The sequence below is a fragment of the Actinomyces massiliensis 4401292 genome (genome assembly GCF_000269805.1).
Classification (GTDB): Bacteria; Actinomycetota; Actinomycetes; order Actinomycetales; family Actinomycetaceae; genus Actinomyces; species Actinomyces massiliensis.
Map to the genome: position 1 here is coordinate 79,531 of NZ_JH711483.1, position 85,031 is coordinate 164,561.

87 protein-coding genes and 1 riboswitch are annotated in these 85,031 nt (G+C 68.1%); of the genes, 51 read left to right on the forward strand and 36 right to left on the reverse strand.

Going from position 1 to position 85,031, the window contains the following annotated elements; all coding sequences use genetic code 11:
• Positions 1-970 precede the first annotated feature (970 nt).
• Entirely contained in the window at positions 971-1,711 is a 741-nt protein-coding gene (locus W5W_RS14970; RefSeq protein ID WP_017195561.1) for a hypothetical protein, read from the reverse strand.
• A 219-nt stretch (positions 1,712-1,930) separates the two neighbouring features.
• Between W5W_RS14970 and W5W_RS0112045 the strand changes: the two genes are divergently transcribed.
• From W5W_RS0112045 to W5W_RS0112055, 3 genes are read left to right on the forward strand one after another with little or no spacing between them, the layout of a single operon-like run.
• Positions 1,931-3,286, forward strand: coding sequence for a sensor histidine kinase (locus W5W_RS0112045; RefSeq protein ID WP_017195562.1), 1,356 nt, complete (start codon positions 1,931-1,933; stop codon positions 3,284-3,286).
• Positions 3,277-3,936: a LuxR C-terminal-related transcriptional regulator gene (locus W5W_RS0112050; protein ID WP_017195563.1), complete on the forward strand. Its 660-nt coding sequence runs from the start codon at positions 3,277-3,279 to the stop codon at positions 3,934-3,936. The genes W5W_RS0112045 and W5W_RS0112050 overlap by 10 nt, the downstream gene beginning before the upstream one ends.
• Positions 3,933-4,754 (forward strand): DUF4097 family beta strand repeat-containing protein, encoded by an 822-nt coding sequence (locus tag W5W_RS0112055; protein ID WP_017195564.1) that lies wholly within the window; start codon positions 3,933-3,935, stop codon positions 4,752-4,754. Before W5W_RS0112050 ends, W5W_RS0112055 begins: the two co-directional genes overlap by 4 nt.
• Positions 4,755-4,818: 64 nt before the next feature.
• Here W5W_RS0112055 and W5W_RS16970 read toward each other — a convergent pair whose 3' ends face one another.
• Positions 4,819-5,040, reverse strand: coding sequence for a sunset domain-containing protein (locus W5W_RS16970; protein WP_029574299.1), 222 nt, complete (start codon positions 5,038-5,040; stop codon positions 4,819-4,821).
• Positions 5,041-5,381: 341 nt separating this feature from the next.
• Here W5W_RS16970 and W5W_RS14975 point away from each other — a divergent pair, with 341 nt between their 5' ends.
• Both W5W_RS14975 and W5W_RS15305 read left to right on the forward strand, forming a co-directional pair.
• Positions 5,382-6,140 carry a DUF6318 family protein gene (locus W5W_RS14975; protein ID WP_238533340.1) on the forward strand — a complete coding sequence of 253 codons (759 nt, stop codon included), beginning with the start codon at positions 5,382-5,384 and terminating at the stop codon, positions 6,138-6,140.
• A 383-nt stretch (positions 6,141-6,523) separates the two neighbouring features.
• The gene (locus tag W5W_RS15305; RefSeq protein ID WP_154650346.1) at positions 6,524-7,009 is read left to right on the forward strand and encodes a hypothetical protein; all 486 of its coding nucleotides are present in this window, start codon (positions 6,524-6,526) and stop codon (positions 7,007-7,009) included.
• A gap of 134 nt (positions 7,010-7,143) precedes the next feature.
• On the opposite strand, the gene W5W_RS0112075 is transcribed toward W5W_RS15305, so the two are convergent.
• A complete protein-coding gene (locus W5W_RS0112075; RefSeq protein ID WP_238533341.1) occupies positions 7,144-8,304 on the reverse strand; it encodes a sunset domain-containing protein in 1,161 nt (386 codons plus the stop codon).
• Between the two features lie 514 nt (positions 8,305-8,818).
• Here W5W_RS0112075 and W5W_RS0112080 point away from each other — a divergent pair.
• On the forward strand, positions 8,819-9,790 hold the full coding sequence (locus tag W5W_RS0112080; RefSeq protein WP_017195568.1) for a diaminopimelate dehydrogenase: 972 nt from the start codon (positions 8,819-8,821) through the stop codon (positions 9,788-9,790).
• A gap of 220 nt (positions 9,791-10,010) precedes the next feature.
• Here the strand turns inward: W5W_RS0112080 and W5W_RS0112085 are convergent, their stop codons facing one another.
• Together W5W_RS0112085 and W5W_RS15820 are read right to left on the reverse strand one after the other, a co-directional pair.
• Positions 10,011-10,382 carry a lipoprotein LpqH gene (locus W5W_RS0112085; protein WP_017195569.1) on the reverse strand — a complete coding sequence of 124 codons (372 nt, stop codon included), beginning with the start codon at positions 10,380-10,382 and terminating at the stop codon, positions 10,011-10,013.
• Between the two features lie 717 nt (positions 10,383-11,099).
• Positions 11,100-11,546, reverse strand: a complete 447-nt coding sequence (locus W5W_RS15820; protein WP_161603445.1) for a lipoprotein LpqH — start codon at positions 11,544-11,546, stop codon at positions 11,100-11,102.
• 618 nt (positions 11,547-12,164) lie between these two features.
• Between W5W_RS15820 and W5W_RS0112090 the strand changes: the two genes are divergently transcribed.
• The 6 genes from W5W_RS0112090 to W5W_RS0112115 all read left to right on the forward strand — a co-directional run bounded on the left by W5W_RS0112090 (position 12,165) and on the right by W5W_RS0112115 (position 14,199).
• Positions 12,165-12,614, forward strand: a complete 450-nt coding sequence (locus tag W5W_RS0112090) for an RpiB/LacA/LacB family sugar-phosphate isomerase (RefSeq protein WP_017195570.1) — start codon at positions 12,165-12,167, stop codon at positions 12,612-12,614.
• A gap of 147 nt (positions 12,615-12,761) precedes the next feature.
• Complete coding sequence (locus W5W_RS0112095) at positions 12,762-12,992, forward strand: type II toxin-antitoxin system Phd/YefM family antitoxin (RefSeq protein ID WP_017195571.1); 231 nt, start codon at positions 12,762-12,764, stop codon at positions 12,990-12,992.
• A gap of 6 nt (positions 12,993-12,998) precedes the next feature.
• Complete coding sequence (locus tag W5W_RS0112100) at positions 12,999-13,394, forward strand: type II toxin-antitoxin system VapC family toxin (protein WP_017195572.1); 396 nt, start codon at positions 12,999-13,001, stop codon at positions 13,392-13,394.
• Positions 13,395-13,401: 7 nt separating this feature from the next.
• Positions 13,402-13,530: a hypothetical protein gene (locus tag W5W_RS16835; protein WP_017195573.1), complete on the forward strand. Its 129-nt coding sequence runs from the start codon at positions 13,402-13,404 to the stop codon at positions 13,528-13,530.
• Positions 13,531-13,594: 64 nt separating this feature from the next.
• Positions 13,595-13,819 (forward strand): FitA-like ribbon-helix-helix domain-containing protein, encoded by a 225-nt coding sequence (locus W5W_RS14985; RefSeq protein ID WP_029574300.1) that lies wholly within the window; start codon positions 13,595-13,597, stop codon positions 13,817-13,819.
• Positions 13,816-14,199, forward strand: coding sequence for a type II toxin-antitoxin system VapC family toxin (locus tag W5W_RS0112115; RefSeq protein ID WP_017195574.1), 384 nt, complete (start codon positions 13,816-13,818; stop codon positions 14,197-14,199). Before W5W_RS14985 ends, W5W_RS0112115 begins: the two co-directional genes overlap by 4 nt.
• A 44-nt stretch (positions 14,200-14,243) precedes the next feature.
• On the opposite strand, the gene W5W_RS16950 is transcribed toward W5W_RS0112115, so the two are convergent.
• The 3 genes from W5W_RS16950 to W5W_RS0112130 are packed head-to-tail and all read right to left on the reverse strand — an operon-like array spanning position 14,244 to position 18,208.
• Positions 14,244-14,369 (reverse strand): serine aminopeptidase domain-containing protein, encoded by a 126-nt coding sequence (locus W5W_RS16950; RefSeq protein ID WP_008732882.1) that lies wholly within the window; start codon positions 14,367-14,369, stop codon positions 14,244-14,246.
• A 39-nt stretch (positions 14,370-14,408) separates the two neighbouring features.
• The gene (locus W5W_RS0112125; RefSeq protein WP_017195575.1) at positions 14,409-17,519 is read right to left on the reverse strand and encodes a hypothetical protein; all 3,111 of its coding nucleotides are present in this window, start codon (positions 17,517-17,519) and stop codon (positions 14,409-14,411) included.
• On the reverse strand, positions 17,516-18,208 hold the full coding sequence (locus W5W_RS0112130) for an SWIM zinc finger domain-containing protein (protein WP_017195576.1): 693 nt from the start codon (positions 18,206-18,208) through the stop codon (positions 17,516-17,518). The genes W5W_RS0112125 and W5W_RS0112130 overlap by 4 nt, the downstream gene beginning before the upstream one ends.
• A gap of 37 nt (positions 18,209-18,245) precedes the next feature.
• Here W5W_RS0112130 and W5W_RS16325 point away from each other — a divergent pair, with 37 nt between their 5' ends.
• From W5W_RS16325 to W5W_RS0112145, 3 genes are all read left to right on the forward strand, one after another.
• Positions 18,246-18,878 carry a hypothetical protein gene (locus W5W_RS16325; protein ID WP_017195577.1) on the forward strand — a complete coding sequence of 211 codons (633 nt, stop codon included), beginning with the start codon at positions 18,246-18,248 and terminating at the stop codon, positions 18,876-18,878.
• Positions 18,879-19,025: 147 nt separating this feature from the next.
• Entirely contained in the window at positions 19,026-19,253 is a 228-nt protein-coding gene (locus W5W_RS0112140; protein WP_008731861.1) for a toxin-antitoxin system antitoxin subunit, read from the forward strand.
• Between the two features lie 324 nt (positions 19,254-19,577).
• Positions 19,578-20,084 carry a hypothetical protein gene (locus W5W_RS0112145; protein WP_154650348.1) on the forward strand — a complete coding sequence of 169 codons (507 nt, stop codon included), beginning with the start codon at positions 19,578-19,580 and terminating at the stop codon, positions 20,082-20,084.
• A 943-nt stretch (positions 20,085-21,027) separates the two neighbouring features.
• Here the strand turns inward: W5W_RS0112145 and W5W_RS0112150 are convergent.
• From W5W_RS0112150 to W5W_RS0112175, 6 genes are all read right to left on the reverse strand, one after another.
• Complete coding sequence (locus W5W_RS0112150) at positions 21,028-21,450, reverse strand: type II toxin-antitoxin system VapC family toxin (protein ID WP_017195579.1); 423 nt, start codon at positions 21,448-21,450, stop codon at positions 21,028-21,030.
• Positions 21,451-21,453: 3 nt separating this feature from the next.
• Positions 21,454-21,729, reverse strand: coding sequence for a type II toxin-antitoxin system Phd/YefM family antitoxin (locus tag W5W_RS0112155; protein WP_008731856.1), 276 nt, complete (start codon positions 21,727-21,729; stop codon positions 21,454-21,456).
• Between the two features lie 106 nt (positions 21,730-21,835).
• Positions 21,836-22,087 (reverse strand): PEP/pyruvate-binding domain-containing protein, encoded by a 252-nt coding sequence (locus tag W5W_RS0112160; RefSeq protein ID WP_017195581.1) that lies wholly within the window; start codon positions 22,085-22,087, stop codon positions 21,836-21,838.
• A complete protein-coding gene (locus W5W_RS0112165) occupies positions 22,084-23,247 on the reverse strand; it encodes an MFS transporter (RefSeq protein WP_238533342.1) in 1,164 nt (387 codons plus the stop codon). Before W5W_RS0112165 ends, W5W_RS0112160 begins: the two co-directional genes overlap by 4 nt.
• Entirely contained in the window at positions 23,244-23,813 is a 570-nt protein-coding gene (locus W5W_RS0112170) for a TetR/AcrR family transcriptional regulator (RefSeq protein ID WP_029574302.1), read from the reverse strand. Before W5W_RS0112170 ends, W5W_RS0112165 begins: the two co-directional genes overlap by 4 nt.
• A 137-nt stretch (positions 23,814-23,950) precedes the next feature.
• Positions 23,951-24,577 carry an NAD(P)-dependent oxidoreductase gene (locus W5W_RS0112175; protein ID WP_017195584.1) on the reverse strand — a complete coding sequence of 209 codons (627 nt, stop codon included), beginning with the start codon at positions 24,575-24,577 and terminating at the stop codon, positions 23,951-23,953.
• Between the two features lie 251 nt (positions 24,578-24,828).
• Between W5W_RS0112175 and W5W_RS0112180 the strand changes: the two genes are divergently transcribed.
• From W5W_RS0112180 to W5W_RS0112190, 3 genes are all read left to right on the forward strand, one after another.
• A complete protein-coding gene (locus W5W_RS0112180; RefSeq protein WP_017195585.1) occupies positions 24,829-25,659 on the forward strand; it encodes a class I SAM-dependent methyltransferase in 831 nt (276 codons plus the stop codon).
• A gap of 123 nt (positions 25,660-25,782) precedes the next feature.
• The gene (locus W5W_RS0112185) at positions 25,783-26,010 is read left to right on the forward strand and encodes a FitA-like ribbon-helix-helix domain-containing protein (protein ID WP_008731857.1); all 228 of its coding nucleotides are present in this window, start codon (positions 25,783-25,785) and stop codon (positions 26,008-26,010) included.
• Complete coding sequence (locus tag W5W_RS0112190; RefSeq protein WP_029574303.1) at positions 26,007-26,390, forward strand: type II toxin-antitoxin system VapC family toxin; 384 nt, start codon at positions 26,007-26,009, stop codon at positions 26,388-26,390. Before W5W_RS0112185 ends, W5W_RS0112190 begins: the two co-directional genes overlap by 4 nt.
• On the opposite strand, the gene W5W_RS15835 is transcribed toward W5W_RS0112190, so the two are convergent.
• Positions 26,329-26,901 carry a Fic family protein gene (locus W5W_RS15835; protein WP_238533343.1) on the reverse strand — a complete coding sequence of 191 codons (573 nt, stop codon included), beginning with the start codon at positions 26,899-26,901 and terminating at the stop codon, positions 26,329-26,331. The genes W5W_RS0112190 and W5W_RS15835 overlap by 62 nt on opposite strands.
• A 156-nt stretch (positions 26,902-27,057) precedes the next feature.
• Between W5W_RS15835 and W5W_RS0112200 the strand changes: the two genes are divergently transcribed.
• The 3 genes from W5W_RS0112200 to W5W_RS0112210 all read left to right on the forward strand — a co-directional run bounded on the left by W5W_RS0112200 (position 27,058) and on the right by W5W_RS0112210 (position 30,705).
• A complete protein-coding gene (locus W5W_RS0112200; RefSeq protein ID WP_238533344.1) occupies positions 27,058-27,840 on the forward strand; it encodes a siderophore-interacting protein in 783 nt (260 codons plus the stop codon).
• A gap of 274 nt (positions 27,841-28,114) precedes the next feature.
• Complete coding sequence (locus tag W5W_RS0112205; RefSeq protein ID WP_017195589.1) at positions 28,115-28,852, forward strand: TetR/AcrR family transcriptional regulator; 738 nt, start codon at positions 28,115-28,117, stop codon at positions 28,850-28,852.
• A gap of 197 nt (positions 28,853-29,049) precedes the next feature.
• Positions 29,050-30,705, forward strand: a complete 1,656-nt coding sequence (locus W5W_RS0112210; RefSeq protein WP_274517145.1) for an MDR family MFS transporter — start codon at positions 29,050-29,052, stop codon at positions 30,703-30,705.
• Between the two features lie 30 nt (positions 30,706-30,735).
• Here W5W_RS0112210 and W5W_RS0112215 read toward each other — a convergent pair whose 3' ends face one another.
• Positions 30,736-32,139 (reverse strand): hypothetical protein, encoded by a 1,404-nt coding sequence (locus W5W_RS0112215; protein WP_029574304.1) that lies wholly within the window; start codon positions 32,137-32,139, stop codon positions 30,736-30,738.
• Between the two features lie 452 nt (positions 32,140-32,591).
• Here W5W_RS0112215 and W5W_RS0112220 point away from each other — a divergent pair, with 452 nt between their 5' ends.
• Both W5W_RS0112220 and W5W_RS16220 read left to right on the forward strand, forming a co-directional pair.
• The gene (locus tag W5W_RS0112220; protein WP_238533345.1) at positions 32,592-34,100 is read left to right on the forward strand and encodes a hypothetical protein; all 1,509 of its coding nucleotides are present in this window, start codon (positions 32,592-32,594) and stop codon (positions 34,098-34,100) included.
• A gap of 82 nt (positions 34,101-34,182) precedes the next feature.
• Positions 34,183-34,356: a hypothetical protein gene (locus W5W_RS16220; protein ID WP_017195592.1), complete on the forward strand. Its 174-nt coding sequence runs from the start codon at positions 34,183-34,185 to the stop codon at positions 34,354-34,356.
• 108 nt (positions 34,357-34,464) lie between these two features.
• On the opposite strand, the gene W5W_RS14995 is transcribed toward W5W_RS16220, so the two are convergent.
• The 4 genes from W5W_RS14995 to W5W_RS15000 form a co-directional block, all read right to left on the reverse strand.
• Positions 34,465-35,205, reverse strand: a complete 741-nt coding sequence (locus W5W_RS14995; RefSeq protein ID WP_017195593.1) for a transposase family protein — start codon at positions 35,203-35,205, stop codon at positions 34,465-34,467.
• Between the two features lie 562 nt (positions 35,206-35,767).
• Positions 35,768-36,610, reverse strand: a complete 843-nt coding sequence (locus W5W_RS0112235; RefSeq protein ID WP_017195594.1) for an RCC1 domain-containing protein — start codon at positions 36,608-36,610, stop codon at positions 35,768-35,770.
• A gap of 100 nt (positions 36,611-36,710) precedes the next feature.
• Complete coding sequence (locus tag W5W_RS0112240; protein WP_017195595.1) at positions 36,711-37,202, reverse strand: hypothetical protein; 492 nt, start codon at positions 37,200-37,202, stop codon at positions 36,711-36,713.
• A gap of 328 nt (positions 37,203-37,530) precedes the next feature.
• Positions 37,531-38,268, reverse strand: a complete 738-nt coding sequence (locus tag W5W_RS15000; protein ID WP_017195596.1) for a transposase family protein — start codon at positions 38,266-38,268, stop codon at positions 37,531-37,533.
• A gap of 524 nt (positions 38,269-38,792) precedes the next feature.
• Here W5W_RS15000 and W5W_RS0112250 point away from each other — a divergent pair.
• A complete protein-coding gene (locus W5W_RS0112250) occupies positions 38,793-40,025 on the forward strand; it encodes a hypothetical protein (protein ID WP_154650349.1) in 1,233 nt (410 codons plus the stop codon).
• Positions 40,026-40,095: 70 nt separating this feature from the next.
• Here the strand turns inward: W5W_RS0112250 and W5W_RS0112255 are convergent, their stop codons facing one another.
• The 3 genes from W5W_RS0112255 to W5W_RS0112265 all read right to left on the reverse strand — a co-directional run bounded on the left by W5W_RS0112255 (position 40,096) and on the right by W5W_RS0112265 (position 43,604).
• Positions 40,096-40,851 carry a uridine kinase family protein gene (locus W5W_RS0112255; RefSeq protein WP_017195598.1) on the reverse strand — a complete coding sequence of 252 codons (756 nt, stop codon included), beginning with the start codon at positions 40,849-40,851 and terminating at the stop codon, positions 40,096-40,098.
• Positions 40,852-40,901: 50 nt separating this feature from the next.
• Complete coding sequence (locus tag W5W_RS0112260; protein WP_154650350.1) at positions 40,902-42,275, reverse strand: hypothetical protein; 1,374 nt, start codon at positions 42,273-42,275, stop codon at positions 40,902-40,904.
• A 114-nt stretch (positions 42,276-42,389) separates the two neighbouring features.
• Positions 42,390-43,604 (reverse strand): hypothetical protein, encoded by a 1,215-nt coding sequence (locus tag W5W_RS0112265; protein WP_008731398.1) that lies wholly within the window; start codon positions 43,602-43,604, stop codon positions 42,390-42,392.
• Positions 43,605-43,761: 157 nt separating this feature from the next.
• Here W5W_RS0112265 and W5W_RS0112270 point away from each other — a divergent pair, with 157 nt between their 5' ends.
• Positions 43,762-45,030 carry a glycosyltransferase gene (locus W5W_RS0112270; protein ID WP_017195600.1) on the forward strand — a complete coding sequence of 423 codons (1,269 nt, stop codon included), beginning with the start codon at positions 43,762-43,764 and terminating at the stop codon, positions 45,028-45,030.
• Between the two features lie 196 nt (positions 45,031-45,226).
• Here W5W_RS0112270 and W5W_RS16225 read toward each other — a convergent pair whose 3' ends face one another.
• The gene (locus tag W5W_RS16225) at positions 45,227-45,373 is read right to left on the reverse strand and encodes a hypothetical protein (RefSeq protein ID WP_154650351.1); all 147 of its coding nucleotides are present in this window, start codon (positions 45,371-45,373) and stop codon (positions 45,227-45,229) included.
• Between the two features lie 14 nt (positions 45,374-45,387).
• Here W5W_RS16225 and W5W_RS0112275 point away from each other — a divergent pair, with 14 nt between their 5' ends.
• The 11 genes from W5W_RS0112275 to W5W_RS0112325 all read left to right on the forward strand — a co-directional run bounded on the left by W5W_RS0112275 (position 45,388) and on the right by W5W_RS0112325 (position 54,860).
• Entirely contained in the window at positions 45,388-46,824 is a 1,437-nt protein-coding gene (locus W5W_RS0112275; RefSeq protein WP_009744093.1) for a recombinase family protein, read from the forward strand.
• Between the two features lie 181 nt (positions 46,825-47,005).
• Positions 47,006-47,218, forward strand: a complete 213-nt coding sequence (locus W5W_RS0112280) for a hypothetical protein (protein ID WP_017195601.1) — start codon at positions 47,006-47,008, stop codon at positions 47,216-47,218.
• A complete protein-coding gene (locus tag W5W_RS0112285) occupies positions 47,218-47,466 on the forward strand; it encodes a hypothetical protein (protein ID WP_003780556.1) in 249 nt (82 codons plus the stop codon). Before W5W_RS0112280 ends, W5W_RS0112285 begins: the two co-directional genes overlap by 1 nt.
• Positions 47,467-47,817: 351 nt before the next feature.
• Positions 47,818-49,230, forward strand: a complete 1,413-nt coding sequence (locus tag W5W_RS0112290; protein ID WP_225792350.1) for a Rep family protein — start codon at positions 47,818-47,820, stop codon at positions 49,228-49,230.
• The gene (locus tag W5W_RS0112295; protein ID WP_009212769.1) at positions 49,227-49,817 is read left to right on the forward strand and encodes a hypothetical protein; all 591 of its coding nucleotides are present in this window, start codon (positions 49,227-49,229) and stop codon (positions 49,815-49,817) included. The genes W5W_RS0112290 and W5W_RS0112295 overlap by 4 nt, the downstream gene beginning before the upstream one ends.
• A complete protein-coding gene (locus tag W5W_RS15850) occupies positions 49,814-51,100 on the forward strand; it encodes a relaxase/mobilization nuclease domain-containing protein (protein WP_017195602.1) in 1,287 nt (428 codons plus the stop codon). The genes W5W_RS0112295 and W5W_RS15850 overlap by 4 nt, the downstream gene beginning before the upstream one ends.
• 37 nt (positions 51,101-51,137) lie before the next feature.
• Positions 51,138-51,593, forward strand: a complete 456-nt coding sequence (locus W5W_RS15855) for a hypothetical protein (protein ID WP_017195603.1) — start codon at positions 51,138-51,140, stop codon at positions 51,591-51,593.
• An 88-nt stretch (positions 51,594-51,681) separates the two neighbouring features.
• Positions 51,682-52,050, forward strand: a complete 369-nt coding sequence (gene cmtR, locus W5W_RS0112310) for a Cd(II)/Pb(II)-sensing metalloregulatory transcriptional regulator CmtR (protein ID WP_003780589.1) — start codon at positions 51,682-51,684, stop codon at positions 52,048-52,050.
• Positions 52,047-53,951: a heavy metal translocating P-type ATPase gene (locus W5W_RS0112315; protein WP_029574305.1), complete on the forward strand. Its 1,905-nt coding sequence runs from the start codon at positions 52,047-52,049 to the stop codon at positions 53,949-53,951. The genes cmtR and W5W_RS0112315 overlap by 4 nt, the downstream gene beginning before the upstream one ends.
• 249 nt (positions 53,952-54,200) lie before the next feature.
• Positions 54,201-54,434, forward strand: a complete 234-nt coding sequence (locus W5W_RS16400; RefSeq protein ID WP_017195605.1) for a hypothetical protein — start codon at positions 54,201-54,203, stop codon at positions 54,432-54,434.
• Positions 54,435-54,674: 240 nt separating this feature from the next.
• Complete coding sequence (locus tag W5W_RS0112325) at positions 54,675-54,860, forward strand: hypothetical protein (RefSeq protein ID WP_008731402.1); 186 nt, start codon at positions 54,675-54,677, stop codon at positions 54,858-54,860.
• Positions 54,861-54,886: 26 nt separating this feature from the next.
• On the opposite strand, the gene W5W_RS0112330 is transcribed toward W5W_RS0112325, so the two are convergent.
• Both W5W_RS0112330 and W5W_RS16740 read right to left on the reverse strand, forming a co-directional pair.
• The gene (locus W5W_RS0112330; RefSeq protein ID WP_017195606.1) at positions 54,887-55,918 is read right to left on the reverse strand and encodes a hypothetical protein; all 1,032 of its coding nucleotides are present in this window, start codon (positions 55,916-55,918) and stop codon (positions 54,887-54,889) included.
• 270 nt (positions 55,919-56,188) lie between these two features.
• On the reverse strand, positions 56,189-57,127 hold the full coding sequence (locus tag W5W_RS16740) for a MinD/ParA family ATP-binding protein (RefSeq protein ID WP_017195607.1): 939 nt from the start codon (positions 57,125-57,127) through the stop codon (positions 56,189-56,191).
• Between W5W_RS16740 and W5W_RS16745 the strand changes: the two genes are divergently transcribed.
• From W5W_RS16745 to W5W_RS0112370, 8 genes are all read left to right on the forward strand, one after another.
• On the forward strand, positions 57,081-57,764 hold the full coding sequence (locus W5W_RS16745; protein ID WP_238533347.1) for a hypothetical protein: 684 nt from the start codon (positions 57,081-57,083) through the stop codon (positions 57,762-57,764). The two genes, W5W_RS16740 and W5W_RS16745, sit on opposite strands and share 47 nt — an antisense overlap.
• A gap of 837 nt (positions 57,765-58,601) precedes the next feature.
• Entirely contained in the window at positions 58,602-59,630 is a 1,029-nt protein-coding gene (gene fepB, locus W5W_RS0112340) for a Fe2+-enterobactin ABC transporter substrate-binding protein (protein ID WP_017195610.1), read from the forward strand.
• Between the two features lie 55 nt (positions 59,631-59,685).
• The gene (locus W5W_RS0112345; protein ID WP_017195611.1) at positions 59,686-60,693 is read left to right on the forward strand and encodes a FecCD family ABC transporter permease; all 1,008 of its coding nucleotides are present in this window, start codon (positions 59,686-59,688) and stop codon (positions 60,691-60,693) included.
• On the forward strand, positions 60,690-61,793 hold the full coding sequence (locus tag W5W_RS0112350) for a FecCD family ABC transporter permease (RefSeq protein WP_017195612.1): 1,104 nt from the start codon (positions 60,690-60,692) through the stop codon (positions 61,791-61,793). Before W5W_RS0112345 ends, W5W_RS0112350 begins: the two co-directional genes overlap by 4 nt.
• The gene (locus W5W_RS0112355; protein WP_008731422.1) at positions 61,790-62,674 is read left to right on the forward strand and encodes an ABC transporter ATP-binding protein; all 885 of its coding nucleotides are present in this window, start codon (positions 61,790-61,792) and stop codon (positions 62,672-62,674) included. The genes W5W_RS0112350 and W5W_RS0112355 overlap by 4 nt, the downstream gene beginning before the upstream one ends.
• Positions 62,671-64,248: an alpha/beta hydrolase-fold protein gene (locus W5W_RS15315; protein WP_017195613.1), complete on the forward strand. Its 1,578-nt coding sequence runs from the start codon at positions 62,671-62,673 to the stop codon at positions 64,246-64,248. The genes W5W_RS0112355 and W5W_RS15315 overlap by 4 nt, the downstream gene beginning before the upstream one ends.
• Positions 64,249-64,390: 142 nt before the next feature.
• Positions 64,391-65,449 carry a CAP domain-containing protein gene (locus tag W5W_RS0112365; protein ID WP_017195614.1) on the forward strand — a complete coding sequence of 353 codons (1,059 nt, stop codon included), beginning with the start codon at positions 64,391-64,393 and terminating at the stop codon, positions 65,447-65,449.
• Between the two features lie 185 nt (positions 65,450-65,634).
• Entirely contained in the window at positions 65,635-66,387 is a 753-nt protein-coding gene (locus W5W_RS0112370) for a GNAT family N-acetyltransferase (RefSeq protein WP_017195615.1), read from the forward strand.
• On the opposite strand, the gene W5W_RS0112375 is transcribed toward W5W_RS0112370, so the two are convergent.
• Positions 66,341-67,516, reverse strand: a complete 1,176-nt coding sequence (locus tag W5W_RS0112375) for a M48 family metallopeptidase (protein WP_017195616.1) — start codon at positions 67,514-67,516, stop codon at positions 66,341-66,343. The genes W5W_RS0112370 and W5W_RS0112375 overlap by 47 nt on opposite strands.
• Before the next feature lie 163 nt (positions 67,517-67,679).
• On the opposite strand from W5W_RS0112375, the gene W5W_RS0112380 reads away from it, so the two are divergent.
• Complete coding sequence (locus W5W_RS0112380; RefSeq protein ID WP_008730893.1) at positions 67,680-68,426, forward strand: hypothetical protein; 747 nt, start codon at positions 67,680-67,682, stop codon at positions 68,424-68,426.
• A gap of 172 nt (positions 68,427-68,598) precedes the next feature.
• Here the strand turns inward: W5W_RS0112380 and W5W_RS0112385 are convergent, their stop codons facing one another.
• From W5W_RS0112385 to W5W_RS0112410, 6 genes are all read right to left on the reverse strand, one after another.
• Positions 68,599-69,249: a GtrA family protein gene (locus W5W_RS0112385; RefSeq protein ID WP_008730882.1), complete on the reverse strand. Its 651-nt coding sequence runs from the start codon at positions 69,247-69,249 to the stop codon at positions 68,599-68,601.
• Between the two features lie 258 nt (positions 69,250-69,507).
• Positions 69,508-70,161, reverse strand: a complete 654-nt coding sequence (locus W5W_RS0112390; protein WP_034499092.1) for an HAD family hydrolase — start codon at positions 70,159-70,161, stop codon at positions 69,508-69,510.
• A gap of 109 nt (positions 70,162-70,270) precedes the next feature.
• Positions 70,271-70,951: a thiamine phosphate synthase gene (locus W5W_RS0112395; RefSeq protein ID WP_017195618.1), complete on the reverse strand. Its 681-nt coding sequence runs from the start codon at positions 70,949-70,951 to the stop codon at positions 70,271-70,273.
• Positions 70,948-71,727 (reverse strand): hydroxyethylthiazole kinase, encoded by a 780-nt coding sequence (gene thiM / locus W5W_RS0112400; protein ID WP_017195619.1) that lies wholly within the window; start codon positions 71,725-71,727, stop codon positions 70,948-70,950. The genes W5W_RS0112395 and thiM overlap by 4 nt, the downstream gene beginning before the upstream one ends.
• A complete protein-coding gene (locus W5W_RS0112405) occupies positions 71,724-73,136 on the reverse strand; it encodes an MFS transporter (protein WP_202947014.1) in 1,413 nt (470 codons plus the stop codon). The genes thiM and W5W_RS0112405 overlap by 4 nt, the downstream gene beginning before the upstream one ends.
• Positions 73,133-74,725, reverse strand: coding sequence for a bifunctional hydroxymethylpyrimidine kinase/phosphomethylpyrimidine kinase (locus tag W5W_RS0112410; RefSeq protein ID WP_034499095.1), 1,593 nt, complete (start codon positions 74,723-74,725; stop codon positions 73,133-73,135). Before W5W_RS0112410 ends, W5W_RS0112405 begins: the two co-directional genes overlap by 4 nt.
• A riboswitch (TPP riboswitch) is annotated at positions 74,716-74,809 on the reverse strand. (Overlaps the previous gene by 10 nt.)
• Before the next feature lie 131 nt (positions 74,810-74,940).
• Here W5W_RS0112410 and W5W_RS0112415 point away from each other — a divergent pair.
• Positions 74,941-76,281, forward strand: coding sequence for a M18 family aminopeptidase (locus W5W_RS0112415; RefSeq protein ID WP_017195622.1), 1,341 nt, complete (start codon positions 74,941-74,943; stop codon positions 76,279-76,281).
• A 153-nt stretch (positions 76,282-76,434) separates the two neighbouring features.
• Here W5W_RS0112415 and W5W_RS0112420 read toward each other — a convergent pair whose 3' ends face one another.
• Entirely contained in the window at positions 76,435-77,553 is a 1,119-nt protein-coding gene (locus W5W_RS0112420; protein WP_029574313.1) for an NADH:flavin oxidoreductase/NADH oxidase, read from the reverse strand.
• Between the two features lie 111 nt (positions 77,554-77,664).
• On the opposite strand from W5W_RS0112420, the gene W5W_RS0112425 reads away from it, so the two are divergent.
• A complete protein-coding gene (locus W5W_RS0112425; protein WP_017195624.1) occupies positions 77,665-78,618 on the forward strand; it encodes a patatin-like phospholipase family protein in 954 nt (317 codons plus the stop codon).
• A 185-nt stretch (positions 78,619-78,803) separates the two neighbouring features.
• Here W5W_RS0112425 and W5W_RS0112430 read toward each other — a convergent pair whose 3' ends face one another.
• The gene (locus tag W5W_RS0112430) at positions 78,804-79,355 is read right to left on the reverse strand and encodes an NUDIX hydrolase (protein WP_029574314.1); all 552 of its coding nucleotides are present in this window, start codon (positions 79,353-79,355) and stop codon (positions 78,804-78,806) included.
• A gap of 117 nt (positions 79,356-79,472) precedes the next feature.
• Positions 79,473-80,642, reverse strand: a complete 1,170-nt coding sequence (locus W5W_RS0112435) for a DegT/DnrJ/EryC1/StrS family aminotransferase (RefSeq protein ID WP_017195626.1) — start codon at positions 80,640-80,642, stop codon at positions 79,473-79,475.
• A 76-nt stretch (positions 80,643-80,718) separates the two neighbouring features.
• On the opposite strand from W5W_RS0112435, the gene W5W_RS0112440 reads away from it, so the two are divergent.
• The 4 genes from W5W_RS0112440 to W5W_RS0112455 all read left to right on the forward strand — a co-directional run bounded on the left by W5W_RS0112440 (position 80,719) and on the right by W5W_RS0112455 (position 84,919).
• Entirely contained in the window at positions 80,719-81,741 is a 1,023-nt protein-coding gene (locus W5W_RS0112440) for an alpha/beta fold hydrolase (protein ID WP_017195627.1), read from the forward strand.
• Between the two features lie 79 nt (positions 81,742-81,820).
• Positions 81,821-82,444 carry a biotin transporter BioY gene (locus W5W_RS0112445; RefSeq protein WP_390882609.1) on the forward strand — a complete coding sequence of 208 codons (624 nt, stop codon included), beginning with the start codon at positions 81,821-81,823 and terminating at the stop codon, positions 82,442-82,444.
• A gap of 154 nt (positions 82,445-82,598) precedes the next feature.
• Positions 82,599-83,711: a bile acid:sodium symporter family protein gene (locus W5W_RS0112450; protein WP_017195628.1), complete on the forward strand. Its 1,113-nt coding sequence runs from the start codon at positions 82,599-82,601 to the stop codon at positions 83,709-83,711.
• Between the two features lie 47 nt (positions 83,712-83,758).
• Entirely contained in the window at positions 83,759-84,919 is a 1,161-nt protein-coding gene (locus W5W_RS0112455; protein ID WP_029574316.1) for an LLM class flavin-dependent oxidoreductase, read from the forward strand.
• Positions 84,920-85,031 lie beyond the last annotated feature (112 nt).

Genomic DNA, 85,031 nt, shown 5'->3' on the forward strand with positions numbered 1-85,031 from the left:
GCGCAGGAGTCTTCGCGCCGAATGCAGGGCTCCTACCGCCCACCCGTGTCACGGAACCCCTGCTCTCGTCCGTCCCCCGCCTTGGGCATTGCACTCCACGACCTTGTCCTGTGTTTCTCGACCGTCCATGGGCCGGGAAACGCGAGCGAAGGTCGTGCATGCATTCCTCAGCGCGATCATCCCACCTGCACTCATCGCCTGGTACCCCTTGGGTGGAGAGGCGTTGGTCCTTGATGATGCTCTCCCGGTCCTCGTCATCGGCCCCGAACCCGAGTCGGTGGCGCTCCTCCCCCCCCTACGACGAGGCCAGAGTGCCCCCGAATGTCCCAGTCCGGCCCGATGCAGAAATGATGTGGCCCGCTGACCGCTCCAGGTGTCCAAAACGGAGGGTATTGGCCCGAACCTCGCACAGCGTGAAATCGAAAGCACCAGGTCATCGCATGGTTTCTTGGAGATACTTGGGTCGCCGAGGCTTTAATCCCCTCCGTTTTGGACACATTCGGCCTGGCAACCCCATCAATCGGCCTCGCGTGCGCACTGGCCCGCCCCGACGAAGACGGCCGATGGCGTGCGGGGCCTAGGAACAAGCCTCCACGTGGCGTCGTTTTGTGAGGCTGGGCGGAAGGTGACAGGCTCGACGGAGGTGTAGTGGAGCCTGCCGTGGCGCGAACTGCGCAACGATTCCGATCCTCGACGGCGTTGGCGTCGCTGCTCTTGATCGGGCTGTCTACCGCAGCGTAGGACTTCTTCCCATGCAGTATTGCGGACCCTTGATGCACTGCACCTCAAGGCGGTTATGCGTCTTGATGCCGTTACGGCCCTCACCTATGACCGCTGGCTCGGCGAAGCGGCCAGATCGGTGGGACTCCAGGTGATAGCTCCCGGAGCGTGATCCAGGTAATTCGGGCAGGCCCTCACAGCGGAAGAACATTCCCAGCCATCGGGCCCCACCAACCCCTGAACTGGCAACTCACCCCAGTCGCGGCCAGTCGCTCGTCAAATATGCCTCCACTGCGCGGTGACGGAACGTGTACGGCTTCCCGCGTCTGATGATGCCGCGCGTGACATCGAGTCTCTGCGCGGCAGGCCCGGCGTCAGTCGCCCGGGCGAAGCCCGCCTCCTGCGCGATCCGCGTCAGAGTCCGGTCCTGCGGGTCGAGTCCCGCCATCGCCTCCAGCACCTCCCGTTCCCGCTGCGGCAACCGCTCAAGAATCCGCTGCACATGCGCCTCCGCCTCGCCTGCTGCACCCTGCCAGCCCCGTGCCACCTCCCGGGCTGTGATGACATCGCCGTCGCCCGCGTACCAGGCCCGCTCGCCGGCCAGCTGGAACAGGAAGGGCTCCCCGCAGGCCCTCTCCACAATCGCTCGCTGCGCCGCCGGCTCCATGAACACGCGGCCAGGCCCATCGCCAGACGTCTCATTCCCGGCAACCTCCCACCCCTCGGAGACGAATGGCTGCAGCGCCGTGAGCATTGATGCGTCGTCGATCGCCCCGAGCGTGACCGTCTGGAATCGACGTGCAAAGGTCGCACCCGTCCGTGCTCCCGCCATATCCGTGAACTCCGGCAACCCTGTGAGGAACACGGCGATCGGCAGCGCCCGCTCGAAGCGCACCGCCCCCGGCGCCTCCACCTGTTGCTCATACGTCAATGCGTCCCCCAACGCGATGAGCACCTGGGAGAGCGCATGGCGGTCATCCAGGTGCTGCACCTCGTGGCGAATCGAGAGGCGTGCGCACCTGATAAGTTTATCAATGCCGTCTGATCGGCGGCCGGCTTGGGCGGGACGGCGTCGCCGATGGCCGGTCAAGCGGCTCGGGCGCGCCACACTCCTCATCCGCACTCCCATCCACGCATTACGGAAAACACGACTCGCTTCTCCGGTCATCCCGGTGGCCGCCTGTGCCACCCCGCCACTAGCGTCCTTCTCATGACCGTGGAGCACGTCCCCCTGGCCCCAGAGCCCGCCGCCCCAGCCCTGGGCACCTCTCCTGCGAACGCCTCGGCGTCGCCGCCCAGCACCGTCGCCCCGACCCGGCCGTCCGCGGCGCCGTCGGCCCGCTCCCTGATCCTGACCGCCGCGCACCTCGCCGTCCTGGGCCTGGCCGGAACCGCTCCGGTCGTCCTGCTCATCGTTCTGTCCTCGCTCGCGGCGGCGACCATCGCCCTGTTCGGGATCGGCCTGCTGTTCTTCATCCTGCTCGTCCACCTCATGATCGGCCTCGCACGCTTCGAGACCGCCCGGGTCCAGGACCTCTACGGCCTGCCCCGCACTCCCGTGTCTCTCGCCTCGCGGCCGACCGGGTCCCACCCCGGCCCCTATCTGCGCTGGCTCTGGCGTCAGGGCACGTCCTTGGCCGTGTGCCGACCGCTCGCCTCCTTCGTGGTCGGCTGGCTGATGGGGCTCGTGCTCCTGTGGTGCGCCCTGGCTGGAGCCGGGCTCCTGGGGTCCGCGCTGCGTCACCTCGTGGACGGCCAGATAGGCCTCGCCCCTATCCAGCTGGTCCTCGGCGTCCTTATGGCACTGGGCGCTCTCGGCGTCACCAGAGCCCACGCGGCCCTCGCCCCCGCGCTTGTCAGTCTCCCCAGCCGCCGCGAGCTCGCCCGGGCTGTCCACGCCACCCGCGAGCAGCGTGCCAGTGCCGTCCGCTCCGCCGACCTGGAGCGCACTCGCATCGAACGCGACCTGCATGACGGCGTTCAGCCGCGTCTCGTCTCCGTAGGCATGACCCTCGGCCTGGCCCGGCACAAGATCGACTCCGACCCCGACGGCGCCCGCGCTCTCATCGCAGAGGCCCATTCCTCCACCAAGACCGCCCTCACCGAGCTGCGACAGGTATCCCGCGGCATTCACGCTTCCGTCCTGGCCGATCGCGGCCTCGACGCCGCCCTGTCCTCTCTGGCTGCTCGCAACCCTCTGCCCGTTGAGTTGGACATGCGGCTCGACGACGCCGTCGGGCCGGGCGGAGAAAATGCCGCGCCCGGCCCTCGATACCGCGAAGCGGAGACCGCCGCCTATTACCTCATCGCCGAGGCCCTGACCAACGCCGCCAAGCATGCTCGGGCCACCGGGTGCCGCGTCCAGGGACGCATCCGCGAGGCCGGCACCCCGCAGGCGGGCCTGTGGATCCGCGTCGAGGACGACGGCGTCGGCGGCGCCCGGATCGTGCCCGGCGGCGGGCTGGACGGCATCGCCCAGCGTGTCCACGGCGCCGGCGGCACCTACACCCTGGCCAGCCCCGACGGCGGCCCGACCAGTCTGGAGGTGAGTCTGCCGTGCGCCTGACGATCTGCGAGGACTCCGTTCTCCTGCGCGAGGGGCTCATCCGGCTGCTCACTGAGGTCGGCCACGAGGTCGTGGTGGCCCTGCCCGACGCCGTCGGCCTCATGGACTCCCTGGCCTGTGACCCGCCCGACTTCTGCATCCTGGACGTCCGCCTGCCCCCGACCTTCACCGACGAGGGCGTGCGTGCGGCTCTGCAGGTGCGCGAGCGCTACCCGGAGCTGCCGGTCCTCGTCTTATCCCAGTACGTGGAGGAGCACTACGCCGGGGAACTCATCGCCTCCAGCACCAGGGCGCTGGGCTACCTGCTCAAGGACCGGGTGGCCGACGTCGTCGACTTCCTCGACGCTCTGGACCGTATCGCCGACGGGGCTGTGGTCCTGGATCCCGAGGTCGTGGCCCAGCTGCTCAACCGCCGCTCTCACGACTCCCGCCTGTCGAGCCTGAGCGGCCGCGAGCGCCAGGTCCTGGCACTCATCGCCGAAGGGCGCTCCAACCAGGCGATCGCGCAGTCCCTGCACCTGTCGGCAGCCAGCATCGAGAAGCACGTCTCCGCCATCTTCCTCAAGCTCGGCCTCGCCGCCGATGAGCACTCGAACCGCCGCGTCCTGGCTGCCCTGGTCCACGTCGCCGAAGAAAGGACACTCCCATGACTGCTACCGCTCCCCAGACCGGGTCGGCTGCCCCGCGCCGTCGCTGGTCCTCATTCACCTGGCTTGGTATCGTCCTGTTGGTAACCGTCATGATCCTGGGTTTTCTCGGGGCCTTCATCACCACCATGCGCGTCCGCAGCTACGGCCCCGTGTCCGTCGCCGCCGACGGCATGGCGAATCTGGACATCGATGTGGGCAGCAGTGGCCTGACGATCGCCTGTGGAGCCTCGGAGAGCTTTGTGCTGACCCAGAAGAACGTGACGGACCGGTGGTACATGAATGTTGAGGGCGGCACGGTCCGTGTCTGGCAGGAAACCGACAACAACTGGCTGCCCCTCTGGCTCTTCGGGAAGCCTGCCGAGAAGGCGGCCCTGGAGATCCCGCAGTCCCTGTGCGAGCAGAGCCTGACGGCTGATCTGAGTGTCGACGCCGGCAGCCTGGACGTCAAGGCCGACTTGAGCAGCGCGACTGCGGACGTCAGTGCCGGGAGCCTTAGCCTGTCGGGGGCGGCGAATGTCGTGACCGTGAACGTGGCTGCGGGCAGCGCCGACTTGAACATTGATGACGCCGAGCAGGTCGATGTGGAGGTGAGATCCGGCTCGGTCGAGGGCGCGTTCACGCAGGTGCCCGAGCAGCTGACGGCGGACATAGGCGCGGGGTCGGCCTCGCTCGCCCTGCCCGCCGGCAACTACACGGTGAGCTCCAAAGCCGAAGACGGATCCGTCAGCAACAACCTGACCATTGACCCTTCCGCCCCCGCAGGTGTCATTGAGGTGAGCGTCGACGCCGGCTCGGTGTCCCTCGAGGATAAGAAGTAAGGAGAACGTCGGGCGGCCGGCGATGATCCGGTGATCTCGGGAGCTCTCCCTGTCGCTGTTAAGTTCAGCCAATGCCCGCACTGAGATCGATCCGAAGTCCAGAAATGTGGGTCGGGAAAGTCGGTTCGCTTTCCCGGCCCACACGGATGAGAGGCGATTGTCTCTTCGCGGCCCGGTAGTCTGAGGCTTCCGCATCAGAGCCGTAGGCGAAGCACTCCTCGGCTCTGGTCTTGTTGTGGGACTGCTGGCCAGGCCGGTGGTAGATCATGCTCTCCTTGATCGGCATCCAGGTGGGGCAGGAGTAAACGCCAGGGGCAAGGTCCAGTTGGGATACGCCCAGGATGTCAGCGATGTCAGCCTGGGTGTGGCTGCGGAGCAGGTAGATCAGGGCCGCGCTTAGGGCTCCGGGCAGGCCAAGGACCGGGGGCCAGGGCCGCTATGGTTTCGTGGCCGGACGGGTCTTCGATGGCCTGTGTTGTTGGGGTTAGGCAAGCGGCGGGTGCCTGGGTTTTCCACAGAAGGGTTTGTGAGGGTGGCGGGCCTCACAAGGGGGTCACTACAGTGTTGCTGTGATGCCTGTTCGGTCCTGAGTGGTGCTGAGGCGCTGGGTGGGGCCGGAGGTCATGGATGCCTGTTTTCCCTGAATCGTCGTTGTTGATAGTGGTGATGATGATGGCTGTCCCGGTCTGGTTCCGTCTCTGTGTGCACGTCTGCCGTGCCGGAAGAAGCCGTGTTCGCCGTGCCGGAGACAGTTGTCTGCGGGCGGTGTTGGTTGTGGTGCTGAGTGCGTCGGGGGCCTTGGGGGCTATGGGAGCGCTGGCGGCATGCGGCAGGGGCGGTGATGATGCCCGTGGTGGTGGCGGTCCGTCGGCTTCTGCTGTGTCTGCCTCTGCGACGGCATCTCCGACGGTGGACCTTCCTGCCGATCAGGCGGCTGCGCGTGAGGCGGCCCTGGCGATGCCGGCTCCGCAGAAGCCGGAGAATATGGATGAGAATTCCTCTGAGGGTGCTATTGCGACGGCGATTTACTTCGTTCAGTTGTATCCCTATGTGTATGCCACGGGGGACCTGGAGCAGTGGAAGTCGATGAGTCGGCAGGACTGCCTGTTCTGCAACTCGGTGATCACCAATGTGAAAGAACTCCACGAATCCGGCGGGTGGCGTGACCCATGGGCTCAAACTGTTGTTCAGTCGGGTTACTCCGATCCCGGCCCCGGCAGCGAGTACTCCCGAGTGGACATCGCCTTCGATAGAGATACCACGTATACATATGACGGAACTGGAGGAGAGCCCGAGGTCGCGGAACCTCATTCGTACACGGTAATTATTTTTGCCATGAAATACACGGACGGGCACTGGATCATTCGGGCAGGACAGGTCGAATGAAAAAACTTCACAAGTTGACTGTTGTGCTCACCGTCATTTTAGTGATTCATATGTCGATCTCGTCGACCGCTGTAGGAGATAGTGACGATGAAGTTTTTTCTTCTGAAGGAAAGGACAATTCTGTTGGGGTAACAAGAGTTCATACGCGTGTGATCGACCCTGATCCGGTTCCTGAGGCGGCGCCTGCTCCGGTGGTGCAGGGCGGGGAGGCTTCTGTGGGGGAGGGGGCCGGTGATCCGCTTGCGGAGGAATTCTCGAAGACTGTGGATGACTGCCTGCCGGAAACAGGGCTAGCTCGCGTATTTTGCACGTCAAAAGCGGTCGATCTAATGTTAATGCTCCTCAATAGACCCCAGTCCGCGCCCGAAGAACCCGCCGCCGCCGTGGAAGCTGCAGGGGCAGCCGGCGTGCCCGTCGTGGTCACGTCCTCGGATGTTTCTAAAGTCATGGCCAACGGATCAGGCATTACACGCCAGCCCCCGGGCGCCAAGGCACTGGTATCCAAGATCGTGATCGTCTACACCTCCGGGGACTCCCAAACCATGGAGACCCAGGTCGGGGGCACTCCGGTGACCATCGTGGCCACCCCGGCGTCATACACCTGGGACTGGGGTGACGGCACCACAACCACAACCAAGGACCCGGGAGCCGCCTACCCCGATCACACGGTCTTTCACAAGTACTCCCACACCGCCGACAACGTCGTCATCAGCCTGACCACCACCTGGAGCGCCACCTACTCAGTAGAAGGCGGGCCCGCCCAACCCATCTCCGGCACCCTGACCACCACCGACACCTCCGACCCCTTCGACCTCGTCAGACGCATCTCCTACCTCACCGACGACGCCGAAGAAGCCCAAGGCCACTAACCCACCGGAACGCGTTACCTGGATATTACGATCCTCCGCCCATAAATTAGCGCATTCATAATGTGTTCAGAAGTCCAGGAGTGTGGGCCGGGAAAACCAATTGGTTTTCCCGGCCCACATCTGATGAAAGGCGATTACCTCTTCGCGGCCCGGTATCCCGCGGCTTCCGCATCTGACGGATAGGCGAAGCACTCCTCTGCCTTGGTCCGACCGTAGGCCTGGTTCCATGGCTGATGGTAGATCATGCTCTCCTTGTTCCCCTTGATCGGCGCCCAACTGGGGCAGGTGTACGTCCCTGAGTAGACGCTGGCCCATCGACCACTTCCGCTGAAGCGGTACCAAGTACCTCCAGCCTTCGCCCAACCGGTGGCCATGGAGCCGTCCCCTTGCAGATAGTAATCACCGACCCACTTGTTTGTGGTCATGATTCCGTTGGTGTCGAAGTAGTACCAGGAGCCTCCGAGCTGTGCCCAGCCGGTGGCCATCGAGCCGTCCGCATAGAGGTAATACCAGGAGCCTCCTTGTGAAAGCCATGTGCTTGTCGTCATGGCGCCCGAGTCGTCCAGATGGAACCACTGCCCGCCAGAGGAGATCCACGTGCCGTGCTGCATAACGCCGTTAGCGCCGAAGTAGTACCAGGTGCCTCCGACTCGGGTCCAGCCGGTGGTCATGGCGCCGTCGCCGCCCAAGTAGTACCAGGCGCCTTCAACCTGGGCCCATCCAGTTGCCATCGAGCCGTCAGCGCCCAGGTAGTACCAGGAGCCTCCTTGGGGCAGCCACGCGCTGGTGAGCATGGCGCCCGAGTCGCCCAGGTAGAACCACCGCCCGCCGGAGTCGATCCAGGTATTGGACTGCATGACGCCGTCGGCATTAAGGAAGTACCAGGCGTTTCCGACTTCAGTCCATCCAGTGGACATCGTGCCATCAGCGCTGAGGTGGAACCACTGCCCGCCCGAGGAGACCCACTTGTCGGATTGCATGGCGCCGTCAGTGCCGAGGTAGTACCAGGAGCCGTCGATCTGAGCCCATCCGGTCTTCCTCTTGCCCTGCTCATAGTAGTACCGGCGACCGCCATCCTCGTTCCAGCCATTGAGCATGGGGGCGGCGGACGGCGCCGGGGGATCAATGGGCGCATCGGCCGTTGGTTCGATGCTGGGCTCGGGCGTGACTGATGGTTCGCTATTGGGGTCGGGGAATTCCGGAGCTGCAATCCCGACAATCCCGTCGCCGTCCGTCGGCTTCCCGCTGTGTTGATCGGCCGTGGCTGCGGGAACGAGTGTCCATATGAGCGACATCGCTGCGAGCGTTCCGAGTGCGGATCGATGAAGATGTTTCATGAGATTCCTTCCTGAGGATCTAGAATTCACCATGCTTCCACGTCTCCTCGTCATCCTTGACGAAGGGGAATTGTTGAGCTCTTGTATGGAATGGCGAATTCGCACTTATTGTATGAGCCTGATGGATTCTGTTCCAGACCCGATTCGCTGTTCGCGGTTTCATTTAGGTAAAAACCGGGCAACTGTTTCGCATCCCTCGCTCACGCGGATAATTTCACGTGGTGAAGCCGGCTCCGATATGTCGATCCGACTGGTTCCGCCTACATGGCCTGAGTCTGCTTCTAGGCGTGTTCTAGGCGTGGATGCCTCGCCGTCAAGCGTGGCGCGAGCGAGCGCGTGAGCACCTGTGAGCCGGGTGAGTCGGCCCCTGCGAGGTGTTCCTCATCCCTCATCGCGCCTGGCCCGCCGGGCCTCGCGCCCGTCCGGCCCCGATGGGAGACTAAGCGGCAAAGCAACAACGGCAGGAGAACTCATGATCAGGGTCGCAATCAACGGATACGGCAACCTCGGGCGGGGCGCGGAGCAGGCGATCTCCAAGAACGACGACATGGAGCTCGTCGTCGTCTTCACCCGGCGTGATCCGGGTTCGATCGCGACGCAGGGCGCGCCGGTGGCGCACGTGGACGACATGTCGAACTGGGCGGACAAAGTCGATGTCTGCCTGAACTGCGGCGGCTCCGCGACGGACCTGGCCGAGCAGGGCCCGGCGACGGTCGCCTTCTTCAACACGGTCGACTCCTACGACACCCATGCCAAGATCCCTGACTACTTCGCCTCCGTCGATGCCGCTGCGAAGGAGGCCGGCCACCTCGCCCTCATCTCCACCGGCTGGGACCCCGGCCTGTTCTCCATGCTCCGGGTCCTCGGTGAGGCTGTCCTGCCCGACGGCGCCACCACGACCTTCTGGGGCCCCGGCGTCTCCCAGGGGCACTCGGACGCGATCCGCCGCATCCCCGGTGTCGCGGACGCGAGGCAGTACACACTGCCGGTGCGGGAGACCGTCGACGCCGTCAAGGCCGGCGACGACGTCGAGCTGACGACTCGCTCGATGCATCGGCGCGACTGCTATGTCGTAGCGGAAGACGGCGCCGATCTCGCCTTCATTGAGAAGGAGATCGTGGAGATGCCGAATTACTTCGCGGACTACGACACCACCGTCACCTTCATCTCCGCCGAGGAGATGGCTGCGAAGCACGCGGGCATTCCGCACGGAGGAACAGTGATTCGTCGGGGCGAGACCTCCCCGAGCGTCGCCGCGAACATCGCCTTCGAGCTCAGCCTCGGATCGAACCCCGAGTTCACCGGCTCCGTCGTGGCGGCGACGGGTCGGGCGGTGGCAAAGATGGCCGCGCGCGGTGAGACCGGGGCTCGCACGGTCTTCGACGTGACGCTGGCCGACCTGTCGGCGAAGGACCCGGCCGACCTGCGCGCCTCCTATCTCTGATCGGTAGCCGGGATCCGTAGGCGGGACCGATACGACCTGCGCTCTCGACTGCGGATCCTGGCTTCGGGAGGCCGGGCTATTCCGGCACGCGGTGAGGGCTGCCAGGCATGCGGGCATGCAATCGTCATCGGTGCCGGATGGAACGTGTGCCGGGAGAGTCGCCTCTATGCGACTCTCCCGGCACACGTTCCTATCGGCCATGCCGTGGCTGCGGTAGTGCTCAGGGGCAGGTCACGGTCATTTCAAAGGGTTTGAGAGGAGCGGATTCATCCGCCGGGTTCGCGGCGGGAACCTCGCCTTTCACGGTATGGGTCGACCCGTTGGTCGTGACCTCGGCGTGGCCGATTCCTGTGGCATCCATGAAGTTGAGCATCATCTCGTCTCCCTGAGAAGCCATGATCAAGGTTACCTGGCCACTGTCGCCGAAGACCGTCGTGAAGTAGTCGGTTTCGCTGTTTGTTGCGGTCACGTTAACGGACGTCGCGCTGTCTTCTGTCGCGCAGGCGACGATCGGCTGGTCGATGGTGAAGGGCTGACCGTCGATCGTGGCTGAGAAGGAGTCCTGGACAGCCGCCGCAGCCGTGCTGGTCATGCTGTTAGTTGGACTGTCGTTCGCGGCGCTCTCGGATGAATGCTCAGTGGCGCTCGGTGCGCTATTGCTATTTCCATTGCCGCTGCAAGCGCTCAATCCCGTGGACAGGGTCGCAGTCAGGGCTAGAGCCGTGATGGTCTGGATGCTTCGGATTCTCATGGTTGATGCCGTCCTTAATATGTCGTGGTCAGGAGGTGCGGCTCAAACGACTTGAACCTGTTGCTGACGCCGGCGGCGCCCGCACTCAGCAGCATAAGGGATAGATGGATGGCGGCTGGAGAAATGAGGGGGTGTAGTGATGCCTATGCGCGCATCAGGGCCGTCTTCTCTGGGTGAACAGCGGTGGGCGGCTGCGGAATTCTGCTTCTTGCGCATTCATCTGCATTCGCAATCTGGGACTAACGGCTCTTCCGTTCCGTGGCCCGTTGCATAAGTTCGGGATCCTCGGTATGTGTCTCGATATGTCTCGCCAGATTTTCTCGGAGATCTTCTCCGAGATTCCTCGCATGTCCGCGCTCATCATGATCACTTCTCGCGCGTGTCATTGCATCACTGCTCATTGCGACCCGTGCCCACGACGCGGGGATGACCATGATCATGGTGGAAACCGGGGATGATCCCGGGCATGCACCCGCAAGAGCCGCCTATGAGGCATACGGGTATCAGCGCTGACCCGTCGCTCGCTATTTCGAGAATCTGGATGACGGCGACGGGGACTCATAATGGAGATGGAGTGGCCATTCGGGAACAGGTGACGGTCATATCGAAGGCCTTGAGAGGGGCTGAATCAGCTGTTGTGTCCGAGGCGGGGGCCTCACCCGTCACGGTATAGGTCGATCCCTCCACTGTGGCTTCGGCATGGGCGGTCCTAGAGGCTTCCGTGAAACGGAGCATGTACTCGAATCTGTAGACGTTTCCCTGGTCGTGTCCTCGAGAAGTCGTGATCGTGTCTACGTGATCCTTTCTGTCGAGGATCATCATGAAGTAAATGGGTTTTTCTTCAGCGTCCGCCGATTCGGCGCTAATGGACTTCGATCCGCCCTCGAGGGCGCAGCTCACGGTCGACTGGTCGATGGTGAAGGGGTGGCCGTCGATTGTGGCTGAGAAGGAATTCTCGGCTGCTGGACTCGTGTGGGCCGTGCTTGTTGGGGCGGATTTGTCCAAAACGGAGGGGATTAAAGCCTCGCTGGCGTGGGTGTCTTCAAGAAACCGTGCGATGAACTGGTGTTTTTGGCGTGTTTTCGCTGTGTTTCCGGTGTGCTTTCGGCGTCGCGCTGCATGGTGACCGGGCTGATCTCCTCCGTTTTGGACACCTGGCACCCTCAATGCGCCGTACCGGTACCAGAGCAGGGCCGTCCGGCGGGCCGGGCCAGGGCGCTCGAGGTCGCGTGAGCATTGTCGTGGACGAGGGCTTGCACCGGCAACGCGGGTTCGGGGCCGATCACGAAGGCCGGGGCCTCGTCATCGGGGATGAAGTCCCGTTGAGGGCGGCAGTCCCGGTTGACCCCGGTTGACGGAACCCTCGCCGCTTCCGGCCTTCACTGCGAGGGGCCCCGGGCTCGACCAAGCGCGCATCCTGCCCTCAACCCTTGAAGACCGTCCAACACCTTCCTGCGCAACACACACAACCTGCGGAAACATGAGAGAGCTCATGAATAAGCTTCCCGGTGCCCGGAAACCGCGGCGGAGAGATTCAGAGCGTCGCGGCAACCGGACGGGTGCTCGGTCATGTCTGTCGGGCCTTGGCTCGCCTCCCGAGTCGCGGCCTGAGAGGCTACGAGTATGCGAATCGTCATCGGCGCCCCCGGCAACGGTCTAGCTCTCAAGGATGCTCTGAAAGAGCATCTGCACAGGGATGAGCGCGTCAGCGCCGTCACTGATCTGTCCGAGCCCGATATCACCTACCCGCAGGTCTCCTTCCGGGCCGCGCAGGCCATTGTCGACGGGCGGGCTGATCGCGGCATCCTCGTGTGCGGCACCGGCGTCGGCACCGCCATCGCCGCCAGCAAGGTCAGGGGTGTGAGGGCTGCGACGGCCCACGACCTCGTCACCGTGCGTGGCTCGGTGGAGAACTACGACGCCCAGATTCTGTGCATGGGGCAGAACGTCATCGCGGCGCCCGCCGCCTGGGCCTTGGTGGACCTCTGGCTCGATCTACGGCACGACCCCTCCAGCAGCTACGGCGAGAAGCTCGCCGAGATCGAGGCGTATGAGGCCGGCAATCATTGCTGATGCGTTTTACTGGTGGAGATCGGTCCGCTCGTCCAACACCCGAGCGTCACTGTCGGCTGCTCCGCGCTGGAGGATCCGGGCGTGCCCGCCCGATAGTTGGTCATACTAATGTTGACCAACAATGGCTGAGGGGGCATCATCGGCGCTATGAGCACCCAGTTCAATGTAGCCGAGGCCAAGGCCCGTCTTTCCGACCTTCTTGTCCGGGCTGAGAAGGGCGAGGATGTCACGATTGCCCGGGCGGGGCAGCCTGTTGCCAGGATCGTTGCTATCAAGGCGCCAGAGCGGCGGGTGTTCCCCAGCTATGCCGAGTACGACATCCCGGATGAAATCCTCCTCGCCCCGATGTCGGAGGATGAACTCGCGCGGTGGGAGTAGTGGGCTATGGACATCATCCTGGACACCAACGTTGTTGCGTGGCTCCTGGGTACCGGGGGTCGCAGGATCAACGCGCCGGCTCTGCATACCCTGTCCGATCCTCGCAACCGGCTATGGGTCTCTAGCGCCAGCGCTTACGAACTCATCAACAAAGTTCGTTTGGGCAAGTGGCCCCAGGCTGAACTCATCGCTCTGGAATGGAGTGACAAGCTCGTAGAGCTGGATGCTCGGCCGCTGTCCTTAGAGGCCCAGGACATGATCGCTGCGGCGTCGCTCATATGGGAGCACCGGGATCCCTTCGACCGCATGATCTCGGCTCAGGCCATGCGTCGGGGGTGGGCGTTGGCGAGTGCGGATCATGTTTTCAAGGATCTTCACGGAATCGCGCTTATCGAGTGCTGATGACTGTGTGACCGCTCGCATCGCGGCGCCTGCCGCCTGGGCCCTGGTGGACCTCTGGCTCGATCTACGTCACGACCCCTCCAGCAGCTACGGCGAGAAGCTCGCCGAGATCGAGGACTGCGAAGCGAGCCGCTGAGCGGACATGCGCCACCCGATCACCATCTCTTGCATGCGCGCTGCATGCGCGGCATATTAAATGCATGTCGACGGTTCAGATTCGCAACGTGCCTGAGGCGACCAGTCGCGCTCTTAAGGCGAAAGCTGCAATGGAGGGGCGCTCGCTCAGCGATTATCTGCTGGTGGAGCTGCAGCGGATCGCTGATCGCCCTAGCCGCGCCGAGTTGCTGGCCCGAATCGCCGAACGCGGGGTCTGCGACCTGCCTTCGGCAGAAGATGTGCTAGCCGAGCAGCGAGACGGGCGATGACGTTAGTGGTCGATGCCGCTGTCGTTGTTGAGGTGCTTTTAGGGACGCGGCGTGGCGGCAAGGCGGCGGCGCTGCTGGGCGGCCATGATCTACTCGCTCCTCAGCACCTGACCGCGGAAGTCGCCTCGGTTTTCCGGGGCCTGTCTTTGGGCGGACATATCACTGAGGAGCAAGCTCTACGAGGGTTCGAGGAGTTCAGGCAATTGGGAGTGGAGCAGCTTCCCATGGATGATCTTCTCTCAGAGGTGTGGGCGCAGCGCCACAATATGACCGCATACGATGCCACGTACGTGGTTCTCGCTCGTGTGCTCGGGTGCCAGTTGCTCACTCTCGACGTCCGGCTGGCCAAAGCTGCTTCAGATTGCGCTATCACTCCATAGCGGGACGCTTGCGCATCGCGTCGGCAGCCCGGCTCGGTGGAGAACTACAACGCCCAGATTCTGTGCATGGCGGGGGAGCAGAGGATGAGCCCCTTGGTGTGCCCGGGGTGGGCAAGGGCGAAGCGGATCACCGCCGTACCGCCTGCCGAGGCGCCCAGGACGAAATACACGCTCGACTTCCAGGTGGTCGAGCAGCTCGATCAGCGCCTTCACCTGGTCGGCCGGTCTTCTTCGGCCTCGGATATCGTTGCCACCAGCTCACGAAGCTTTCGGGCGCGCTCGCCGGTCTTTCCCCTCGCGGAGACGAGGGAGTCCAAGCCCTCCCAGCCCACTGGGGCGATCTTGCCTCGGCGGGCCGCCTCCTGCAGTACCGGTGCGATCTGCAATGCCAGGGTCAGCGCTCGTGGGGACCATCGGGGCGGGGTCTTCTGCGCGCCGGCGTAGGCGATGGCCTCCGTGACGATCGGCCACAGCACATGGCAGTACTTCTGATTCTTCTCAACTCCCCGCAGCAGCGGTGTCGCCAATGCGGGCAGAAGAGAGGGCATTGCGGCGGCAAGGGTGGCCGGAGCCAGCGTGTTGGTTCGCAGGAGCTCTCCCAGCCAGTAGTAGCCGCTGCTGCTGCACGAGGCCACGGCCACGGCCGCCAGCCCATTGCTCAGAGGTTCCCTGCTCTCCATGCTGCGATGCTTGTCGCTGACTCGCAGTTTCTTTCTCTTCGAGTCCCACCACAGCCAGACCCCGGCTCCCGTCTCCACATGGACGCACCAACGCTGTCGACGGAACGCAAGGTCGTGGGTCCAGCCGATGGGCGTTGTATAACGGGTTCCGTCTCCGGTCGTCAGCAACAGCGTAGTCCGCTCTTTGACCTCGACCACTTTGACCGAGATCCCATCGTTGATCGGCTTCCAAACGGGGTCCCCATTCCAGACGTCCTCGTAGCGCCACGGGCGGATCGTCGTCCCGGCAGGCTTGGGACCATTCACCCGCGGTAGCCGGCCGACAATTTCTCGGGCCAGCTTCACCGCCTCGGAGCTGCCGCTGCGTCCGGCGACCCCGCGGAGCCCGGACTGGTCCAGCACCGAGGCGGGGGCGCTCCCGGCCTCGACGGCGGCCAGCACCGACTCGGTCAGGTGCGCGGTTGCCGTCACCAATTCCTTAGTACCTGCGGGCAGCCGGGACTCGATGGCGGCCCGAGCCAGCAGCTCATCGAGCACCCGCCAGGACAGTGCGAGCGCCCCCGCCTCGGCCAGGTCCCTCAATACGACCGCCCAGGCCGCCAACCGGTCGGGGAGGCTGCGGGGCCGGAATCGCTCGGGCAGCAGCAGGCCGCGCTTCCAAGCGTCGATGGCAGCCTCGAAGGCCCTGGCGCGGTCTTCGCCGTTGACCACGAGGGCGAGCAGGTTGACTGTGGTGCGGCGCGTGAGCGGATGGCCGTGCCTGGCGGTCTGCCGCGCGCTCCCCATGCCCTCATCGAAGTGGACACTCCGGATCAGGAGGTTCGACATGCGGGGAAGCAGGTAGTGAAATCCCCAGTATTCCCGCACATGTATCGGCCATCCGGCCAACCCGGGCTGCTCGGCCAGGCTGACGGCGGTCAGGTGCTCCTCGTCATCGTCCCAGGGCTCGATCAGGGGGTGCTCCAGCAGCTGGGCCAGCGCCTGGCCGGCAGTCAAGTCGCGTGTGGGGCCGACTGGGAGTCGATTTCCGCCTCTTAGAGCAGAGCCGTCGGCGAACCGCACGTTGGCGCGGATCATCCGGGCGCGTGAGATCAGGTCCTCTGTGATGGCAGTGGTATCGAGGCGCAGCAGCGCCCAATAGAGATCCCCGGCGGGCACTGCGACGCCGGCCTCGTCGAACTGCTGCAGCCGATCGAGAAGATCCTCCGGATCGATGGTGAGATCGTCGCGACTCGGCAGCGACACGACCACAGGCACCTCCGCCAGTCTGGGGCCGAGATCCCGTTCGCGCGCTTCGTCCGCGTGATCGGCATTCTTCAAGAGGGGCTGCTGCCACTCGGCGTAGACGTCGAGCCCCAGACGGTGGCGCGCGTTGACGCCGTTGAGCCCGCCCAGAGCCAGCTCCGCCTCCTGCGGATCGCGGCGGACGATGGCGTGCAGCGTGGCGACGAACCGCTCCGCCAGCAGCGGGTCCGGGGAGCGCTCGAGTGCGGCGGCCAGCTCGGTGAGGTGTTCGGCGGTGGCGGGCCCGGGGTCGAAGGCCGGGACCTGCCAGGTGGGCGGGACCGGGAGCCAGGGCAGCAGTTCGGTTTCGGCCTCCGGGGCTTCCGAGTCGATGCCCCAGGCCTCGTGCAGCCTCCGCGCCGCCTTAGCGATGCCGCCGTCGCGTAACAGCAGGTCGGCCAGCAGCGGTTCTATGCCGGCGACCTGCTCGGGCCGAGGCCGGCCGGCCAGGGCCGACAGGAGCGCCTTGGCCGCCTTCTGGGTGCGGGCAGCCCCCGTGATGACCAGCAGGTCGGGCAAGTATTCGTCGCCCAGCGCCGTCGCGCAGCGAGTTCCCAGGCTCTCTAGGAGCGGCCCCTCTCCAACGGCCAGGGCGCCCAGGAGAAGATCGGCGTGCTCGCGGACCTCGTCGTCGGTGATCTCCAGGTCCGCCAGGAGACGCCCCCAGTCGGCACGGTCACTGGGACGCGACGCGGACTCCAGCCCTGCCAGGCAGACGTCCAGGCGGCGCTCGCGGGGCAGTAGATCCCGGAGCAGCAGATCGCCGAGGGCTCCGTGCGGGGGCAGCCGCACCTCGACGGCGAGGCTGAGATGCTCCTCAGCCTCGGCCTTGAAGGGCTGCGGGTCGCTCTCTCCGTTGAGAGCTTTCAGGGCCAGCGTCGTCCAGGCGACCGCGTAGCCCAGCCGGCGGGGCGGTTCCAGGTCCAGATCGCGTACGAGCTGAAGCCATGCGGGGCCGTGCCTCGGGGTCTCCTGCACGTCGGCGATGTCATGGCCGCTGGATTCCCGGTTGATGTAGTCGGCGGCGAACCTTGGGCCGCGCTCGCTGAGGAGCGCGACGTGCACGTCGTTGCTGAAGAGCCTGGACCAGCGCAGTGAGACCGCCCGGCGAGCCGTGATGCCGCACCGGATGGCGAAGGCCAGGAGCGCGATGCAGTCGATATCGTCGGGGAATGTCGAGCGGAGCCGGAACGCTTCGGGGTCGCGCTCATCCCAGTCTCCCGACTTCAGGCCGTCGCGGGCTATGCGCCGCTGCTGGGATGTGCCGATCGGCAGTGTCGGCCATTGCTCTGAGGTTGTGCCGACCCAGCCGAGCTCTCGGAAGACGTCGATGGCGGCCGCCTGCTCGGTGTTCATGCGTGTGCCTTTTCTGTTGTCCCTGTCGCCTTTTCTGCCCTGGTGATCAGCCGGGTCGCCAGGACGTGCTTGCACGGGCCGCGAGATCCGGCGTATCGCACGTACCAGGTGCAGGTGCAGCTCTCGCCCTGGACACGGTATCCGGCCTCATCGCCGGCCACGAGCCAGTGGTCGCCGTTGTGAGTGACGGCCCCGGCATCGACGAGCCGCTGCGCCGTCACCAGGCGGGGGTTGTCGCGTTCGACGCGGTCCGGGTCGTGGGGCAGCTCGCGGTGGAACCAGGACTGTTCATGGCTGTCCCAGCCGACCCGCCCCGATGCGCCGAGCACTGCCAGGGCCGCCCGTACCCGGGGCTCGGGAAGGTTCGCCTCCCGGGCCAGACGGGATTCATCGATGCGCGGATCGAAGGCCAGCAGCGCCGAGATCAGGTCGGCGTCCTCGGCGGTATTCGGCGCTGCCAGGGCTGTGAGTAGGGAGCCTTCACCGGAGAATCCGCGGGAGGGCTCGACGGTGAGCATGAGCGTGAGGCGGGCGCCGGGCAGGGCGAACTCCAGCGCGGTGGCGCCGTCGCCGTCTGCGGGGGCGTAGACGGTCAGGCCCTCCAGGTTGGCCAGCAGCCGGGCGACGGCGGCGAGGCGATGGGTGCCCAGCAGCCGGACTCCTCCGGGCGTGCGGTGGGTCCTTGTCATCAGCTGCCCCCGTACGGCGCTCAGCCACACCTGATCCGTGCGCGTCGCGCCGGAGCGGGGGAGTGCCTGCACGAAGCGGCGTGCAGCGGCGGCACCGACGCTGAAGCGCTCGACCAGGGGGCTGCGTCAGCTCGGCGGCGTTGCCCAGGGCCCGCACCCAGCTGTCGGGCATCTGCACGCGGCGCTCCTCGACCGACTCGGCCGGGGTGGAGGCGCGCAGCCGGTCGGTGCCGACGTCGAGGTGCAGCAGCTCGCCGCGCGGCACCCGGGCGAGGGCCCGCCGCATGGCCGGACCGATGTCGACATTGGTGGTGCCGTGGTCGATCTGACCGCCGTCGAGCCCGGAGGCCAGGAGGTCGAGGCGGGCCAGCACCCCGTTGCAGGCGGAGAAGCACTCGGCTCGCAGACGATCTCCGTTGGCAGTCAGGATGGGGTCGCGCATGCCCGCGGGAGTGGGGCGGAAGTAACGGGTGGCGGCGATATCGGCCAGGACCAGCAGCGAGCGGGTGACCACGACCGGATGCGTGGCGAAACCGTGGAAGAACCCGGGATGATCGACCAGGCCGGCGGGGGTGAGCGCGGGGGCCAGGTCCAGGGCCAGGCCGCCATCGGTGAGAGTCGAACCATGCGAGAAGGTGCGCATGTCGGGGAGTGTATCGAGCGCCACTGACATGATTCGGCGCCTATCAACCGACTTTACCGAGGCTGCAGGCCCGTCCCGAGTCGGGGCGGTTGATTCGTAGAGCGGGCTAGGCGACTCCTCCCGCTGCGGAGGCTGCTCGCACTATCCGGGGCGCTCTTCGAGCATGATCCTGGTATGACTCGGAAGATAGCGGTGAGTCTCCCGGACGCACAGGTTGACTCGATTCGTCATGCTGTTGAGCGGGGCAGGGCGGCATCGGTCTCGGGCTTCATCGGTACGGCGGTTGCTCGTGCTGAGCGCGAGGATAGTCTTGAGCGACTTCTGGACGACCTCGATCGAGAGCTCGGTCCTGTGAGCGCGGACGATCTTGCGTGGGCTGACAAGGCACTGGGTCTGGAATGACAAAGGGCGACGATGTCGCTGGTCTGACTCTGGACGCGGGGGCGTTGCTCGCACTCGAGCGGGGCGATGCCAGGGTTCGTGCCCTGCTTCGCCGGGCGTCGGAGGTCGGAACCGCTTTGGATGTTCCCGCTGGGGTGGTGGCCCGGGCCGTGAGCAGGCGGGTTGGGGCCCGGCCGCCGTCGCCCGGTTCAAGCCGGGTGACGAAGAGATGTTGACCACTGCCCCGCCCGCATCCCGAGGAACCGCGCCGACAAGCCGGCATTGTCGCCGTCCAGCGTCAGCTCGGAGAGGGGTACGGCGGCTCCGGATCGGTAGACTCTGCTCGTGAGCGTTGACATGACTAAACAGCTGGTGCCGATGGAGGCCGCATGGATCGCGGTCGTGCGTGCTGCTCTTCCGGCCGACCTCAAAGGGCTCTGCCTGGCGCCCGACGACTGGTACGACGGCATGGACGAGTCTTCTGCAGAAGGACGGTGCCTTGCCTGGTTCGACCTGGTCGCGGACGAGTGCGTGGTACTGACCGTCGGCGCCTACTTCGACGGGGTGCGCACCACCGTCGGCAGTCTTCACAACCAGCTCTTCAGTCTTGAATCCAACCGCCCGACATTCCCGCCGCAGACGTTCACCGGGTCGATCACGGACCAGGCCGTCAAGGCCTGCGACTTGCTGGCGGCGATTCGACGGCGACCGGTCGAACGGCACGACTGGTCGCGCACCGTCCACGAGTACCGGTTCGCCGACGACGGCACCGGACTGGTGGCCTCGGGGAGCACCGCTCAGCGCCGGGGAGCACCTCGCCAGGTCACGAGGATCGCCACGACGCTGGGCTGACGGGGCGCGTCTGCGCACCCAACTCCCCGTGCGGCGACTGCTTGACGAGCCCGATCGCATCGGACTGGGGTGCCAGTTGCCCTCCAGCTGAACGATCGCTTTCAAGGGGTGGACCGAGTCCGCGGCTCCCTCGTCGAGATCGGTCGTACTCCGGCTCGAGATCGGTTCACTTCCGCACCGAGATCGGTCCGACGCACCCACCGGGCACGGGCGCTCCCGGGACAGTGAGGCTTTTTCCCATGGTCCTGCCCCCGCCGGGTCGCGTCTTTCTCGGTCGTAGGCTAGGCGTACGCGGTCGTACGACTAAGGTGCGACCGCGCGAACCTGGAGAGACAGGACGCTCCCGGAATCGGGATCACTCGCCCAGATGAGTGATCCCGGGCCGGTGCTGGCCGGCGGCGCGAGCCGCACTCCGGGCGTCAATGACGGCTGACGACGTGGACGGAGCTTCGTCGCGTGAACGTACCTTTCTCCCGTCCTTCTGAGCTCTGCCCCCAGAAGGACGGGAGAAAGGTACGTTGATGTTAGGAAGGTACTTTCACGTTCCGAGCAGCTTCCCGGATGCTGTGCCTGCTTGCGCCTCTCTTCCCCACGACCTCCGCACGACCTCCTCGCCGGGGTCGGTCGTGCCCCGGCCCGAGGTTCCGCACCGAGATCGGTCCGCGAGACCTGCGGGCGCCCGCCGGTCGTCCCTGCTGCCCCGGAGCTGGTCATCTCGACGGCTGCCCTGAGGCTGGCGCGCCGCCGGTGGCGGCGAAACGGCACCTGACGGGCGTCAGGCCGGCGCTTAGAACCGATTTCGAGCCGGAAGTGAACCGATCTCGACGCGGAATACGACCGATCTCGACGAGGGGGGAGCCGCTGGAGCCGCCGGAGCCGTGGAGGCGGGGGGCGGGAGTAGCGGAGGGCGCGGAGGCCGCCGAGCTCGGGCGAGGATCAGTCTTCAGGCCTGGGGCGGATCGCCGTGCGTGACAGGATCAACCGTTCTGAGGCCCAGCTGATGGGCGACCGCTGTCATCGTCTTGTCGTGGGTGGCGATGGTGAGGGGCGTATCCAGAGTCCTTTCCAGAGTCACTGCGGTCGCCAGGTGTAGGGCGTCGAGCGTCTTGACGTGAGGCCTGATGTCTTCGGCGGCGCGGTGAACCTCTCGTGTGATGTCCAGCAGGCCTACTCGGTCGAGCAGAGGGGTGGCCTGGGATATTGGAATGCCTTCGCGGCGCAGGACTCGGACGACTTCGGTGCGCAGCAGACGTGATGACACGTGGAGCGCTCCCGACGTCGCCATCCAGCGGTGCAGGGCCGATCGCTGGGGAACGTTGAGAACCGCATACAGAGCGGCGGAGGAGTCCAGGTAGATGACCTCCACTGTTCAGCGGTCCCCTCGCGAGTCCTCGAGTAGGGCTGCTACTTGCTCGGCGGTGTAGGCCGGTTCGGCCGGTGCAGTCGGCCAGGGCGCCGGTTCCGTTGCCGGGGGTGTGTACAGGCCAGCTCGCTTCAGGCGGGATAGCGGACCGTCGTCGGTGACGATGCTGAGCCGCCACCGAGGCGCTCCCCGCTCGGTGACGATGACATCCTCGGCGGCTGTGACTTCCCGGAGGACGGCGGCCGTGTTCTGGTTGAGCTCCCGTTTGGTCACCATACGCATGGCCTGAGTGTACTACCTGTGTCTGACATCGTGGCCGGTGCGGCGGGGCGAGCAGCGCATTCCCGTCAGGAAAGATGCGCCACCCGCCCCGCCGTCCCGTCCACGCTCAGGTGCGCGCCGTCGGCGATGCGCGTGGTTGTTCCGGGGACGCCCAGTACTGGCGGATCGCCTCCAGGACGGCATCCGCTCCCACCAGGCCCAGGATGGTCTGCTGCTGGCCGGCGAAGGAGGCGTCGGCCGTCACGCAGAAGCCGCCCGGAACGGGCAGGCCGGCGGCGATCAGCTCCCCAAGGTTCGCCCCCTTGCCGCCCACGCGCGGAATATCGGTCGCCCGAACCGCTTCCAGGTCGATGATCATGCTGACTCCTTGCTCCGATGGCGGAGGGCTGCTGCTAGGCCGATGACTGCGGCTAGGCTCATGGTGAGGAAGACGGTTGCCAGGGCCCGGCTCGTCGGCATCCCGGCGAGCAGCCACAGGCTGAGTGCGGGCACCCCGAGGCCCGCCCCTGCATTACGGCCGAGCTGGGCCATGGCTCCGGCCTGGGCGAGGCGATCGTGCGGAGCAGCGGTCTGGATGTCGAGCAGCAGGAGTGGGAACGTGATGCCGATGCCGACACCCGCCCCCATGAGGGCTATTGCGACGACTCCCAGGTGGGGGAGCAGGACCAGCGGCAGACAACAGGTCGCCAGTGCCCAGCTGACGGGCCGCGTCCAGCGGTGGTCGGTGAGGCGACCGGACGTGGCCGTCCCCAGCCCGATGCCGACCAGTGCCGGCGCCAGCAACCAGCCGGCCGTCGTCGCCTTGAGGCCGTGAAGCGATTGCAGGACCAGCGGCGCATAGGTGAGCAGACCCAACGAGACCATCCCGACCAGTGCTGCGACTCCTGCGAGGCGCCGCAGTGATCGGATGCGCCACAGGTCGAACTGCTCTCGCAGGCTAACCCGCCACCACTGCGGTGGTGCCTCGGCCGTGGGAAGACTGGTCGCCAGCAGAAGAGAGGTCAGCGACAGCGGAAGCACCGTGAGCAGGCCTGGGCGCCAGCCCGGGCCGTCGGTGAACCAGCCTCCGATCGGCCCGCCGACGACGTTCGCCACTACTTGAGCAACGGCCAGCTGGGAGAAGGCCCGGGCCCTGGCCTGCTCGTCCAGGAGCAGACCGAGCGACGCGAGGGCCGCGGGGGCGATGGCTCCCGCCCCGACGCCCTGCATGATCCGGGCCGCGATGAAGGCGGGCATGCTCGGAGCCGGCACCATGGCGATGGTGCCGATGACGAAGCAGAGATGACCGATGACGAAGATCCGCTGCGGACCGAGCCGGTCGGCGTACTGGGCGAAGAGGGGGAGGGTGACGGTGGAGGCGATCAGGTAGCTGCCGGCGACCAGGCCGTAGAGCTCGGGGACGGCCAGCTCGTCGACGATACGGGGCGTGGCGTTGGCCAGGAGGGTCTGCATGATGCCCGACGCCGCCATGCCGGAGGCTGTTGCCGTCAGAGTGCGATGGGTATTCCTGGTACTCATGTCAGGCCGTTGAGGGTGATGTCCAGGGAGGCGCGCAGGCGGTCGGTCAGGGGGCGTCCACCCGGGTCGGCGGCCCATAGCAGGACGCATGCGAAGTAGTTGCACTGCAGGGCCATGACCGCGTCGGCGATGGGTACCTCGCGCAGTTCGCCGCGTTTCTGCCCTTCGGTGAGGATCTCGGCCAGGGCTCGCTGGAGGCGCTGCTGGTTGGCGGATCCCAGGTCGGACAGGGTGAAGGCCCGGGCCTTGGCCATCTGCCGGGCCGGTTCGGGGTGGGCCTCGAGCCATTGCCCAGCGGCTCGCATGACTCGGTGGAGCCGTTCCTCAGCGGTGCCCTCCTTCGCGGCGGCGTCAGCTATGACCTCGCTGACCTGCTCGCCCAGGTAGCGGAAGACGTCCCGCTTGGAGGGGAAGTGGGTGAAGAAGGTGCCCTTGCCGACGTCGGCGGCCTCGGTGATGTCGGCGACCGTGACCCGGTCGAAGCCGCGCTCGGCGAACAATCGCATCGCCTCGATGAAAATGCGTTCCCGGGTTTGCGCTCGCCGTCGGGCGACACGATCGCTCATGGCAGCAGTGTGCTCGCAGAATCTGACCATGGTCAAGATCTGACTCTGGTCAAATTTTGAGATGGTTGTTTGCTGCTCTGGAGGTGCTGTGCTTCCGTCTTCTGGTCAAGCGCTCGCGCGTCCGTGTGCGCTTCGGTTCAGTCGGTGATGACCGCGTCCCGGCGGATCCACTCGGAGTCGTGGGCCGCCTTGTGCAGGAAGCTGCCGACGTCGGCCCGGCTGATGCTCGGCATCCCCTTCATGCGGATGGTCTCGGCGGCGCGATAGGCGCCCCGTGCCGGTTTGTTCGTCAGGGTGGTGGGGTAGACGATGGTCCACTCCAGGTCGCTGGCGCGCAGGGTTCGCTCGGACGCGGCCTTGTCGGTGTAGGTGCTGCGCAGGACGGTGCGGTACATCAGGCGCTGCAACGGCGAGGCGGTCCTGATCGTCTCGCCCACACCGTAGGAGGACAGCCAGACCAGTCGCTTCACCCCCGCTCGTGTCATCGCCTCGACGACGGCCCTGGCGGAGCCGGTGAAAAGCCCCTCCGGGCGCAGAGAGCTCCCGCGTCCAAGAGCGGCGATCACCGCATCCTGCCCCTCCGCGGCGCGGGCGACATCGTCAACCGAGGTGGCGTCCCCCTGGAAGATGGTGATCCGGTCCTTGAGGGCGGCCAGCGCCTCAGGGCGGCGTGCGAGGGCGGAGACGGTGTCTCCCGCCTCAAGTGCGTGCGCCAGAACGTGGCCTCCGGTCGGGCCGGTGGCGCCGAGAAGCAGTACCTTCATGCTCGTAACTCCATCGTCTCGTGCGAGCTGCGGTGGTCAGCCTAGCGGGCGATTGTCGTCCGCGCGCAGTGGCGGCGTGCGGACGGGAGGGTGGCGGATGTGCAACTGCAGAGTGGATGGGAATGGGTGCCGGCGCCGGGTTGGTTCGTCGGGGTTCGCGGTTCTTCAATGTCCGGTGGCCGTTGTCGGGCTCGTCAAGCCTGTCGGGCCTGTCGGGCTGCGCGTCCATCGCACTCTCTATAATGAGAACTATGTGCAATAATGACGTTCAGGAGACGCTTTTCTTTCCCCTGCTGGGGCGCGCCCGGGCCGCGCGCACCTGGCCGACCTGCTTCAAGGATCCGTGGTCCGAGCGCGTAGTCGCACTGGCCGAAGCGGACCGCCCCGACATCCAGAACAAGGACATGGGGGAGATGCCCGCGGCGATCTACGCCCTGCGCCACCTGGCTGCCGTCACCGAGATCCGCCACTATCTGGGCGATCATCCGGGCGCCGCCGTCGTCGACCTCGGCTGCGGGCTCGACCGCCTGATCGATGAGGTCGGCAGTGCTGATGGCGGCGCCATCGTCTACAACCTCGACTTCCCGGAGGTCCTGGGGGCCCGCGGCGCCTGGATGGAGCCCCACGAGCGCGAGCGCGATCTTCCCTTCTCCCTGACCGACTACCGCTGGATGGATGAGGTCGATGCGAGTCATGGTCTGATCGCCGTCGCCTCCGGCGTCTTCTACTTCCTGGAGAATGCTGAGGTCAGCGGGCTCGTTGATGCCATGGCCCGGCGCTTCCCGGGTGGCCGTCTCGTCTATGACGCCGAGTCCCCCGAGATGGTCGCGGCCAGTGAGCGGGCGGTGCGGGAGTGCGGGATCGACGCCGCCCCCATGCCCTTCCGCGTCGCCGATCCATATGCGCCGAGCACCTGGAGTGAGGTCGTCAGCGATGTGCGGGTCGCCTTCGACCTGTCCTCCTATGCCCTTGATCCGACAATGCTCCCGCAAGCGGTGCGCGACGGCTTCGCCGCCATGAGACAGGGCGAGGCCCTGTACGAGGTCGTTGTCGATTTCGCTCAGCCGGATCCGGCGGGCTGATGGCTGAGCCACCCCTTTCCTTCCTATGGTCCGCCTGACGGTAGATAGAGGTGCGCCTGTCGGAGCTTTGGGGATTGCGCGCGGAACAGGGGTGAGGTGCAAGCATTGTGCTAGCATCTGGGTGTGGCGACACTGTACATCCGCGATGTTCCAGATGATGTGGCCGACGAGCTCAAGGCGCGGGCGGCTGCTGAAGGGGTCTCGCTGTCGGCGTATGTCGCTGCGCAGCTCTCCCGCGTCGCCTCCCGGCCCACGAACGAGCAGATTGTGCGGGGTCTGCGCAACCAGGACCGCTCTGGCGGCCCCACTGCGGTGCAGGTCGTCCAAGCCGTCCGCGCGGGACGCGGATGATCGTCATCGACGCTTCAGCGATAATCCAAGTACTGGTGGGCCGGGATCCCGGCCCGGCCCTCCTTGATGCGGTTGCGGGGGATCTCGCGGCTCCCCATATCCTTGATGTTGAGGTCCTCTCCGCCCTGCGCGGCATGGTTCTCGGAGGAGTCCTGCCCCTTGAGGCTGCCGAGAGTGCTCGCCGCAGCTATGCCGATCTCGTTATCACCCGGTACGAGGCCGTGCTCCTCGCCGATCGCGTATGGGCGCTGCGCACTCAGTACACCAGCTACGACGCCATGTACCTGGCGCTGGCAGAAGGGCTGGGAGCCCCGCTCGTCACCTGTGATCGGAAACTGGATGCCGGCGGGCATCATGTCGAGGTCGTGGTCTATGCCTGAGTGTGCGGGTGTCGAAGCGCGTGCCGGCCAAGCGGCGCTCCGCCCATGTGATCGTGTCCAGCACGCTGCGTGCCGTGTAGGCCCGTCTATTCGCTCCGATGGATTCGGTCGTCAGAATACCGGCGGACCTCAAGGTCTCCAGACCTCGGGACGCCGCGGTCCGCGATACCCCGTAGATTCTCGACGCCGTCTGGATCGTCAACACCGGTGTGCCCGGCAGGCCCGACAGAATACGCGAAGCCGCAGAGTCCGCCCGCAAGGGGTGGATCGTCTCGAACTGGGCGTGCACGAGCGCGGCCTGGATGAGCGGGGCGTGGGCGGCGCTGTTGAGGTATGCCATGAGGTCGTCCAGCAGTGCTGGCACCAGTTCGGGAGGTGGCGGGATGAAGTCTGCCTCTAAAGGGTGGTAAGAGGATCCTCCGAGCCAATTCTGCGCCTCCCGGATACCGTGATGCTCCGGCGAATCGGGGAGCAGGCTGCGGTGGAGCGCCAATAGTCCATTGATGGTCACCGCCGGGGCGGCGGCCAGATGCTCTGTCGCGTCCTTGACGGCGGTGACGTTGTGGGCGACGGCCCGCGCGGCTCGCGATGCGTGCGACCTCGCGTTCTTTGATGTCGGCGCCCTGAAGTATGCTGAGACTTACCTTAACGATCTGAAGGGGATGCTGTGGGCAAGGGGTTTCAGGGAGCTGTGCTGCGCGTGCTCGGCGCCAAGGAGCACGTCGTCACCGTCAGCGGCAGGGATCAGCTGGCCGAGCACTTCGTGCGCATCCATTTCCGCTCCGGCACTCTGCTGCGCGACGGCGCTCTCCATCCCGACTCCTGGATCCGCCTGTGGTTCCCCAACCCCGATAACCCCTCCACTCTCAATCAGCGCGGCTACACCCTGGTGGATCCCGACCCGCAGGCCGGCACCTTCGCCATCGACTTCGTCCTCCACCACCCCATGGGGCCGGCCTCCTACTGGGCCTCCAGGTGCGAGGTCGGCGAGGAGCTCGTCGCCCAGCGCTTCGGAGCCCAGCCCTTCACCCTCCTCGACCCGCCCCCGGCCGGCTACCTCCTCCTGGGCGACCTCACCTCCTACCCGGCCATCACCTCGATCGCCGCCGCCGTGCCCGACGACACCCCGCTCGTGGTCTACCTGGAGCGCCACTCACCGCTCGACGAAGGCCTCCCGCTGCCCAGCGGCTCCCGCGTCACGGCCGCCTGGGTCGATGAGCTCCCCGATGGCCAGGGCCTGGCCCAGGCCATCGACGGACGCGACTGGTCCGGCTGGTTCGCCTGGATCGGCGCCGAATCCCTCGCCACCCGGCGCGCTAAGGGCATTCTCAAGCGTGAGCATGGTCTGGGTAAGGCCGCCCTCCACGCCCAGGCCTACTGGATGCGGGGGCGGGCTCTGGGTAAGTCGCGCCTTCTGGATGAACTCAACGCCGCTCATGAGGCGGAATAGCGCAGTCAGACCCAGCTGGTTGGCCCGCGCTGCTGGCGGTGTGAGTAGTGGGATGTCCAAAGTGGAGGAGATCAGGTAGGGGGATCGGGGTGTGGGGGTGCTTTTGTGCGATTCGGCCTGGTGTGTCCGGCAGATGGAGAAGGTTGGATCGCCTTGATCTCCTCCGTTTTGGACATGGTTCGGCTATCCGCCCGATTCGAGGTGCCCTGGTCCGTGACCGACTTCTCGGCCCCTGCACTTTGTGCAACACTGCACCGAGTGCATGATTGGGGTCGTGACTCGAACCGACCTGCGCGCCGCCCACACGCGGCGGACTCGTGCCGCCATTCGGGCGGCCGCCCTGGCGCTGACCCGTGAGCGCGGCTACGCCGCCATGACGATCGACGACGTCGCCACTCTCGCCGGAGTCTCGCGGCGCACCGTCTTCAACCACTTCTCCTCCAAGGCCGAGCTCCTCGTCATCGGCCCCGAGACCCCTGAGCCCGAGGCGATCGAGGCCTTCGTCGCCGGCGGCGGCCCCCTCCTGGAGGACCTCGGCGCGCTGCTGATCTCCGGCGCGCAGGCCCTGGAGCCCGAGCGCGCCTGGCTCATGGCCTTCCCCCAGATCGTGCGCGACAACCCCGAGGTGGAGCGCGCCGTGCACGAGCGCTTCCAGGCTGTCGAGCGTGTTCTGGAGGACGCCGCCTCCAGGCGCTTGGGGCTGCCCTCCTCCGCCCCCCAGGTGCGGGCCGTGCTGGCGCTGTCCAGCGCGGTGCAGAAGGCCGCGATCCGCATGTGGGCCGCCTCCTGCGACGCCGACGATGGCGCCAACGGCCCGGCGGATGGCATAGCGGACGGCCGGCAGGCCGGCATCCCGGACGGGCCCGGCACTAGAAGCGGCCGGAGCGGGGGGTGCCATGAGCAGGCCGCCGCATCGGTTGGCGAGCAGTCCGACCCGATCCTCAGTCTGGCCGACGCCGTTCGCGCCGTGACTGCCGCCATCGGCGAGATCATCGCCCCGACCTCCCAGTAGCCGCTCATTGGGCAGCCGCCGGGCAGCCGGCGGCCAGTCACCAGCCACTGACTCGCCGCTCCATTCGGCACCATCCGGTCCCGGCCGGTCCCGTCTAGTCCCGGCCGCTCAGCCGCCCCGCCCCGGTCAGCGGGCCACCGGGACAGCTCCAGATTTCTCAAACCATTCCGCCCCTTCAACACGCAAAGGCACGACTTGTGACTCAACCTGTAACCGCGTCGGAGAGCACTGACGCACAACCGGCCGAGGTGGGAGGCGACTTCCACCCCGACCGCCGCTTCTGGGCGGTCTACGCCTCCCTGCTGGTGGTTATGTTCCTGTCCGCCATGGACCAGACGATCGTCGGCACCGCCTTGCCCACCATCGTGGGCGACCTCGGCGGCGCCGCGCACATGGCCTGGATCCTGACCTCCTACACGCTGGCCATCACCGTGGGGATGCCCGTCTACGGCAAGCTCGGCGACCTGGTGGGCCGCAAGAATCTCTTCCTGGTGGCCATCGGCCTGTTCCTTGTGGGTTCGGCATTGTGCGGCACCGCTACCTCGATGATGCAGCTCATCATCTACCGGGCCATCCAGGGCCTGGGCGGCGGTGGCCTCATGATCTCCTCCCAGGCGATCACCGGTGACCTCATCCCACCGCGCGTGCGCGGCACCTACATGGCCCCCATGGGCGCCATGTTCGGCATCGCCTCCATCCTGGGGCCGATCGTGGGCGGTTGGCTGACCGACTCGGTCTCCTGGCGCTGGACCTTCTGGATCAACCTGCCGCTGGGCATCCTGGCCTTCATCGCAGTCGCCATCGTGCTGCGCCTGCCCACCCGCCCGCTGACCGAGAAGATCGACTGGTGGGGCCTGATTCTCTTGAATGCCGGTGCTGTGGCCATTGTCCTCATGGCGACCTGGGGAGGCAACGAGTACGCCTGGACCAGCCCTGTCATCATCATCCTGGGGGTTGCGGGTCTGATCTGCTGGGGGCTCTTCGCCTTCGTGGAATCGCGCGCCGCCGACCCGATTCTGCCGTGGCCGATCCTGATCAACCGCACCTTCGTCATCTCAACCATTGTGGGCATGCTCGCCATGGGCGGGATGATCGGCGTGTTGAGCTATCTGCCCACCTACCTGCAGATGGTTTACGGGTACTCGGCCACCGCCTCCGGACTGCTTCTGGTGCCCATCACTCTCGGCATGCTCGCCTCCTCGATCCTCTCCGGCATCCTGGTCTCCCGCAACGGCCGTTACCGCATCTACCCGGTGGTGGGCAGCCTGATGGCGGCGGGCGCCTCCTTCTGGCTCTTCCGGCTGACGACCTCCACCGCCGTGTGGCAGGTCTCCGCGGCCACCTTCGTCATGGGCGCGGGAATCGGGCTGTTCTTCCAGCTGCTGATCACCGTGGTCCAGAACGCCGTCCCCGCCCGGCACCTGGGCACGGCCACCAGCGGCAACAACTTCTTCCGCGAGGTGGCGGTCTCGCTCGGCGCCTCCCTGATCGGGGCGGCCTTCTCCTCCGGCCTGACCTCCCACCTCACCGAACGGATCGGGGATCTGGCCCGCAGCTCGGACCCGGCCGTGCTCGCCGCCCTGGCCAAGTTCCAGGACGCCGACACCTCCTCACTCACACCCGCCCTGGTGAATCAGCTGCCCACCGCGCTGCACGACGCCGTGGCGAGCTCCTATGCCGATGCCCTGCTGCCGATCTTCGGCTGGATGATCCCGTTGTTCGTGGTCACCGCGGTCATCGGCCTCTTCCTGCCGGAGGTGCCGTTGTCCCGCAAGACCGGCATGGAGCAGGTGGCCGAGGCTGAGTCAGCCGGGTCAGCCGAGGCCGAAGCCGAGTCAGTGTCCAGTCAGTGAGCGGCCGGGGGTCGTCGGGGTAGTCGGGGGTCAACCGGTTGCCGGGCGGGTTTCCTGCGGGAGATGCGCCCGGGGCCGCTGGCAGGCCATCATGAGTCCGCCAACAAGGGGAATGACCGCTACTGCGGGGAACATGGGCATCGCCACTACCGCGATGGTCGGTCCCGCGATGATTCCCAGGGCGATGCGCGGCGCTAGGGGCAGATTCATTCTGCGGATGATCACCCAGGCGATCGCGGCCGCGCTGCAGAGGACCGAGGCGGCGATCCCCGGTGTGATCTGGCCGGAGAAGGGAACCTCCCGACATGCGGTTGCTGCTCCCGCGACGGATAGGACTATCAGGACGACCGGTCCCCAGGTGTGCACGGGCGAATATGGAGAATTCTCGGAGAAGTACAATCCACTCGCCGCGAGCAGGGGCAGAATTCCCAGGAATCCGATCTGCATGCCTATCGCGAGAAGCTGCGATCCTTCTCCTCCCGTTGCGATTATGTCCTTGACGACGCAGCTGGTCGCTGCCAGTCCGAGAACGGCGGCGCAGACGCCCAGCACACGCATGCTTCGACTTCTTATCGCAGACCTGGGTGTGTGAGGCATGGGAGGCGCGGGAGACACGGGAGACGTGGTGGCGCTCACCGGTGTGCGTGGCGCTGCGGGCGGAGGCGAGGGGAGGGCCGGAGCCGGCTCCATGGGCTGTCCCGAGAGCGGCCCCGAGAACGGCGCGGAGTGCATGATCGGCGGTGTGATTGATGACGGTGGGGACGCGGGCGCGCTGGCCGAGTGCCCCGGGGGCGGGAATGGGGGCCCGCCGGCGGCAGGCCCTGAACGGGGATGCGTGCTCGGTGGGAAGGGAGGCGTCGAGAAGAAGGCGCGCGTCGGGAATGGGCGCGACTTGTAGACAATGGCGATGACGACAAGCGCTGTAGAAACGGCGGTGACCGTGAACGGGGTGATGGTGATCGTGAGTCCGACCGGAGCCAGGATCAGGCCCGCCCCGGCCCCCAGCGCTGTGCGCGCCGCAGGATGCAGCCGCTTGCCGACGACGCCGTCGAAGGCGATCGCGATCGCCACCGCTCCCACGCCCCAGGACGTCAGGCAAAGTGGTAGGAAGAGGTTGCCGAAGGTCGGAGTGGGGTCTCCGGCGTCGGCCGCCTCGAAGCCGACCGTCCATGAGGCCTGTGCGGCGGCGCCGAGGAGGAACGAGGCGATCGCGGTCGCTGCCGTCGCAAGCGTGTGCACTCGCGGCAGCAGCTCATGCGCGCGCACGAATGCGAGAACGCCGATCACCAGAACGACGGGGGCCAGGTTCGTCAGCGCGCCCGGCACCCAACTGAGGGGATTGTCCTCGGATATCACGTCTCCGATGATGACAACCAAGACGATGCTGATGCTCAGCGGGATTGCGAGGATTCCGCACCACAGGGCCAGATTCATCAGAGGCTGTTTCCTCGGGTGCTCCGGATGACGGGTGCCGGGGCTGGTACTGGGACTGCTGTGAGGCGGAGGCGCTGCCGGGGACGGCTCTCCTGCGCTTGTCGTAGTCTTGTCGGTGTCGTCGGCGCTGCTGGTATTGCGGTGTTCGGCGGAAGGCGTTGAAGGCATGGAAGGCATGGAACTTCCCTTGTTGGGAACTCATAGCTGCAGATCCTGGGGATTCGAGCATAGTGAAGATATGTGCCGGTGCCTAGGGGTTCCCCGGGATTGTCCGACATTACATTTGCTTCCGGGGCGCTCGCGGTGCCCCGGGCCTTAGGTCTTCTTGGCCCTCTTCATGCATGTCCATGGGGAGCGCTGTCCTTGACCCCTCGTTTTTTCGGTAGGTAGCATCGCCATGTTTTATGGGGCTACCTCTATCGCAATGGCGTGCGAGGGGTGAGGCGGTAAAAATGACTGAGAGTCGCGATGGAGTGTGGCGTCCGGTAATTTTTTGGGTGGCTATTATATGTGTTGTCTGCTTTATTCCGGTGATCGGGGCTTACTTCTTCTTAACCTCCTTCACGCCCAGGCCGAGCCCTTTCGCCAATGAGCCGAGCCTCCTGTTCGACATCAATGCCTCGGATTATGGGGAGGGGATGCAGGTCATTTCCCTGTCTGACCAAGACGGGAGGAGAATGCTTCGCGATTCTCGTTCATCGGTGATCTATGTCGGTTTGAGCGACGGGGCGTCGTCCGTGATCGTCGCTTTGGATGCTGGAACGGCGCAGGTGCGATGGAAGGCCGAGCTGAGCGGCTCTCAGCCGTATTGCATGCCTTATGAATGGGGGATCCGGTGCGTGGCGGGAGGTGAGCTCGTTGATGTTGCTGAGCGTGAGGGGACTGTGACTGAGCTGGCGACGCTTCCGTCTGATAGCTATCGGATTCGAAAGGGCGGGAATGACAAGAGCGGGGATGATCATGTCGTTTACCTCCTGCCGGTGGATGGTCGGCCCCAGGATTATCAGGTGGTCCCGTTGCGCGGTGAGGATCATGCCGTCATTCTGCCGTGGTCGCCGCCGCCGACCCCGTGCGCAGAGGCCTCGGTGACCAGCTTCGAGGCTGCCGACACTAAGGCCAGTTCAAAGGGTGAAGGAGTGGTGGCCGCCGTCGTCATCGACGGGTGGATGGTCCTGACGAGAGTCGATACCGGAGAGATTATCGATCAGCGTTTCGGGGAGCTTTATCGAGATGTCAACTCTGTGCTGGTGGCGGGCAATGAGGCGTGCGGGGCGGCATGGGGGCAGGTGGACGTGTCATACGTCCACTATGGCAATGTTCCTGTCTTGAGCGTAGTTCCGCTTCCGGAGGAGGAGGTGCCGACGCCTCCGCCGGCGGACAAGGTGAGGCCGGCATCCAAGAAGGGCGACGCTGGCGGGCAGTTGTATGACGGTTTAAGTTCCCGGAAATACGTGGATGCGGAAGGGCGCTTTGGGGAATTGTTCAACGGGGAGATAAGTGAGTACGACTTCGTCGATCTGCGCGGATCTGGATTGGATAATGCTTTCGCGGACGGAATTGAGATGGCCGAGGGGGCTGTGCGTGGAACAACGGGCGGGGGCCTATCGGAACAAGGTAGAGAATATCTAGTCCTGGCCTCCGGTGGACATATGATCTCAGTTCGAAGTGGGGCTGCGGGCTCTGGTCGCAACAAGATCATGTGGAAGGCTGATATTGGTGACAGTGAATGGGAGCTGAAGGATGATGATAGCGTCGTCATGACACGTGACTCTCGTGGGAGAGTTACTGCCAAGAGCATCGATGAGGGGAAAGACCTGTGGAGTCTGGATATCCCGGAGGAGATGCGTTGGGAGAGCGGGGTCGAGGGAACATACGAGCTGGTGGAGGGAACCGCCGGTACTAGGAATAGAGGCATCTCCCTCGTCTTCTCCTCTGACTCCCGGGTTCTCATCTATGGGTAGTAACAGGCGTTGCAGAATTGAACAGAACCGAGCGGTGCCGAGCATAGTGAACGGACTTGGCTTGTAGAGGCATTCGTCTGCGATGCTGCTGCTGGTAGCGGCCGGTCTGGCGCAGTCGGTTGTGTCGTCTACCGGCCCTTATCGGCGCATGGGCGGCCGAGTTTATCGCCACGGAAATGAGGCGTTGCGCGAGGAGATCGCCGACGGCTGCGTTCAGGTCGAGGACCTGGTGGCCCGGTACTTCCACGTGGGCTGATTGGGCCGGCTTTTCCGCTGTGAACGTGCTTTTCTCTCATCCTTCTGGAGGTAGAGCTCAGAAGGATGAGAGAAAAGTACGTTCGTGTGGCAAGACTCAGAGGCTTATTCATAGGGTGTAGGTGAATATGAGTCCGAGGACTGCGGTGATGGTTTCCGGGAAGGTTTCCGGTGGTCTTCTGTAGCCGGTGTGCAGGACTCTCCAGGTCTTGATGTTGGCGATGACTCGTTCGATCTTGTAGCGGATCTGGTTGACGGCCCGGTTGTAGGCCTTGTCGTCTGGGTGGAGGGGAAGTTTTGCGGGTTTTCTTTTCGGGGTGATCATGCCCAGTCCGATGTACCCCTTGTCGCCAATATGCCTGGGTGGTGACGCCCCGTCGGGCAGGTCGGTGGCGGGGACGTCGAGCAGGCCGCTGCGGCGCAGGGCCTGAGCGTCGTGCGTGCATCCGTCCTGGGGGTCGGAGATCCAGGCCAGGGTCCCTGAGAGGGTGCAGGCCACCTGGACGTTCAGCCCCGTGGTCTTGTGCTTACCGGAGTACAGCTCGGGGTGGTCCTTCCAGGACCAGCACTGAAGCAGGGTGCCGTCGATGATCAGCTGGGCCGTGGGGTCCAGGTCCTCCACCGTTGGAACACTGCCGTTCAGGCATGCGGTGATCAGGGGCGTGTAGGTGCTGATGACGCGGGAGACGGTGGCCTGCCAGACGCCGTAGAGCTCGGCGAGCAGCTCCTGGGGCAGGTTGTGCCGCAGGTAGGTCAGGGTCAGGCGCACGCACAGGAACAGCCCCAGCACCCTCGCCCCGAAGACCGGCAGATCGGGGTTCTCGGCGAAAATGGCCTCGCACAGGCCCATAACCTCACACCGAGGGATTCTCGTGCTATTATTCGTCATGGCGGTTTGCTTCTTGGTTGGATTGGCTTAAGCACCAAAGATTCTCTCAAGAGCAAGCCGCCACCCTGCTTAGCGACACGCTATTACCAACAAAACACCCTAAACACCCCTATGAATAAGCCTCTCAGTTCATGTCGGCAACCCCGGCAACCGCTGTCAACGAGACACGGCGAATCCGCGGATGAGGATGACGCAGCGGCAGCCCCGGAAACCGCTCTCAACAACCATTGGCGACCGGCGCACAGCGCGCCGTCACCGGTATCATCTCGGAACCAGCTATTTGGGCCGGCCAATGTAGGTCGATTCAGGTCGCTGAGGCTGGTGTAACGCTGCCGAGCGGCTTCTCCCGTGGTGCCGACGAAGCCGCCGATGGCATTCCAGGGCATTCCGGACTGTCGGGCCGATCTGATGGCCTCGACGACACGGCGTTCGGCACTCGAGCGCTCCGCAATCGCATGCCGCATCAGCTGGTGTGATGCGCCGGGCACTGGGGTATTCCTGCCGGTCCTTATTCCTGCCGGTCCTATCGGGGTGTGCGAACGTCCCGCCACTCCTCGACGTCGCACTGGCCGTGCGTATTGCTCCCGACCGCGACCACGGTGCCGTCCTCTCGCAAGCCCAACGTATGGAGTGAACCCGCGGCAATTGCGATGATGTTGCGCCAGTCCTGTACCTCGCACTGACCGTGCGAGTCGGCCCCGACTGCGCGAACGGTTCCATCCGGCAGGAGAGCGACGGTGTGGCGGCTGCCCGCGGCTATGGCCGTCACCTTTGGCCACGGTGCCGTGTAGCACTCGCCGGCGCCGCTTCCCCCGGCGGTGAGCACGGCGCCATCGGCGCGCAGGCCCACTGTGTGCAGATACCCCGCCGAAACGGCGACAATCTCCCGCCAATCGCCGACATCGCACTGGCGGCGGCGATTGTTCCCCGTGGCCAGGACAGTGCCATCGACGCAGACTGCCACCGAATGCCAGTCGCCGCAGGAAACGGCGGCGACTCTGCGCCAGCCGTGCACGTCGCACTGGCCCTCGGCGTTCCGGCCGGTTGCTATCACGGCGCCGTTGGCGAGAACTCCCAGCGTGCGCCGCCAGCCGGCGGCGATAGCGGTGATGCCGCTCCAAGCCTGCACCTCGCACTGGCCATCGCCGTTCCATCCGGTGGCGACGACCGTGCCGTCGGCCTTGAGCCCCACAGTGTGGGACTTTCCCGTATTGGCTGCCGTATGCACATTCCCGGCCGCGACCGCGCCGATCGTGCTCCAGGCGGAGACGTCCGGCTCGGCCTGACCCCGCGCGCCGGTGGCGAGGGCCTTCCCATCGCCCCTGCATGCTGCTGAGTGCCGTGGACCGGCGGCGATGGCGGCCATGTTCCCCATGTTCCTCTTACTTCTGTCTTGTCTTCTGTCTTCTGCGCGCTGGGTGCGAGCCTCATTCTCGTTCCGGGGCGTGCAGCCCGCATGGTGAGTTTCACCGTCCCGTCTGAAGGTGAATGCGAGCAGGTAGGGAGAAGCCGCCGTTCATGTGGTGAACCGCGGTTGATGGAGTGGGACTGGGCTCCTCCGACGGAAGTGTGCATTCCCGGTCGGATCGACGTGCGATCAGAGGGGTGTCGTGGTTCTGCTCGCGGTCCAGCTGTGTGGGCGATGGCGTCGGTGGCTTCAGGGCCTGCAGTGCCGCCTCGAAGCCGACCGTCCATGAGGCCTGTGCGGCGGCGCCGAGGAGGAACGAGGCGATCGCGGTCGCTGCCGTCGCAAGCGTGTGCACTCGCGGCAGCAGCTCATGCGCGCGCACGAATGCGAGAACGCCGATCACCAGAACGACGGGGGCCAGGTTCGTCAGCGCGCCCGGCACCCAACTGAGGGGATTGTCCTCGGATATCACGTCTCCGATGATGACAACCAAGACGATGCTGATGCTCAGCGGGATTGCGAGGATTCCGCACCACAAGGCCAGATTCATCAGAGACTGTTTCCTCGGGTGCTCCGGATGACGGGTGCCGGGGCTGGTACTGGGACTGCTGTGAGGCGGAGGCGCTGCCGGGGACGGCTCTCCTGCGCTTGTCGTAGTCTTGTCGGTGTCGTCGGCGCTGCTGGTATTGCGGTGTTCAGCGGAAGGCATTGAAGGCATGGAAGGCATGGAACTTCCCTTGTTGGGAACTCATAACTGCAGATCCTGGGGATTCGAGCATAGTGAAGATATGTGCCGGTGCCCAGGGGCTTCCCGAGATTGTCCGACATTACATTTGCCTCCGAGGCGCTCGCGGCGCCCCGGGCCTTAGGAGGCTTATTCATAGGGTGTAGGTGAATATGAGTCCGAGGACTGCGGTGATGGTTTCCGGGAAGGTTTCCGGTGGTCTTCTGTAGCCGGTGTGCAGGACTCTCCAGGTCTTGATGTTGGCGATGACTCGTTCGATCTTGTAGCGGATCTGGTTGACGGCCCGGTTGTAGGCCTTGTCGTCTGGGTGGTGGGGAAGTTTTGCGGGTTTTCTTTTCGGGGTGATCATGCCCAGTCCGATGTACCCCTTGTCGCCAATGTGCCTGGGTGGTGACGCCCCTTCCGGGAGGTCGGTGGCGGGGACGTCGAGCAGGCCGCTGCGGCGCAGGGCCTGGGTGTCGTGCGTGCATCCGTCCTGGGGGTCGGAGATCCAGGCCAGGGTTCCTGACAGGGTGCAGGCCACCTGGACGTTCAGCCCCGTGGTCTTGTGCTTACCGGAGTACAGCTCGGGGTGGTCCTTCCAGGACCAGCGCTGAAGCAGGGTGCCGTCGATGATCAGCTGGGCCGTGGGGTCCAGGTCCTCCACCGTTGGAACACTGCCGTTCAGGCATGCGGCGATCAGGGGCGTGTAGGTGCTGATGACGCGGGAGACGGTGGCCTGCCAGACGCCGTAGAGCTCGGCGAGCAGCTCCTGGGGCAGGTTGTGCCGCAGGTAGGTCAGGGTCAGGCGCACGCACAGGAACAGCCCCAGCACCCTCGCCCCGAACACAGGCAGGGGACCGGAGGCGTGAATGGTCTCGCACAGGCCCATAACCTCACACCGAGGGATTCTCGTGATACTATTCGTCATGGCGGTTTGCTTCTTGGTTGGATTGGCTTAAGCACCAAAGATTCTCTCAAGAGCAAGCCGCCACCCTGCTTAGCGACACGCTATTACCAACAAAACACCCTAAACACCCCTATGAATAAGCCTCTAGGTCTTCTTGGCCCTCTTCATGCATGTCCATGGGGAGCGCTGTCCTTGACCCCTCGTTTTTTCGGTAGGTAGCATCGCCATGTTTTATGGGGCTACCTCTATCGCAATGGCGTGCGAGGGGTGAGGCGGTAAAAATGACTGAGAGTCGCGATGGAGTGTGGCGTCCGGTAATTTTTTGGGTGGCTATTATATGTGTTGTCTGCTTTATTCCGGTGATCGGGGCTTACTTTTTCTTCACCTCCTTCACGCCCAGGCCGAGCCCTTTCGCCAATGAGCCGAGCCTCCTGTTCGACATCAACGCCTCGGATTATGGGGAGGGGATGCAGGTCATTTCCCTATCTGACCAAGACGGGAGGAGAATGCTTCGTAATCCCCGGTCATCGGTGATCTACGTCGGTTTAAGCGACGGGGCGTCATCCGTGATCGTCGCCCTGGATGCTGCGACGGCCGAGGTGCGGTGGGACGCGCGGTTGACCGACTCCCGACCGCGTTGTGTGCCGTACGGTCCGGAGCTCCGGTGCTCGACGGGTGGAGAGCTCGTGGGCATCTCGGAGAGCGATGGGACTACGACCGTGCTGACGGCGCTTCCGTCCGATGACTACCGGGTGAGCAAGAATCAGGAGGAGCGCATCACGTATCTCCTGCCACCGGTGGACGGCCGGTCCCAGGACTACCAGGTGATGTGGATCGATGAGAGGGATCGCGTCGTGATCCTGCCGTGGTCGCCGCCCCCGACTCCGTGCGCCGAGGCCTCCGGGACGAGCTTCAAGGATGTGGACCCCCACACCGGTGTGGGCGACCACGATCTGCTGGCCGCGGTGGTTGTTGACGGGTGGATGGTCCTGTCGGCGGTGGACACCGGGGAGATCGTCGACCAGCGCTTCGGCGATCTTCGGGAGAGGACTGGCGAGAGCGGCCCGCTGCTGTCGGGCGACGAGGCGTGCGGGTCGGAGTGGAGTCAGGTGGACGTGTCCTACCCTCCTCCTCATCGAACAGTCTTCAGCGTGGTCCCGCTTCCGGCGGAGAAGGTGCCGACGTCTCCGCCCGCGGACGAAGCGAGGCCGGTCCTCTGGAGAAATGGGGGGCGCACTCGATGGTGCGTCACTCCGGACGGCGAGTTCGGGGAATGGCGTGAGGGGTCGATGTGGACCTATGACGTCGTCGATCTGCGCGGTTCTCGTGTGGAGAACGCCTTCACGGACGGAATCGAAGTGGGCGAGGGCGCCGTGGCGGGGACGACGATGGGAGGGCTCTCGGAGAAGAGTGATGAATACTGGGTCATGGTCTCCGGGGGCGGCATGGTCTCCGTTCGGAAGAATGGTGAGGGCGAGGATCGTCATAAGATCGTGTGGAGTGCGGATATTGGGGACGACGAGTGGGAGGCGAGAGGCGGTGCCGTCATGACCCGCGACTCCGATGGGCGGGTGACCGCTAGGAGCATTGATAGCGGAAGAAGGCTGTGGGACCTGGATACTCCGGGAGAGATGCACTGGGAGGAGAACTCGGGGGAGCCCCGAGGATCAGTCGATAGCAATCCCGTCCTCATCCTGACCGCGGATTCCCGCATTCTCATGTACGGGCACCGGGGCTGACGGGTCCGACGGGGACTGGCGCGGAGGGGATCGGGAGCGGATCGGCGGAGCCTCGCGGGGCGCCATCGGCTCAGGACCGGGCCAACGGCCCCTCCGCCCAGGCGATCTCATCATCCGCCAGCCCGGGCAGGGCCTGACCGGAGACGATGAAGCGGGCGCGCTCCCACGGTCGATCGGCGGCGAAGAACGGGCGCTCGCTGCGCGCCCACCAGTGCCAGAACTCCACGGACTCCTGCTCGTCGCCGTTCGTGCCCTCGTCGATGTCCCGCGCGATGCCGCGCCGCTCGGCGACCTCGTCGTCGGTCTGCATCCAGATGTGGATATCGACGAGGTCGGCCACCGCGCGCATCCCCGAGCCCGTGCCCTCCACGATCACGAGCGGTGCGCCCGCGGTGATGGTGATGGAACCCTCGCGTCCGTGGCGCTGCCATGCCGGGGGCCTGAGATCGAGGGATCCGTTCCGGCGCAGCTCGGTGAGTGCGGCGACGAGCAGGTGATCCCACTGGAACAGGGGCTCGTTCCAGTCGAGGTCGTCGATGTGCAGCACCTGCGCGTCGGGGACGACGGAGGTCAGTCGTGAGGTGACGGTGGTCTTGCCGGAGCCGCTGCGCCCGTCCACCGCGATGATTCCCGGACGACCGGCGGGTTGGATCACTCGGTTGAGGACGGCCAGGACATGGTCGGCGAATGCGCGCTCATCGCTGGCGTACCAGTCGGGGACCGGCGGCTCCTCCGGCTGGAGGGCCGCCCGATCCTGAACCGGCAGAGCGCGCCGTGTGATGGCCGGGACGCCCGAGCGGGGCTGCGTCGCGTCGTTGGAGCACATGGGTCGATGCTACTAACTCAACCGCGGATGCGGGTCGGTCCGGCGGGCGCTCACGCCGCCGGTCGGGGCCTCTCGGGGGAGAGGAGCCCGGGCGACATGGAGATGATGACGAGACCGAGGACCGGGGGGACGGAGATGGCGTCCCGGAACATCGTCGCGGCCAGGACCATGCAGATCAGCCCCAGGCCGATGCCTCCGACGATCCGTGACGCCAGGTTGAGGGAGAACCAGGCGAGTACCACCCAGATGAGAGCCGCCCCGCAGCACGACGCCACCGCCGCATGGGCCGGGAACGTCGAGACGGCACCCGTGCCCGATGCCTCCAGACGGTACAGAACCGCGAGTCCGATAGCGGAGGCGCTCCCCAGCGCGACCGGTCCCCAGACGTGCACCGCGGGGCGGGAGAAGCGCCCGGACACCCACAGGCCGAGCGCCATCAGCAGGGGGATGAAGGCGATGAGGCCGACCGGAACTCCGAGCGTCAGGAGCACCTCCCGTGGGGCGACGGCGGAAATCCCAATGATCCTCATGATGACGCACGCGGCCGCCACTGCTCCGAGCGCCGTGGCGCAGGCGCCGAGGAGCCGTATCGACCGGACTCTCCATCGGGGCAGGTCCATCTGCGGCAGGTCCCTCATGATCCTCCTGGTCGTCACGGCCCGCGGCGCTGCCGCGACCCGCGGTGCTGCGGCCCACGGCGCTGCCGCGGCCGGTGGCCGTGCCGGCTTCTTATCAGCGGTCGAGACGACCAGGAGCACCACCGGAGCGGCCATGGCGTACATCCAGAGGAATGAGAAGGCGATCCAGACTGCCGGTGCCAGCAGCGCGCCCACTGCGATCCCGGCGACGGCGCGCAGTCCCGGGTCCAGCCGCCTGCTGACGGTCAGACCGCTGACGGCGATCGCCACGGCGGCGGCGAGCACGACCCAGGAGGCACGATTGAGTGTCATGTCGAGGTGACCGAGCAGCGGCTCGGGGGCGCCGAGGTTCTTGGCGTCGTAGCTGAACGTCATGGCGATATTCGCGACGGCCCCGATGACGCCGGATATGACGGAGGTGATTGCGGCGGCAAGAGCGTGCCGTGGGGCCAGCCAGCCGCGCTCGCGGGCGAGGCTGAGAAGCCCGATGGCCAGGAAGGCGGCGCTGAGGGAGGCGGATGCGCCTGTCACCCAGCGGAGGAGGTGATCATCGGCGTCGGCTTGCACGAGTGACGTGCCGGCCAGGAAGACGGCGAGGGACACGGGGGTCAGGGCGAGCAGGAGAAGCGAGGTGATGCTGCATCCCATTGCCGTCTTCCTGCCGAGCCTCATCCCCATGCGATAGGCGGGGGAGGCGCTCGTCGCGTCCCCGTTGCTGCTGCTATCGGTGGCGGGGCTGCCGGCGCTGTCGTCGCTGGGGCCGGGGCGAGGATACTGAGGAGACATGAAGTAGCTCATTCCGGGCTCACTGTGCTGGAAGTACGCGATGATGGTCCTGGAGTTCAAGCGTAACGAGGATTCCCGCCTGTGCCGAGGGCGGGACGCGGAGCCCGGTGCAGGTCATGCCCTCTGCGCGGATGTCGTGCGGGGGCGCTGGCACGCGAGGATGAGCCCGCCGACGAGGGGGATGGCGGGCGCGGCATGGGTTGTCAGGGAGGGAATTCCCAGTGCCAGCAGCTGCGTGTAGAGCAGTCCCGCGGCGACTGCCAGAATGGCGCGTCGCACTGCGGACATGCGCGCTCTGCGGATGATGGTCCAGCCGATCGCGGTGCCGCCGCAAGCGGCCGAGACGACCATGGCCAGGGCGATCCAGTCGAGATCGGGTGAGTCCAGGAGTTCCGCGATCGCCATCGCCACCACCGACAGACTCGCCAGCGCGATCGGACCCCAGGTGTGGATCGGGGCATACGGCGAATGGTCCGAGAACCGCAGACCGATCGCGGCGAGCAGGGGGAGGATGGCGAATAGTCCGACCTGGACGCCTGCGACCATGAGATCGGGCGCCATCGACGACGGAAGCACCGCGCGCACGGCCGCGCAGCCGATTCCCACCAGCCCCACCAGTCCGAGAAGGGCGGCGCAGGCGCCGAGCGGCCGCACCCATCGGGTTCTCGTGAGAGTCCTCGCGGGAGACGGGGCGGCGGTCGCCCGTGACTGAACCGGCGTCTGCGGCGGATCGGTCGATTCGGATGGTTCGGTCACGGGCTGGACTCCCCGCCCGCGGGAAAATGCGAGGACCATGAGCACGATGGAGGCTCCGGCGATCGTGAACAAGGACATCGTCAGGGCCAGTCCGCCCACGGGCGCTAGGAACGCGCCCGTCCCGATTCCGATGATCATGCGCGGCCTCGGGCGCAGCCGTTCCGCGATGACGCCGTCGAGAACGATCGCGATCGCCGCGGCTCCCAGTCCCCAGGCCGCAAGGCCCAGCGGTACGTAGAGACGCCCGGAGACCGGGATGGGATCGCCGACGTCGGCGGCGGTGAACGCCGCCGTCCACGAGACCTGCGCAATGGCACCGAGAATCAGCGATAGCGTTGAGATGGCGGCGGCCCATGACGTATGGCTCGGTGGCAGCAGGTCGCGCTGGCATGCCAGTCCGAGGGCGCCGATCACCAGGGGCAGCGGTGCGAGGGCCATCGACGCGGTCGGTGCCCACATGGGGAGGCCGTTATCGAAGACCTCCAGGGGGATGACGATCAAGGCGATGCTCATCGCGCTCAGGAGAAGCGCGGTGATCCCGCACCACAGGACTTGCTTCGTGCTGAGCCGCATCGTCTCATCCTCCGTCGACGGGGGCGCTGATACCGGAAACCGTAGCAGTGGGGCGGGCAGTCGTGCAGGGGCGCCGGTGCTTTCGCGTCGGCCCGCCGGCCGAGGACGGGCGGGCCGGTCGAGCCGCTAGGCTTCAACGGTGAGAGAGAGCGGGCCAATGGGTACGACCGACTCGTCCTCGCCGATCGTCGGCAGCAGACCACTGTTCATCACCACTGGGAGCCGCGGTGACGTTCAGCCGTTCCTGGCGCTGGCCCGCGCCCTCGCCGAGTCCGGGGCCGGCCCCGTCGTCGCCGCGCCGAGGCGCTTCGGCGACCTGGCCACGCGCTTCGGCGTCGAGTTCGTCGGCCTGGACGACAGCATCCTCGATCTCCAGGACGACCTCGTGGGGGCGGGGCCGGTCCGGGCCGCGCTCTCGCTGGGTCGCATACGGCCGCTGATGCGGCGGTGGCTGGACGATCTCGCTGAGCTCGCGAACAAGGAGGCCGGTCGGGCCGACGTCGTCGTCTTCACCCAGAAGGCCCTGGGCGGAGCGAGCATCGCGGAGAGACTCGGAACCCCCGGGCTGCCCGCTCAACTCATCCCCACCGGGCCGCCGACGAGCGACTTCCAGGTTCCGTTCGCCCCGGCCGGGACGCCGCGGTCCCTGCGCCGCGCCTCCTGGTCGCTGGTCGGGGCGTCCGAGGCGCCATGGCGAAGGATGGTGGCTCAGTGGCGGTCGACGCGTCTCGGTCTCACGACGCGCCCGATCCCCTTCTCCAGGATCATCGCCTCGCGGGGGATTCTCAGCGCCTGGAGCCCCCGTCTGCTGGCGGCGCCGCCCGAGTGGCGCCCCTCCCAGGGCCCCCTCGGGTTCTGGCGGTCGCGTGCGACCGGGACTCTTCCGGCGGACGTCGAGCGCTTCCTGGCCGCCGGGCCGCCACCCGTGGTCGTCGGCTTCGGAAGCATGATGCACGGCGACCCGGCGCGGCTCGCCCGAGAGGTGGTGGACGGCCTGCGCCGTGCGGGGCGCAGGGGGATCCTCCTGGCCGGATGGGCGGGGTTGAACGCGTCGGGGGGTGATGACGTCCTCGCCATCGAGGAGGCTCCTTTGGATGGGCTCCTGCCGAGGGCCGCGGCCGTCGTTCACCACGGCGGAGTGGGAACCGTGGGCGCCGCGCTCCATGCGGGGACTCCGCAGATCATCCGCCCCTTCTTCGGCGATCAGCCCTTCTGGGCCGGCCGTCTCCGCGAGCTGGGGGTGGCGCCGCGTCCGCTCAAGCGCGTGACCGGGGAGGCCCTTGCTGAGCGCCTGCGCGTCATCGACGACCTGGCCGACGCCGCTGGAGCGCTGGGAGAGGCGATGGCGGACGAGGATGGCTGCACCGCCGCCATCGATCGCATCAACCGGGTGCTGGGCCGAGGGGGAGCGGCGGGATTCGGGTGACGCTCATCGTGTGGAGGTCCGGAACGAGCCCGTGAGTCGGATAGTTGACGACTGCATGAAGGATTCGGATTCCTCGGCTTCGGTCACTACGGACACGGTCGCGGCCCCGGCGATCCCGACGCCGGCCGGGCGCTCAAGGAGGCCGTCGAGATCGCGGTCGCGCGGTCGGGGCGGACGAGATCGGCATCAACGGCGCCTACTGACGCGTCCACCACGTCGCCCGCCAGGCGGCCTCGCCCGTGCCGCTGCTCGCGGTAGCGGGCGCCCGGACGTCGCGCATCGAGGTCGGCACCGGCGTCATCGACAAGCGGTAGCGCATGTAGCGGTTGCAACACCCGTTCACGTAAGCTTGGTTGCATGGTCGAACTGGTATCGCTGAGGAAGACGAACGAGGTTGCGGCGTACGTCCGCGCCTCGATGGACCGCAAGGGCGACCGATGGACCGTCGAGACCCAGCTGAGAAAGATCAGGGCGCTGGCCGAGGCCAAGGACTGGAAGGTCGTCGAGGTCTACGACGACAACGCGGTGTCCGCGACGAAGAAGCGCCGTGCTGGCACTCGGTGGGCCGAGATGCTGGAGGACGCCCGTGCGGGCAAGTTCTCGATGGTGGTCGCCGTGGACATGGACCGGCTCCTGCGTAGCACGAAGGACCTGAACACACTGATCGATCTCGGCCTGCGTGTCGTCACCGTTGACGGCGAGATCGACCTCTCGACGGCGGACGGGGAGTTCCGGGCGACGATGCTCGCCGCTCTCGCCCGGTTCGAGGCACGACGCAAGGCCGAGCGACAAATCAGGTCGAACGAGCGCCGACGCGCCGAGGGCATCCCCACGTCCGCCTGGAAGGCGTTCGGCTGGACGAGGGACGGCGAGTTGATCGAGGAGGAGGCCGCCGCCGTACGGCGGGCCTTCGATGCGTTCCTCGGCGAGCCGTCCCTGTCGATCCGGCGAATCCGCGAGGACCTGAACAGCGCCGGTCACTTCACCGCGCGTGGGTCGGAGTTCTCCGTCGATGCTGTGCGCTACCTGCTCGCGAACCCGCTTTACTGTGGCTACATCAAGCACTACGCGTCGGGCGAGCTGTACCCGGTTCAGGGCGAGGCGTTCCCGCCCATCGTCGGCGAGCAGACGTGGCGGGCCGCGGTGGCGAAGCTGGAGGACAACGTGCGGAGGTCGGCGAGGCAGGGGAACCAGCCGAAGTATCTCCTGTCCACGATCGGGCTGTGCGGGAAGTGCGGCGCGACGCTCGTCTCGGGGACGAACAGCCGCAAGCAGCCGACGTACCGCTGCGGCGAGCAGTTCCATCTCACCCGCCAGCGCGAGCCCGTCGATGCGATGGTCACCGAGGCGGTGCTCACGCGTCTGTCCTCGGTGGACGTGCACGACCTCGTGATGCCACAGGAGGACGATGGGCCGGATCGCGAGGAGCTGCTGACGGAGCGGAACGCCCTGGTCGATCGGGTGAAGGAGCTGAGCCCGCTGCTGCGCGACATCCATCAGCCGGTCCTGGAGATAACGGCAGCGATCAACGACGTGAAGGCCCGCATCGACGAGATCGACGCGGAGCTGCTCGACCGTTCGGTGTCGGCGGCGGCGAAGCTGCTCGCGGACGTCGAGGAGCCGGTCGGCACCGCGGAGCGCCGCGAGGTGGTCGAGGCGAAGTGGAAGGTGTTGGACGTGGACCGCCGCCGGATGCTCGTGGACGAGCTGGTGACGGTGACCATCGAGCCCATCACGCCCGGTCACGTGAAATTCGACCCCGACCTGATTCGGATAGAGCCGCGTCGCGACTGACTCATGAGTCGACTCGTCATTGCAATGGTGAGTCGACTCGTGGGAGAATGGTTGCAGACAAGAAGATCCCACCGGGGCCGCGACTTAGAAGCGCGGGGTTCTGCTCCCGGATGAGTAGCCGGTCAAACAGCCCAATTACCGTGGCGGGGAACCGGAAGATACTCATGTCTGAGGACTTCCGATGTCTGTCGTTATCGACGTTCCCCGCGCATCCGCGCTCGACCGCCCTGGCCTCGATCAGGGCTCCACTCCTTCTCTGCAGGCAGACGGCCTCGATCCCGTCATCGCCGCCGCTCGTGCTGCTGGTCGTCTGGCCGGTGAACGCCTGGCTCGCACGCCCCTGACCCCGCGACAGCGCGCCGCGGTCGCCGCCGTGATGGGCGGTGGTCACTGATGAGCGCCAACTCCGCCGCCTTCGACCACGTGAACGGCTTCCGCTGGCGACAGGGCGACCCCTCCCTCGCCGAGTCCGAGGCACGTCTCTACGACCTCGGCGTGCTCCGCTCCGTGCTGGAGGAGTCCGTCGAGATCGCCGTCGCCGACGCCCGCGCCGATGGGGTGACCTGGGCGAAGATCGGCGACGCCCTCGGCGTCACGCACCAGGCTGTCATCAAGCGCTACGGCCGGGGCGGTGGTCGCTGATGCGCGCCGACGCACGCAACCTCAGCACCGCTCCCGCCGACCTGACCCCGCCCGGAGGGCCTGGCCTGGCACCCGCCGAAGGCGGGCTGCCCGTCGTCGTGATGACGGTCCGCAGCCGTGCTTCGCACTCTAAGAGTTTCGGGAGCCTCATTCGTTCCTACGGGCGCGGCAAGGGCTTGTCGATTGCCGCGTCCTGCAACAACGTGCCTGGTCAGCGGTCGGTTCCGCCCGCGCTCCGTCGCGTGGCCTCGTGGGATCATTTTGGGTCTCATTTGGGGGTCAATAGGGGGTCATTTAGGCGCCGCACTCTCTCTGAGGCCCTCCGCGCTGTCCGCGGCGGGGGTGGTCGCCGTGGCTAAGCAGGAGAACAACCCGACGAGCATCGGGCTCACGCAGTACCTCGATCCGTCGTACTGGACCTGGGCTGCCGAGGACCCGAACGGGGCCGCGCTGCTCCAGCAGGGAGCCGAAGCGATCCTCGCCTACGTGGTGCAGCGGCTCGAGGCCACCGGCTGCGAGGTCGTCGAGGCCTACGGCATCGTGCATGACAAGGACGAGCGCGAGGTCTGGAGCGACACGGAGAAGGCTCTGGTGATCGAGCCGAAGCCCGATCACCTGCACGCGGTCATCAAGTTCGCCAGCCGTGCGAAGAGCGCACCGCTGGATCGGCTCGCGTTCGGCATCGGCGTCGAGCCCCAGTACGTCGAGAAGCCGGGCCGCGGGCGGTACGCCTACGACAACATGCTGTCGTATCTGACGCACGTGAAGTACGCGGACAAGCACCAATACGCGCCTTCGGAGGTCGCTACGGTGCGTGGGCCTGACTACCTCGGGATCGACGCCCAGCGTCGGGAGACCTGGCTCAAGGGGCGCGCGCACGTGAAGAAGAAGGTCGTCGCCGAGAACTTCGAGGACATGCGCGAGCGCGTGCTCCAGGGCGAGTTCACGCGGGATCAGATCATGCTCACGGACGAGCTGTTCGACATCTACTCGCGGCATCAGCGGGAGATCGACGACGCGCTGTCGGCCTACGGCCAGCGCCGCGCATACCGGGCGGCGGCGAAGCTCCGCGCCGGTGAGTTCTCGACGCACGTGGTGTTCGTCCATGGGGATGCCGGGATCGGCAAGACCCGGTTCGCCACGGACTTCATCACCGAGGCGATCAACGCGGCGAACGCGCACGGCGAGCGGTGGCAGGTCTACCGGGCCGCGACGGGGAACCCGCTTGATGACTGGCGAGGCGAGGAGGTGCTGCTGCTGGACGATCTGCGGGCCTCGGCGATGGATGCGAACGACTGGCTGCTGCTGCTTGATCCGTACAACGCCTCGCCTGCGAAGGCTCGGTACAAGAACAAGGGCGAGGTGGCCCCGCGCCTTATCGTCATCACGGCGACGATCGAGCCTGTCGAGTTCTTCTACTACGCCCGCCAGAAGGGCAACGTGGACGAGGCGTTGGACCAGTTCATCCGCCGCTTGGCCTCGGTCGTGAAGGTCTATCGTGCCGACGACATCAATCGTTACCTCGTGCAGCACATTGGGAAGATCGAGCCCTACGAGTGGCACCAGTGCAGCATCCCGACCGCCGCACACACGCCCGGCATGTACGGCAACGCGTATCACCAGAACGTCGGGTCGCGGGAACTGACCTACGGTCCGGAGACCTCGGCGGAACATGACGCTGAGGGCGCGGTTGCTGAGCTGCTGGGCGGGCTCGCGGTGCGGAGCCCTGACGTGCCGCTGGCGCTGATCGGAGGTGCCGCATGAGCACCGAACGCGATGCGCTCTTCCAGGGGGTCGAGGGGGCCGGAGGCCCCTCGCAAGCAGCCGGGGAGGACATGAGCGCCAGCGAAATGTCCGACACGGCTACTGCTTGCCACTCTGGCGTACAGGTGGAGCAGCAGACCGACTCCCAGGTGAACACCGGTCGGGCTGATGCGGAGGCTGTGCGTCAGAGTCACGGCGGCGCGAAGCGTCGTCGTGGGGGCCGCGCGAAGCTCGATACCGACTTCGGAGAGGAGACGCTCGCGGCGCTTCGCACTCGTGCGAAGCGGCTCGGGCTGGCTCCGAGCACGTGGGTGCGGACCGTCGTCCGGGATGCCCTCCACGCCTCTCGGAGCGAGGAGTTGGACGCCGCCGTGGCCGCGCACCTGCTCGGGGTCGAGGCGCGGGTGCAGGCGTCGGCGGATGCTCGCGAGCTGGCCGCGCAGATTCGCCCGCTGGCGATCAACGTCAACGACCTCGACCGCCGGGCGCGGGCTGGTGAGTCAGTGGCGCTGTCGGCGGAGGTGCCCGAGCTGATCGAGTTGCTGCGCGAGGTCCGCGCCCTGCTCGGGGATCGGGCGGCCTCATGAGCACCACGCACTACAGCCCGAGCGCCAGCGCCGCCGACACGGAGCGCTATATCCGTGGCAAGGAGGACGAGCGGGGCATCGCGATCACGTGCGATGTGCCGGGAGGCCCCGGCGCGTTCTCGGCGCGCGCTCGGTCGCTCACGCAGAACACGACGCGCGAGGTCGAGGCGGTGCATTACCGCCAGTCGTTCAGCGACGAGGAGTTCGACCCGAAGAGTCCGGAGGACGTGCAGCGGGTGAACGATCTCGGTTATCAGCTCGCGAAGAAGATGCACCCGGATTCCGACTGCCTCGTAGTCAGTCATGTGGATGGGCGGGGCAAGAAGCCGCACAACCACATCTTGGTCATCAACCACAACAACCGGACGGGGAAGGCGCTCTCGGACTATCGCACGTTCCACGACCGCAAGGCCGGGAATCAGCGGGGCGTCCAGTCGGCGAACGACCAGCTGATGCGAGAACACGGGCTCTCGGTCGTGAAGCGGCTGGAGCACGCACCGAAGGACTGGGAGCTGCGCCGCGAGGACTTCGCCGAGGGATCGCTCGACCGCGAGATGGGCGACCGGATGAGCGCGGCGCTGGCCGATCCCCGGGCGGTGGACAAGGCCGGTCTGGTCTCGGTGATCGAGGAGCAGAACCAGCGGCTCGGCGATGACGGGGAGCGGGTGCCGCGGATGCGGTTGCACAGCCCCGTCAGCAAGAAGGGCAAGCGCGCCGGGCAAGAGACCTGGACGCTCTACATCGAGGATCGCCGCGGCGAGTCCGGCCGCGCCGAGCGCCGCAAGCGCGCGAGCGCCCTCTCGGCGGACTTCACCCCGGAGGGCGCGCAGGCGTTCTTCGACTACCACCAGCAGCAGAAGGAGAAGGAACATGAGCGCAGCGCTCGACAGGCTGAAGCAGCAGAACGAGCCCGAGCAGTCGCAGCAGCAGCTCGGCAGTCCGGAGACGATGGAGCTGTTGACCTCGATCCTCGCCGCCGTCGAGGCGCAGAACACGAGGATCGCCACGCTGACCGAACAGCAGAAGAAGCTCGCGGGGTTCGTGAAGGTCATGGACGAGGAGACGACGAGGCGGCTGGAGCGGATCACGGCCCCGGCGTCGACCTCCTCGCCCTCCAGCGACGTGTCCGCGAGGATCGCGAGTATCGAGAGCAGGCAGAACGAGATCGCGAGCACGCTCGGCGAGTTCGCGCAGAGTCTCAACGGCGAGAGCTTGAACGCCGCGTCGCGGAGCTTAGTCGCGGAGGCGCAGAAGAATCGCGCGGCTACGGCCTCGGCGATTGAGGGTCTGAAGGCGCAGGTCACAGCGAACCAGAAGCTCGTGAGCCAGGTCGGCGGCGCGGTCCAGCGGATCGAGAAGCGCACCGAGGAACGGGTCGAGAAGGCTGTCGAGCAGGTCGCCGGGGAGGCTTCGGCCACGATGACCGCGAGCCTCGACGCCTCGAACGCGCGGGCGGAGCGGATCATCGCCGCGACGGCGAAGCTGGAGGCGCGACAGCTCTGGTCCGCCGCCGCCGCGATGTGCCTCGTTCTCCTGCCGGTGGCCGTGGTCGTCGCCGGTCTCTGGATGGGCATCGCCGGGCTCATCACGGGTGTTCAGTGGGCGCTGGACGTGGACGGGAGCGTGTGGCTCGGCATCGGCCGGTGGCTCGTGGTCGGCGCTGGCCTCGCCGGGGCCGGCTACGGGCTCTTCGCGTCCGTCCGCTGGGTTGCGGGTCTCGTGGAGACCTGGAAGGGCCGCGGGATGCCGAAGTGGCCCCGCTGGCGCAAGAGGTGATCACGCCTCACGAGGGCAAGCGCGCGCAGCGCGTGCGGCAGCCGCGACAACTGGACATTAGGTCAGCGGCTGCTGTATAGTTCAGTGCATGCTGACCATTGCTTCGCGTCTTGACGTCATGAACCGGCTCGGCCGGGCCATGGCCGACCCGACGCGCTCCCGCATCCTGATGTCCCTGCTCGACAGCCCGAGCCACCCCGCGGTGCTCTCGCGCGAGCTGGGGCTGACCCGCTCGAACGTGTCCAACCACCTGACCTGCCTGCGCGACTGCGGGATCGTGGTCGCCGAGCCCGAGGGCCGCCAGACTCGCTACGAGATCGCCGACCCGCACCTGGCCGCGGCGCTGACGGCACTGGTCGATGTGACCCTCGCCGTGGACGAGAGCGCGCCGTGCATCGACCCGGCCTGCTCGGTGCCGGGCTGCTGCGCCGCGAGCAGTTCGGGGGACGCCTCGTGAGCGCCGCCTGCGGCTGCGACGAGCCGACGACCAGCCCCGCGGACGAGGCAGAGGAGGCAGAGCGCCCGTGGTGGCGTGATCCCGGCCTGGTCGTGCCGATCCTCTCCGGCGTCGCGTTCGGCACCGGCCTGGCGCTGGAGTGGTCGGGGCTGCACATCGCGGCGCTGGTCGCGTTCTGGGCGGGCCTGCTGCTGGGCGCGTACACGTTCGTGCCCGGTGCGATCCGGAATCTCGTTGTGAAGCGCAAGCTCGGGATCGCGCTGCTGATGACGATCAGCGCCGTGGGCGCGGTGATCCTCGGCTACGTCGAGGAGGCGGCCGCGCTGGCGTTCCTCTACTCGATCGCCGAGGCCCTGGAGGACAAGGCGATGGACCGCGCCCGCGGCGGGCTGCGCGCGCTGCTGAAGCTCGTGCCGGAGACCGCGACCGTGCTGCGCGACGGGACCTCCGCCTCGGTCCCGGCCAGGGAGATCGCCGTCGGCGACGTGCTGCTGGTCCGCCCTGGCGAGCGGGTCGCGACCGATGGGCTGGTCCGCTCGGGCCGGTCGAGCCTGGACACTTCGGCGATCACCGGTGAATCGATCCCGGTCGAGGTCGCGCCCGGAGAAGCGGTGTCGGCGGGCGCGATCAACAGCGCCGGCGTGCTGGAGGTCGAGGCGACCGCCGCGGGCACCGACAACTCGCTGACCACGATCGTGGAGCTGGTAGAGCAGGCCCAGGCCGAGAAGGGCGACCGAGCCCGGATCGCTGACCGGATCGCCCGCCCGCTGGTGCCCGGCGTGATGGTCCTCGCCGTCCTCGTCGGCGTGCTCGGGTCCCTGCTCGGCGACCCGGAGACCTGGATCACCCGCGCCCTGGTCGTCCTCGTCGCGGCCAGCCCCTGCGCGCTGGCGATCGCGGTGCCCGTCACCGTGGTCTCCGCGATCGGCGCGGCGACCAAGTTCGGCGTCGTCATCAAGAGCGGGGCCGCCTTCGAGCGCCTCGGCGGCATCCGGCACCTGGCCGTGGACAAGACCGGCACTCTGACCCGCAACCGGCCCGAGGTAACCGCCATCGTCGCCGCCCATGGGTTCGACGATGCGCAGGTGCTTGCTTGGGCTGCCGCCGTGGAGCAGCACTCGACGCACCCACTCGCCGCCGCCATCGCCGCCGCGGGCCGGGGAACCCCCGCCGCGCAGGACGTGGCCGAGGAGGCCGGGCACGGCATCGGTGGCCTGGTCGACGGCCGCAGGGTGGCGGTGGGCAGTCCGCGCTGGATCGACGCCGGTCCGCTCAAGGCCCGGGTCGAGGACCTGGAGGCCGAGGGGCAGACCTGCGTGCTCGTCACCGTCGACGGCTTCCTGGCCGGGGCGATCGGCGTCCGCGACGAGCTGCGCCCCGAGGTCCCCGAGGTCGTGCGGAGCCTGCGCGACCAGGGCGTCGAGGTGAGCATGCTCACCGGCGACAACTCCCGCACCGCTGCTGCGCTGGCGAAGCTGGCCGGGATCGGCGACGTGCACGCCGAGCTGCGTCCCGAGGACAAGGCTCGCATCGTCGCCGGGTTCTCGGAGACGTCGCCGACCGCGATGATCGGCGACGGCATCAACGACGCGCCCGCCCTGGCCGGGGCGACCGTGGGCATCGCGATGGGCGCGACCGGCTCCGACGCCGCGATCGAGTCCGCCGACGTCGCCTTCACCGGCCACGACCTCGGCCTCATCCCGCAGGCTCTGCGCCACGCCCGCCGCGGCGGCAGGATCATCAACCAGAACATCGTGCTGTCCTTGGCGATCATCACTGTGCTGCTGCCGCTGGCGATCACCGGCGTGCTCGGCCTGGCAGCGGTCGTCCTCGTGCACGAGGTCGCCGAAGTCGTCGTCATCGCCAACGGACTGCGGGCTGCGCGTGCCCGCAAGCAATAGGTGTTCCGTCCAACGCCATAACTCAGACATGCGCTACGAGAGCCCACTCCACCTGGCCGAGGAGATCGTCGCCCTGGACCTGCTCACCGACCGCGCATCGTCATCGGTATCTCCCGCGGCTCCCCGGAGCAGGCGATGCCGCCCAGATCGGAGCCGCCCCCGGAGGGGCGTCTCTCGCGGCTTCAGGCGGAGCAGATCCGTCGTTGTCGCGGGACCGGTGAGGAAGCCGGTCACGACTGGACCCCGCGGATGAGCGTGTCCCGCTCGATCTTCCCGATCGTCTCCGAGACCGACCGCAGTCTCTTCAGCCTGCGTGGCGAGGACTCCCACGACTACATCGACGTTACCGGGTTCTTCGTGTGTGAGGGTGTGGTCGGGGTGGGCGGGTGCCAGTGGTTCGGTGTCTTGGAGTCCTGCGCGGTCGTACGCGGGGGCGTGTGGTCGTACCTGGCGTCGCGCGGTCGTACCTTGGAGGGGTTTTAAGGTACGACCGCGTGGAGTTGCGTACGACCGCACGGCTTCACGTACGACCGGGTGAGACTGCGTACGACCACGTGGAGCCGGTGGCCCACGATGACGCATCCCCGGGGCGGGCGCAGACGCCCGCCCCGGGACCGTCGACCAGCGACCCCGACGGCCCCGGCGAGAAAAGCCTCGAACAACCGCATACATCCCACCCATCACGCCCCCGAACACGAAGAACCCGTTATCGACGGTCTGCACTTGACGTTCAGACGCACCTACGCCGCCGAGCCCGACACCCTCATGCTCGCCATCCCCGGCCAGCTCGGTGCCGACGACAACCTGTATGCCCTGCAGGCCTTCGCCGAGCACGGCGTACCGGCGCTCGGCTGGCGGCCCAACACAGAGGGACCGGTGACGGGATACGCGTTGGACGACGGGGGCTGAGTCCCGGCGATCGATCCGGGGACGGATCATCCGGCGGACGGGCCCGAGGTGCCGGCGGCCTCGAGGATCGCATCGAAACGAGGTGCGGGCAGGGACAGAATCGTCCGCGTCCCGCCCACGGACCCCTGGCCCGGATCGGGCAGCGCCACCGCCTCGATCTCGCCGTCGGGGGCGCGGTAGAAGACGAATGCGGACAGCAGCGGATCGACGTGCTGGGCGATCTCGTCCTGAATGAACAGCACCATCGAGCGCAATGCCCACTCCGGATCCCGCCGGTCCACCGGGTGCAGACCCAGCGCGTGCTTGTGCGGGACTGCGAAGAGCACGCCCGCGCTCGTGTCGACGTCGATCTCCCCCAGGATCCGGCCCAGGTTGGCGGCCTTGGAAGCTGTGAAGAAGCCCTCCCCGTGCAGGGCCCACGCTCCGGCGCCGATCGGGCCGGAGTGGACCAGAGGCGCCTCATCGGTGTTGCGCTGGCCCGCCTCGAAGAGCTCATCGATGGTCAGCGGGCAGTCCCCCAGGAGCGCGGGGACGACCGGATGGACCCCGCCGTCGAACCGTCGGTACAGGCCCAGGACGAGGTTTCCGGCGAAGGGACGATGGACCGGTCCTCCCCCGGGGCGGGCCTCATCCGGGTCGATCAGCCGCGTGCGCACCGCGGCGCGCCACTGCTCGGCAGTGCTCGGCGGCTTCCCGAGGCAGGCGGTCATGCTGACCGCCTGGGCGACCCGCACGTCCAGTATCGTGTTCCACTTCGATCTGCTGTGGCCCGCCAGCTCGAAGGCCGTCTTATCCAGGGGCAGGATCATGCCCTCGTAGGTGTTGGTGCCATGCAGCTCGGGGCCGCTGCTTCCGTCTGCCAGCTCGGTGGTGATCCCATGGGCGGCGAGCTTGGCCCGCATCGTCAGGGCGATCTCGATCAGGGTGGTCTCCTCGAAGGTGTTCTCCACGGCGCCGGGGGCATCGGCCAGGCCGAAGGCGACGCCGGCGTGGGGCATCTGGACCGGATTGGGTGTGCGTGGGTGGGAGTGCGGGCGACGGTGATCGGATACGGGCATGGTGGCTCCTCGACGGGGCTGCGCGGATCGAGGGGGCGCAGCGAGTAGGTGAGTGTGTCCTCGCACGCTAGGGCCAGGCTCTCTCGGCGTGCGAGGCGGAGGGTCGAACCCTGTGGACAATGGCTGCGGAGTTGCTGTTGTGGAGCCCCGCGGGATGCCTCCCGCCACATATCCGGCGTCCCGGTGCCGCCGGCGCTCGGACCGATCACTCGGGACGGTTCAGGGGACGTGCGCGCGGTGGCCCGTCCACCGGCTGGTCCCGGCCGACTGCTAGGCGAGCCCCATGGCCAGGGCGGTACCGGCCCTGAGCCAGGCGCGCCGCGTGGACAGGGCCAGCGAGTCGAGGATCAGGGGTCGTCCGGCCATGGCGGGGTCGTAGGGGATGCCGACGGCGGCGCGGGTGATCCCCTGGAATGTGGAGACCAGCTGGGTGGGGGCGGGCTCCGCCTTGGAACCCTGGGAGACGACCACGAGGGCGTTCTCGGCCAGGCGCGCGGCGTGTGAGTCGGCGCCGGCGAGCTCGGCCAGGAGGAGGCGCGCGGACTCGGCATGGTCGGGCCGCGTCGTCGTGGGCACGACGATGGCGTCCGCCCGGGCGATCATGGCGCGCCACTGGGGGCTGGACTCGTCGTTGCCGGAGTCGATGACCACGAGGCGGTAGTACTTGGTCAGGACGGAGTGGATGGCGTCGAAGCTGTCCGCGTCGCCGGGCTTCGCATCCGCGAGCACCTCGGGGCGGCTGCGCAGGACGTCGTAGCGGTCCTCGCGCTGATGGTGGACGAACCCGGATATCTCGGCGGCCTGCGCCTGCGGGGACAGGAGGTGGTTCACGTGCGGCAGCAGGTCGATGACCGTGGCGTCGTGCGGTCCCTGCTGGGTGCGCCACCCCAGCGTGCCGCGCGTCGAGTTGTTGTCGTAGGCGATGACGCCCGCCCCGCCGTAGCGCGCGAAGACGGCGGACAGGAGGATCGCCGTGGGCGTCTTGGTGGCCCCGCCCTTGCCGTTGACGACCGCGATGGTGCGCGGGCCCGCCCAGTGCTGGGAGACGGCGGCGGCATCGGCCCGCTCGGCGCGCTCACGCTCGGTGGGCCCCAGGTGCAGGCCGAACTGGTTCAGGGCGCCGCGCAGGCCGGTGGCCGCGGGCGCCTCGTTGGTGATCTCCGTGAGCAGCGACGTGGAGCGCGCCTGCTCGCGCGGGTCCGACGGCACATTCCCCGGAGAGGGCGGGGTGGACGCCGTCGGGGGCTGCTTGGGTGAAGGCGAGTACGGCGTGGCCAGCGCCGCCGGTGAGAGGGCCGACGTCGCCTGCTGGGTGGCCGCTGGTGAGGCCAGCGCTGCTGTCGGGGGAGGCGCTCCGTCTGACGGGGAGTACGGCGTGTCCAGCATCGCGTGCGATGCCCCGGGTGCGTCGGGCGCTGCTGTCTGTGCTGCCTGCCCTGCCTGTGCCGCCGGCCTTGTTGGTGATGCCGGCGATGCTGGTGACGCCGGTGATGGTGGTGATGTCGGTGCCGATGGTGCTTCGGCCGCTGCTGCCGACGACGCCGAGCGCGGCGCGATCAGTGAGGAACGCCGTACTTGCGGTGCGGCTGGTGCTGGTGCTGGAGCCGATGCCGATGGTGCTGAGCGCGGTGCGGCTGATGAGGCGTACGGCGGAGCCGGGGCTGCGGGCGATGCTGCTGAGGCGGGCGATGGTGCCGGCGCCGGCTCTGCGCGATGCCTCCGCGGTGCGGTGCGGCCCTCGGCGGCGTCGGTCCGGGGCAGAAGGCCCGGTGGCAGTCGGATGCCGGCGGTCTGGGGGGTATCGGAGTCCGGGGCGGGCGCGGTTCGCTGCCGACGGCGGGTCTGAGGCAGGGGTGCGGAGCGCGTCGGCTGAGTCGGCTCAGCCGGCTGAGTTGGCTGAGTCGGTACAGATGGCCTGGTCCGCGTGCGGGGCGTTGCAGTGCCGCGAGTCGTGCCCGGCCTGCTCAGCCTGCTCGCTCTACTCGGTGTGCTCGGTGTGCTCGGCGTCAGGGCGCCCTCGGTGATGATGGTGCCGTCCGGGTAAACGGCTATGCGCCAGCTTCCCGCGGGCTCGGTGATGGTGGTCGAGATCGGGTGCCCGAGTGCTCGGGCGCGGTGCGACAGGTGGGTGACGACCGCGGCGCGGGCCTCTTTCGGAGTCGATTTGCTCAAGTCCGCCTCGACGCCTTCGAAAATGACGTGCGCGTGGCCCTCGGCGCTCAGCAGGACCTCAGCCTGAGGCCATTCTGTTGCGGTGCTCATGTGCGTGTCCTTCGTGGCGAGCGCTACCGGTGAGCGCGTGATGTAGATGGGCGATGGGCTCAAATGGTCCCAATGGGCCAAATGGTCAAAATGGTCCAAATGGGCTCAGTGGCACCAAAGATCTGTGCTGCGACGGCGCGGCGGTGAAGATCGGGCAGACGGCGATCCGATCGGCGCCAGGGTGCTGCCGGGGGCCTTGTGCCCATCCTCAAGTCACGGTTGTCACGACTTGAGCGTACCGCGAGAACTCCAAAAGTAACGATTTTGTCTCCTCGGCGGTGCCCGCGAGTCTCTGGCGCGACGCGATCCCAGTAGTTAGCCTTGCCTAACACGCATCGACTGGCGACATCATGGTGAGAAGTGCACCAGCGCCGGTGCGGGCGTCGTGTCTGACCCACCCGATCACACGAAGGACACCACCATGAACAACCTGAGTCGTCGCTCGCTGCTTGGATTCGGAAGCGCCGGCCTCGGTGTCGCCGGCCTCGCCGCGCTCAGCGCCTGCGCCTCGCAGAAGAACCCGTCGGACTCCGCGACGGGCGGCTCCGACTCGAGCGGAGCGGACTCCGGCGACTGGCCCCGCACCGTCACGGATGAGCAGGGCGAAGTCACTATCGACAAGAAGCCCACCAAGATCGTCTCCACCTCGCCGAGTGTCACCGGCACGCTCCTGGCCATCGACGCCCCCGTGGTGGCCTCCGCGGCGACCTCTCCTTCGCCGCTGACGGACGACAAGGGCTTCTTCACGCAGTGGGCCTCCGTCGCCGACGAGCGCGGGGTCGAGGTCCTCTACAGCAACCTCGAGTTCGATCTTGAAGCGGTCATCAGCTTCGATCCCGATCTCGTCGTCGTCGCCAGCTCGGGCAAGGACTCGGTGGCGGACCAGGTCGAGACCATCAAGCAGCAGTTCCCCGTGATCGTCGTCGACTACGGCAAGCAGAGCTGGCAGGACCTGGCCACGCAGCTCGGCAAGGCGCTCGGGCTGGAGGACAAGGCGACGGCCGCGGGCACCGAGTTCGACAGCTACATCAAGGAGGCCAAGGGCAAGATCACCCCGCCCGAGGGCGGGGCCAGCATCGTCTCCTACAACGGCAAGGACAAGGACCAGGCCATCGCGAAGAAGGACTCGGCTCACGCCGACCTGCTCACCTCGCTCGGCCTCGAGGTCGTCGAGGCCGATGCCTCGCTCGACAGCGGGAACAGGCAGCGAAATGACTTCATGTTCGTCAGCTACGAGAACCTCAGCAAAGCCATCACGGGCGAGAGCGTGTTCCTCATCAGCACGGGTCAGGACCAGGTCCAGAAATTCCTCGATGATGAGACGCTCGCGAACCTTCCCGCAGTGACCAATAACCAGGTCTACTACCTCGGGCCCACCTCCTTCCGCATCGACTTCTACTCCGGAAAGCTCGCGGCCGACGCGGTCGTCGAGCAGCTGGGGGCGAGCTGACGCGCATGACCCCTGCAGTCCGCCGCAGTGGTCCGGATGTCCTGATGGTCCGCTGATGGCCCGGACACGACGTCTCGTCCTGGTGGTCGCGCTGCTGATGGCGGCGCTGGTCGTCCTCTTGGTCGCCGGCCTCGCCATCGGCTCGCGCCTCATTCCCACCGGCACGGTCATGGATGCTCTGACGAATTTCGATCCGGGCAGCGATGACCAGCTCGTCATCCGCTTCTCCCGGCTGCCGCGCACCCTCATCGGCGTCCTGGCGGGCGCTGCGCTGGGACTGGCCGGTGTGCTCACCCAGTCGTTGACCAGGAATGCGCTCGCGGAGCCGGGCACCCTCGGCGTCAACGCGGGAGCGGCGGTGGGCGTGATCATCGGGCTCATCGCCACGGGCGGAGCGAGCATCATGGTGTACGTGTGGTTCGCCTTCGCCGGGGCGGCGCTCACCTCCGTCCTCGTCCACCGGCTGGGGCGCACGGGCCGGTCCGGTGTCGATCCCGCTCGGCTCGTGCTGGCGGGCGCCGCTCTGTCCATCGTGCTCAGCGCGCTCACCAGGGCGCTGATCCTGTCCGCCGATGCGACGGTGTACGAGTCGTTCCGCAGCTGGGCGACCGGCTCCCTCCAGGGGCGCGGCTGGGAGTCCCTGCCCGTGGTCGGGACCTGCCTCGTCGTCGGCCTGCTCATCTCCCTGGCGCTCGCCGGCCCCCTCGACTCGGTGAGTCTGGGCACTGATATGGCGACGGCGCTGGGCGTCAACATCCGGCTGACCTGGACCCTGGCCAACGCCGCGATCGTGGTGCTCGCGGGCGGCGCCACGGCCGCCTGCGGCCCCATCGCCTTCATCGGCCTGGCCTCGCCCCACATTGCCCGCGCCGTCAGCGGGCCGAACCACCGGCTGCTCCTGCCGGTCTCGGCGCTCCTGGCCGCGGTCCTCCTCCTGCTCGCCGACGTGATCGGACGCATCGTGGTCTTCCCCGGTGAGATCGGCGCCGGCGTGATGACGGCACTCATCGGCTCGCCCTTCTTCATCCACCTCGTGCGGCGGGGGAGAGTGGTGGGCATATGACGATGCACGCTTCCGATGCCGTTGAGCGCGAGCGCGCCGATGCCGCCACCGGTCCGCAGGCCGGTCGGGTCACCGGCAGGACCATGCGGTTCGCGCTGGGCCCCATGCGGCTGTCTCTGAGCGCATCGACGGCCATCGTCGTGGCCGTCGCGGTGCTGCTGCTGCTCGTCACGGGATGCGCCGTCCTCATGATCGGCACCGTCAGACTCTCCGTCGGCGATGTCGTCGGCGCCCTGGTGGGAGGAGGCCCGAGCAAGGCCGAGCGCGTCGTGTGGGGCATCCGCCTGCCGCGGCTCCTGACCGCCGTCTGCGTGGGGGCGGCACTGGGGGCGTCCGGCTGCGTATTCCAGTCGGTGTCCAGGAACGCGCTCGGATCCCCCGACGTCATCGGGTTCACCACCGGAGCGGCCACGGGGGCCACCGCGCAGATCGTCCTCATCGGCAAGGGCGGACTCGCGACCTCACTGGCCGCCGTGGGGGCCGGACTGGCCACGGCCATCGCCGTCTACCTCTTGGCGCGGCAGCGGGGACGGACCGGCGGCTATCGCCTGGTGCTCATCGGCATCGGCGTCAGCGGGATGCTCTCGGCAATGACCAGCATTCTGCTGGCGCGCTCCGATCTGGACCTCGCCTCCCGGGCGCAGGTGTGGCTGGCCGGGTCGCTCAGCGCTCGCACGTGGGAGCATGCGGGCATCAGCGCCGCAGGCGTCCTCGTGCTCCTGCCGGTTCTGGTGGCCTTCGCCCGCCGTCTGTCCGTGATGGAGATGGGCGACGATCAGGCCGAGGGGCTCGGCGTCGGCACCGAGAGGACCCGGCTGATCGTCATGGTGGTCGGCGTCGTCCTGGCCGCATCCGCGGTCGCCGCCGCCGGGCCCATCGCCTTCGTGGCGCTGGCCGCGCCCCAGATCGTGCGGCGCCTGACCGAGGTTGCGAGCGTCCAGGTCCTCACCTCCGCGCTGATCGGGGCCCTCCTCCTGGTCGCCGCGGACCTGCTGTCCATGGTCCTGCCCAGCCGCCTGACCATGCCCGTGGGGCTCGTGACCGGGGTCATCGGCGGCGTCTACCTGCTGTGGGTCCTGTCCGCCAAGGAGAATGTATGAAAGACACGACTGAGGGGGCCGGGCCGTCCGGGCGCGCACCTGAGGAGAAGAGGGCGGACATGCCCGCCGTCGAGGCGCCGCAGCCGCCCATGGAGGCCGATGACGTCACCCTCGCCTACGGTGAGCGCGTCGTCAGCGAGCATCTGGACGTCACGATCCCAGACGGCTCATTCACCGTCATCATCGGCCCGAACGCCTGCGGCAAATCCACTCTGCTGCGCTCGCTGGCCAGACTTCTGCCCCCACGGCGCGGCAGAGTGCTTCTGGATGGCCGCGACATCGCGACCTACTCCTCGAAGGCGGTCGCACGACGACTCGGCCTGCTTCCGCAGAGCTCGGTGAGCCCGGAGGGCATCACCGTGCGCGACCTCGTCAGCCGGGGGAGATTCCCCTATCAGGGCATGCTCCGGCAGTGGTCGGAGGAGGACGACGCCGCCATCGAGACGGCCATGAGCGCCACCGGGATCACGGGTCTCGCCCATCGCCGGATGAACGAGCTCTCCGGCGGTCAGCGCCAGCGCGCCTGGCTCGCCCTCGTCCTGGCTCAGCAGACCCCGCTGCTTCTCCTCGACGAGCCCACCACCTTCCTGGACATCACCTACCAGCTCGAGGTCCTCAACCTCTGCCGCGATCTGCACGCTCGGGGCGACTACACGCTCGTCGTCGTCCTGCACGACCTCAACCTCGCCTTCCGCTACGCGACCAATCTGATCGTGATGAAGGACGGGAGGATCGTGGCCCAGGGCGCTCCCGGCGACGTCGTCACCGCCGAGCTCATCGAGGAGGTGTACGGCATCAGCTGCCTGTGCCTGCCGTGCCCGGCCACGGGAGCCCCGATGATCGTGCCCCTGGACAGCTCTTCGCAGGAGGAGGGCGCATGACGGCCGGTGGCCCGGCGCCCGAGCTCGGGCGGGCCGGCGGTGACGGCGGAGACGGGGGAGAGGCGCGGGTATGGACCGACCGGCGGGGCCGTGAGCACCGGGAGCGAGCGCGCGGCTTCACCGCCGCGGAGGGCGACGTGCCCGCATCACGGCTCCGCGGCCCGGTCGAGAGGGACTGGGAGGCGGCCGGCACCGCGGATGAGCGGCGCCTCGTGCTCGACGACGCCCTGGCGGGGCCCAGCCCGAAGATCGCTCCCGACCCCGACGACCCCGCACGGGTGCTGATGACGTGGACCGTGCGGGCGCCGAGGGCCACGTCGGTCCTCCTGGAGGCCAACGGGCTCGTCGCGTTCGGCGGCGCCGATGCCCTCGAGATGACCAGGCTTCCCGGCACCGAGGTGTGGACCTGCACCTGGTCCGTGCCGGAGGACTGGAGCGCCAGTTATGGCTTCGCCATCTGGAAGGACGAGAGCGTTCCGCCATGGCGCGCCATGAGCGGCCGCTCGGCGCGTCTGGCGGCGATGCTCGCCGCCGAGCCGGATCCGCGCGCCTCGCGGACGATCGGCAGTTCCTTCGGGGTGCCCCGGTCCGTGGCCTCGGCGCCGTCCGCCCCCGCGCCGCCCTGGGAGGGCCTGGCGCGGCCGCGCAGGTGCGGCAGGGTGCACGAGTTCGCAGTCCCGCTGCCTGCGCCGTCGGACCCGTCCGTCCTGACCGCCCTGCCGGCACCGACAGCCCTGGCGGCGTCCTCGACGGAGGCCGACAGCCGCTCCGGGGATCCGGCTCGATCGAGGCGGGCGGCGGATGCAACGGGTGCGCCGTCAGCACCGCCCGCAACGGGCGCGGCGGGCGCAGCGGATGCGCCGGGCGCAGCCGGCTCGGGCGGGGGCTGTGAGAACTCGGAAGGCTCTGAAAGCTCTGAGAACTCTGAGCGCGTCTGGGTCTACGAGCCCGCGCATGCGCCTGCCGCCGGCCCTGTGCTGATCCTGTTCGACGGTCAGATATGGCTGGAGCAGATGGGCATCGTGTCAGTCCTCGACGCGCTCATCGACTCCGGGCTCCTCCCGCCCGTGCATGTGGCCATGATCGACTCGCGCGATCAGGGGGAGTACCGCGCCGAGCATGTGGGCGTGCCCGGGGGACACGTCGACCTCGTCATCGACAGGATCCTTCCGCTCCTGCGGAGTCGATTCGCGGTGAGCCCGCACGGCGCCGACACGATCGTGTCGGGGCAGAGCTATGGCGGGATCGCCTCCCTGTGGGCGCTCGCCCTCGCCGATGGCGAGATCGGCCACGCCATCGCGCAGTCCCCCTCGCTATGGCGCTTCGACGTGGCGGAGGCCCTGGCGGCCTGCCCGCACTGGCTGACGGCGCGGATCCTGAGCGGGACCTTCGAGGGGCCGATGCTGATGCATGCGCGCGACCTCGCGCGCGCCTTGAGCGGACGCGACGTGAGGGTCACGCCCGTCAGCGGCGGGCATGACTGGGCCTGGTGGTCGGTTCGCCTGCTCATCGAGCTGGCAGACCTGCTGCATGCCCGCCCGAATAGTCGCTCCGACGTCGGTAGGGAGTCCTGAGAACGCCTTTGCGCCCAGATGTCCAGTCAGAATGCGACATGCATGCTTTGAGTGAAAAAGGGCGCTGTTACCTAGTCGCAATATCGGATGCCGTGATGGGCTGGGCCGCGTTGCCGCGCCTCTGACTGTCAGGAGACAGCCCATGAAGACCACCCGCATCCTCTCCTCCGTGCTGCTCGCCGCCGTCGCCTTCGCCGCCGTGCCGGCGGCCCAGGCAACCCCGGCCGTTCCGATATCCGGGCCGTCCTCGCAGCAGGGCTCCACCGCGATCGAGCCGGCGGCGATCACGGCGGAAGGGGCCGGTCACGCGGACACCATCCTCCGCAAGGTCAATGAGCTGCGGGCCCAGCAGGGCCTGGGATCCGTGACTCGCTACACCCAGCTCGACTCGGTCGCCCAGGGGTGGTCCGAGCAGATGGCCGTGCAGCGATCCATGGGCCACAACCCCTCTTTCGCCGATCAGTACCCGAGCGGATGGGCGGGGGCCTCGGAGAACGTCGCCATACGGTACGGCTCCAGCAGTGACGACGTCGGTGCGCAGCTGTTCGACCAGTGGTACAACTCCCCGGGCCACTACGCCAACATGGTTGCGCCCGAGGCCAACGCCGTGGGCATCGGCATCATCTATGACCAGTCGACCGACACCTGGTACGCCACCCAGAACTTCGCCGCCTACTCCGACCCGCACGCCGTCGGCTTGACCCCGACCGCCGACTCGTCGGGATCGAACGAGTCCGCATCGACCAGTACCGACTCTTCGGGGTCTTCGGGGTCTTCGGGGGCTGCTGAGTCGTCGGGGTCGTCGGCGTCGGCGGCGCCCTCGGCATCTGCGCCGGCCCTCCCCGACCCGGCCTCCGCAGCGCCGACCGCCACCGACGACTCCGCCTCAGGGTCCCGGGCCGCGCAGGAGACGGGCGCTGAGACTCCAGGTGCTACGGGGGCTGCGGTGGCTGCAGGATCTTCAACCATGCCTTCCGCGCCCTCTGAGTCCGCCCCGGCCGCCGCCACATCGGCCAAGGAGCCGGCGACCGCCGCTGAGAACGCGACGCCCAGCGGGGACCCCGCTGCTGCGGCGGCGTCCGCCGATAATTCGGGCAAGTCCTCGCTGCCGGTCACCGGTACCACCCTGGCCATCGGCGTGGTCGCCCTCATCGCCGTCATCGCCGGGCTGGTGCTGCTCTTCCTGCGGCGGCGCCGCTGATCGGCGCCCCCGCCCGCCCCGCCCGCCCTGTCATGCCATGGGGCGCCCCATGGCATGACAGGACGGGCAGGTCGGTGTTGTCGGTGCTGTCAGTCCTGTCAATCCTGTCCACCACCGGCTGATACTGATGGCCCGGCTCCTCTCAGGGCGTGCGTGTGCCAGCGCACATGCGCAAGACTGAACCGGTGAACGAGTCCTCCGCACCCCAGCCGCACAGCACGTCCGCCGGGAGGATCCTCGTCCGCGCGGCCGAGCCGGATGACGCCCCGCGTGTGGCGCGGCTCCTGACGCTCAGAGGCGCCTCGGTCGATGACGCCCTCCAACAGGCGCCCCGCATGATCGACACCCTCCCGGTGCTCCTCCTGGCTCTGATGTCCGCAGCCGGCGAGCACCGGACCGCGACCGCCGGTGAGTCGCCTGCAGGCCGCGATAGCGGCCATGGCAGCCATGCCAGCCATGCCAGCAATGCCAGCAATGGCGGCCACGGTGGCGACCTTGGCGAGGACAGCAATGACCGCCACGATGACCGTCATACTGACCGGCATGCCGACGGTGCCGACGGTGCCGACGATAGTGATACTGATGACGCTCTGCTCGCGCCCGTCGCGCTGTCGGGCGCCTTCCCGCTTCCCGAACGGATGCGCGCCTCGCTGCCCGAGCCGGGCTCCGGTGCCGAGGACGCCTGGATGGTCTCAGGGCTCGTCATCGACCCGGTGGCGCGCCGCGGCGGCGTCGGGAGAGTGCTCCTGACCGCGGTCGCCGAGGCCGTGAACGCCCTCAGGCCCGCCGCGGACCTCTACAGCGTCGTCAATGCCACCAACCACGCCTCCGTCGGCCTGCATCTGCTGGTCGGTTTCGAAAGGCTCGCACGACTGGGCGGCTTCGGCGCCGTCACGTTCGAGGATGGGCAGGGCGTCCTGCTGCGTCGGGCGGGGTGAATAACGGGGTCGGATCCGACAGGCGCAGCTCGTCGCGGCCCACGGCGTAGAACATGCCCGGATAGCGGCCGAACTGCTCCTCCGCCCCCGGCACTCTCGGCGCGCTGCGGTCCATACGGGCGAGCACGTCCGCGGGAGTCGGCCATGCCTCGCTGCCGACTCCGCCCGCAGGGCTCACCGGCGGGTACCAGGCGGTCTTGGGGCGCATCATGAGACGTCCCGGACGGCTGCGATCCCTCAGCGCGTGCGCCCTCCAGGTCAGGATCGGGTGAGTCGATGTCCACTGCACGATGTGCACCCAGAATCCCTGCTCGTGCGCGGCGCGGTCCGCGGTCGCGTGCAGGCCGACCTGCGCACCCAGGTACTTGCCCGCGCCGAGCAGCCCCACAAGGCCCGGCACACCGGTGGGGGAGACGTCATAGCCATGATTGTCCGCCGTGTACTCCTGGGACCGCGATAGGGCCTTGCCGAGCAGGGGCACCGAGGACGCGGCCTGGGAGACGAGGAGTCGCCAGAAGGAGACGTGCCCGGCGGCGAGGTGGCCGACTTCGTGGGAGATGATGAACCGCAGGGCCTCGGGATCGCGTGCCGAGCCGCCGACCTCGAACAGGTCGGAGTGGATGACGACGAAGCGGCGGAAACCGTGCCCCGCGGCGAAGGCGTTGACCTTGCCGTTGCCCAGGAGCACATAGGCGTCGGGGACGCGCCGCAGCCCGAAGCGCTCGGCGGCCTCCACCACCATCCGGTAGCCCTCGGGGAACTGGGTAGGGCTCATCTGCACCGCGGAGGCGCGCATCTTCGCGTACAGGAGCGCACGCGCGCCCCAGAGGATCAGCGGCAGCAGCGGGACGGTCAGGAGGATCTGGGCGCCCGTCGTCGCGCCGTCGCCGACGAAGAAGTCGCGCACGTCCCCGGCAAGTCCAGTGGGGGAGGGCACGGTAACGAGCCACACCACCAGCGCCGCCCAGGCCGCGATCGCCACGACGCCGACAGCCGCACTCGTCCACACCAGCGGCATCTCGGCGCGGTGGCGAAGCCGACGGATACCGGCCGGACCGTGGACGGTGGCGCCGTTGAGCGGACGGGGGCGCGTGGGCCGGACCGCCTGTGCGGGCAGTGAGAACGTCATGCCCCGACCTTAGAGCGCGTCGTGGATGGCGGGCGCCCTGAGAGGTGCCTGTGCCGGGATGCGGGTTCCCGGCGCCGCCCCGCGTACGGGATGGAGGCGCGGTGCCGCTCCCGCCCCAGCTCCGGGGCGATCGCCGGGTTGGATGGGTCGGTAGGGTCGGGGCGTGACCGACCACGAGATCCCCTGGGGCATGCAGATCGCCGTCCACTATGACAAGGTTCACCCGCCGCGGCGCATCGACGTCGCTGAGGCCGCGGCCCGCGCCGTCGTCGCCCTGCTCGCCTCGCCGCAGGCCGCTCCGGGCGGGGCCTGGCACGACGCCGTCGAGCACTGGAGGAATGGGCGCATTCGCAAGCTCGTGCGCCGCGCTCGAGGGCGGCGCTGGGAGGAGGTCCAGGACCTTCCGGGAGTCACTGTCGTACAAGACGGTCCCGCCGGCTGGGGGCTGGCCTCGGCCCGGGCCTTTGTGCCCGGTCCGGTCCGACCGCTGCCTCCGGCGCTGGCCAAGACGCAGGTCGAGGGCACCCACTTCCCCCACGGGGATGAGCTGCCGCCCCCGCCCGCCGCCATCGCCGAGGCCGTCGCGCGTGATCCCGAGGCGGTGGCGGGCATCGATCTGACGGATGCGTCCGTCTCCTCCGGTGCGCCGGTGGAGATCGAGGTCACCCCCCTGGAGGAGATGACCAGCGGCAAGCTGTGCGCACAGGTCGCCCACGCCGCCCAGCTCGCCTGGCAGAGCCCGGCGATGCCGGACGCATGCCGCTCCGCCTGGGCGGCTCAGGACTATCGGGTGCGGGTGGTCTTCCCGTCGCCGGAGGTCTGGGGGGCTGCCTCACGGCCCGTCCGCGTCGTGGATGCCGGCTTCACGGAACTCGACGGCCCGCGGGAGACGGCGCGGGCCCGATGGTGATGCGTGCTTCGGGGCGGTGCGGGTCCGGCCGGCGAGCTCGCCGAATTCACTGAGTTCACCGAGATCGGTCGTAACCCGCATCGAGATCGGTCCGCTTCCGGCTCGAGATCGGTCATAACCCGCATCGAGATCGGTTCTGCGGACCGCGCCTGCCAGTCCGCGGGATGCGCCGCTAGGCGGCCACCGGCGTACCGGGCCCGTCGTCGTCATCGGGCTCGGGAGTGCCCCGGAACACCCAGAGCTTCATCAGCGTGTAGAGGTAGGCGCCCTCGCAGCAGGCCGAGATGAGCCGGGCCAGTTCTGCGTGCACCCCGATCCAGTACAGGAAGGAGGTCAGGCCGAGGATGAAGATGACGTACTGGCTTGCGAGCCCGACCGCGTAGCGCGAGCCCTGCGAGACCAGGTGGCCTCGGGACTGGAAGTTCAGCCACCGATTGAGCAGCAGCGAATAGGCGCCCGCGATCATGTACCCCAGGGTGACGGCCAGCGGGTAGAGCCAGTGGAGCTTGTCGAAGAAGAGCCACAGGAAGCTGATGTCGATCAGGAAGGCGGAGCCGTTGATGAGCGCATAGCCGATGAAGGTCACGGGCACGCGCTTGCGCAGCCTGCTGGGGATGAGGCGGTGAATGCGGCTGATGACGTGAAGGAAGACGCGCGGGGCGCGGCGCGAGGGATCGTTGAGACGCTCGTCGAGCTTGCCGGAGATGCGTTCTCGAGCGGAGGCGTTGGACGTGTTGGACGCGGTCGAGTGCGCGGATAGTGGCGTCCTGCGCTCCGATGCGCAGAATCGGGCCGCGGGCCCGGCTGCATCCCGTGTCGTCATATCGTCCTCTCGAGGCGTCGGCGTCGACGTGTGGCAATTTTGCCTATGAGTGAGTCTTTCGCGACAAGACCTGCTGTACAAGCTCTTCAGGATGAGAAAGTCGTCGCTTCGCCCTCCTCCCTTAGAAGGGGCCGCTGCGTCGTACGTCGTGCCCTATGTCGTTGAAAGATCCTCAGAATCGTTGTGATAATCAGTAATTGTCGCATCCGAGTAGGGCGGGCTCGGGCGCGTCGCGCTCCTGCACGGCGGGCGGCCCGGTCAGGCGCTCAAAGCCTCAATCAGCTCCCGGCGCAATACTCGGCCGCCCGAGTCGCTGGGGTGGTGCAGCGTGCGCAGGCCCAACGCACTGGCCGCCGCTATGTTCTCGGCGCTGTCATCCACGAACAGGGCCTCATCGGCATCGACCCGCGCCATTGTCAGAACGGCGCGGAAGTAGTCCGGATCGGGCTTGGCCACGCCCAGCAGGCAGGAGTAGGCGTCGATGTCGCACAGGCCGTCGTAGCCCAGGGCGGTGCGCATCCATTCGCGGCGCTCCCGCTGCTGGTTGGTGGCCAGGACGGTGAGGTAGTCCGAGGCTCTCAGCTCGCGGACCAGCTCCCAGGCGAGCGGATCGGGCCTCGCCCGGCGCCACAGGTCCATCAGCTCGTCGGCGTCCTTGGTCAGCCCCAGTTCGACGATCAGCCTGTCCAGCAGGTCCCGCAGACTCTCCCTGCCCGCCAGCGCATCGCCCTCTCCCGATAAGAGAGCCTTCGCGAAGGGCTCGCCGCCGCCGTCGGACAGCGCCTGATACCAGGGCGTGCCGATGAGCTGGAGGACGCCGTCGGCGTCCAGGAGCACGGCGCGCACAGGCGTGGTTCCGAGCGGCGGCAGCGGTGGTGGAGATGGTGCGGGCGGTGGCGCGGCGGTGGTCACGAATCCATCCTGCCTCAGCGGACTGCCCGGAGTCGGTTGCCTTCCCACGGCGCGGCGACGAGGGAATCGGCCGGCGTGCAGCGCCCCGGGGCCGCCAGGCGGCAGAAGCTCAGGGGCGAACGGCGAAACCCCGGAGGACCTCGCGGACCGCCGCGGTCGGGTCCGGTGCGTCCATGATGCCCCGCACCAGCGCCACCCCGGCGACGCCGGTACCCGCCAGAGCCCTGGCATCCTCGGGCCTGACGTCCCCGATGGCCACCACGGGCAGGTTCGTGGCCCCTACCAGTGGCCGGTAGCCCTCCACTCCCAGAGCCGGACGGCCCGAGTCCTTCGTCGGAGTAGGGCGGAAGGGGCCGGCGCCCACGTAGTCGATGAGGTCCGCGACCGCCTGCGCGCCGCGCACGAGCTCCAGCGTCCCGGTGGTCAGCCCGATCACCGCCTGAGGGCCGAGCAGGGCCCGGGCATCGGCCACCGGCAGGTCCTCCTGGCCCAGGTGCACCCCATGAACATGAGCACCGACCCTCATAGCCGCGAAGGCGATATCGCAACGGTCATCCACGACGACGCGCGTGGCCGTGTTCGCCCGCTCGACCGCGCCCGCCACCGCAAGGGTCAGCTCCAGGAGGCCGGCGGCGCTGAGATCCTTGGCCCGCACCTGCACGATTCCCGCCCCGGCACGAGCAGCTGCCGCCGCCACCTCGGCCGTGCGGCGCGAGCTCCCGGAGGTCACCAGGTAGCAGGTCGGATTCAGCTGCCGAATCGCCGTGCGCACGGGACGTGCGGGATTCATAGCGCCACCTCGTCCAGGGAGTCCAGAAGCGCCGTCCGGAAACTGCCCGGGCGCGGTGCTCGGGTCTCGGCCAGTTCCCCGGCTACCGCAATCCACACGGTGGCGGCGTCGGCGGCCTCCAGGGGCGCCGCCCCGCCCCCCAGACAGGCGGCCGTCAATGCGCCCAGCAGGCATCCGGTCCCGGTCACCCGCGTCAGCAGCGGCGTGCCGCGCGCCACCCGCAGCTCGCGCCGGGCGTCGATCAGCAGATCCTCGGCCCCCGAGATGGCCACAACCCCTCCGGTGAGGGCGCTCACCTGACGCGCCGCCCGCACCACCTCGTCTGGGACGGCCGTCGAGTCCGCCCCGCGTCCACCGGCTTCACCGGTCAGCGCCAGGACCTCCGAGGCGTTGGCGCGCACGACGGCGGGATGCCGCTTCAGCAGCCGGCGCGCCATGGCGGTGCGCACCGGTGCGACCCCGACCGCAGCCGGGTCCAGCACCCACGGCAGTCCCAGCCCCTGCGCAGCTTCGACAGTTGCCGGTATGCCCTCCGAGCCGTCGGTGGACAGGGTGCCCAGGTTGATCAGCAGGGCGTTGGCCAAGGTCACCATGTGGGGGGCCTCGTCGAGGGTCTCGGTCATCATCGGGCGGGCGCCGGCCGCCAGCAGTCCGTCGGCCACGATTCCCATGGATACCGCCGCGCTCAGGCAGTGCACCAGCGGTGCGCGCTCCCGCACGGCGGTGAGAACAGGGCGCACCCGCTTCAGATCCGGATCGTGTACGAGGATGCTCACTGGGCGTCTCCGGCCACGTCGTCCAGCTCTCGGGCAACATCCCTCGGCCCCAGAGCCGGGCCGAGAGCCGCCCCCACGACCATCAGGAAACCGCCGAGCACGATGAGGATCAGCACCGAGCCGGTCCGGCCCGCCGAGGGCTCCAGAAGCGGCAGGTAGAAGGGGTAGAGGGCGGGCGTCACCAGCGACAGGCTGTAGGCGCTGCCGTAGCCGGTCGAACGCACCTGTACGGGAAAGCGTTCGGACAGGTAGGCCGCTACCGGTCCGTAGGCGGCCACCGTGATCACCTGGAGCGTCGCGGCCAGCATCGCCGCGCGGCCGACGTCGGCGGCGCTGATCGTGGCCCGCCACACCCAGGGGGCGATCAGGGCCGCCACCAGTCCCCATACGATCAGAAGCCGACGTCGTCCCACCGTCGTGGACAGGTGACCGGCCCCGGCCATGGCCGCGGCCTGCGCCAGGGAGGCCACTCCCATGACCAGTCCGACCGTGCCGGCGGACAGGCCGACGTCGGAGACGAGGCGTGCGGTGAGGATGAGGACGGTGGAGCTGGTCAGCAGCCAAAGCCCGCTCATGAGGGCGAAGGCCTGCCAGAAGGAGCGCCGCCAGGTCCCCGCCAGCAGCGCGCGCAGGCGCGGACTCCGCTGGTCGGCCCGGCGTCGGTGGAAGCAGGGGGCGTCGATCACCCGGCGGGAGTAATAGCCGAGCATGCCCGCCGACAGCAGCGCCCCGAGGACGAACATCGCCCGCCAGCCCCAGGCGGCGTAGCGCTCAGGCCCCAGCAGGATCAGCAGCCCCGCGGTGCCGAAGGCGATGGATGCCTGGGCCAGGGGAGCCATGGACAGGATGAGCCCACTCATCAGGCCCCGGCGTCGGGGCGCAGACCACTCCATGGCCAGGGGGATTGCTGCCGAGTACTCCCCGGCCACGAACACACCGCCCGCCAGGCGCAGCAGCAGAATGAGGACCAGGGTTGCGGTGCCGAGCGTCCGATGGGTGGGCATGCATGCGATGGCCAGACTGCACCCGGCCGTTCCCGCGATGGCCAGGCGAGTGGTACGGGTGCGCCCCAGCCGGTCGGCCACCCTCCCCAGTACCACCCCGCCCACGGGGCGCCCCAGGAGCATGGCGATGACCACAAGTGTTTCTGCGGAGGCGCTCGCCGTCGGACCCGCCACCGTCGCCAGGGCCGGGGACAGGGCGATCAAAGGCAGGAAGACATGGATGTTGTCGATCCAGTTGCCCACCACGCCCGCCCGCAGGGCGGCGCGTCCAGCGGGCGGCAGCTGCGCCGGGGGCGAGCTGGAAGCGACCCCGGGGGCACTATCGGCAGAGCCGGCTCTGTTGGCCCTGTCGGCACTGCCGACACTGCCGGCCCTGCCGGCCCTGCCGAGTATCCGAGCGCTCAACGCGAACCGCCCGCCCTCAGGCGCAGTGCCTGGTCGAAGAACTCCAGTTCGTGTCGGCTCGCCAACAGGTAGGCCCGAGCCGCCTGCGCGCGCTCGGCAGGTGTAGCGGTCTTCATCGCCTCCTCCACCGCTGCGACGGCCTGGGCTGCGGCCGCGGCGAAAGCGGGGTCGTGGTAGGTCGACAACCAGGCCGCAAACCGGTGATCGGGGTCCACCTGCGGCACCGCCGCCCCGATCTCGGCGTACAGCCAATGACAGGGAAGCGCCGCGCCCGCGCCCACCGCATAGGGGGACACGGCCGCCCGGGCGATGAGGAAGTCGGTGTAGGCGCGGGTGACCGGGCTCGCCTGGGCGCGGGGGCGCCCGGCCAGCCAGGTGCGGTGCAGCTCGCTCTCCGCGCTCAGGACCGTGTCGGCGGCGCGGGCCCAGAAGATCGCGTCGCGCGTGCGCGGTGCACGTGCGGCCAGCAGGGCCAGGGCGCGCGAGTACTCCTCCAGATAGAGGGCGTCCTGCGCCAAGTAGTGGTCGAACGCGGCCACCGGCAGAGTGCCTTCCACTAGTCCGGCCACGAAGTCGCCGGTGCTGATCTCCCGGGCGATATCGCTGGAGGCCCGCCACAGGGCCCGGGTCCAGGGTCCGGCGGCGGCAATGCTCAGCGGGGCGGGGGCGATCTCGGGAGCCAGGTCTTCTGGGCGGGACAGCTCGGCCGGTACCCCGTCGCCTTCGGCCCAGGGGTCGGCCAGGCCGGCGTCGGCCAGACGACGGGTGCGGTGGAAGTGGTCGACCGGGCCGTGCCCGGTGCCGACCCTCAGGGCGCTGCCGTGGGCGACCGCCTCGTGGAGCCACTGCGTGGTCCACGCCAGGGCGTCCTCGGGAGCGTCTCCGGCGCCCAGGCGGGTGGCCAGGGCCGAGGCCAGGGAGCATCCGGTTCCGTGAGTGGAGGAGGTCTTTACCCGGGGCGCGCTCGCGGTTGTCCGCACGCCGGCGTCGTCCACCCAGATATTGAGCACCTCACCGGACTTACCGTCCTCACCTCCCAGGTGGCCGGTCTTGACTACGACCGGTACGCGGGTGCGTCGCGCCCATCGCCGGGCCTGGTCGACTGCCTCCTGCCAGGTGCGGGCCGGAACGGTGCCCAGCAGCACGGCCAGCTCGGGGATATTGGGGGTGATGACGGTGGCCCGCTCGCAGAAGTGGCGCATCGCCTCCTCTGCTTCGGACTCCAGGAGGCGATCGCCGGAGGTGGCCACCATGACGGGGTCCACGACGAGCACGGCCGGCGGGTTCTCATCGAGCCAGGCGCCGACCGCCGCGATGATCTCCGTGGTGCCCAGCATGCCGGTCTTGACGGCGTCGAGCTCGACGTCGTCGGACACCGAGCGCAGCTGCCGGCTCAGGAAATCGGAAGGCGGAGTGTGGATGGCCTGGACCCCGGTGGTGTTCTGGGCGACCAGGCAGGTCACTGCGGTCATCGCGAATCCGCCGGCGGCGCTGATCGACTTGGTGTCGGCGGCCGTTCCGGCGCCCCCGGACGGGTCGGTGCCTGCGATGGATAGGACTCTGGGCAGGGCGGGGCGCAATAGTGTCATGAGGACATCCCTTCGCTAGTACGAGCTAGATCAGGTTCCACGGGTGTGATCTCAGCGCCGGCGGGCGCACCCCGTGTCCGCGGGCGATTGTGACACATCTGGCGGGGCCGCGTGCAGTCCGTCCACGGCGGGGAACTCCGGACCCGACTGCGCCCGGACACGTCCCGGATGCGCAAGCCGTTCGGGTCCGCCGGCTCGGGTGCCACACTGGACCCATGCCGACCGAATCGCCCCGCTCCGCCGCCGCGCACGCCGTCCTGAGCGACGATGACGCCTACACCGCTGGCCTCGCCGACTTCATCACCGCCTCCCCGACCAGCTACCACGCGGCCGCCGAGACGGCTGCGCGCCTGAACGCCGTCGGCTTCTCCAGCGCCGATGAGACGCAGCCGTGGGGACCCGGGCTGCAGCGGTGCGGATACGCCGTGCGCGACGGCGCGATCATCGCCTGGATCCTGCCCGAGCGGTGCACGGAGCGGGCGGGCTTCAGGATCGTCGGCGCCCACACCGACTCCCCGGCCCTGAAGCTCAAGCCGCGGGCCGCCATGGTGCGCGACGGCATCCAGGTTCTCGACGTCGAGATCTACGGCGGGCCACTGCTCAACTCCTTCCTCGACCGTGATCTCGGCCTGGCCGGACGCCTGGTCACCCGTGACGGGGACGTCCGCCTCGTGCGCACCGGCCCGATCGCGCGCGTGGCCCAGGTCGCCCCGCACCTGGACCGCAGCGTCAACGACTCCCTCCGCCTCGACAAGCAGGCCCACCTGCTGCCGCTGTGGAGCCTGGCGGCCGACGACGCCCGCCCCGGCGACCCCGAGCACTACCTGTGCGAACTCGCCGGCATCGACCCCGACCAGCTCGCCTTCCACGACATCCTGACCTTCCCCACCGAGCCGCCCTCCCGCTTCGGGCGTCATCGCGAATTCCTCGCCGCCTCACGGCTGGACAACCTCTCCTCCGTCCACGCCGCGCTGGCGGCCCTGGAGGCCATCGCCGACGGGACCGCCCGCGGCGTCGAAGGGGGTGAGCCGATCATCCTGGTCGCCAACGACCACGAGGAAGTCGGTTCGCAGACCCGCTCTGGGGCCGGCGGCCCCTTCCTCGAGACGGTCCTGGGCCGACTGGCCGGGGTGCTCGGTATCAATGGCGACGCCCGGGCGGCCATGCTCGCCCGCTCCATCTGCGTGTCCGCGGATGCCGGTCACGCCGTCCACCCGGGTCATCCTCAGCTGCACGACCCGGCGGTCAGACCGGCTCTCAACCGGGGGCCGCTGGTCAAGATCAACGCCCAGCAGCGCTACGCCACCGATGCCGTCGGCACCGCCGTGTGGCTGCGCGCCTGCGCCGCTGCAGACGTGCCGGTGCAGGATTTCGTCTCCAACAACACCGTCCCCTGTGGTACGACCATCGGCCCGATCACCGCCGCGCGGCTGGGGATCACCACCGTCGATATCGGTCAGCCCCTGCTGTCGATGCACTCCCAGCGGGAGATGTGCGGCGTCGCCGACGGACTGTGGATGGCCCGGGCCATGCGGGCCTTCTGGCTGGGGGCGTGAACCGGAGGAGGCGCCGTTCGCTCCGCTCCTATTCGCCGAGATCGGTCGTATTCCGCGTCGAGATCGGTCGGGTGAACCGATCTCGACGCGGAATACGACCGATCTCGCGGTAGTGGGCAGGTAGTGGGTGGTGGGCAGCAGCAGTCGCGGCGGTCAGCGCCAGGCGCCGCGCCAGTACTGCACCGGCAGCCCGGCCGCCTCCCAGTCGTTGACGCCCAGGTCATGGGCCCAGCGCACCGGCAGGTACGGGTCGCGCAGAGCCGGACGGCCCACGGCGACGGCATCGGCCTGGTCGGTGATCAGCGTCTGCTCGGCCTGGGCGGCCTCGGTGATGAGCCCGACCGCCACGACTACCGGCTCGCCGCCGCCCGGCGTGGTCGTCCCCGCCACGGCGGCCTTGAGCTGCGCGGCGAACGGCACCTGATAGCCGGGGCCCACCGGCACCTGCGCGGGTGCGTTCCCGCCGCTCGAGATGTGCAGGACGTCAATGCCCGCGGCCACGAGCAGGGGTGCGAGCTCGGCCGTGTCCGATCCGGTCAGGCCCCCCTCGGCCCAGTCGGTCGCCGACAGGCGCATGCCCAGAGCCGTGGAGTCTCCGACCGCCTCACGCACGGCGGTCGTGGTCTCCAGGGCGAGCCGACGCCGACCCTCCGGCGAGCCGCCGTATGCGTCGGTGCGGGTGTTGGACAGCGGGGAGAGGAATTCGTGGATGAGGTAGCCGTGGGCGCCGTGCAGCTCGACGAGGTCGTAACCGGCGGCTACGGCGCGGGCGGCGGCCGCGACGTAGGCGTCCGTCGTCTCGCGGATCTCCTCCGGGGACATGGCGCGCGGCTCGGCGTGCCCCGGATAGGCGATGGCGCTGGGCGCCACCAGGTCCCAGCCCTTGATGGTGTCCGTGCGCGCACCTCCGGCGACGTCGGGGCGCCGCGGGGGCGTGCCCGCCTTGCGGCCGCCATGACCGAGCTGGATGCCGGCCAGGGAGCCGGCGGCGTGGATCGCCTCGACGAGGCGACGGTGCCCGGCGATCTGCTCGTCGTTCCACAGGCCCAGGTCGAAGGGGGAGATGCGCCCGTTGGGGGTGACGGAGGCCGCCTCGACGATCACGGTGCCGAAACCGCCCATGGCGCGCGTGGCGTAGTGCAGGACGTGCCAGTCGGTGACGACGCCGTCCTCGGCCTCGACGGAGTACATGCACATGGGCGGAAGCCACAGGCGGTTGCGCGCGGTCAGGCCGCGCACAGTCAGGGGTGTCAAGATGGTCGGTGTCCTCATGAGGCGCACGCTACGCGTCGGACGTCGTCGGCGATACCTCGGGCGGACAAGAGACGGACAGCTCGATCGGCGGCGGGCCTGCAACGATAGCCTGGGCCCACCATGAGCATTATGAGCACCGTGAGCCCTGCGCCGTCATACTCCCGCCCTGTTCCCTATGGACAACCCGGTCACGCCCCCGCCCCGATCACCCGCCGGGTCGACGACGTCGCCCTCGTCTTCGAGAGCGGCGGCATGCGCGGCTCCTACACCGCCGCCCTCGTCCAGGTCCTCCTTGAGGCGGGCCTCTTCTTCCCCTGGGTCGGCGGGATATCGGCGGGCTGCACCAATACCGTCAACATGGTCTCGCGGGACCTGTGGCGCACGCGCGAGGCATTCGTCGGGCTGACCACGGATCCGCGCACCGGTGGGTGGGGCAGCTTCCTCCGTCGCCGGGGCTACTTCAACTCCGAGCACATCTACCGGCACACCGCCGCCCCGGACGAGTCCATCCCCTTCGACTGGCCGGTCTTCAAGAGCACGGAGGCGACTGTGCGGATCGGCTCCTTCCGCTGCGATACCGGCGAGGAGGTCTACTGGGGCTTGGAGGACGTGCACGAGATGGCCGATCTCCTGCCGCGCTGCCAGGCGTCGTCCTCCATGCCCGTGCTCATGCCGATCGTCTATATCGACGGCGTTCCCTACCTCGACGGCGGCCTGGGGCCCACGGGTGGTTTCGCCATCAATGCGGCGGCCGCAGACGGCTACAGGCGCATGCTGGTGGTCTCGACCCGTCCGGCCGGATACCGCAAGTCGGATTCGAAGTGCCCCGGCGTCTACCGGCAGCTGTTCCGCCGTTACCCGGCCGTGGCCGAGGGGATCATCTCCCGCCCGTCGAACTACAACCGGACTATGGAGGAGCTCGAGGCGGCCCAGCGCGAGGGGCGCGTCTACCTCTTCCAGCCCGACCGCATGGCGGTCGTCAATGGCGAACTGCGCTATGACCGGATCGTGGGCGCCTACGAGGCCGGACTGGTTCAGGCGCGCCGGGAGTTGCCGCGAATCCTGGAGTTCCTCGGACTCTGAGTAGGCAAGGGCGCCGAATCGCTTGCGGACGGGCTGTACTTAGGCGCTCGCCCCCCCGTCGAGGTCGACATTCTCGAACGAGGTCGACGGTGCCACCGTCGACCTCGTTCGAAGAAGTCAATCTCGACGCCGGGGCGAGGCGGGGCGCGCCGCCTCAGTGAGCCTCAGTGAGGGTGGGGGCCGCCTCAGTGGGGTCGGGCCACCCCGTAGGCGGCGACCCTCTCACCAGGCGCGAAGCCGAACGTCGTGATCGCCGGGACCGGCCGGCCGCCGTCGAGCTGCCCGGCCAGCAGGTCCAGCACGGCCCGCTCGTGCGGGGGCACCAGCTCGGGCAGCTCGTCCAGCGCGAACCAGCGCATTCCCATGTTCTTCTCCGGTTCCGCCGCGGTGGGCTCGCCGCTCCAGCGCCGCGCCGTGAAGAAGAAATCGACCCGCTGCTCCAGGGCGGCCCCGCCGACGTCGTTGGACCGGTGCATGACGGTCAGCGGGTGCACATCCTCGAGCGCGATGTCGACGCCGACCTCCTCGGCCGCCTCCCGCACGACGGCCTGCATCACCGATTCCCCGGCCTCGACGTGCCCGGCCGCCCCGCACGCCCAATAGCCGTCCATGTAGCCGGTCGCCCGCCGCAACTGGAGGAGGACCCGGGTGCGCAAGGGCTGCTGGGCGGACTCCCGGGACTGCCGGAGCATGAGCAGGTACGCGGCTGGAACGAGAGTGAAGCTGTGGGCGCCCATGGGCCAACGGTAGCGGGCCGTCCCGTCCATGGCGTCGAAGGCGCCCGGGATGGCAGGGCGCCCAGGGCGCACAGCTCGTCCAGGCCGGCGCCGTGGAGGCGAGAGCCCATTCGTGGGTCATTCGGCGAGGCGCAGGCGGCCGGCTCCAGCCTCCGCGCCTTCGCCCAGTGCGGTACCGACGACGTCGATCAGCTCATTCATGCGCCCCGGATCGTCGGTGGGCACGGTGACGACCCTCGGCCATGGGGGAGTGCCGGCTCCCGCACCCGGGTCCGGCCAGCTCACCGGCCCCCACAGTCCCGAGCGGGCCAGGGCCTCCTCCACCTCGTCGAGTGCGCGCTGGGATCGCCGACGCTGGGATTCCTGAAATTCCTGGGATTTCCGGCATTCCGGACTCGCAGGCGTCTCGCCCCGGTTCCTGGTGGCCGCGCTCAGAGCCACGCACCCCGCCGAACCGGGGTTGACCACGCGCAGTCCGCACGCCCGCAGACCCGCAGTCAGGCGCTCCCGCAGACGGCGGGCCGTGTGGGCTCGCAGCTGCAGGGCTCCGGGATCCAGCGCCTCCAGCAGGGCGATTGTCCGCGCACTCGCGGGCACGGGCGCGAGCGCGGTCTCGATTGCCCGCTCGTGCCGGTCGGCGATCGCGCAGACCTGAATGCGCAGCTCCTCCCGACGGCTCCCGAGCGAGGCGCGCATGGCTTCCGAGACGCGGCCGAGCTCGATGCCGAGGGCCGTGCAGTGCTCATCCACCGCGTTCCGCCCGGGGAGCTCGGCGACTGCCCGCCTGAGATCCCTCGCGAGCGATGAGCTCTCCGACCAGGCCAGCCAGGCGCCGTCCGGAACGGGCAGCAGCTTGCGCGTGCTCGCCACGATGGCATCCCACGGCTCGCTTCCGCCGGCGATCTCTCCAAGGGCGCCCGGGGAGGTTGCGGCCGCGAGCAGCCGATCCACGAGCGAGTGCGTCGCGTCCAGGATCACCGCGGAGCCCCGCATCCTCGCGATGGCGAGCGCCGAGGTCAGCTCCTGGCCGCCGTGGTTGCCGTAGGTCTCGCAGTGCACCACCGCCGCGCCGGGGGCGCGGTCCAGGGCCTCGCTCAGCACACACGGGTCGAGCAGCAGATCCGCGCCGACATCGACCGGGAGCACCCTCATCCCCTCCAGGGCGAAGGGCACCGCCATGGCCTCGCAGCGGTACCGCGGCATCAGCACGGTCCTGGTCCCGCGCGCCCGCAGCGTCCGGGCCACGAGCGCCAGGGCCTGCTTCCCGTTGCTCACGAAGGCTCGCACCCCGGCAGGCTACCCAGTGCCCGCTTCGGCTTCGCAGCACCGATATCCTTCTGCCGTGCAGACTGCTCTGACTCGTATGGCCGCAGACGATGGCGTCGGTCTGGCGCTGCGAACCTGGCTGCCCGACGGCATCGCCCCGCTGCGCACCGACGCCGCCTCCCGCGCTGAGCCATCAGGGCATGCTGGGCTTTCTGGGCATGCTGGGCATGCAGCCCCCGCCTCGGGCGGGCCGGCTTCCGGCTCCCGGGGCGGCGAGCCGTCTGCCGTCATCCAGATCGTTCACGGCATGACCGAGCATTCGGCGCGCTACGAGCGCTTCGCAGTCGCCGCGGTGGGGGCCGGCTATGCCGTCGTCGCCGACGATCATCGCGGGCACGGCCTGACCGCCGCTCCCCGCCGCCTCGGGCACGTCGCCGACACTGACGGCTGGGAGCGCGTCCTGACCGACCTGTCCACCGTCTTCGACGCGGTGCGCGTCTCGTGGCCAGACGCTCCCGTTGTCATGCTCGGCCACTCCTGGGGCTCCTTCCTGGTGCGGCTCCTCGCCGCGCGCCGAGGCGCGGATCTGGCGGGCATGATCGTCATGGGCACGGGCGGTGATCCGGGAGCGGCCGGCCGGGCCGGGGCCGCGCTGGGCTCCATGCTGTGCGGTCTGAGAGGGCCGGCCGCCCCTGGGAAGGCACTGCACGCCCTGGTGATCGGCGGGTTCAACAGAGCCTTCGCCCCGACTCGCACCGAGGTCGATTGGCTCAGTCGCGACGAGACCGAGGTGGACGCCTATGCGGCTGACCCTCTGTGCGGCTTCGTGTGTTCCAACGCCTTCTTCCGAGACCTGGCCGCCGGGCCGCACGCAGCGGCGAGATCCGCCGTCTACAGGGCGACGCCGGGGGACCTGCCCGTCCTGGTCGTCTCCGGCGGCCGGGACCCCGTGGGCTCGGGTGGGAGGGGGCCGCGCGAGGTGGCCGATGCCTACCGGCGCGCGGGCGTGCGCGACGTCGCCCTGAAGCTGTACCCCGGCGCGCGCCACGAAGTGCTCAACGAGATCAACCGCGACGAGGTCACCCGCGATCTGCTGGCCTGGATATCCGCGCGCCTCTGAGGAATCCCACAAAAGCCGCCGGTGGGAACCGGTGCACATGGCCGATGTGGTGGCGTTGGCGCTGACCTACGGTTGTGGCATGGCAATGAATCACTCTTCCTCCGCTCTGGACGCCGCTGCGGGCGCCGGCAGCCCTGATGCCCCTGACGTCGCCGCTGGTGCTGATAGCCGTATCGCGGCCCGCTCGCTTCCCGCGGTCCTCGCCCGTGAGATCGGACTGGTCGTGGCCGGCGCCGTTGCGCTGACCCTCATCGGCCAGGTCGCGCTGCCGCTGCCCTTCACGCCCGTGCCTGTCACGCTCGGCACTCTGGCCGCGCTCGGCGTCGGCGGCGTGCTCGGCGGCCGTCGGGCTCTCGGCTCGGTCGCCCTCTACGCGGCTGCCGCCGCGGCCGGCGCGCCGGTTCTGGCGGGCTGGAGCAGTGGCGTGACCAGCTCCTTCGGCTACGTGCTGGGCTACGCCCTGGCCGCCGTCGTCGCCGGATACGCGCTGTCTCGCACCGCCGACGGCGCCCGGCGCCCGCTCCTGGTCCGTCTCGCCCTGATGCTGCTCGCCTCCGCCGTCGTCTACATCCCCGGCCTGATCTGGCTCAAGGTCGCCACCGGTGCCGCCTGGAACACGGCCTTCGTGCTGGGACTGGCGCCCTTCGTCATCGGCGATGTCCTGAAGTCGGTCGTCGCCGCGCTGCTGCCCTCGCGCCGCTGACGGGCGGTCGGGCGGCTCCCTGGTCGCCGTTGCGCTCAAGCGGGTCGGGTCTCGCCAGGCCGGGCCCGCTTGAAACGCCCTGTAGATCCCCGCCGGCTCACCGGCAATCGAGATGAGTCGTCCGCACGGCCGACGTGCGGAGGAGGACAGAAGCATGACTGCCCCCGAATCCCAGAATTCCCACAGTTCCCGCGGCTCCGCCAGTTCCCGCAGCTCCGCCAGCTCCGACAGTTCCCGCAGCTCCGCCAGCAGCGACCCCGGCGCCGAGGACCGCTCCGCCCGCACTGCCGTCACCGTCTTCCCGGTCCTCATCCTGGCCGCCTTCGCGGTTGCGCTGCTCGTGCCGACGCAGCTCTCGCCGCTGTCGGCGGGAACCAACTACGCCCTGGGCATCATCATGTTCGGCATGGGCCTGACCCTGACCCCGCCGGACTTCGCGCTCGTCGTGAAGCGGCCGCTGCCGGTGCTGGTCGGCGTCGTCGCCCAGTTCGTCATCATGCCGACGCTCGCCTGGGTGCTCGCCAAGGCCTTCCAACTCGATCCGATGCTCGCCGCGGGAGTGATCCTCGTCGGCTGCGCGCCGGGCGGCACCTCCTCCAACGTCATCTCCTACCTCGCCAGAGGTGATGTGGCGCTCAGCGTCACGATGACCTCCATCTCGACCCTGCTCGCCCCGCTCATGACGCCACTGCTCACGCAGTGGCTCGCCGGCCAGTACATGCCCGTGGACGCCGGGTCCATGGCCATGAGCATCGTGCGCATGGTGCTCGTGCCCGTTGTCGGCGGCCTGATCGTCCGGGTGCTGTTCAGCGGGTTCGTCGAGAGGATCCTGCCGGCCATGCCGTGGGTCTCGGTGCTCGGCATCTGCTATGTGGTCCTCGCCGTCGTCTCCAAGTCCGCCACGACGATCCTGTCCGCCGGTCTGCTGGTTCTGCTCGTGGTCGCCTGCCACAACGTGCTGGGCTATCTGCTCGGCTACGGCGCCGGACGGATCCTGGGACGCGACGCCCGCGTGTGCCGGACCATCTCCATCGAGGTCGGCATGCAGAACTCGGGGCTGGCCGCCACCTTGGCGGGGACGTACTTCTCGCCCGAGGCGGCCCTGCCCGGTGCCGTCTTCTCCACATGGCACAATCTGTCCGGCGCCGTGCTCGCCGCGGTCTACCGCCGTCGTGATGCTGCTGTTGCTCCCGCGCCGGCCGCTCCGGCATCGCCCGTGGACGCGCAGGAGGGCGGGACGCCCGCCCCGTCATCCCCGGCGGACTGAGCCGATCAGCCGGACTCCCGCTGCGGGACTCGCCGTAGGGTGAGTCCATGAACGCCGCACGACCCGTGCTGTCCGTCCTCGATCTCGTGCCGGTCTCGGCCGGGCGCACCCGCGCCGATGCCCTGAGCGAGATGCTGGAGCTGGCCCGCACCGCCGACGAGGCCGGCTATGCCCGCTACTGGCTCGCGGAGCACCACGGCTCCACGACCTACCTCTCCTCGGCTACGACCGTTCTCATGGGGCAGGTGCTCGCCGCCACCAGGCGCATCGGGGTCGCCAGCGGCGGCATCATGCTGCCCAACCACGCTCCGCTGGTGATCGCCGAGCAGATCGGCACGCTCGCCACGCTTCATCCCGGCCGCGTGGGGCTGGGGCTGGGGCGCGCGCCGGGCACCGACCCTTTGACCGCGGCGGCTCTGCGGCGGCGCAAGGCCGATCCCTCCCGCTTCGCCGACGAGGTTCTGGAGACCCTGGCCTACCTCGGCGCCATTCCCGACGACGTGCTGGGGACGGTGCCCGGGTCGCTCCTGCCGCCGTCGGGCGAGGGCGTGGGCCAGGGCGGCGCCGTGGACGCCCTGACCGCCGCCTCGGAGCGGCATGTGCGCGCCATCCCGGGCGAGGGCACCGCCCCGACCGCCTGGATCCTCGGCTCGTCGGTCAATGGTGCGCGCGTCGCCGGCACGCTCGGGCTCCCCTTCGTCGTCGCCTCGCACTTCGCGCCCTCCCAGGCGGAGGCCGCCATTACGACGTACCGCAGCCATTTCAGCCAGTCCAGCCATTTCAGCCAGTCCAGCCGATCCGGCCAGTCCAGTCGGGGCGCGGGGAGCGACGGCGCCCGCCCGCTCTCCCGGGACGGCGCGCCTCATGTGGCGGCGGGCGTCAACGCCGTCGTCGCCCCGAAGCAGGAGGAGGCGGAAAGACTGTTCTCCACGGCCATGGCGGCCGCCGCGCGCATTGTCGGCGGCAGGCCGGCGCCGCTGGACGCGCCCGACGACGATCCGCGGGCCTGGCGCGCCCTGGCGGGAGGGCGCGAGGACGTCGTCGAGGCGTCCATGGGGCTGTCCTTCGTCGGCACCCCCGACGTCGTGGCCGCGGGCATCCGTGAGCTGGCCTCGCGCTGGGGCCTGGAGGAGATCCTGGTGGTCACCTATGCTCATGACGCCGTCGCGCGTCGGCGCTCCTACGAATTGCTCGCGGCCGCCTGGTGATGTCGGCCCGATCGGCGGGAACCGGAAAGCAGAAGGCGGGAACCGGAGGCCAAAAACATAAGTATGCGCCTGAATGTGTCCATGGGATTACCGGATGGTGTTTACTATCATC

Coding starts and splice junctions, on each gene's coding strand:
- W5W_RS0112330 (WP_017195606.1), bottom strand. CDS start 55,918: ATGCCCGTATCCGATCACCGTCGCCCGCACTCCCACCCACGCACACCC.
- W5W_RS0112100 (WP_017195572.1), top strand. CDS start 12,999: ATGGACATCATCCTGGACACCAACGTTGTTGCGTGGCTCCTGGGTACC.
- W5W_RS0112270 (WP_017195600.1), top strand. CDS start 43,762: ATGGGTACGACCGACTCGTCCTCGCCGATCGTCGGCAGCAGACCACTG.
- W5W_RS0112095 (WP_017195571.1), top strand. CDS start 12,762: ATGAGCACCCAGTTCAATGTAGCCGAGGCCAAGGCCCGTCTTTCCGAC.
- W5W_RS0112115 (WP_017195574.1), top strand. CDS start 13,816: ATGACGTTAGTGGTCGATGCCGCTGTCGTTGTTGAGGTGCTTTTAGGG.
- W5W_RS0112045 (WP_017195562.1), top strand. CDS start 1,931: ATGACCGTGGAGCACGTCCCCCTGGCCCCAGAGCCCGCCGCCCCAGCC.
- W5W_RS0112385 (WP_008730882.1), bottom strand. CDS start 69,249: ATGACGACACGGGATGCAGCCGGGCCCGCGGCCCGATTCTGCGCATCG.
- W5W_RS0112140 (WP_008731861.1), top strand. CDS start 19,026: ATGACTCGGAAGATAGCGGTGAGTCTCCCGGACGCACAGGTTGACTCG.
- fepB (WP_017195610.1), top strand. CDS start 58,602: ATGAACAACCTGAGTCGTCGCTCGCTGCTTGGATTCGGAAGCGCCGGC.
- W5W_RS0112350 (WP_017195612.1), top strand. CDS start 60,690: ATGACGATGCACGCTTCCGATGCCGTTGAGCGCGAGCGCGCCGATGCC.
- W5W_RS0112130 (WP_017195576.1), bottom strand. CDS start 18,208: ATGACAAGGACCCACCGCACGCCCGGAGGAGTCCGGCTGCTGGGCACC.
- W5W_RS0112430 (WP_029574314.1), bottom strand. CDS start 79,355: ATGGGCGCCCACAGCTTCACTCTCGTTCCAGCCGCGTACCTGCTCATG.
- W5W_RS16220 (WP_017195592.1), top strand. CDS start 34,183: ATGCTGCTGCTGGTAGCGGCCGGTCTGGCGCAGTCGGTTGTGTCGTCT.
- W5W_RS0112420 (WP_029574313.1), bottom strand. CDS start 77,553: ATGAGGACACCGACCATCTTGACACCCCTGACTGTGCGCGGCCTGACC.
- W5W_RS0112175 (WP_017195584.1), bottom strand. CDS start 24,577: ATGAAGGTACTGCTTCTCGGCGCCACCGGCCCGACCGGAGGCCACGTT.
- W5W_RS0112155 (WP_008731856.1), bottom strand. CDS start 21,729: ATGCGTATGGTGACCAAACGGGAGCTCAACCAGAACACGGCCGCCGTC.
- W5W_RS0112165 (WP_238533342.1), bottom strand. CDS start 23,247: ATGAGTACCAGGAATACCCATCGCACTCTGACGGCAACAGCCTCCGGC.
- W5W_RS15850 (WP_017195602.1), top strand. CDS start 49,814: ATGAGCACCACGCACTACAGCCCGAGCGCCAGCGCCGCCGACACGGAG.
- W5W_RS0112275 (WP_009744093.1), top strand. CDS start 45,388: ATGGTCGAACTGGTATCGCTGAGGAAGACGAACGAGGTTGCGGCGTAC.
- W5W_RS0112295 (WP_009212769.1), top strand. CDS start 49,227: ATGAGCACCGAACGCGATGCGCTCTTCCAGGGGGTCGAGGGGGCCGGA.
- W5W_RS0112075 (WP_238533341.1), bottom strand. CDS start 8,304: ATGTCGCTCATATGGACACTCGTTCCCGCAGCCACGGCCGATCAACAC.
- W5W_RS0112160 (WP_017195581.1), bottom strand. CDS start 22,087: ATGATCATCGACCTGGAAGCGGTTCGGGCGACCGATATTCCGCGCGTG.
- W5W_RS0112085 (WP_017195569.1), bottom strand. CDS start 10,382: ATGACCAGCACGGCTGCGGCGGCTGTCCAGGACTCCTTCTCAGCCACG.
- W5W_RS0112285 (WP_003780556.1), top strand. CDS start 47,218: ATGAGCGCCAACTCCGCCGCCTTCGACCACGTGAACGGCTTCCGCTGG.
- W5W_RS0112280 (WP_017195601.1), top strand. CDS start 47,006: ATGTCTGTCGTTATCGACGTTCCCCGCGCATCCGCGCTCGACCGCCCT.
- W5W_RS0112215 (WP_029574304.1), bottom strand. CDS start 32,139: ATGAATCTGGCCCTGTGGTGCGGAATCCTCGCAATCCCGCTGAGCATC.
- W5W_RS0112365 (WP_017195614.1), top strand. CDS start 64,391: ATGAAGACCACCCGCATCCTCTCCTCCGTGCTGCTCGCCGCCGTCGCC.
- W5W_RS0112450 (WP_017195628.1), top strand. CDS start 82,599: ATGACTGCCCCCGAATCCCAGAATTCCCACAGTTCCCGCGGCTCCGCC.
- W5W_RS14985 (WP_029574300.1), top strand. CDS start 13,595: ATGTCGACGGTTCAGATTCGCAACGTGCCTGAGGCGACCAGTCGCGCT.
- W5W_RS0112180 (WP_017195585.1), top strand. CDS start 24,829: ATGTGCAATAATGACGTTCAGGAGACGCTTTTCTTTCCCCTGCTGGGG.
- W5W_RS0112445 (WP_390882609.1), top strand. CDS start 81,821: ATGGCAATGAATCACTCTTCCTCCGCTCTGGACGCCGCTGCGGGCGCC.
- W5W_RS0112425 (WP_017195624.1), top strand. CDS start 77,665: ATGAGCACCGTGAGCCCTGCGCCGTCATACTCCCGCCCTGTTCCCTAT.
- W5W_RS0112395 (WP_017195618.1), bottom strand. CDS start 70,951: ATGAATCCCGCACGTCCCGTGCGCACGGCGATTCGGCAGCTGAATCCG.
- W5W_RS0112235 (WP_017195594.1), bottom strand. CDS start 36,610: ATGGCCGCCATCGCCGCCGGTCCACGGCACTCAGCAGCATGCAGGGGC.
- W5W_RS0112455 (WP_029574316.1), top strand. CDS start 83,759: ATGAACGCCGCACGACCCGTGCTGTCCGTCCTCGATCTCGTGCCGGTC.
- W5W_RS0112260 (WP_154650350.1), bottom strand. CDS start 42,275: ATGTCTCCTCAGTATCCTCGCCCCGGCCCCAGCGACGACAGCGCCGGC.
- W5W_RS0112415 (WP_017195622.1), top strand. CDS start 74,941: ATGCCGACCGAATCGCCCCGCTCCGCCGCCGCGCACGCCGTCCTGAGC.
- W5W_RS0112220 (WP_238533345.1), top strand. CDS start 32,592: ATGACTGAGAGTCGCGATGGAGTGTGGCGTCCGGTAATTTTTTGGGTG.
- W5W_RS0112440 (WP_017195627.1), top strand. CDS start 80,719: ATGGCCGCAGACGATGGCGTCGGTCTGGCGCTGCGAACCTGGCTGCCC.
- W5W_RS0112265 (WP_008731398.1), bottom strand. CDS start 43,604: ATGCGGCTCAGCACGAAGCAAGTCCTGTGGTGCGGGATCACCGCGCTT.
- W5W_RS0112410 (WP_034499095.1), bottom strand. CDS start 74,725: ATGACACTATTGCGCCCCGCCCTGCCCAGAGTCCTATCCATCGCAGGC.
- W5W_RS0112240 (WP_017195595.1), bottom strand. CDS start 37,202: ATGAATCTGGCCTTGTGGTGCGGAATCCTCGCAATCCCGCTGAGCATC.
- W5W_RS0112190 (WP_029574303.1), top strand. CDS start 26,007: ATGATCGTCATCGACGCTTCAGCGATAATCCAAGTACTGGTGGGCCGG.
- W5W_RS0112255 (WP_017195598.1), bottom strand. CDS start 40,851: ATGTGCTCCAACGACGCGACGCAGCCCCGCTCGGGCGTCCCGGCCATC.
- W5W_RS14995 (WP_017195593.1), bottom strand. CDS start 35,205: ATGGGCCTGTGCGAGGCCATTTTCGCCGAGAACCCCGATCTGCCGGTC.
- W5W_RS0112250 (WP_154650349.1), top strand. CDS start 38,793: ATGCTTCGTAATCCCCGGTCATCGGTGATCTACGTCGGTTTAAGCGAC.
- W5W_RS0112080 (WP_017195568.1), top strand. CDS start 8,819: ATGATCAGGGTCGCAATCAACGGATACGGCAACCTCGGGCGGGGCGCG.
- W5W_RS0112345 (WP_017195611.1), top strand. CDS start 59,686: ATGGCCCGGACACGACGTCTCGTCCTGGTGGTCGCGCTGCTGATGGCG.
- cmtR (WP_003780589.1), top strand. CDS start 51,682: ATGCTGACCATTGCTTCGCGTCTTGACGTCATGAACCGGCTCGGCCGG.
- W5W_RS15000 (WP_017195596.1), bottom strand. CDS start 38,268: ATGGGCCTGTGCGAGACCATTCACGCCTCCGGTCCCCTGCCTGTGTTC.
- W5W_RS0112090 (WP_017195570.1), top strand. CDS start 12,165: ATGCGAATCGTCATCGGCGCCCCCGGCAACGGTCTAGCTCTCAAGGAT.
- W5W_RS16400 (WP_017195605.1), top strand. CDS start 54,201: ATGAGCGTGTCCCGCTCGATCTTCCCGATCGTCTCCGAGACCGACCGC.
- W5W_RS16970 (WP_029574299.1), bottom strand. CDS start 5,040: ATGCCGATCAAGGAGAGCATGATCTACCACCGGCCTGGCCAGCAGTCC.
- W5W_RS0112170 (WP_029574302.1), bottom strand. CDS start 23,813: ATGAGCGATCGTGTCGCCCGACGGCGAGCGCAAACCCGGGAACGCATT.
- W5W_RS0112375 (WP_017195616.1), bottom strand. CDS start 67,516: ATGACGTTCTCACTGCCCGCACAGGCGGTCCGGCCCACGCGCCCCCGT.
- W5W_RS15315 (WP_017195613.1), top strand. CDS start 62,671: ATGACGGCCGGTGGCCCGGCGCCCGAGCTCGGGCGGGCCGGCGGTGAC.
- W5W_RS0112355 (WP_008731422.1), top strand. CDS start 61,790: ATGAAAGACACGACTGAGGGGGCCGGGCCGTCCGGGCGCGCACCTGAG.
- W5W_RS0112055 (WP_017195564.1), top strand. CDS start 3,933: ATGACTGCTACCGCTCCCCAGACCGGGTCGGCTGCCCCGCGCCGTCGC.
- W5W_RS0112125 (WP_017195575.1), bottom strand. CDS start 17,519: ATGAACACCGAGCAGGCGGCCGCCATCGACGTCTTCCGAGAGCTCGGC.
- W5W_RS14975 (WP_238533340.1), top strand. CDS start 5,382: ATGCCTGTTTTCCCTGAATCGTCGTTGTTGATAGTGGTGATGATGATG.